This is a genomic window from Peribacillus sp. CSMR9 (assembly GCF_033141925.1).
Classification (GTDB): domain Bacteria; phylum Bacillota; class Bacilli; order Bacillales; family DSM-1321; genus Peribacillus; species Peribacillus simplex_A.
Genome location: NZ_JAOPHO010000002.1, coordinates 1 through 115,343, shown reverse-complemented (window position 1 = coordinate 115,343; position 115,343 = coordinate 1). Strand labels below are relative to the sequence as shown.

The 115,343-nt window shown below is 42.9% G+C and carries 107 protein-coding genes, 1 tRNA gene, 1 other RNA gene, 3 pseudogenes and 4 other annotated features (1 of these 116 running past the window's edge); of the genes and pseudogenes, 100 read left to right on the top strand and 12 right to left on the bottom strand.

The genetic code is table 11. The features are described from left to right. The 16 genes and pseudogenes from N9I19_RS02395 to N9I19_RS02320 all read left to right on the top strand — a co-directional run. On the top strand, positions 1 to 73 hold the 3' end of the coding sequence (locus N9I19_RS02395) for a helix-turn-helix domain-containing protein (protein WP_028392149.1). Its footprint begins 152 nt before the window's first position; 73 of the gene's 225 nt are visible here — the last part of the coding sequence; its start codon lies off the left edge, out of view; the stop codon is at positions 71 to 73. 220 nt (positions 74 to 293) lie between these two features. Then, the gene (locus N9I19_RS02390) at positions 294 to 737 is read left to right on the top strand and encodes a MarR family winged helix-turn-helix transcriptional regulator (RefSeq protein WP_289337242.1); all 444 of its coding nucleotides are present in this window, start codon (positions 294 to 296) and stop codon (positions 735 to 737) included. 10 nt (positions 738 to 747) lie between these two features. Beyond that, the gene (racE, locus tag N9I19_RS02385) at positions 748 to 1,551 is read left to right on the top strand and encodes a glutamate racemase (RefSeq protein ID WP_317776887.1); all 804 of its coding nucleotides are present in this window, start codon (positions 748 to 750) and stop codon (positions 1,549 to 1,551) included. Positions 1,552 to 1,896: 345 nt separating this feature from the next. Beyond that, positions 1,897 to 2,976, top strand: coding sequence for a GerMN domain-containing protein (locus N9I19_RS02380; protein WP_289337243.1), 1,080 nt, complete (start codon positions 1,897 to 1,899; stop codon positions 2,974 to 2,976). A gap of 199 nt (positions 2,977 to 3,175) precedes the next feature. Beyond that, complete coding sequence (locus N9I19_RS02375; RefSeq protein WP_289337244.1) at positions 3,176 to 4,258, top strand: GerAB/ArcD/ProY family transporter; 1,083 nt, start codon at positions 3,176 to 3,178, stop codon at positions 4,256 to 4,258. Beyond that, entirely contained in the window at positions 4,255 to 5,730 is a 1,476-nt protein-coding gene (locus tag N9I19_RS02370; RefSeq protein ID WP_317776886.1) for a spore germination protein, read from the top strand. The genes N9I19_RS02375 and N9I19_RS02370 overlap by 4 nt, the downstream gene beginning before the upstream one ends. Continuing rightward, positions 5,727 to 6,848, top strand: a complete 1,122-nt coding sequence (locus tag N9I19_RS02365) for a Ger(x)C family spore germination protein (protein WP_317776885.1) — start codon at positions 5,727 to 5,729, stop codon at positions 6,846 to 6,848. Before N9I19_RS02370 ends, N9I19_RS02365 begins: the two co-directional genes overlap by 4 nt. A 215-nt stretch (positions 6,849 to 7,063) precedes the next feature. Further along, positions 7,064 to 7,675 (top strand): XTP/dITP diphosphatase, encoded by a 612-nt coding sequence (locus tag N9I19_RS02360; RefSeq protein ID WP_317776884.1) that lies wholly within the window; start codon positions 7,064 to 7,066, stop codon positions 7,673 to 7,675. Between the two features lie 2 nt (positions 7,676 to 7,677). Then, positions 7,678 to 8,190: a metallophosphoesterase gene (locus tag N9I19_RS02355; RefSeq protein ID WP_317776883.1), complete on the top strand. Its 513-nt coding sequence runs from the start codon at positions 7,678 to 7,680 to the stop codon at positions 8,188 to 8,190. A gap of 173 nt (positions 8,191 to 8,363) precedes the next feature. Further along, positions 8,364 to 8,437: transfer RNA gene (locus N9I19_RS02350), tRNA-Arg, on the top strand. A gap of 224 nt (positions 8,438 to 8,661) precedes the next feature. Continuing rightward, on the top strand, positions 8,662 to 8,862 hold the full coding sequence (locus N9I19_RS02345) for a hypothetical protein (protein WP_061464291.1): 201 nt from the start codon (positions 8,662 to 8,664) through the stop codon (positions 8,860 to 8,862). Between the two features lie 870 nt (positions 8,863 to 9,732). Further along, complete coding sequence (locus N9I19_RS02340) at positions 9,733 to 10,488, top strand: DUF2087 domain-containing protein (protein WP_317776882.1); 756 nt, start codon at positions 9,733 to 9,735, stop codon at positions 10,486 to 10,488. Between the two features lie 18 nt (positions 10,489 to 10,506). Beyond that, positions 10,507 to 10,863 (top strand): GIY-YIG nuclease family protein, encoded by a 357-nt coding sequence (locus N9I19_RS02335; RefSeq protein WP_089361688.1) that lies wholly within the window; start codon positions 10,507 to 10,509, stop codon positions 10,861 to 10,863. A gap of 120 nt (positions 10,864 to 10,983) precedes the next feature. Further along, positions 10,984 to 11,231, top strand: a pseudogene (locus N9I19_RS02330) (2TM domain-containing protein). A gap of 180 nt (positions 11,232 to 11,411) precedes the next feature. After that, the gene (locus N9I19_RS02325) at positions 11,412 to 11,585 is read left to right on the top strand and encodes a hypothetical protein (RefSeq protein WP_167555994.1); all 174 of its coding nucleotides are present in this window, start codon (positions 11,412 to 11,414) and stop codon (positions 11,583 to 11,585) included. Between the two features lie 108 nt (positions 11,586 to 11,693). Beyond that, positions 11,694 to 12,053 (top strand): YidH family protein, encoded by a 360-nt coding sequence (locus N9I19_RS02320; protein WP_061464288.1) that lies wholly within the window; start codon positions 11,694 to 11,696, stop codon positions 12,051 to 12,053. A 137-nt stretch (positions 12,054 to 12,190) separates the two neighbouring features. On the opposite strand, the pseudogene N9I19_RS02315 reads toward N9I19_RS02320, so the two are convergent. Then, positions 12,191 to 12,568 (bottom strand): annotated as a pseudogene (locus tag N9I19_RS02315) (transposase); the annotation flags it as partial. A 674-nt stretch (positions 12,569 to 13,242) separates the two neighbouring features. On the opposite strand from N9I19_RS02315, the gene N9I19_RS02310 reads away from it, so the two are divergent. The 15 genes from N9I19_RS02310 to yihA all read left to right on the top strand — a co-directional run bounded on the left by N9I19_RS02310 (position 13,243) and on the right by yihA (position 32,316). Beyond that, positions 13,243 to 13,518, top strand: a complete 276-nt coding sequence (locus tag N9I19_RS02310) for a GNAT family N-acetyltransferase (RefSeq protein ID WP_089361687.1) — start codon at positions 13,243 to 13,245, stop codon at positions 13,516 to 13,518. 156 nt (positions 13,519 to 13,674) lie between these two features. Beyond that, entirely contained in the window at positions 13,675 to 13,869 is a 195-nt protein-coding gene (locus N9I19_RS02305) for a M15 family metallopeptidase domain-containing protein (protein ID WP_317776881.1), read from the top strand. 616 nt (positions 13,870 to 14,485) lie between these two features. Further along, positions 14,486 to 14,744 (top strand) — a binding site (T-box leader). Between the two features lie 115 nt (positions 14,745 to 14,859). Continuing rightward, on the top strand, positions 14,860 to 16,575 hold the full coding sequence (gene ilvB / locus N9I19_RS02300) for an acetolactate synthase large subunit (RefSeq protein ID WP_317776880.1): 1,716 nt from the start codon (positions 14,860 to 14,862) through the stop codon (positions 16,573 to 16,575). A gap of 3 nt (positions 16,576 to 16,578) precedes the next feature. Continuing rightward, positions 16,579 to 17,091 (top strand): acetolactate synthase small subunit, encoded by a 513-nt coding sequence (gene ilvN / locus N9I19_RS02295; protein WP_061464284.1) that lies wholly within the window; start codon positions 16,579 to 16,581, stop codon positions 17,089 to 17,091. Positions 17,092 to 17,135: 44 nt separating this feature from the next. Beyond that, on the top strand, positions 17,136 to 18,164 hold the full coding sequence (ilvC, locus tag N9I19_RS02290) for a ketol-acid reductoisomerase (protein ID WP_061464283.1): 1,029 nt from the start codon (positions 17,136 to 17,138) through the stop codon (positions 18,162 to 18,164). After that, complete coding sequence (locus N9I19_RS02285) at positions 18,151 to 19,686, top strand: 2-isopropylmalate synthase (RefSeq protein ID WP_089361685.1); 1,536 nt, start codon at positions 18,151 to 18,153, stop codon at positions 19,684 to 19,686. Before ilvC ends, N9I19_RS02285 begins: the two co-directional genes overlap by 14 nt. 15 nt (positions 19,687 to 19,701) lie before the next feature. Beyond that, entirely contained in the window at positions 19,702 to 20,814 is a 1,113-nt protein-coding gene (gene leuB, locus N9I19_RS02280; protein WP_317776879.1) for a 3-isopropylmalate dehydrogenase, read from the top strand. A 69-nt stretch (positions 20,815 to 20,883) separates the two neighbouring features. Next, positions 20,884 to 22,293 (top strand): 3-isopropylmalate dehydratase large subunit, encoded by a 1,410-nt coding sequence (gene leuC / locus N9I19_RS02275; RefSeq protein WP_089361684.1) that lies wholly within the window; start codon positions 20,884 to 20,886, stop codon positions 22,291 to 22,293. A gap of 28 nt (positions 22,294 to 22,321) precedes the next feature. Continuing rightward, on the top strand, positions 22,322 to 22,921 hold the full coding sequence (gene leuD / locus N9I19_RS02270; protein WP_317776878.1) for a 3-isopropylmalate dehydratase small subunit: 600 nt from the start codon (positions 22,322 to 22,324) through the stop codon (positions 22,919 to 22,921). A gap of 168 nt (positions 22,922 to 23,089) precedes the next feature. Next, entirely contained in the window at positions 23,090 to 24,124 is a 1,035-nt protein-coding gene (locus N9I19_RS02265) for a tetratricopeptide repeat protein (protein WP_317776877.1), read from the top strand. Positions 24,125 to 24,308: 184 nt separating this feature from the next. After that, positions 24,309 to 25,601 (top strand): trigger factor, encoded by a 1,293-nt coding sequence (gene tig / locus N9I19_RS02260; RefSeq protein WP_284470086.1) that lies wholly within the window; start codon positions 24,309 to 24,311, stop codon positions 25,599 to 25,601. A 426-nt stretch (positions 25,602 to 26,027) separates the two neighbouring features. Next, positions 26,028 to 27,296 carry an ATP-dependent protease ATP-binding subunit ClpX gene (gene clpX / locus N9I19_RS02255; protein ID WP_061464276.1) on the top strand — a complete coding sequence of 423 codons (1,269 nt, stop codon included), beginning with the start codon at positions 26,028 to 26,030 and terminating at the stop codon, positions 27,294 to 27,296. A gap of 195 nt (positions 27,297 to 27,491) precedes the next feature. Beyond that, positions 27,492 to 29,162: an ATP-dependent protease LonB gene (gene lonB / locus N9I19_RS02250; protein WP_317776876.1), complete on the top strand. Its 1,671-nt coding sequence runs from the start codon at positions 27,492 to 27,494 to the stop codon at positions 29,160 to 29,162. 254 nt (positions 29,163 to 29,416) lie between these two features. Continuing rightward, the gene (gene lon / locus N9I19_RS02245; protein WP_061464274.1) at positions 29,417 to 31,738 is read left to right on the top strand and encodes an endopeptidase La; all 2,322 of its coding nucleotides are present in this window, start codon (positions 29,417 to 29,419) and stop codon (positions 31,736 to 31,738) included. Continuing rightward, positions 31,735 to 32,316 carry a ribosome biogenesis GTP-binding protein YihA/YsxC gene (yihA, locus tag N9I19_RS02240; RefSeq protein ID WP_061464273.1) on the top strand — a complete coding sequence of 194 codons (582 nt, stop codon included), beginning with the start codon at positions 31,735 to 31,737 and terminating at the stop codon, positions 32,314 to 32,316. Before lon ends, yihA begins: the two co-directional genes overlap by 4 nt. A 75-nt stretch (positions 32,317 to 32,391) precedes the next feature. Here the strand turns inward: yihA and N9I19_RS02235 are convergent, their stop codons facing one another. Further along, positions 32,392 to 32,874, bottom strand: coding sequence for a LiaI-LiaF-like domain-containing protein (locus tag N9I19_RS02235; protein WP_284470088.1), 483 nt, complete (start codon positions 32,872 to 32,874; stop codon positions 32,392 to 32,394). A 252-nt stretch (positions 32,875 to 33,126) separates the two neighbouring features. On the opposite strand from N9I19_RS02235, the gene hemA reads away from it, so the two are divergent. The 8 genes from hemA (at position 33,127) to ysxE (ending at position 42,339) form a co-directional block, all read left to right on the top strand. Further along, the gene (hemA, locus tag N9I19_RS02230; RefSeq protein ID WP_317776875.1) at positions 33,127 to 34,476 is read left to right on the top strand and encodes a glutamyl-tRNA reductase; all 1,350 of its coding nucleotides are present in this window, start codon (positions 33,127 to 33,129) and stop codon (positions 34,474 to 34,476) included. A 10-nt stretch (positions 34,477 to 34,486) separates the two neighbouring features. Beyond that, positions 34,487 to 35,317 (top strand): cytochrome C assembly family protein, encoded by an 831-nt coding sequence (locus N9I19_RS02225; protein WP_317776874.1) that lies wholly within the window; start codon positions 34,487 to 34,489, stop codon positions 35,315 to 35,317. Between the two features lie 9 nt (positions 35,318 to 35,326). After that, positions 35,327 to 36,259 (top strand): hydroxymethylbilane synthase, encoded by a 933-nt coding sequence (gene hemC, locus N9I19_RS02220; RefSeq protein WP_061464269.1) that lies wholly within the window; start codon positions 35,327 to 35,329, stop codon positions 36,257 to 36,259. Then, a complete protein-coding gene (locus tag N9I19_RS02215) occupies positions 36,259 to 37,035 on the top strand; it encodes a uroporphyrinogen-III synthase (protein WP_089361675.1) in 777 nt (258 codons plus the stop codon). The genes hemC and N9I19_RS02215 overlap by 1 nt, the downstream gene beginning before the upstream one ends. A gap of 18 nt (positions 37,036 to 37,053) precedes the next feature. Further along, positions 37,054 to 38,049, top strand: a complete 996-nt coding sequence (gene hemB, locus N9I19_RS02210) for a porphobilinogen synthase (RefSeq protein WP_089361674.1) — start codon at positions 37,054 to 37,056, stop codon at positions 38,047 to 38,049. 39 nt (positions 38,050 to 38,088) lie between these two features. Then, a complete protein-coding gene (hemL, locus tag N9I19_RS02205; RefSeq protein WP_089361673.1) occupies positions 38,089 to 39,378 on the top strand; it encodes a glutamate-1-semialdehyde 2,1-aminomutase in 1,290 nt (429 codons plus the stop codon). A gap of 342 nt (positions 39,379 to 39,720) precedes the next feature. Further along, on the top strand, positions 39,721 to 41,136 hold the full coding sequence (locus N9I19_RS02200; protein ID WP_317776873.1) for a LysM peptidoglycan-binding domain-containing protein: 1,416 nt from the start codon (positions 39,721 to 39,723) through the stop codon (positions 41,134 to 41,136). Between the two features lie 132 nt (positions 41,137 to 41,268). Further along, positions 41,269 to 42,339 (top strand): spore coat protein YsxE, encoded by a 1,071-nt coding sequence (ysxE, locus tag N9I19_RS02195; RefSeq protein ID WP_317776872.1) that lies wholly within the window; start codon positions 41,269 to 41,271, stop codon positions 42,337 to 42,339. A gap of 56 nt (positions 42,340 to 42,395) precedes the next feature. On the opposite strand, the gene N9I19_RS02190 is transcribed toward ysxE, so the two are convergent. Next, a complete protein-coding gene (locus N9I19_RS02190) occupies positions 42,396 to 42,587 on the bottom strand; it encodes a hypothetical protein (protein ID WP_061464264.1) in 192 nt (63 codons plus the stop codon). A 237-nt stretch (positions 42,588 to 42,824) separates the two neighbouring features. Further along, positions 42,825 to 43,053: a binding site (T-box leader), on the top strand. 43 nt (positions 43,054 to 43,096) lie between these two features. Between N9I19_RS02190 and N9I19_RS02185 the strand changes: the two genes are divergently transcribed. Beyond that, entirely contained in the window at positions 43,097 to 45,748 is a 2,652-nt protein-coding gene (locus tag N9I19_RS02185) for a valine--tRNA ligase (RefSeq protein ID WP_284470095.1), read from the top strand. 71 nt (positions 45,749 to 45,819) lie between these two features. Here the strand turns inward: N9I19_RS02185 and N9I19_RS02180 are convergent, their stop codons facing one another. Together N9I19_RS02180 and N9I19_RS02175 are read right to left on the bottom strand one after the other, a co-directional pair. Further along, the gene (locus N9I19_RS02180) at positions 45,820 to 46,674 is read right to left on the bottom strand and encodes an ATP-grasp domain-containing protein (protein WP_317776871.1); all 855 of its coding nucleotides are present in this window, start codon (positions 46,672 to 46,674) and stop codon (positions 45,820 to 45,822) included. Then, positions 46,643 to 47,584, bottom strand: a complete 942-nt coding sequence (locus tag N9I19_RS02175; protein ID WP_317776870.1) for an ATP-grasp domain-containing protein — start codon at positions 47,582 to 47,584, stop codon at positions 46,643 to 46,645. Before N9I19_RS02175 ends, N9I19_RS02180 begins: the two co-directional genes overlap by 32 nt. Positions 47,585 to 47,682: 98 nt before the next feature. Here N9I19_RS02175 and N9I19_RS02170 point away from each other — a divergent pair, with 98 nt between their 5' ends. Then, positions 47,683 to 48,972: a bifunctional folylpolyglutamate synthase/dihydrofolate synthase gene (locus N9I19_RS02170; RefSeq protein WP_284470098.1), complete on the top strand. Its 1,290-nt coding sequence runs from the start codon at positions 47,683 to 47,685 to the stop codon at positions 48,970 to 48,972. Positions 48,973 to 48,998: 26 nt separating this feature from the next. On the opposite strand, the pseudogene N9I19_RS02165 reads toward N9I19_RS02170, so the two are convergent. After that, a pseudogene (locus N9I19_RS02165) lies at positions 48,999 to 49,294 on the bottom strand (transposase); the annotation flags it as partial. Between the two features lie 509 nt (positions 49,295 to 49,803). On the opposite strand from N9I19_RS02165, the gene N9I19_RS02160 reads away from it, so the two are divergent. The 9 genes from N9I19_RS02160 (at position 49,804) to minD (ending at position 57,659) form a co-directional block, all read left to right on the top strand. After that, positions 49,804 to 50,556, top strand: a complete 753-nt coding sequence (locus tag N9I19_RS02160) for a prepilin peptidase (RefSeq protein WP_289319952.1) — start codon at positions 49,804 to 49,806, stop codon at positions 50,554 to 50,556. Positions 50,557 to 50,863: 307 nt separating this feature from the next. Then, positions 50,864 to 51,829 carry a hypothetical protein gene (locus tag N9I19_RS02155; RefSeq protein ID WP_317776869.1) on the top strand — a complete coding sequence of 322 codons (966 nt, stop codon included), beginning with the start codon at positions 50,864 to 50,866 and terminating at the stop codon, positions 51,827 to 51,829. A 195-nt stretch (positions 51,830 to 52,024) separates the two neighbouring features. Continuing rightward, entirely contained in the window at positions 52,025 to 52,594 is a 570-nt protein-coding gene (locus N9I19_RS02150; protein ID WP_089361664.1) for a Maf family protein, read from the top strand. A 47-nt stretch (positions 52,595 to 52,641) separates the two neighbouring features. Continuing rightward, positions 52,642 to 53,316: a RadC family protein gene (radC, locus tag N9I19_RS02145; protein WP_089361663.1), complete on the top strand. Its 675-nt coding sequence runs from the start codon at positions 52,642 to 52,644 to the stop codon at positions 53,314 to 53,316. 147 nt (positions 53,317 to 53,463) lie between these two features. Next, positions 53,464 to 54,483: a rod shape-determining protein gene (locus N9I19_RS02140; RefSeq protein ID WP_061464254.1), complete on the top strand. Its 1,020-nt coding sequence runs from the start codon at positions 53,464 to 53,466 to the stop codon at positions 54,481 to 54,483. Between the two features lie 182 nt (positions 54,484 to 54,665). Continuing rightward, positions 54,666 to 55,538 (top strand): rod shape-determining protein MreC, encoded by an 873-nt coding sequence (gene mreC, locus N9I19_RS02135; protein ID WP_317776868.1) that lies wholly within the window; start codon positions 54,666 to 54,668, stop codon positions 55,536 to 55,538. Further along, positions 55,535 to 56,053: a rod shape-determining protein MreD gene (gene mreD, locus N9I19_RS02130; RefSeq protein ID WP_284470102.1), complete on the top strand. Its 519-nt coding sequence runs from the start codon at positions 55,535 to 55,537 to the stop codon at positions 56,051 to 56,053. Before mreC ends, mreD begins: the two co-directional genes overlap by 4 nt. A 116-nt stretch (positions 56,054 to 56,169) precedes the next feature. Beyond that, positions 56,170 to 56,853, top strand: coding sequence for a septum site-determining protein MinC (gene minC, locus N9I19_RS02125; RefSeq protein WP_089361660.1), 684 nt, complete (start codon positions 56,170 to 56,172; stop codon positions 56,851 to 56,853). A gap of 2 nt (positions 56,854 to 56,855) precedes the next feature. Then, entirely contained in the window at positions 56,856 to 57,659 is an 804-nt protein-coding gene (minD, locus tag N9I19_RS02120) for a septum site-determining protein MinD (RefSeq protein ID WP_317776867.1), read from the top strand. 144 nt (positions 57,660 to 57,803) lie between these two features. Here the strand turns inward: minD and N9I19_RS02115 are convergent, their stop codons facing one another. Then, complete coding sequence (locus N9I19_RS02115) at positions 57,804 to 58,247, bottom strand: S1 domain-containing RNA-binding protein (RefSeq protein ID WP_053347157.1); 444 nt, start codon at positions 58,245 to 58,247, stop codon at positions 57,804 to 57,806. A gap of 284 nt (positions 58,248 to 58,531) precedes the next feature. On the opposite strand from N9I19_RS02115, the gene N9I19_RS02110 reads away from it, so the two are divergent. The 12 genes from N9I19_RS02110 to N9I19_RS02055 all read left to right on the top strand — a co-directional run bounded on the left by N9I19_RS02110 (position 58,532) and on the right by N9I19_RS02055 (position 67,283). After that, entirely contained in the window at positions 58,532 to 59,281 is a 750-nt protein-coding gene (locus N9I19_RS02110) for a M23 family metallopeptidase (protein ID WP_089361657.1), read from the top strand. Continuing rightward, positions 59,274 to 60,140 carry a M50 family metallopeptidase gene (locus N9I19_RS02105; RefSeq protein ID WP_061464246.1) on the top strand — a complete coding sequence of 289 codons (867 nt, stop codon included), beginning with the start codon at positions 59,274 to 59,276 and terminating at the stop codon, positions 60,138 to 60,140. The genes N9I19_RS02110 and N9I19_RS02105 overlap by 8 nt, the downstream gene beginning before the upstream one ends. Positions 60,141 to 60,181: 41 nt before the next feature. Beyond that, positions 60,182 to 61,651, top strand: a complete 1,470-nt coding sequence (locus tag N9I19_RS02100) for an Rne/Rng family ribonuclease (RefSeq protein WP_317776866.1) — start codon at positions 60,182 to 60,184, stop codon at positions 61,649 to 61,651. Between the two features lie 76 nt (positions 61,652 to 61,727). Then, positions 61,728 to 61,811, top strand: a sequence feature (ribosomal protein L21 leader region). A 13-nt stretch (positions 61,812 to 61,824) separates the two neighbouring features. Then, a complete protein-coding gene (gene rplU, locus N9I19_RS02095) occupies positions 61,825 to 62,133 on the top strand; it encodes a 50S ribosomal protein L21 (RefSeq protein ID WP_034308849.1) in 309 nt (102 codons plus the stop codon). A 13-nt stretch (positions 62,134 to 62,146) separates the two neighbouring features. After that, entirely contained in the window at positions 62,147 to 62,479 is a 333-nt protein-coding gene (locus tag N9I19_RS02090) for a ribosomal-processing cysteine protease Prp (protein ID WP_061464244.1), read from the top strand. Between the two features lie 12 nt (positions 62,480 to 62,491). Then, positions 62,492 to 62,782, top strand: coding sequence for a 50S ribosomal protein L27 (gene rpmA / locus N9I19_RS02085; RefSeq protein WP_034308845.1), 291 nt, complete (start codon positions 62,492 to 62,494; stop codon positions 62,780 to 62,782). 545 nt (positions 62,783 to 63,327) lie between these two features. Beyond that, the gene (locus tag N9I19_RS02080) at positions 63,328 to 63,873 is read left to right on the top strand and encodes a Spo0B C-terminal domain-containing protein (RefSeq protein WP_284470106.1); all 546 of its coding nucleotides are present in this window, start codon (positions 63,328 to 63,330) and stop codon (positions 63,871 to 63,873) included. Positions 63,874 to 63,921: 48 nt separating this feature from the next. Further along, positions 63,922 to 65,211, top strand: a complete 1,290-nt coding sequence (obgE, locus tag N9I19_RS02075) for a GTPase ObgE (RefSeq protein ID WP_061464242.1) — start codon at positions 63,922 to 63,924, stop codon at positions 65,209 to 65,211. Positions 65,212 to 65,251: 40 nt separating this feature from the next. Continuing rightward, positions 65,252 to 65,701: an ACT domain-containing protein gene (locus tag N9I19_RS02070; RefSeq protein WP_061464241.1), complete on the top strand. Its 450-nt coding sequence runs from the start codon at positions 65,252 to 65,254 to the stop codon at positions 65,699 to 65,701. 132 nt (positions 65,702 to 65,833) lie between these two features. Continuing rightward, on the top strand, positions 65,834 to 66,709 hold the full coding sequence (gene pheA / locus N9I19_RS02065; RefSeq protein WP_089361654.1) for a prephenate dehydratase: 876 nt from the start codon (positions 65,834 to 65,836) through the stop codon (positions 66,707 to 66,709). A 163-nt stretch (positions 66,710 to 66,872) separates the two neighbouring features. Then, complete coding sequence (locus N9I19_RS02060; RefSeq protein ID WP_317776865.1) at positions 66,873 to 67,040, top strand: hypothetical protein; 168 nt, start codon at positions 66,873 to 66,875, stop codon at positions 67,038 to 67,040. Between the two features lie 93 nt (positions 67,041 to 67,133). Then, the gene (locus N9I19_RS02055) at positions 67,134 to 67,283 is read left to right on the top strand and encodes a DUF6944 family repetitive protein (RefSeq protein ID WP_155727358.1); all 150 of its coding nucleotides are present in this window, start codon (positions 67,134 to 67,136) and stop codon (positions 67,281 to 67,283) included. A 185-nt stretch (positions 67,284 to 67,468) separates the two neighbouring features. Here N9I19_RS02055 and N9I19_RS02050 read toward each other — a convergent pair whose 3' ends face one another. Beyond that, positions 67,469 to 68,002, bottom strand: coding sequence for a transcription repressor NadR (locus N9I19_RS02050; RefSeq protein WP_061466154.1), 534 nt, complete (start codon positions 68,000 to 68,002; stop codon positions 67,469 to 67,471). Positions 68,003 to 68,048: 46 nt separating this feature from the next. After that, positions 68,049 to 69,176 (bottom strand): IscS subfamily cysteine desulfurase, encoded by a 1,128-nt coding sequence (locus N9I19_RS02045; protein ID WP_317776864.1) that lies wholly within the window; start codon positions 69,174 to 69,176, stop codon positions 68,049 to 68,051. Between the two features lie 103 nt (positions 69,177 to 69,279). Between N9I19_RS02045 and nadB the strand changes: the two genes are divergently transcribed. The 13 genes from nadB (at position 69,280) to yajC (ending at position 83,298) form a co-directional block, all read left to right on the top strand. Continuing rightward, on the top strand, positions 69,280 to 70,863 hold the full coding sequence (nadB, locus tag N9I19_RS02040) for an L-aspartate oxidase (RefSeq protein WP_317776863.1): 1,584 nt from the start codon (positions 69,280 to 69,282) through the stop codon (positions 70,861 to 70,863). After that, positions 70,844 to 71,695 carry a carboxylating nicotinate-nucleotide diphosphorylase gene (gene nadC / locus N9I19_RS02035; protein ID WP_061464237.1) on the top strand — a complete coding sequence of 284 codons (852 nt, stop codon included), beginning with the start codon at positions 70,844 to 70,846 and terminating at the stop codon, positions 71,693 to 71,695. The genes nadB and nadC overlap by 20 nt, the downstream gene beginning before the upstream one ends. Further along, positions 71,692 to 72,798, top strand: coding sequence for a quinolinate synthase NadA (gene nadA, locus N9I19_RS02030; RefSeq protein WP_125160049.1), 1,107 nt, complete (start codon positions 71,692 to 71,694; stop codon positions 72,796 to 72,798). The genes nadC and nadA overlap by 4 nt, the downstream gene beginning before the upstream one ends. Before the next feature lie 867 nt (positions 72,799 to 73,665). Next, positions 73,666 to 76,473 (top strand): SafA/ExsA family spore coat assembly protein, encoded by a 2,808-nt coding sequence (gene safA, locus N9I19_RS02025; protein WP_317776862.1) that lies wholly within the window; start codon positions 73,666 to 73,668, stop codon positions 76,471 to 76,473. Beyond that, positions 76,463 to 77,410, top strand: coding sequence for a phosphotransferase (locus tag N9I19_RS02020; protein WP_289319962.1), 948 nt, complete (start codon positions 76,463 to 76,465; stop codon positions 77,408 to 77,410). Before safA ends, N9I19_RS02020 begins: the two co-directional genes overlap by 11 nt. A 101-nt stretch (positions 77,411 to 77,511) precedes the next feature. Then, complete coding sequence (locus N9I19_RS02015; protein ID WP_317776861.1) at positions 77,512 to 78,117, top strand: YhcN/YlaJ family sporulation lipoprotein; 606 nt, start codon at positions 77,512 to 77,514, stop codon at positions 78,115 to 78,117. Between the two features lie 110 nt (positions 78,118 to 78,227). Beyond that, positions 78,228 to 78,728 carry a BofC C-terminal domain-containing protein gene (locus tag N9I19_RS02010; protein WP_317776860.1) on the top strand — a complete coding sequence of 167 codons (501 nt, stop codon included), beginning with the start codon at positions 78,228 to 78,230 and terminating at the stop codon, positions 78,726 to 78,728. Between the two features lie 177 nt (positions 78,729 to 78,905). After that, a complete protein-coding gene (gene ruvA, locus N9I19_RS02005) occupies positions 78,906 to 79,520 on the top strand; it encodes a Holliday junction branch migration protein RuvA (RefSeq protein WP_061464231.1) in 615 nt (204 codons plus the stop codon). Between the two features lie 11 nt (positions 79,521 to 79,531). Continuing rightward, on the top strand, positions 79,532 to 80,530 hold the full coding sequence (gene ruvB / locus N9I19_RS02000; RefSeq protein WP_089361645.1) for a Holliday junction branch migration DNA helicase RuvB: 999 nt from the start codon (positions 79,532 to 79,534) through the stop codon (positions 80,528 to 80,530). Then, complete coding sequence (locus N9I19_RS01995; protein ID WP_034308809.1) at positions 80,527 to 80,733, top strand: DUF2905 domain-containing protein; 207 nt, start codon at positions 80,527 to 80,529, stop codon at positions 80,731 to 80,733. The genes ruvB and N9I19_RS01995 overlap by 4 nt, the downstream gene beginning before the upstream one ends. Before the next feature lie 38 nt (positions 80,734 to 80,771). Next, the gene (queA, locus tag N9I19_RS01990; protein WP_089361644.1) at positions 80,772 to 81,800 is read left to right on the top strand and encodes a tRNA preQ1(34) S-adenosylmethionine ribosyltransferase-isomerase QueA; all 1,029 of its coding nucleotides are present in this window, start codon (positions 80,772 to 80,774) and stop codon (positions 81,798 to 81,800) included. 35 nt (positions 81,801 to 81,835) lie between these two features. After that, positions 81,836 to 82,975 carry a tRNA guanosine(34) transglycosylase Tgt gene (gene tgt, locus N9I19_RS01985; RefSeq protein ID WP_061464228.1) on the top strand — a complete coding sequence of 380 codons (1,140 nt, stop codon included), beginning with the start codon at positions 81,836 to 81,838 and terminating at the stop codon, positions 82,973 to 82,975. Between the two features lie 41 nt (positions 82,976 to 83,016). Next, the gene (yajC, locus tag N9I19_RS01980; RefSeq protein ID WP_317776859.1) at positions 83,017 to 83,298 is read left to right on the top strand and encodes a preprotein translocase subunit YajC; all 282 of its coding nucleotides are present in this window, start codon (positions 83,017 to 83,019) and stop codon (positions 83,296 to 83,298) included. Between the two features lie 47 nt (positions 83,299 to 83,345). On the opposite strand, the gene N9I19_RS01975 is transcribed toward yajC, so the two are convergent. Continuing rightward, a complete protein-coding gene (locus N9I19_RS01975; RefSeq protein ID WP_061464226.1) occupies positions 83,346 to 83,717 on the bottom strand; it encodes a TIGR04086 family membrane protein in 372 nt (123 codons plus the stop codon). A 197-nt stretch (positions 83,718 to 83,914) separates the two neighbouring features. Here N9I19_RS01975 and N9I19_RS01970 point away from each other — a divergent pair, with 197 nt between their 5' ends. Next, entirely contained in the window at positions 83,915 to 84,574 is a 660-nt protein-coding gene (locus N9I19_RS01970) for a DUF421 domain-containing protein (protein ID WP_411730394.1), read from the top strand. Positions 84,575 to 84,602: 28 nt separating this feature from the next. Here N9I19_RS01970 and spoVB read toward each other — a convergent pair whose 3' ends face one another. Beyond that, positions 84,603 to 86,165 carry a stage V sporulation protein B gene (spoVB, locus tag N9I19_RS01965; protein WP_317776858.1) on the bottom strand — a complete coding sequence of 521 codons (1,563 nt, stop codon included), beginning with the start codon at positions 86,163 to 86,165 and terminating at the stop codon, positions 84,603 to 84,605. A gap of 167 nt (positions 86,166 to 86,332) precedes the next feature. Here spoVB and N9I19_RS01960 point away from each other — a divergent pair, with 167 nt between their 5' ends. The 6 genes from N9I19_RS01960 (at position 86,333) to dtd (ending at position 95,095) form a co-directional block, all read left to right on the top strand. Continuing rightward, positions 86,333 to 86,638, top strand: a complete 306-nt coding sequence (locus N9I19_RS01960; RefSeq protein WP_061464223.1) for a post-transcriptional regulator — start codon at positions 86,333 to 86,335, stop codon at positions 86,636 to 86,638. Positions 86,639 to 86,835: 197 nt separating this feature from the next. After that, the gene (gene secDF, locus N9I19_RS01955) at positions 86,836 to 89,097 is read left to right on the top strand and encodes a protein translocase subunit SecDF (RefSeq protein ID WP_317776857.1); all 2,262 of its coding nucleotides are present in this window, start codon (positions 86,836 to 86,838) and stop codon (positions 89,095 to 89,097) included. A gap of 144 nt (positions 89,098 to 89,241) precedes the next feature. Continuing rightward, a complete protein-coding gene (recJ, locus tag N9I19_RS01950) occupies positions 89,242 to 91,617 on the top strand; it encodes a single-stranded-DNA-specific exonuclease RecJ (RefSeq protein WP_317776856.1) in 2,376 nt (791 codons plus the stop codon). Beyond that, positions 91,608 to 92,120 carry an adenine phosphoribosyltransferase gene (locus N9I19_RS01945; RefSeq protein WP_061464220.1) on the top strand — a complete coding sequence of 171 codons (513 nt, stop codon included), beginning with the start codon at positions 91,608 to 91,610 and terminating at the stop codon, positions 92,118 to 92,120. Before recJ ends, N9I19_RS01945 begins: the two co-directional genes overlap by 10 nt. A 317-nt stretch (positions 92,121 to 92,437) precedes the next feature. Then, positions 92,438 to 94,636: a RelA/SpoT family protein gene (locus tag N9I19_RS01940; RefSeq protein WP_061464219.1), complete on the top strand. Its 2,199-nt coding sequence runs from the start codon at positions 92,438 to 92,440 to the stop codon at positions 94,634 to 94,636. Between the two features lie 15 nt (positions 94,637 to 94,651). Continuing rightward, a complete protein-coding gene (gene dtd / locus N9I19_RS01935) occupies positions 94,652 to 95,095 on the top strand; it encodes a D-aminoacyl-tRNA deacylase (RefSeq protein WP_061464218.1) in 444 nt (147 codons plus the stop codon). 83 nt (positions 95,096 to 95,178) lie between these two features. Here the strand turns inward: dtd and N9I19_RS01930 are convergent, their stop codons facing one another. Beyond that, entirely contained in the window at positions 95,179 to 96,951 is a 1,773-nt protein-coding gene (locus N9I19_RS01930) for an N-acetylmuramoyl-L-alanine amidase family protein (RefSeq protein ID WP_317776855.1), read from the bottom strand. A 128-nt stretch (positions 96,952 to 97,079) separates the two neighbouring features. On the opposite strand from N9I19_RS01930, the gene N9I19_RS01925 reads away from it, so the two are divergent. The 18 genes from N9I19_RS01925 (at position 97,080) to N9I19_RS01840 (ending at position 114,915) form a co-directional block, all read left to right on the top strand. Beyond that, complete coding sequence (locus N9I19_RS01925; RefSeq protein WP_176431781.1) at positions 97,080 to 97,253, top strand: hypothetical protein; 174 nt, start codon at positions 97,080 to 97,082, stop codon at positions 97,251 to 97,253. Between the two features lie 79 nt (positions 97,254 to 97,332). Next, positions 97,333 to 97,572: a binding site (T-box leader), on the top strand. Between the two features lie 96 nt (positions 97,573 to 97,668). Next, positions 97,669 to 98,940 carry a histidine--tRNA ligase gene (gene hisS / locus N9I19_RS01920; protein ID WP_317776854.1) on the top strand — a complete coding sequence of 424 codons (1,272 nt, stop codon included), beginning with the start codon at positions 97,669 to 97,671 and terminating at the stop codon, positions 98,938 to 98,940. 12 nt (positions 98,941 to 98,952) lie between these two features. Beyond that, positions 98,953 to 100,722, top strand: a complete 1,770-nt coding sequence (gene aspS, locus N9I19_RS01915) for an aspartate--tRNA ligase (protein WP_317776853.1) — start codon at positions 98,953 to 98,955, stop codon at positions 100,720 to 100,722. An 86-nt stretch (positions 100,723 to 100,808) separates the two neighbouring features. Continuing rightward, positions 100,809 to 100,994: non-coding RNA, 6S RNA (gene ssrS, locus N9I19_RS01910), on the top strand. A 129-nt stretch (positions 100,995 to 101,123) separates the two neighbouring features. Further along, positions 101,124 to 101,297, top strand: coding sequence for a hypothetical protein (locus N9I19_RS01905; protein WP_317776852.1), 174 nt, complete (start codon positions 101,124 to 101,126; stop codon positions 101,295 to 101,297). 266 nt (positions 101,298 to 101,563) lie between these two features. Next, positions 101,564 to 102,535, top strand: a complete 972-nt coding sequence (locus tag N9I19_RS01900) for an NERD domain-containing protein (protein WP_317776851.1) — start codon at positions 101,564 to 101,566, stop codon at positions 102,533 to 102,535. Positions 102,536 to 102,900: 365 nt separating this feature from the next. Next, on the top strand, positions 102,901 to 104,049 hold the full coding sequence (locus tag N9I19_RS01895) for a M20 family metallopeptidase (protein WP_309145491.1): 1,149 nt from the start codon (positions 102,901 to 102,903) through the stop codon (positions 104,047 to 104,049). 111 nt (positions 104,050 to 104,160) lie between these two features. Beyond that, positions 104,161 to 104,922, top strand: coding sequence for a tRNA threonylcarbamoyladenosine dehydratase (locus N9I19_RS01890; protein WP_125160028.1), 762 nt, complete (start codon positions 104,161 to 104,163; stop codon positions 104,920 to 104,922). A gap of 187 nt (positions 104,923 to 105,109) precedes the next feature. Then, a complete protein-coding gene (locus N9I19_RS01885; RefSeq protein ID WP_317776850.1) occupies positions 105,110 to 106,297 on the top strand; it encodes an ABC transporter substrate-binding protein in 1,188 nt (395 codons plus the stop codon). A gap of 76 nt (positions 106,298 to 106,373) precedes the next feature. Further along, positions 106,374 to 107,252 (top strand): branched-chain amino acid ABC transporter permease, encoded by an 879-nt coding sequence (locus tag N9I19_RS01880; RefSeq protein WP_125160026.1) that lies wholly within the window; start codon positions 106,374 to 106,376, stop codon positions 107,250 to 107,252. 13 nt (positions 107,253 to 107,265) lie between these two features. Then, entirely contained in the window at positions 107,266 to 108,237 is a 972-nt protein-coding gene (locus N9I19_RS01875; protein WP_317776849.1) for a branched-chain amino acid ABC transporter permease, read from the top strand. Further along, the gene (locus N9I19_RS01870) at positions 108,212 to 108,991 is read left to right on the top strand and encodes an ABC transporter ATP-binding protein (protein WP_089361629.1); all 780 of its coding nucleotides are present in this window, start codon (positions 108,212 to 108,214) and stop codon (positions 108,989 to 108,991) included. The genes N9I19_RS01875 and N9I19_RS01870 overlap by 26 nt, the downstream gene beginning before the upstream one ends. Then, positions 108,991 to 109,698, top strand: coding sequence for an ABC transporter ATP-binding protein (locus tag N9I19_RS01865; protein ID WP_089361628.1), 708 nt, complete (start codon positions 108,991 to 108,993; stop codon positions 109,696 to 109,698). Before N9I19_RS01870 ends, N9I19_RS01865 begins: the two co-directional genes overlap by 1 nt. A 556-nt stretch (positions 109,699 to 110,254) precedes the next feature. Beyond that, positions 110,255 to 111,433 (top strand): ABC transporter substrate-binding protein, encoded by a 1,179-nt coding sequence (locus N9I19_RS01860; protein ID WP_289319977.1) that lies wholly within the window; start codon positions 110,255 to 110,257, stop codon positions 111,431 to 111,433. Between the two features lie 166 nt (positions 111,434 to 111,599). After that, on the top strand, positions 111,600 to 112,478 hold the full coding sequence (locus tag N9I19_RS01855) for a branched-chain amino acid ABC transporter permease (RefSeq protein WP_061464210.1): 879 nt from the start codon (positions 111,600 to 111,602) through the stop codon (positions 112,476 to 112,478). A 13-nt stretch (positions 112,479 to 112,491) separates the two neighbouring features. Continuing rightward, the gene (locus N9I19_RS01850) at positions 112,492 to 113,454 is read left to right on the top strand and encodes a branched-chain amino acid ABC transporter permease (protein ID WP_317776848.1); all 963 of its coding nucleotides are present in this window, start codon (positions 112,492 to 112,494) and stop codon (positions 113,452 to 113,454) included. Then, positions 113,429 to 114,208 carry an ABC transporter ATP-binding protein gene (locus tag N9I19_RS01845; RefSeq protein WP_317776847.1) on the top strand — a complete coding sequence of 260 codons (780 nt, stop codon included), beginning with the start codon at positions 113,429 to 113,431 and terminating at the stop codon, positions 114,206 to 114,208. The genes N9I19_RS01850 and N9I19_RS01845 overlap by 26 nt, the downstream gene beginning before the upstream one ends. Beyond that, positions 114,208 to 114,915: an ABC transporter ATP-binding protein gene (locus N9I19_RS01840; protein WP_061464207.1), complete on the top strand. Its 708-nt coding sequence runs from the start codon at positions 114,208 to 114,210 to the stop codon at positions 114,913 to 114,915. The genes N9I19_RS01845 and N9I19_RS01840 overlap by 1 nt, the downstream gene beginning before the upstream one ends. The last annotated feature ends 428 nt before the right edge of the window (positions 114,916 to 115,343 follow it).

Genomic DNA, 115,343 nt, shown 5'->3' with positions numbered 1-115,343 from the left:
GCAGAAGCTTGGAGTCAAAGGACGTTCGCAGGCAGTCATAGAACTCCTTCGTATGGGGGAACTTAAGCTTTAATGTGTTGACTCTTAATAAAGACTTATAAATATTTCTCTCCCGTCTAGTTTGCAGCATATAAGGAAGGCCAAAACAATTTGGTTGTTTTGACTTCTTTGGATGCTGCTTATTTTTATGAAGGGGGTTTCATTATGGATTCCGGACAATCAATCTTGAAAATCATTTCACTTTCATCCAAAATGGTAGTATGATAAGTTTCATGAAGTGGGGAGCTGTGTGTATGGATGAAGAGAAGCAGGTTGCTTATGTAGCCGATATTGAGAGGGAATTGCGCTATGTATCGTCATGGATTAAGCAAAGGGGACGGGAAATTCTCAATGATTATAAAATTACCATTCCTCAATTCCTGGCTTTGCAATGGCTTTTTGAAGCAGGCGACATGACGATTGGCGAATTGTCCACGAAGATGTTTCTCGCCTTCAGCACAACGACGGATCTGATTGACCGCATGGAGAAACATCAGCTTGTTAAGCGTGTCAAAGATGAAAAGGACCGGCGTGTGGTTCGTATTCACCTTCTTGACGAAGGGGAACGGATTATCGAAGAAGTGATTAATAAACGGCAGCAGTACTTGAGTGGCGTGTTAGTCAATTTCAACGAATCTGACATCATGTCCCTCCGAGGGATTCTAGCAAAACTACATCAAGAAATGAAAGAAAAATGAGGCGAGTTTTTTGAAACAACCGATAGGCATCATTGATTCAGGGGTAGGCGGCTTGACAGTAGCTAAAGAAGTCATGCGTCAGCTTCCAAATGAAAATATAATTTACTTAGGTGATACAGCAAGATGCCCTTATGGGCCGAGGACCAAAAAAGATGTCCAAACCTTCACATGGCAAATGACGAGGTTCCTGATGAAGAAGGATATAAAAATGCTGATCATCGCTTGCAATACGGCGACTGCAGCTGTACTGGATGAAATCAGGGCAATACTTCCGATTCCTGTATTGGGTGTCATCCATCCTGGGGCAAGGGCGGCATTGAAAGTTTCTGATTCCTTGCATATTGGCGTTATTGGTACGGAAGGCACGGTAAAAAGCAAAGCTTATGACGACGCGCTTGCTTCCATCAATTCCAATGTGAAAGTAGATAGTTTAGCATGCCCGAAATTTGTCCCAATCGTGGAAAGCGGGGAGTTTCAAGGGGGTATCGTCAATAGGGTCGTGGCACAAACCTTGAACCCGCTGAAGAAAACGAAGATCGACACATTGATTCTTGGCTGTACCCATTATCCACTGCTGGGGCCTGTAATCTCTTCCTATATGGGGGATGAAGTACAAGTCATTTCCTCTGGGGAAGAGACGGCCCGTGAGGCAAGTGTCATTTTGGATTATTATAAATTAATCAATAAAAGCAAGCTCCGTCCGGTTCATCGCTTTTATACTACCGGTTCAAGAGATATGTTTGGTTCTATCGCATCGAGCTGGCTCGGTATTCATACCGATACAATCGAAACAATTAAAATTGATCACCTTTAAGGCTTCCATTTGGAAGTCTTTTTTTCGTGAAGCGGAAAAATGAAAAAGCATACCGTTTTGTATATAGCTACAAACCTTGATGGATATAACGCCAGAAAAGAATGAAGCATAAGTAGGATTGAAGAGACAGAAGGGGAAGCGGACAATGGATACGGTGATTATGGGAAATAAGGCATATTAACAGATTCATCCACTGGCAGAAGGCCCGAAATCCCGTTGAAGGCTTACGAACATGCAGCAGTACGGGCAAATTGCCCAGCTCGATTATCAGAGAGGAAAATAATTGGTCTATTTTCCCTTAGGGCTCGTATAAATAGGAGTACAAACTGTCCTAGGAGTGATTTTATGTCCAATAAATCAAAAGTAACAATGGCTGTGACCATTCTGGCATCTTCTTTTTGGCTTTCGGGATGCGGATTATTTGGCGGTGAAGAGAAAAAGGAAATTGATCCACCAAAGGATATTTCATTAGTCGATGATGAATCTTCATTAAAAGAAAAGAATGATGAAGAAAAGCCTGCAACAGATGGAGAAAAAGGCGCTGGTGCTGTTGAATCAAAAACAGTGAAGACAGAGTTATATTTAATTGATAAAAGTGGGTATGTGGTTCCACAGACATTGGAACTTCCTAAATCGGAAGCCGTCGCCAAACAGGCGCTTGATTACCTTGTCAATAACGGTCCAGTCACGGATAAACTTCCGAATGGGTTCAGGGCCGTCATTCCTGCCGATACCCAAATAAGCGTAAACATTAAAGATGGAGTGGCTGTAGCGGACTTTTCGCCGGAGTTCAAAAACTATCAAAAAGAGGATGAACTTAAAATCCTTCAAGCCATTACATGGACCCTGACGCAATTCGACTCGGTCGATAAAATCCAAATGAGAATAAATGGGGAAGATATTTCCGAAATGCCGGTCAATGGCACACCGATAGATGAGAATATCTCAAGATCTTCAGGAATCAATATCGATACGAGTGACGTGGTCGACATTTCGAATTCCAAAGCACTGACCGTTTATTATGTAGGCGGTGACGAGGAGTACTCCTATTATGTTCCGGTAACACGCCGGATCAGCGAAACGGTGTCTGATAATGTAACAGCTGCCGTCCAAGAGTTAACGAAGAGTCCTTCGGGTTCTAACTTGCAAACGGGGTTCATGAGTGATGTAGCTTTACTTGACAAACCTAAAGTGGCAGAAGGTAAGGTCAGCCTAAACTTCAATGAAAATATCCTTGGAAGTTTTAAAGAGAAAAAGGTGTCACAAGAAGTCCTTGATGCCTTGGTCCTTTCTTTAACTGAACAGAAAGGAATTGAAAGCGTTGAAGTACAAGTGCAGGGCAGCGCCGATATTCTTAATGAGGAAGGTAAGAAACTATCAGAACCAGTGGTCCGTCCAGAGAAAGTAAACACAGGCAGTTTTTAAATATATGTAGAAATAAAACAATGAGGCAGCTTGCAGCTGCCTCTTATTTTTTTGCCTCCGCCATTGAATGACCACGCTGTTAGAGAGTGAAAACTAATACCCCTGCCAGGCAATTTCTCGTATCGTGAGAAAGTTTTTACATAAATAAATTTTAAAAAGGGGAAATTACTTTTAATGATGCAATCAATGGGGGGATAGTATGGATCAAAAGGTCATTCAGGCTGTACACATCTATGTTTTAATCATCATGAATACAGGATTCATGGTACATGTCCTGATCCTTCCCAATATCTTAACCGCATCTCAACGCGATGCATGGATAAGTGTCATAATAAGTATTGTTCCTTGTATCGTTTGGACCCTATTTATTTTTTATATTTATAAAAAACTAGATAAAGAAGATATAATCTCTTTTCTGAAAAAATGGTCTACACCTTTTGTTACATATATTTTCACGATAGCATTTGGTTTGTACTTTATAATTAACGCCTTCATTACCGTCAAATTTACAGTGATTTGGGCAAAAGCTAATTATACCCATGACATACCAAACATCGTAGTTGTTAGCCTATTCACTTTTATTTGTATTTTTGCAAGTTATAAAGGAATACGCACCATAAGTACTTTGGCTCTCCTATTTCTTCCGGTCGTCACTATTTTGGGGATATTTGTAGGGCTGGGGAACACGAGTAATAAGAATTACGAATTATTGTTCCCGATATTTGAAAGCGGGTATCGCAATACTCTAAATGGTATTTTGTATACGAGTGCAGGATATTTAGAAATTATCGTTTTTTTATTTTTGACTCCTTACCTGAAAGATAAGCTAAAAGCCAAGTGGCTTTTATTAGTTGGTGTAATTTTAATCATGCTGACGTTAGGTCCCCTGATGGGAGCGATTGCAGAATTTGGTTCTGTGGAAGCGGTGAAAATGAGGAATCCAGCTTATGAACAGTGGAAGTTGTTAAGGTTTGGCTATTATATTACTCGACTCGATTTCCTGTCCATTTTCCAATGGCTTTCAGGTGCCATGATTCGAATAAGTTTATGTTTATTTATAGGATATAAATTAATCTCAAATTCAAAACATCAGAAGTGGATACTGCTTTCACTATATTTGTTAATTGTTATTGGAACGCTAATCCATTGGGATGCCACTTCATTTTTTTATTTTATATACAAATATTTCTTTCCAATCAGCAGTCTGTTTATTTTAAGTGCTGCAATTATACTGTTATTTATTATTTTTAAAAAGGGAAAAGGAAAAGGTGAAACATTATGAAGAAGGGAAATTTGAATGGTACTCCTTCTTGCATTGACCAAATCCGAAAATGGTTTGAACATTCTACCGATGTTGTTTTAAGAACAAAAACTTTTGATAATGAAGGTCGTTATTTGTTGGGATTTTTATATGCGCCAAACTTAGTGGATATGCCATTCATCAATGAAGTGATTCTGCCTACAATATCTAAAGCGGTTCAAGAAAATGGCGAATTAACAATTGATCAATTAAGCAATATCATGGAGATCAGTACGCTTAAAAAGGGCGCCGATTTAAAAGACGGAGTAGAAAGCATTCTTTTTTCAGGAGACCTGATCATTATTAATGAATCTTCCAACGAAATTTACCATACCCCATTAGCCAATTCCCCTAAGCGCAGTCCGGAAGAATCCAATATAGAATCTTCCATTCGGGGACCTAGGGATGGATTCGTTGAGAATATATCGGATAACATGTCTTTAATTCGCCAGAGGTTAAAAACGGCATCACTTAAATGTATAGAATATACAATCGGGAAAAGAAGTAAAACTAAAATATTGCTGCTATATATTGATGACATTATCAATCCCTCGATTCTTTTGGATATTAAAAAACGATTGGATTCATTAAAGGCTGATATCATAGTCAGCAGTTACCAAGTTGAAGAACTCTTATATGATAATCAATTTTCCATTTTCCCCTTAATGGAGTATATCGGTCGACCGGACTATGTAGTTGAATCCTTGAATCAAGGGCGCTTTGCCATCCTGGTAGACGGGAATCCCACAAGCTTGATCGGACCAACGAGTATTAATCAGTTACTTTATGCTGCCGATGACGCACATACAAGCTTTTTTTACATTAGTTTTATGCGCATCATTCGTGTAGTCTCATTATTTGTAACGGTTACGTTACCGGGATTTTTTATAGCGTTGGTTACCTATCAATTCGACCAAATTCCCTTTTCGCTTCTTGCGACGATTTCAATCACGAGACAGGGATTACCCATACCTGCTTCTTTGGAGGCATTCGTAATGATCATATTGTTTGAACTATTTAAGGAAGCCGGTCTTCGCCTGCCAAAAGCTGTTGGTCCGACGGTTTCCGTATTGGGTGGATTGATTATAGGTGATGCAGCGATTCGGGCAGGGCTGACTTCACCCTCCATGCTCGTAGTAATAGCTGTTACAGTTCTCTCAAGCTATACCCTAATCAATCAGAATATCGCTGGGAATATCGTTCTTATAAGGTTATTCATATTTGCATGTTCAGCATTTCTAGGCTTGTTTGGATTCTTCATGGGAATATTTCTTATCTTGATTGTTGTGGTTTCCTTGGAAAGTTTCGGACAGCCTTTTGTGAATCCATTTTCCAAACCAAATAAATCGGACATGTTAAAAGTCTTATTCAAGCTTCCGTATGGGATGTTAAGGCAGCGGAATCAAGCTCTACAATCCAGTGATAATGAATCGCAAAAGGAGTCGGACAAATGAGAAAGCTAATTGCAGTCATGGTAATTGGCTGTCAACTTTTATTGACGACAGGCTGCTGGGGAATGAAGGAAATTCAAGCTCAAACATATGGATCCGCTCTAGGGATCGATTATAAAGAGGGTGAATTCATCTTATACTTTCAAGCATTGAATTTTTCGGATATAGCAAAACAAGAGGGGGCCACAGCATTACAAGAAAAAACTGGTGTTCTCATTGGGAAAGGTAAAGGGGAAAGTATCGAAGAAGCATTTACTGAATTAGAACAAAATGCAGCATTGCCACTTTATATCGGGCATGTTAACTCCTTCATTTTAAGCGAGGATGTAATCAATAAGAAAATGAAGGATTTCATTGAATATGTAGGGAAAGAGCCCTTATTGCGATACAATTCATGGCTGTTTGTTACAAACGAGGATATTAAAAAGGTGTTTAACAGTGATAGTTTCTTTAATCTTCCTAACTTATTCACGATCATTCAAAGGCCAGAGACCGTTATTAATGAAAACTATTTCATTTCTCCGTTAAAATTCAGTGAACTGGTTTCGAAATTTTATCAACCGGTTGGTTCCATTTTAATTCCCTCTTTAGTAATAAATGAGCGTCATTACACAGACAGGGGGAAAGAAAAAAAGATACCAACGTTGAATGGCGGCTATGTTTTATCAAAACAACAGTATAAAGGGTTCGTAAGTAAACAAGATTTGATAGGATTAAAATGGGTTGAAAATAAGGCGACAGTGATATTCTTTTCGCTGAACGAACAAAAGGTAAGTGTTGAAATAATGGAACCCAAAACAAACATCAAAGTATTGGAACAACAAAAGGAACCCTTATATGATTTAGAAGTTAAAGCAAATGGAATATTGAAACAGAATATAGACAACTTGGATATGGGAAAAATCGAAAAAAAGGTGGAAACAAAAGTAAAACAAGATATTTTAAAGACATTGGGGGCGGGGGAAAAAATCAATACAGACCTTTTTAACATAAGTGAAAAGGCATACAGATACCATGTTAATAAGTGGGATAATGAAATTATTAATTCCTTTGATAAGACTTCAATAAATAACATAAAAGTTAATATCCATATTGAACATAGTGAAAATTACAAACGTTAGTTAATAAGTTTCAGGTTATTGCAGATGAGGGAGTTGTGTTAGACTTAACTTATCAGGAAAATTCAGCGGCTGTTGTTGATCATGATAGGCAGCGCTGAATCCGTCCGTTGGCACTGGAGAAGAATCGGCTTTTACATATGACGAATGACAGCAAATTCTTTCTCAGCCCCAAAAGAGCTCCCGTGCCGATAAAATGAAAAAGGGTGAAATGAAAAATGAAGACAGTAATCATTGCAACGAAAAATAAAGGGAAAGCAAAGGAATTTGAAAGCTTGTTCTCTGCTAAAGGGTATGAAGTCAAAACGCTTCTCGATGTACTGGATGCACCGGATGTGGAGGAAACAGGTACAACTTTTGAAGAAAATGCGATCCTGAAGGCAGAGACCATTGCCCATCAGCTAGGCCACTTTGTCATTGCTGATGACTCCGGATTGATTGTAGATGCATTGGAGGGCCGTCCAGGCGTTTATTCTGCCCGCTATGCTGGAGAGGCCAAGAGTGATGAAGCAAACACGGAAAAAGTCCTCCGCGAACTGGAAGGCGTGCCAAAAGAGGCTAGGACGGCAAGATTTTATTGCGCCTTGGCACTAGCGTCACCCAACCAGGAAACGATTACGGTATCGGGAACGATGGAAGGCTTGATCACGGAACAGCCCTCAGGAACGAATGGATTTGGTTATGATCCCATCTTTTTTGTAGAGGAACAGGGTAAAACAAACGCTGAATTGACAAAAGAGGAAAAAAACCAAATCAGCCACCGTGCCAACGCATTGAGGGCTCTAGATGAAAAACTTGATCTATTTCTAAAAAGGGAAGAAGGAATGTGACGATGAAAGTGCTAATAATGAGTGACAGTCATGGCTTAACTCATGAAATCAGCATGATTGCCGACCGTCATAAACAAGAGGTCGCCGCCATGATCCATTGCGGTGATTCAGAGTTGGAAAAAAATGACCCTCACATGTCGGAGTTTTTGGCCGTTGGCGGGAATTGCGACTATGATTCGGCATATCCGGATGATATTGTGGAGAATATCTCAGGCAAGCGTTTCTTCGTTACGCATGGACACCTCTATAACATAAATATGACCTTGATGAATTTAGCGTATAAAAGTGAAGAGGCTGAAGCAGATATTATTTGTTTTGGTCATTCCCACGCTGCAGGTTCCGAATTGATTGACGGCAAGCTCTTCATCAACCCGGGAAGCATACGCCAGCCGCGGGGACGAAAAGAGAAGACCTATGCCATTTTGGAGATTGGAAATGACCAACTTGAAATCATCTATTATGACCTTGAAGGAAAAATCGTTGAGGATCTAAGAAATGCTTATCAAATGGAATGACTTCATGTATAATGAACAGGAAGCGTTTTTCCCCGCTTCCTGGTTCTTAAAAAAAGAAAAAAACTTTTTTTGAAAAACCGTTGACTTCCTTTTGATATCCTACTATAATAAGAAGTGTCCTAAGGGAACAGTTAAGGTAATACATAAGTTTTACCGCAACTTATATCATAAACGTCTCAGTAGCTCAGCTGGATAGAGCAACGCCCTTCTAAGGCGTCGGTCGGGAGTTCGAATCTCTCCTGGGACACTAACAGAAAAAAGTCAAAACCTTTTAAGGTTTTGGCTTTTTTACTTTTTCTGAGCTGTTTTAAGTTAACGAGGGAATATGAAATGAACGTAGAAAGAATGCATTTTCTTTTGCATCCATTGAATTAATATTGGTTGTATGCAGAAAAGAAGTTTTTTATTTCGTATTTATCGCAGGTGGATGATCTTTTATGTCGAACTTGTTATGAATAAGGAGATGTTTAAATGAATAAAGATAGATTATTCAAGTTCATTCAAACTTCCACTCGGGGCAATTTCTTTTCAGTCGAAATATCCGAAGATGGAACTAAGGTAGTCCAATTAGCCAAGGAGCTAGAAAAAGAGGGAAGAATCAAGTTGAGGGAATGCTCGCGAAAAGAACAAGGTGTTTATCTGGAAGGGATACTTAAGTTTGTGCCAAGCTAATACTTAATAAGCTTTAACAAAGGACTTATACTACGAATTTCATATGCCCCATAGAAAAAAGGATCCAATCATGGATGCTTCAAACTGCAGACAAACTCGATGAAAATTGAGTTTGTCTGCAGTTTTTTTTGGGTTTGTACAATTTGAACGTTACCTCAAGGCACTCGCTTTCCGCGGGCGGTCCGCCCTTGGCGCCTTTGTGCCTGCGGGGTCTCCCCTGAGCGCGCTTTTCTAAGCAGAAGTCTCGCACACCCGTTCCAAAGAAGGCCCCTTGTGTCTACAAACTGAAGCATGATGCTTTTTTTTATATTTATCAAGTTCTATTTAAGGTTTGGAGCTTTTATCATCTTCTTCACTTAGTTGATTTGTACTTGATTGGGTTTGTAAAAGTATTTCATAATCGTATAACGTAATTCTGGCAGTGATGCCTTGAATTGTTCCGATAAATGATGAAATGCCAAATGGTTATGGTTTGGTTTGAAGAAACAATCTGTTCGTGTTCATCTTTCAATGATATATCCTCCTCTAAAAGCTTTATCGCTCTTATACAGCATATTATTTAGATAAGATAGATGAAGGCTATATTTCGACATTTACGCTCCATTATTAAATGCATTATAGCGGAATAGTACCAGGGGGATCATTAACTTGATTGAATGGTGAAAGGTCCATCTCCCGGCTCCCTGAAGATTTGTTCACTATCCCTGCCACCCTCGTTTTATGAATCCCTTCCGACTTTCAAGAATGCTGGTATAATCCGTATATCCTTTGGTGCAATTATAAAAAAATCCGTAAAAACATTGACATAGTTCAAACAAATTAATATTATGTTTAGTATATTATAAACTTTATGAGGAAGTGTTTGGTTTTATGAAGGACGCTGAAATGTTTTGGAGCGCATCCCAAGATGAGCTTAAACAAGGGTATATCGAAGAAGGGAGCCAGTATATTTGTTTACTGTGCGGACATGCAATTGAAAAGGGAATAGTATATCCGGAAGATGGGGTTCTTTATGAAGCTGAGAGGTATATGCGGATTCATATTGAGCGTGCACATCGTTCCGTTTTTGAATACTTGATTGATCTGGATAAAAAACTTACAGGTCTTACGGACCACCAAAATCGCCTTCTTCGCCTTTTTTACCAGGGGAAGAATGATGCTGAGGTTCAGGAGGAAATGGGGATTGGAAGTTCTTCCACAATTCGTAACCATCGCTTTGTGTTGAAAGAGAAAGAGCGGCAGGCTAAGTTGTTTTTAGCCATGATGGAACTTTTGAAAGATAAAGATGAATATGCGCCGGCGTTCATCCCCCTTCATCAAAAAGCAAGGATGGTCGATGATCGTTATAACGTTACCGAGGATGAAAAGATTACTGTGCTGAAAAAGTATTTCCCTAAAGGCAGTCAGGGTGGATTAAAGTCTTTCCCGCCAAAAGAAAAACAAAGGCTAATCATTCTCCTGGAAATTACGAAGCGTTTTGAAAATGAGCGAAAATACGAAGAAAAAGAAATCAATCAAATATTGGGTGCCGTTTATCATGATCATGTTCTATTGAGAAGATATTTAATAGAATATGGATTTTTGGATAGGAAGCCTGATGGAGGCCAGTATTGGCTGAAAAAATGATGACTGGAGGCAAGGAAGATGGATCGTAAAAAAGAATTGAAGCAATTATATAAAGAAACGAAAGTTGAAGCGGGTGTATACCAAATAAGAAATACGGTAAATAATAAAATCTTTATCGGGAGCACCAGAAATTTAAAGACGTTGAAGGGTAAACAATTTGAATTGGAAATGGGAACGAACACCAATAAAGTGCTGCAAGGTGAATGGAATCAATATGGGAAAGAAGCTTTTTCTTTTGAGATACTGGAGGTATTGAAGCCGAAAGAAACAGGATTTTTCGATGCAAAACGCGAATTGAAAAAACTTGAAGAAGTGTGGATGGAAAAAATACAGCCATATGAGGAACGGGGATACAATAAAGTGAAATCCAACTGACTTATCTCTCCGAATTCCTGGTTCTCGATTTAGCGTTAACACATCTCGTCTCATAATTTAAATTAGATGAATTACGTATTATAGCTGATGGTAATATTTAGTGTTTACGATTAGGTGGTGCTGGAGAATGGAGATGGATATTTAAGAGCAAAAAAAAGGGTGGAAAACCTTAAGGCATTTTGGATTCATTTAACGGTGTCACCTATTGTCGGATCCTGGTTATTGGTGGTTCCTTTATCCATTTGGAGGGTGGAGGATTGGAGTTCTGGTGCATGGAATAGCAATCTTTGCACATGGGAGCTTTACGTCTTTAGTGGGAAGATAGAAAGATAAAAGAATACATGGAAAAGGATAAAAAGGACAGCTGAAAATGGGATATTCAAAATAGGGAGTCATTATGGCTCTTTTTTTCGTGGGAAGATAATTATGATATCTCACTTGTTGTTGGTTTTTAAATGGTTTAAGCTATTAGTGAGGGGTCCTGTTTGTAAAACTTAGGGGGAACCCTTGAAGGACCTTCTCTAAATACATCATTTTAGGAGTTGCGAATGAAAAAAATAGGATGGACCATAACGGGGATAGGGACAATCATTGCACTGGGTGCCTTGCTTTATCCTTTGGATGTTATTGATAAAACACAATGTATATATTTATTGCTTGGCGGCGCAGGCCTAATGTTTGTCGGGTCTATGTTCAGGGCCATGTCGTTCCTTAAGAGATGACTGATAATGAGAGGCCCGAGTCCTGAAGGCGGCGGATTAAGATGTGTTACGAGTCTTTCACATCAGTTAAAGAATCGAATCAAAAATGTTCATTTAAGGTGATGAAACATGGAGAAAAATCAATTGAAATATGCTCAGCAGCATCTGGCTAATGAACGCACCTTTTTGGCGTGGATAAGAACGGTGATTGCGATAGTGGGGGTTGGCTTTCTCACGACGAGCCTGCATTTTACGATTGGTGTGCATCGGGATGCCCGAATAGACTTGATCAGTATCATACTGGGGATGTTTGCATGTGCATTGGGCCTTGTGATTACGGTGCTGGCGACGTTCGGTTATCTGCAGAAGAAGCGGCAAATCAATGAAGGGACGTTTCGGCCCTCGAGTGCGCACGTAATTCTCATCGCTGTTTTTATGGTCATATTGTTATCGATCATTATTTTATATTTTCTGTCCATAAAAGTATAACGCTCTGCCCTATCCTATATAGGGCAGTCAGTTTGTCGACAAAAGGGGTTCGGAATGTATTAATTCCGAACCCCTTTTGATATTTTCTTGGAATTTTTCTCAAGATTAAGAGCTTAGGTCTCTACGAGCCCACTATGTTAGGCCATTTTTGGACCTTGCCATGTCCAATTGGCCATCTTCTTTACATTCATGGCAGCGAAAGTAAGCATCGCCTGCATCGACAATTTTTTAAGTCCCCTTAAAGTAGTCCAACGCATACCATGCTTTTCTTTTGCATCTGCGAATACACGCTCAATCGTTTCCTTGCGTTTCGCATAGATAGGTTTTACATCTTGATGATGACGCAGGTGATCTGCTTCTTCCATATTTTCTTGCCAGATATGGCGCGTCACCACTTTTTGATGGTCTTTGCTTTCTGTACACTGTGATAAAAATGAACATGTCTTACAAATGTGTTTGGGAGATTTGTACTCACGATATCCCTCTTTATTTGTTGTTGAGTACTTTAAAATTTTAAAACAAAAAAGACTGCAGGCAAAAGGGTTATATCTAATTGTTAAAACAAAGTTGATTGGAGCGGGTGTGCGAGACTCCTGCGGGAAAAGCGCGTCCAAGGGAGACCCCACAGGCGCAAAGGCGCCGAGGGCGGACCGCCCGCGGAAAGCGAGTGCCCTACGTTCTAATCAACGTTCGAATTTTTAAAACCCTCAAAAAAAACTGTAGACAAACTCGATTTTCATCGAGTTTGTCTATAGTTTGTCTGCCCTATCCTATATAGGGCAGTTTTTTAGTTTCTGCTATTTACTTATTCTAACACCATCATGGAAAGATTCCTTCCATTTATTAGTTGCAATAAAAAAACAGAAGCTTGAAAAACTTTGAATTACATTATGGTTGTGCAAGAGTAAGAAAAACCTTGTTAAAAGATTTCATGCAGTACGAACACCTCAGTTTCAGTGAATTCTAGGCTTTACGGGAAATATATCTTCGGAAAATCGTCTCGGAGTTAGCTGGAAAATCAATCATGATTTCCAAGTCATGTCATTTACCTACCTTGGATCATTTTTTATCATCCCTCTTTTATTTGTAAGTAAACTTCACATAGCAATAATTTGAGTAAGCTTTAAATATTTGGTTAATTTCCATTTTGTGAGATATGATAAAAAGGAATTAAAAGGAGGTCATCGAGATGGTGGATATCAAAAAAGGTGAAAGTTCTTTTTTTGTCGAAGAATCTGGCGAGAAACTGGCAGAAATCACATTTTTTAAATCAGGTGATGATGAAATCACAGTTGATCATACCGTAGTTTCTGACAAGCTTCGCGGGCAAAAGGTAGGAAATGCCCTTGTCGAAAAGGTAATAGGATTCGCCCGTGAGGAAAAACTTAGAATTGTTCCAGTATGTTCGTTCGTTCAAAAACAGTTTGAAAAAAATGCAGAATACGAGGATGTTTTGGCTAAATGAACCAGGGGGCTGGACACTTGGGTTGGATTATATCCTCCTGTGTTCAGCCCTTTTGCATGATGGGAAATCCAGCACCCCTTCCATTTCTTCTGGTCATATATTTAATGCGCCTTGCCGTCTGCGGCAAGGCGCATTAAATATAGGGGAGGTGCCAGAATGGCTATCAAATTACAAACCTTGTTGAATCGCGCAAAGGGGAACACGGGAAGCAAAATGGACCCGGTCGTGAACGAGTCGATACTTGAAGTGGTTAAATTAGCTTATGAAGCGGGGATATTTGTTCAAATCACGGCTGGTTACCGATGTTTCTTTATGAACGAGGCAGAACGAATAAATCAAAGCCGATCGTGACATATGCCAGAGCGGGCCAATCCTTGCATAACTATGGATTTGCTGTAGATTTTATCATTGTTAGTGATACGGCAAGCGGGCATTGTGGACAGAGGAAGAAAAGTGGACAAGAGTACCAGCCATAGCAAAATCCCTGGTATTTGTTTGGGGGGATTTTGAATCGTTCCGAGATTTTCCGCATCTTGGGATGTCGGGGGGTTTATCTACGAGAGATCTTCAAAAGGGATTTAGGCCAAGTATTTATCAAGAGTTGCGTTAACGCCCCTTTTCATAAAGGAGATTGACAGTTAGAAATGAAGCCGAAAGGAATAATGGGTGATTCCGCATATGAGTGGGTAATGGAAATACATGGATGCGTAATTGGAGTTTCTGATGAATAAGTTTTTTATAAATTTAAAATTCTAACTCTGAAATCTAACATTTTTAAAAATTAATAATTGAAATAACTTATTTATAGAATGTGGTAATGATAGGTATGTAAGCGTATACAACAAAACTCGCAATTTAGAATTATCAAAAAATTCTCAAAAACCTGTTGACTACTACATGAAATACACGTAAGATAATCACAAATACAAGACATCAAACATAAGCGTTTCGAAAAATATGAATAATGCGAAAAGCATTGAAGAGGATAAGTAGTCTTTTTAAAAGGCATTCACAGAGAGCCGGGTTGCTGAGAACCGGTATTGTCCCAAAAGATGAACTCACCTTGGAGTTTCAGCTTGAACGTCAGACTAGTAGGGCTGAACGGGTGCGTACCAGTACCCGTTACCAAAACAGAGAATAGTGTAGACTATTCAAAGTGCGCATGGAGTTTCATGCGAAAAAGGGTGGTACCGTGGAGTGGCTCATCAAGCCTTTTCACCCCTTTAACTTGCCGAGTGCAAGTACATTTGGGGTGAAAAGGCTTTTTTGTATGCCTTAAAAGCTGAAAATTCTGAATCTTAGGAAATTATTTTATGGGAAAGTGAAGGGGGTATTAACGAAATGACACAAAAATCAGTGGTAGCTGATCGGAACGGTGGAAAGACACATTATAGTGGTGCCGAATTTCTGCTGAATGCATTGAAAAAGGAAAATGTTGAAGTCATCTTTGGATATCCGGGTGGTTCCGTATTGCCGATTTATGACAAGCTTTACAGTTCAGAGCTTTTTCATATTTTGACAAGACACGAACAAGGTGCGATCCATGCAGCGGAAGGATACGCCAGGATAACCGGCAAGCCGGGGGTGGTCATAGTCACATCCGGACCAGGAGCGACGAACATTGTCACGGGTTTGGCTGATGCAATGATCGACTCATTGCCGCTTGTGGTTATTTCGGGTCAGGTCGCTACCAGCGTAATTGGTTCAGATGCATTCCAGGAAGCGGATGTACTGGGGATCACTACACCGATTACAAAACATAATTACCAGGTAAGAAAGCCGGAAGACCTCCCGCGCATTATAAAAGAAGCTTTTTATATCGCTTCAAGCGGCAGGCCTGGCCCAGTATTAATTGATATACCTAAAGATATGGCCATTTTAGAAGGTGCATACACGGATGAGGAGCCAGAAATGGATCTCCCTGGTTACCAGCCGACGACCAAGCCGAATTACTTACAGATCAGAAAGCTTGTTGAAGCCGTAAGTGGAGCGAAAAGACCGGTCATTCTTGCAGGGGCAGGCGTCCTGCATGCGAAGGCATCTCACCTATTAAAGGACTATGTCGAGCAGCAAGGCATTCCCGTCGTCCACACTTTATTGGGTCTTGGAGGTTTTCCGGCGGAACACCCCCTCTTTATCGGAATGGGTGGTATGCATGGCTGTTTTGCAGCAAACATGGCGTTATCGAAATGTGACCTATTAATCAATATCGGTGCCAGGTTCGATGATCGATTGACTGGAAATCTAGCGAAGTTCGCACAGCATGCAACGGTGGCCCATATCGATATTGATCCAGCGGAAATCGGTAAAAATGTACCGACGAAAATTCCAGTTGTCGGAAGTGCTAAGGAAGCACTGACGGAGTTAATCGCACAAAATGGCAAGAAGCCGGAAATTGAAAAATGGACCACACAGCTGACTGCATGGAATGAAGAGTTCCCATTGCGTTATACACATGAAGAAGGTGTGCTGAAACCACAGCGGGTCATCCAGATGCTTCATGAAAAAACGAAAGGGGAGGCCATTGTTACGACGGATGTTGGACAGCATCAAATGTGGGCAGCGCAATACTATCCGTTTAACAAACCGAATTCATGGGTCACTTCCGGTGGACTCGGAACGATGGGCTTTGGCTTACCTTCGGCTCTCGGAGCACAACTGGCGAATCCGAAAGCGACGGTGCTTTCCATATCGGGAGATGGCGGTTTCCAGATGTGCCTGCAAGAACTATCGGTCATTGCCGAAATGAATCTGCCGATCAAAATCATCATTGTCAATAACGGGGCACTCGGGATGGTAAGGCAGTGGCAGGAACTCTTTCATGATAACCGTTTCTCACACAGTATTTTTCAATCGCATCCGGACTTTGTGAAATTAGCCGATGCTTATGGAATTCCGGGTTACAAGGTGACGACGGAGGAAGAAGCCAGCAACTGCCTGGATGTAGCGTTAGCGACAGATGGTCCGGTATTAATCGATTTCCGTGTAAAGCAAAAAGAAAATGTCTTTCCGATGGTAGCACAAGGAAAAGGGCTTGATGAAATGGAAGGAGTTTAATCAATGAAAGGAATTCTAAGCCTCACCGTGAACAACCGGCCAGGCGTCCTGAATCGGATTACGAATCTGTTCACGAAAAGAAATTATAACATTGAAAGCATGGCTGTCGGCCCATCCGAGCAGGAAGGCATTTCAAGGATGACCTTCGTGGTCGATGTTGATGACGAAACAGTCGTTGAACAGATCACCAAGCAATTGAACAAGCAGATCGAAGTATTGAAAGTATATGATATTACGAATCAATCCATTGTGGCGAGGGAACTTGCACTCATCAAAATATTGGTGACAACACATACCCGAGCTGAGATTTATTCAGTCATCGAACCCTTCCGTGCATCAGTAATTGATGTCAGTAAAGATAGCGTGACCGTCCAAATCACAGGGGAATCGGATAAAATCGAAGCTTTCATTGAACTGATCAAGCCATATGGCATCAAGGAATTGGCAAGGACAGGGACAGCCGCCATCCCGCGTGGAATGCAAATAGCACACGCCAAGAGCGCAACAATTGTATAAAAAAACAAAAACAATAATGAAAAGAAAAGGGAGATGTAATTATTATGGCAAAAGTATATTATAACGCAGAAGCAAACGAGAATTTTTTCAACAATAAAAAGGTAGCGGTCATCGGATATGGTTCACAAGGACACGCACACGCACAAAACCTACGTGACAGTGGTGTAGAAGTAATCATCGGAATCAGGAAAGGTAAATCCTTCGATAAAGCGGTGGAAGACGGGTTCAATGTTTACACAGTTAAAGAAGCTGCTGAACAGGCAGACGTAATCATGAACCTTTTACCTGATGAAACTCAGCCGAAAGTATACCAAGAAGAAATCAAACCGGTATTGCGCGCAGGTCAAGCGTTAATGTTCGCACACGGATTCAACGTCCATTTCAATCAAATCGTTCCTCCAGCAGATGTGGATGTATTATTAGTCGCTCCAAAAGGTCCGGGACATCTTGTTCGCCGTACATATGAACAAGGTGCAGGGGTGCCGGCATTGTTCGCCATCTATCAAAATGTTACGGGTGAAGCAAGAGAATTGGCACTTGCGTACGCTCGGGGAATCGGTTCTTTAAGAGCTGGCGGTTTGGAAACTACTTTCCAGGAAGAAACGGAAACGGATCTATTTGGAGAACAGGCCGTACTTTGCGGCGGATTGACTTCCCTTGTGAAAGCTGGTTTCGAAACCTTGACAGAAGCTGGATACCAGCCGGAAGTGGCATATTTCGAGTGTTTACATGAACTTAAATTAATCATCGACCTTATGTATGAGGGCGGAATGGAAAACATGCGCTATTCCATTTCTGACACAGCTCAATGGGGAGATTTCGTTTCTGGACCACGCGTTGTGACGGAAACTACGAAAGAGGCCATGAAAGCGATCTTGAAAGACATCCAAGACGGTGAGTTCGCTAAAGGATGGATCTTGGAAAACCAAGCGAACCGTCCAGTCTTCAATGCTATCAATAATCGTGAAAACCAACATCAAATCGAAGTGGTTGGCCGTGAATTAAGAAAAATGATGCCATTCGTAAAACCTCAACAAAAAGAGAAAGAAGTGGTAGCCGTTGCGAAAAATTAATATATTTGAAACTACGCTTCGAGATGGGGAGCAATCAGCCGGTGTGAATTTGAATTTTACCGAAAAGCTTGAAATTGCTTATCAGCTTGAAAGATTGGGTGTTGATATTATCGAAGCCGGTTTTCCGGCAGCATCCAAAGGGGATTTCAACTCCGTACAGGAAATCGCGCGCAAAATTAAAAACAGCTCTGTTACGGGGCTGGCGCGTGCTGTAAAAGGAGATATTGATGCAGCCTGGGATTCATTAAGGGACGGGGCGGAACCGAGATTGCATACGTTCATCGCCACTTCGCCCATTCATCGTGAATATAAGTTAAAAATGTCGAAGCAGCAAGTGATTGAAAAGTCGGTTGAAATGGTTAAGTACGGAGCAGCGCGTTTTCCGATCGTGCAATGGTCTGCAGAAGATGCAAGCCGTACGGAACTTGACTATTTGGCTGAAATCGTTGAAGCGGTCATTCAAGCTGGTGCTAAGGTCATTAATATCCCGGATACTGTAGGGTATGCAGCTCCAATCGAATACGGAAACATTTTCAGATACCTTCGTGAACATGTTCCTTCTATTGATAAGGTTAGCTTATCTGCACACTGCCATGACGATCTTGGAATGGCAACGGCCAATTCATTGGCTGCCATCGAAGGCGGGGCTACACAAGTCGAAGGCACAATCAACGGCATTGGTGAACGTGCTGGAAATGTGGCACTTGAAGAGGTGGCTATGGCACTCTACATCCGTAAAGATTTCTATCAAGCGGGAACGGGCCTTGTATTAAATGAAATTAAAAGGACCAGTGACCTGGTTAGCCGCCTTACGGGAATGCAAGTTCCTGCTAATAAAGCCATAATTGGCGCCAATGCTTATGCACATGAATCTGGCATTCATCAGGATGGCATGTTAAAAGAAAAAACGACATACGAAATCATATCACCTGAACTCGTCGGAGTTTCGTCCAATTCACTTGTTTTAGGGAAGCATTCAGGGCGGCATGCTTTTAAAGAAAGATTACAAGAGTTGAATTTTACGGTAACGGATGAGGAAATGAACTCATTATTCGTTCAATTCAAGGAATTGGCTGATAATAAAAAGACCATGACTGATGAAGATATCGTGGCACTGGTGCTTGAAGAGAAAGCGACGGATATCAGTTTCTATGACCTGATTTCTTTCCAGATTTCCCACGGTACACATCAAGTTGCCACAGCGACGGTTACACTGAAAAAAGGCGATAATGAAGAGATTCAGGAAGCGGCTACTGGGGCAGGGAGTGTTGAAGCCCTTTATAACACGCTTGAAAGATGTTTGGGCAGTGAAATCAACTTGCTGGACTATCGAATTCAATCGGTGGGTGGCGGTATGGATGCCCTTGCTCAGGTTTTTGTGAAAATTGATTATAACGGTGTGGAAACGAGCGGCCGCGGTCTTGATCAGGACGTCTTGGAGGCATCTGCCAAAGCGTATTTGAACGCTGTGAACCGTGTGATCATCATGAGGGAACTGGAAGAAAAAGCAGTATTACAATAGGAAGGGGAGATTTCGATGAAAAGGAATATTGCGGTGCTTCAAGGAGATGGCATCGGGAAAGAAGTAACAAGAGGCGCTGTAGAAATCCTCGAAGCCGTTGCCCAAAGATATGGACACGATTTTGAATTTCAATATGGTGAGATTGGAGGCGGGGCCATCGATAACACAGGCTCCCCCTTGCCGGATGAAACAGTGGAGATTTGTAAAAACAGCGATGCGGTATTATTGGGTGCCGTTGGAGGACCTAAGTGGGATGACCAGCCTGCACACCTAAGACCGGAACGTGGTTTGTTGAAAATCCGAAAAGATTTGAATCTTTATGCTAACATCCGTCCAATCAGCTACTATTCCAGCTTGTCGGAATCTTCTCCTCTTAAAAAGGAATTCATTGAAGATGTTGATTTCGTGATTGTCAGGGAACTAACTGGCGGCCTGTATTTCGGTAAGCCAAGTGAGCGCGTTGAAAGAGAAGGGAAAGAAGCGGTTGTCGATACCCTTTTCTATCAGAAAAGCGAAATGAAGCGCATCATTGAACTTGCTTTTGAATTAGCATCGGAACGCAAGAAAAAAGTAACATCCGTGGATAAAGCGAATGTTCTTGAATCCAGCAGGATGTGGCGTGAAACGGCTGAAGAAATCGCCAAGGACTATCCGGATGTAATCCTTGAACACATGCTTGTGGATAATGCAGCCATGCAACTGATTAAAAACCCGAAACAATTTGATATTATCGTGACGGAGAATATGTTCGGTGATATTTTAAGCGATGAAGCCTCTGTATTGACTGGCTCGCTTGGAATGCTTCCTTCCGCCTCCATATCAACGGAAGGGCCTAATTTATATGAACCGATTCATGGCTCTGCTCCTGATATTGCGGGCAAAAACTTAGCTAATCCAATTGGGACCATTTTATCAGCGGCGTCCATGCTGCGTTTGTCCTTTGGCTTGGAAGATGAGGCACTTGCCGTTGAGCAGGCAGTGGAAACGGTCCTTGATTATGGTTTGAGAACAGGCGATATCGCAAATGGCCAACCAATTATTACGTCTACTTCAGAGATGATTGCAGAAATAAAAGCCAATCTTTTAGACCAGGAAGCTATTTCCAATATCATGGGAGCTTACGCATAAACTTCTTTCACGGCCTAATATTAGGCCGTGTTTTTTAAAAAAATATAAGATTGATCGAGGTGGGATAAGATGGGAAAGTCGATAATAGAGAAAATATGGGATCGTCATATTGTAAATGAAGAGGAAAATAAACCGGATTTGATTTATATAGACCTTCAATATATTCATGAAGTGACATCTCCGCAAGCATTTGAGGGATTGAGATTAAAAGGACGCACAGTCAGGAGACCAGACCGTACTTTTGCGACAATGGATCATAATGTACCAACCGTTAATCGCTATTTCATCGAGGATGATATTGCTAGAAAGCAATTAGAGGCACTAGACCAAAACTGTAAGGAGTTCGGTATCCGCCTGGCTGATTTGGACAGCCCGGAACAAGGGATCGTTCACGTTATCGGGCCAGAATTAGGGCTTACACAGCCAGGGATGACGATTGTATGCGGTGACAGTCATACTTCCACACATGGTGCGTTTGGATCGATTGCGTTTGGAATCGGTACGAGTGAGGTTGAGCATGTTTTGGCCACACAAACCCTTTGGCAAACAAAACCGAAAACATTAAAGCTTGAGGTTAATGGCAAACTTGGACACGGTGTAATGGCGAAAGATGTCATTTTATATGTGATTTCTAAATTTGGCGTCGATTTCGGCACTGGGCACATCATTGAGTATTGCGGAGAAGTTTTCCGGGATATGTCGATGGAAGAGAGAATGACGGTTTGCAATATGTCGATTGAAGGCGGGGCAAGGGCGGGGCTGGTTGCTCCTGATGAAACAACTTTCTCCTATTTGAAAGGTCGTAAATATTTGCCGAAAGGAGAAGAGTTCGAGCAATGTGTTCAGGAGTGGAAGTCACTTTCAAGTGATGAGGATGCTGTATATGACCAAGAAATCATTCTTGATGGCAGCCTGATTTCACCTATGGTCAGCTGGGGTACAAATCCTGGAATGGCTAGTGGAGTGGACGGTAAAGTACCTACCTTTGCGGAAGGCATCATGGACTCTAAGGAACTGAATCGGGCACTTGAGTACATGGGTCTTGAGGAAGGCATGCCAATCACGGAGATTCCCGTTCAGCATGTATTCATTGGATCTTGTACGAACTCACGCATTGAAGACTTGCGGCAGGCCGCAGAAATGATCGATGGCCAGACTGTGCAAAAAGGAGTTCGGGCGATGGTCGTTCCCGGTTCACAGAGTGTTAAAAGGCAAGCGGAAGAAGAAGGATTGGATGAAATCTTCAAAACTGCGGGCTTTGAATGGCGTGAATCAGGTTGCAGCATGTGTTTGAGCATGAACCCTGATGTGGTTCCAGCCGGAGAGCATTGTGCCTCCACCAGTAACCGGAACTTTGAAGGCAGGCAAGGTGCTGGTGCAAGAACACACCTAGTTAGTCCGGCAATGGCTGCCGCGGCTGCCATTCATGGGAAATTTGTCGATATCAGGAATTCGGAAAGAACTGAACAAGTCCAATAAGAATAAGAATTAACCGGAGGTGCAGAGAATGGAACCCATTACTATTTACAAAGGAAGAGCGGCGGCACTTGACCGTAAAAACGTGGATACGGACCAAATCATTCCAAAGCAATTTTTAAAACGGATTGAGCGAAGCGGATTTGGAGAATTTTTATTCTATAACTGGCGTTTTAATGAGAATGGAAAAGAAAATCCTGATTTTGAATTGAATCAGCCCCATAATAAAAACGCATCCATTTTAATAGCAGGTGAAAATTTTGGCTGCGGTTCTTCTCGTGAGCATGCTCCGTGGTCATTGAAAGACTATGGATTCGATATCATCATCGCACCGTCTTATGCTGATATCTTTAAAAGTAATTGCATGAAAAATGGCATGGTCCCCATCGCTTTAACCCAGGCAGAAGTAAAGTATTTAATGGAGAGGGTGTCGGCAACTGATTATGAGTTGACTATCGACCTTCCCAATCAGACATTGAAAGATGGCCAAGGGTTTGAAACAAGCTTTGACATCCATCCATATTGGAAGGAAATGCTTATTAAGGGCTGGGATGAAATTTCGATAACCCTGCAATATGATCAAAAGATTTCTGCCTATGAATCGCAAGAAAAGGTTGTATCGAGTATTTAATTGAAGAATGTCATTTTCCCGCCATCCTTTCATTTGAAAGGATGCGGGTTTTTTTTTGAGGAAGCTGGTTAAGACGGAATGGCGTTCATCCGTCCATATAATTTTGTGTTTCCTGCTATTACATGCTAAACTGTTTTTCAAAAAGCGAACGGTGAGGCGGAAAATAGGATGGATAATGAGAACAACCAAAAGAAGGCCGGAGAAACCAAGATTATCGCCTTTCCAAATCTCGGTGAAAGGCTGATTGCAAAAGGGCTTGACGAGCTTGGGAACAGAAACTTTAAAGCGGCTGCACAGCTTTTCAGCCAAGCTAGGGAGTATGAGCCCGAAAATGATGAAGTTTGCATGGGGCTTGTAGTCTCACTAGTAGAACTTGAGTATTATGAGGAGTCAAAAGAGTTGTGTATAGAGATGCTGAATAAAGGCATAGGCGACTATTTTCAACTTATCAATATCTATTTGATGGTACTGCTGCAATTAGGCGAGCATCAGGAAATGGTCACGACAATCGAGCTGCTATTTGAAGAGAGCCAAATTCCCTTTGATAAAGAGGAACATTTCGAAAAGATGCTTCAGTTCAGTAAAAGGGCCCTTGAGGATAAAAAAGAAGAAAAGGAAAGGCAAAATCAGCAGCTTGCAGAGGAATTGCTGGAGAATGATCTTTTTGAAGGAAAAATGGATAATGAAATGTTCATGGTCATTTCAAAACTAACGAATATCAATATTCGACCATTTATCCCGGAAATCGCACAATTTCTACAAAATGATGAGGGACACCCTTTCTTTAAAACGATGCTCCTTAACATTCTTATTGACCAGGAATACAACGAGGAAGTGACACTAAGGAAATTCAATCAAACGAAGTCGGTCATACCAAGGGAATTGAAAAGTGTGAAGGAGACGGACTTCTATAAGAAGGTCACAGGCCTGACTGAAGAGGAAATCAGTCAGGAAAATCCGAGCTTATTTGAAATGGTCCATAGTTTGATTGACCGTCATTCCTTTATATTGTACCCCTTTGAACCTGGACCTGAAAGATTTGCGGCTTGGGCAGCAGCCTATCATGCCTTAGCGGAAGAATACATGACTGGGGAAGTTTTTGGGAGTGACTTGGCTGACCTTTATCTGGCTGATGAAGAAACCGTTGCGGATATCCTATCCTATTTAAAAGAAATTGAGGAAATTTCTTATCCCATTATTTAAGCTATTGCTGTTGTAACAGATTAAACCTGTGGTATAATGTAGTGGTTGTAATGTATAATCGTCAGGTTTTGACGATTTCCCAATATTTTTTTTGGGTATATTTGAGGGATGACTTGTTACACTTGCAAAGCATATTCATCCAATGCTTATTATTGAAGTATATAGATTTTTTGGAGGGAAACACATGTCTGTAAAATGGGAAAAACAAGAAGGTAATCAAGGCGTACTAACAATTGAAGTTGACTCTGCAAAAGTAAACGAAGGTTTAGACGCAGCTTTCAAAAAAGTAGTGAAACAAGTAAATGTACCTGGCTTCCGTAAAGGTAAAATGCCACGTCAAATGTTCGAAAAAAAATTCGGCGTAGAATCACTATACCAAGATGCGCTTGATATCATTCTTCCAGATGCTTATGCAAATGCTGTCGAAGAAGCTGGAATCCAGCCTGTAGATCGTCCAGAAATCGACATCGAGAAAATGGAAAAAGGCGAAAACCTGATCTTCACTGCAACTGTAACAGTTAAGCCTGAAGTTAAATTGGGAGATTACAAAGGTGTTGAAGTTGAAAAATTCAATACTGAAGTAACTGACGAAGATGTTGAAAACGAATTGAAAACTTTGCAAGAGAAGCAAGCTGAGCTTGTTGTTAAAGAAGAAGGACAAGCTGCTGACGGCGATACAGTCGTTCTTGACTTTGAAGGATTCGTTGATGGTGAAGCATTCGAAGGCGGAGCTTCAGAAAACCATTCATTGGAAATCGGTTCAAACTCTTTCATTCCAGGATTTGAAGAGCAGCTTGTTGGTCTTGAAACTGGCGCTGAAAAAGATATCGAAGTTACTTTCCCTGAAGAATATCATGCTGCTGAACTTGCAGGTAAACCAGCTGTATTCAAAGTGAAAATTCACGAAATCAAAACTAAACAACTTCCTGAGTTGGATGATGAGTTCGCGAAAGATGTCGACGACGAAGTGGAAACTTTGGCTGAACTTAAAGAAAAAACAAAACATAAATTAGAGCATGACAAAAAACACGAAGAAGAAAACTTCATACAAAACACTGTAATTGGTAAAGCTGTTGAAGGCGCAGAAATGGACGTTCCTGAAGCAATGATTTCAAACGAAGTGGACCGCATGATGAATGAGTTCTCTCAACGCATTCAATCTCAAGGACTTAATTTGGAACTTTACTACCAATTCTCAGGTCAAGACGAAGAAGCTTTAAAAGCACAAATGAAAGAAGAAGCTGAAGGACAAGTTCGTACGAGCCTGACTCTTGAAGCAATCGCTGAAGTTGAAAAACTTGAAGCGACTGACGAAGATGTAGAAGCTGAACTTGGACAAATGGCTACAATGTACAATATGGAAATTGAAGCGATCAAACAAGCTCTTGGAAACTTAGAAGGAATCAAAGGCGATCTTAAAATTAAGAAAGCTATTGACTTCTTGGTAGAAAACAGCAAAACAGTTGACGCAAAATAATTTTTATAAATAAGTAGATTTAAATATTTCCTTAAAAAACAAGGCGCGAGTAATCGTGCCTTGTTTTATACATATTGAGAATTAGTGGAAATTTCAAATATCGGTAAGTTCCTGATTGATTTTTTTTGAATTTCAGTGTAGATTAGTTCTAATACCGCATATACATATTTATACAGCAAATCCTGATTTTAAAAATCAAAAGTTTTGGGCATACTGGTAAAGGGCAAATACATATTGATTGATTATTGTACATATTTACAACTCGGACGCGTGAGCATTTTTGTTACTAAACTTCCAAGAACATGATAAAATGCAAAACATGCTAGGGATTTTGGAATGCTTAAGTAGGTGTGTGCCCGGTTTTTTTTTACAATCGGGTACCGCTATGTAATAGAGTTGGAAGAGTATTTGAAGGGGTGAACGTACATGTTTAAATTTAATGATGAAAAAGGACAGTTAAAATGTTCTTTTTGCGGTAAAACACAAGAACAAGTCCGTAAACTGGTTGCTGGTCCAGGTGTATATATTTGTGACGAGTGTATCGAGCTTTGTACGGAGATCGTCGAAGAAGAGTTGGGGACTGATGAAGAAGTAGAATTCAGAGATGTGCCTAAACCTATGGAAATCCGTGAAATTCTTGACGAATATGTGATTGGACAAGAACAGGCGAAGAAGTCTTTGGCTGTCGCTGTTTACAATCATTATAAACGTATCAATTCCAATAGCAAAGTCGACGATGTTGAGCTTTCTAAAAGTAACATCGCCTTGATCGGACCGACTGGAAGCGGGAAAACCCTTCTTGCGCAAACATTGGCGCGATTACTGAATGTTCCTTTTGCAATTGCTGATGCGACTTCATTGACAGAAGCTGGATATGTTGGGGAAGATGTCGAAAACATCCTTCTAAAATTGATCCAAGCAGCTGATTATGATGTGGAAAAAGCGGAAAAAGGCATCATTTATATTGATGAAATCGATAAAGTTGCCCGTAAATCGGAGAATCCTTCCATTACACGTGACGTGTCCGGTGAAGGTGTGCAACAAGCTTTATTGAAAATTCTTGAAGGAACGGTTGCAAGCGTACCGCCTCAAGGTGGACGTAAACACCCACATCAAGAATTCATCCAAATCGATACGACCAATATCTTGTTCATCTGTGGCGGTGCATTTGATGGCATCGAACCGATCATCAAACGCCGTCTTGGTCAAAAAGTCATTGGTTTTGGCTCTGACGTGAAAAAGGATGATATTGCAGAAAAAGAATTGCTTTCAAAAGTTCTTCCTGAAGACTTGCTTCGTTTCGGTTTAATTCCGGAATTCATCGGGCGTCTTCCGGTAATTGCGACTCTTGAGCAATTGGATGAAGCTGCTTTGATTGAAATCCTGACAAAGCCGAAAAATGCCCTTGTTAAGCAATATCAAAAATTGCTTGAGCTTGACGATGTTGAATTGGAATTCGAACAGGAAGCGCTAAGTGAAATTGCTAAAAAGGCAATTGAACGTAAAACTGGTGCACGTGGTCTGCGTTCCATCATTGAAGGCATCATTCTTGAAGTGATGTTCGATCTGCCTTCACGTGATGATGTTGCAAAATGTGTAATCACAGGCAGCACGATTTCGAAAAATGAATCTCCAAAGCTCGTCCTTAAAGACGGTACAACCATCAAAGGACAAGGAAAGAAAACATCTGCTTAATTTATAGGAAAAGTAAGACTGCCAGTTCATCCTGGCAGTCTTTTTTCTTTTGTCTTTTTTTATGTTTATTGAGAAAATACTGTTCTTTGAGATGAAAACCCCAAAATTTACAACACGAAATTTTTGGATAATTTCGCCCTTCCAAAGGAGATACTAACAGAAATGACAAACTTGGAGAGTGCAGGAGGGAATACGATGAATTGGACAGGATTGGCGTTGTTTATCCAGCTGTTTTTTGGGATCATTATTGGATTGTATTTTTTGAACTTATTGAAAGGCCAGCGGACACAAAAAGTTTCCATTGACCGTGATTCACGTAAGGAAATGGACCAATTACGGAAGATGAGATCGATTTCGTTAACAGAGCCATTGGCAGAGAAGGTTAGACCAAGCACATTTAATGAAATCATCGGTCAGGAAGATGGCATTAAATCTTTAAAGGCTGCTTTATGTGGACCAAATCCCCAGCATGTGATAGTTTATGGTCCTCCAGGGGTAGGGAAAACAGCAGCGGCCAGACTTGTTTTGGAAGAGGCTAAGAAAAATGGTAAGTCCCCTTTTAAGAATTCGGCAGTGTTTGTTGAACTGGATGCCACCACCGCCAGGTTCGATGAACGGGGGATTGCCGATCCGCTGATCGGTTCTGTGCATGATCCAATCTATCAAGGGGCCGGGGCGATGGGACAGGCTGGCATTCCGCAGCCAAAGCAAGGTGCAGTAAGCAATGCTCATGGAGGCGTACTGTTCATAGATGAAATAGGGGAGCTTCATCCAATACAGATGAATAAACTGTTGAAGGTATTGGAGGATCGCAAGGTCTTTCTGGAAAGTGCCTATTACCAAGAGGAAAATCAAAGTATTCCCACTCACATCCATGATATTTTTAAAAATGGACTTCCGGCTGACTTTCGATTGATTGGGGCCACAACAATAACGCCAAATGAAATCGCACCTGCGATACGCTCGAGATGCATAGAAGTGTTTTTTCGTGAACTTGACAGGGAAGAAATAATCACTGTGGCTAAGAATGCCTCCGATAAAGTTGGAATTACCATCAGTGAAAAAGGCTTGCAGTCGATTTCGGATTATGCCCGAAATGGCAGGGAAGCTGTCAACATGATTCAGACTCTTGCAGGAATATCAATTAATGAAAACAGGACTTTTATCAGAGAAGAAGATATTGATTGGATGGCACATAGCAGCCAACTTACCCAAAGAATGGACAGGAAAATAGAATCAAATTCTAAAATAGGCCTTGTCAACGGTCTTGCAGTCTACGGTCCCAACAGCGGGGCATTGCTGGAAATCGAGGTCATGGTCATGGCCGCCCCTGATGAAAAAGGTTCGATTAATATTACCGGCATTGTCGAAGAAGAGAGTATTGGCGGTGGGAATGGCAAGTCGATTCGCCGCAAAAGCATGGCAAAAGGTTCGATTGAAAATGTGATTACGGTTTTACGGTCGATGGGAGTGCCTGCCGATCAATTCGATATCCATGTCAACTTTCCGGGCGGAAGTCCTGTAGATGGTCCTTCTGCTGGAATTGCAATGGCAACAGGCATTTACTCGGCCATTTATAAAATCCCTGTAGATCACACATTAGCGATGACTGGAGAAATTAGCATTCATGGCGGTGTTAAACCGATTGGCGGAGTCATTCCGAAAATCAAGGCAGCAAAACTTGCCGGGGCAAAGAAAGTAATCATCCCTGCCGATAACATGCAGCCGCTGCTATCTGAAATCAAGGATATAGAAATCATTACAGTTTCGAATGTGAAAGAAGTGCTGGATCAGGCACTGAAAAAGGAACTGATGTCGGAACAAATTCTCACATCCTTAGACCTATCGAAAAAAGAAAGCGTATAAAGGAAATGCCCCGGATTAAAACAGAACCGGGGCATTTTAAGGACCATAATGGGGGTCCTCCATAAACCTAACAAAAAAATAAACACTGTTAAGACGTGCTTTTTTATCTAATATTGGAGATAATAATAGCAGTCGAAACGTGTTAAGGTAAACGAATAGACACTTCTATATAAATAGGATAGAATTGTTAAAAGGTTGAGAACATGGGTAAATAGTTTACAACGACGATACTAATTAGATGGAGGTGTCAGGAAATGACTGATCAAGAAATCATCGTCCCCCTCCTGCCGCTTAGAGGACTGCTTGTATATCCAACAATGGTACTTCATTTAGATGTAGGCCGAGATAAATCGGTACAAGCCCTTGAGAAAGCAATGGTGGAAGACCATCTTATATTTTTGACGACACAACAAGATGTTTCGTTGGACGAACCAGGTGAAGAAGATTTATTTACTATGGGAACTTTAACAAAGGTAAAACAGATGCTGAAGCTTCCGAATGGTACAATCCGGGTGTTAGTGGAAGGATTGAACCGGGCAGAGGTCATTGAATTTTACGATTATGAGACACATTATGGTGCCAAGATTAAAATATATGAAGACAGTGATGAAAAGGATGCTGAACATCAAGCATTAATGCGCACCCTACTGGATTATTTTGAACAATACATAAAAATGTCCAAGAAAATAACCGGTGAAACGTTTTCGTCCACTTCCGATATTGAAGAGCCGGGGAGATTAGCGGATATAATCGCTTCCCATTTGCCTTTGAAATTGAAGGAGAAGCAAGAAGTGCTTGAGACCATTGATATGAAAAAGCGTTTAAGCCGGGTGATCGAAATCATCAATAACGAGAAAGAAGTTCTTTTTCTCGAGAAAAAAATTGGCCAGCGTGTTAAGCGTTCGATGGAACGGACCCAAAAAGAATATTACCTACGTGAACAAATGAAAGCGATCCAAAAGGAATTGGGCGATAAAGAAGGAAAAACAGGGGAAATTGAGGTCCTCAACGAAAAGATAGAAGAAGCGGATATGCCTGAGCATATTAAAGAAACGGCATTAAAGGAATTGGACCGTTATGAAAAAGTTCCGTCAAGCTCTGCCGAGAGTTCTGTCATCCGTAATTATATCGAATGGTTGATCTCGCTTCCTTGGTCCAAAGCGACTAAAGATGACTTGAATATTCACAAAGCTGAAAAGATCCTGAACAGGGACCACCATGGATTGGAAAAGGTGAAAGAACGGGTGCTTGAGTATTTAGCCGTCCAGCAATTGACCAATTCATTGAAGGGACCGATCCTTTGCTTAGTGGGACCACCCGGCGTCGGGAAAACAAGTCTGGCTAAATCGATTGCTTCATCCCTGAATAGGAATTTCGTCCGTATATCTTTAGGCGGGGTGCGTGATGAATCAGAAATCCGCGGACATCGCCGCACATATGTAGGGGCGATGCCGGGAAGGATCATCCAAGGCATGAAAAAAGCTGGAACGATCAATCCTGTCTTTTTACTGGACGAAGTGGATAAGATGTCCAATGACTTTAGGGGAGATCCATCTGCAGCGATGCTGGAGGTGCTCGATCCGGAGCAAAATCATAATTTCAGTGATCATTATATTGAAGAAACGTATAATCTTTCCAAAGTCATGTTCATAGCGACTGCGAATAATTTGGGATCCATTCCAGGCCCGCTTCGTGATCGTATGGAAATCATTTCGATTGCAGGTTATACTGAGATAGAGAAACTTCATATAGCCAAGGATCACTTACTGCCAAGACAGTTGGAAAACCATGGTTTAATGAAGACACAATTGCAAATCCGTGAGGAAGCACTTACCAAAATCATTCGTTATTATACCCGGGAAGCCGGTGTTCGGAGTCTGGAGCGACAGCTTGCAAGCATCTGTCGTAAGACTGCAAAAATCATCGTGTCCGGAGATAAAAAGCGGGTCGTCATTTCTGAAAAGAATGTCGAGGAGTTTTTAGGGAAAACCATGTTCCATTATGGACAGGCGGAAGTCGAAAACCAAGTAGGAGTAGCTAATGGTTTAGCTTACACATCGGTTGGTGGCGATACGCTGCAAATCGAGGTTTCCTTGTCACCGGGTAAAGGCAAGCTTATCCTGACAGGAAAGCTTGGCGATGTAATGAAAGAGTCAGCCCAGGCTGCTTTCAGTTATGTCCGTTCGAAAACCGAAAAACTTCATATTGATACGAACTTCCATGAAAAATATGATATTCATATTCATGTCCCCGAAGGTGCCGTCCCTAAAGATGGTCCTTCTGCAGGCATCACGATTGCAACAGCGTTAATATCGGCCCTCACTAATAGGCCGATCAGAAAAGAGGTAGGCATGACAGGCGAAATTACATTACGCGGACGGGTTCTTCCGATCGGCGGGCTTAAAGAAAAATCTTTAGCGGCCCATCGCGCAGGACTTACGAAAATCATCATCCCGCAAAATAACGAAAAGGATATTGATGATATCCCGGAAAGTGTCCGTAAAGCATTAACATTTGTTCCAGTTTCACACGTCGATGAAGTCCTTGAGCATGCATTGGTAGGTGTGAACGAATGAAAGTGACAAGTTCAGATATTGTCATCAGCGCTGTAAAGCCTGAACAATATCCCAATACTCCAATACCGGAATTTGCCTTGGCGGGCCGTTCCAATGTTGGGAAATCCAGTTTCATCAACAAAATGATCAATCGAAAAAACTTGGCGCGCACATCCTCTAAACCGGGTAAAACGCAGACCTTGAATTTTTACATCATAAATGAAGCAATCCATTTTGTTGATGTACCGGGTTATGGCTATGCAAAGGTTTCAAAAACGGAGCGTGATGCTTGGGGAAGGATGATCGAAACGTACTTCACTTCCCGTGATCAGCTCCGCGCTGCGCTTCTGATCGTCGATTTGCGTCATCCGCCTACAAAGGATGATATCGCAATGTATGAATTCCTGAAGCATTATGACCTGCCCAGGATCGTAATTGCAACAAAAGCGGATAAAATTCCAAAAGGCAAATGGCAGAAGCACTTGAAAATAACACGCCAAACGTTAAATATGGAAAGAGAAGATGAATTGCTTCTTTTCTCGGGTGAAACAGGCGAAGGTAAGGAACAAGCCTGGGGCGTCCTTAAGAAATATATGTAAAAGAAAAGGGTATTCCGCATTTGGAATACCCTTTTTCATTATGAAATTCGCATGAAATGCGACTCGGCTGAAGTTTTACTTTTTTCGAACCAAAAAGTAGATGCCGATTGCCATCAAGGCAAATGGCCAAAACCTTTCGATGTTCGCCGTATTTGTTTCAACAATCCCGAAAGACGTTGTGATTTTATCATAGAACAAGAAAAGGATCGAGATGATGAATAATACCATCCCGTGAAACATTCCAGAATTTGTTTTACGTGCCCGGAGAATAAATCCCAGTGAGATGATTAAAATAAAGATACCTATATTATCCGGCCAAATATCAAGGTTTGCTACGATATGGAAGTGAGCCCCGAACCCCAGTAGGATGACGCCTGGCAGGATGGATTCATATTCATTACCGCTATAGGCCTGAACCAAGAAGGCGGCACCGACTATGCATAATAAAGTGGGCCAGCTATAAAAGCCTGGAAAGATTTCCATTTGGGAATGTTCAAGAAAAAAATAGAGTCCGAAACCGATTAAAACGGTTCCGGGGAAAATACGTTGCGTTTTCATTTTATCCTCCTATTCAATTCGATTACTTGAAGTTCTTTGCCATTTTTGATATGGTACTTTTGTACACAATGTCGAAATATGTATGTAACTTACAAATCCCGCTTAGACACCTTTTGGAGCAATTCAGGCGTTTTGGCGTCTTTTCATGGTAGCATACGTTTTCATAAACTGTTCATATTATTTACGTGTATCCATTTTAGTACATGGTATAATAAATTTACATGAAAAATTTTGGGGGTGCAAAACAAAAGGATGCATATTCTAGCGGTTGGTATTAATTACAAAACTGCCCCTGTTGAAATTCGGGAAAAACTATCGTTTAACGAAGCCGAACTTGCCGAGGCAATGAAAGCTCTTAAAAATAAAAAAAGCATCTTGGAAAACATTATTATTTCAACATGCAACAGAACAGAAATATATGCGGTCGGTGACCAGCTTCATACGAGCCGGTATTATATAAAGGAATTTCTTTCGGAATGGTTTAACATCGATAAAGAAGAATTTTCTAAATACCTGTTCATCTATGAAGGCGATGGGGCAGTCGAGCATTTATTTTCAGTTATCTGCGGCTTGAATTCCATGATACTGGGGGAAACCCAGATTTTGGGACAAGTGCGTACAAGCTATATGTTAGGACAGAAGGATGATACGATCGGCACCGTTTTTAACCATCTCTTCAAGCAAGCCATTACATTAGCTAAAAAGGCTCATTCAGAAACGGATATCAATACGAATGCCGTTTCTGTCAGCTATGCGGCAGTCGAGCTTGCAAAAAAAATCTTTGGAGGCCTGAACGGCAAGAACGTCTTGATTCTTGGGGCCGGTAAGATGGGTGAGTTAGCCATTCAGAATCTGCATAGTAATGGCGCTGACAGCATCACAGTCATTAACCGCACCTTTCAGAAAGCGGTCGACTTGGCGGAGAGATTCAATGGTACAGCGAAACAGCTTCAAGAGCTGCAATGCGCTTTAGTGGAAGCGGATATCCTGATTACCTCCACTGGTTCAAAGGATCTTCTAGTAACAAAAGAAATGATGACATACGTGAATAAGCTTCGTAAAGGCCGTCCTATTTTCATGGTGGATATCGCAGTGCCGCGTGACCTTGATCCAACATTGGCGGAGCTTGAAAATATCTTCTTGTATGACATTGACGATCTTGAAGGGATCGTGCAAGCGAATATCGAAGAGCGCAAAAAAGCTGCCGAGAAAATAGAATTGATGATCGAATCTGAAATTGTGGACTTCAATCAATGGATTAATTTGCTTGGTGTGGTTCCTGTCATTTCTTCTTTACGGGAAAAATCCCTATCAATACAACAGGAAACGATGGAAAGCATCGAAAGAAAGCTTCCTCATTTAAGCGAAAGGGACAAAAAGGTTCTGAACAAGCATACGAAGAGCATCATCAACCAAATGCTAAAAGATCCTATTCTTTATGCAAAAGAGCTTGCGGATGAGCCGAATGCAAAAGAGCAATTAAATAATTTCGTGAAAATCTTTCATTTAGAGGAATTGATTGAAGACCAGCTGGTAGCGGATGATGAAAAAGAAATGAACAGCTCCAAGGCATCCCTATTGAATCCAGTTCCTGTCCAGTAATGAGGTAAATATGGAATTACTAATGACAAGATTGCATGAAGCCACCGTATTGTTGTATGCCATCAGTATGCTTTTATACTTTATTGACTTCCTTAATAATAACCAGAAGGCGAATAAGGTCGCCTTCTGGTTGCTTTCTATTGTTTGGGTACTGCAAACAATTTTTTTATTTCTGTATGTATTGAAAACGGGAAGGTTCCCGGTATTGACGATTTTTGAAGGCTTATATTTTTATGCATGGGTCCTCATATCGTTATCTTTAATCATTAACCGATTGCTAAGAGTCGATTTTACGGTCTTTTTTACGAACGTATTAGGTTTTATGGTTATGGCCATCCATACCTTTGCACCTGTTCAGATAGAATCTCAAGTGCTTGCACAGCGTCTGGTTTCAGAGCTATTGCTCATACATATCACTTTTGCCATCCTATCTTATGGGGCATTCACGCTTTCTTTCGTTTTTTCCCTTCTCTACTTAATTCAATATGATTTACTTAAACGGAAGAAGTGGGGGAAACGGCTGCTTCGGCTCGGCGATTTAACGAAGCTCGAGCAAATGTCTTATGTCCTCGCAGTAATAGGTGTTCCATTATTAGTGGTCTCCCTTATCTTGGGGATTCAATGGGCTTATATAAAAGTGCCTGGGGTATCCTGGCTGGATATGAAGATCATCGGTTCATTCATTTTGCTCGTCGCTTACAGTGTGTTTTTATACTTGAAAATTCGGAAACAAATGTATGGAAGGACCCTAGCCTTTCTGAATATTGGATCTTTCATGATTGTGTTAATTAACTTTTTCCTTTTCGGAAGCCTTTCAACATTCCACTTTTGGAATACATAGGAGGAAACTATGAGAAAAATAATTGTTGGTTCTAGACGTAGTAAATTAGCGATCACCCAAACGAACTGGGTAATCGATCAACTTAAAGAGCTTGGGGTTCCATACGAGTTCGAGGTGAAGGAAATTGTCACAAAGGGTGACCAAATCCTTGATGTAACGCTTTCCAAGGTAGGCGGAAAAGGCTTATTCGTTAAAGAAATCGAACAAGCGATGCTGGATAAAGAAATAGATATGGCTGTACATAGTATGAAAGATATGCCGGCAGTGCTGCCTCCAGGCTTGACGATCGGCTGCATACCACCAAGGGAGGACCATCGGGATGCCTTGATTTCAAAGAACCATGAAACCCTTTCCGAACTGAAGCCCGGTTCCATTATAGGTACAAGCAGTTTGCGCCGCGGCGCGCAAATTTTGGCTAGAAGGCCGGATCTTGAAATTAAATGGATTCGCGGGAATATCGATACCCGTCTGAATAAGCTGAACACGGAAGATTATGATGCCATCATTTTAGCAGCAGCCGGACTATCAAGAATGGGATGGGAGCAGGACATCGTATCGGAATTTTTAGATGAGGATATTTGCATTCCGGCAGTTGGACAAGGGGCACTTTCCATTGAATGCCGCGAAGACGACAAAGAACTGCTGGCTGAACTTGAGAAATTAACCTGTGAAAAAACGAAAAGAACGGTTGAAGCGGAACGTGCCTTTTTGGATAAAATGGAAGGCGGATGCCAGGTGCCGATTGCCGGATTTGCGGTAGAGAAAGATAATGGATTGGTTTCCTTGACGGCTTTGGTCGCTTCTCCGGATGGAAAAGTGATTTATAAAGAAATGGTTGAGGGGGCTGATCCCGAGACGGTTGGGCATGATGCTGCCAAACAGATAAGTGAAATGGGCGGTAAAGAATTGATTGATCGCGTAAAAGAGGAGCTTGATCAGTAATGAATCCCTTTCAACCTCTTAAGGATTATCGGGTATTAATCACCAGAGGGAAAGGGCAGGCAGATGGATTAAAAGATTCGATCGATAAAAATGGCGGAACGCCGCTTCTTGTGCCATTGCTGGAGTTCACTCTTCCTGATCATATGGAAGTTGTTCAAGAGCGGTTAGATGAGCTGCATACCTATGACTGGATAATTCTCACCAGTCAAAATGGAGTGGATTTCTTCTTTAAACTTATTGGTGAACAGCCTTTAATGCTTCCGAAAATAGCCGTTATCGGCTCCAAAACAGAAGCGGCCCTGAAACGACATGGATATAGGGCGGATTTCGTTCCAGCTCAGTTTGTTGCCGAAGGGTTTGTTGCGGAGTTCATTACCCTGCTTGATCCCGGGTCGCGTGTATTGCTGGCAAAAGGGAATCTCGCGAGGGCGGTTATTGCGGAGGCAATCAATGAAACTGGTGCATCCTGTGATGAAGTGATAATTTATCATACCGTGCTTCCCGGAAGCAGTGAAAAAAGACTCGTGAAACTTATAACGAATCATGAAATCGACATCATAACCTTTACGAGCTCTTCGACGGTCAATCATTTTTTACAGATCATGGAACGCCATGATTTGGATACATACATAGACCGGATCATCATCGCATGCATCGGGCCGATTGCCGCTAAAACGGCTGAAAAAAATGGGCTAAACGTCGATGTTTGTCCAGATGTTTATACGACGGATGCCATGGTTGCGGATTTAATACGCTTCATAAGCAAAAAGAAATAATAAGGGAGGAACTTCAAAATGAAAAACATTCCATTCAATCGCCACCGTCGCTTGCGTGCAAGTGCTGGCATGAGGGCTTTAGTCCGTGAAACACAATTGCATAAAGAGGATTTGATCTATCCGATCTTCGTCATTGACGGTGAAAATGTAAAAAATGAAATCAACTCGATGCCGGGTATATATCAGTTATCCATGGATAACCTTGGGGCTGAAATGGATGAAGTCGTAAGTCTGGGCATTAAGTCAGTCATTTTATTCGGTGTCCCTTTTGCTCATGATAAAGACGAACAAGGCACAGGAGCATTTCACCATAACGGACTTGTGCAAGAGGCAACCCGCTATATCAAAAAACAATATCCTGAAGTCATTGTCATTGCTGATACATGTCTTTGTGAGTATACAAGCCATGGCCATTGCGGGGTCGTTGAAGGGGAAAAGATCCTGAATGACGCTTCTCTTGACCTTCTTGCCAAAACGGCGATCAGCCAGGCTGAGGCCGGTGCCGATATCATTGCCCCTTCCAATATGATGGACGGTTTCGTTGCGGCCATCCGTGCAGGCCTGGATGAAGCTGGCTATGAAGATATTCCGATCATGTCCTATGCAGTAAAATATGCTTCGGCTTTTTACGGCCCATTCCGTGATGCAGCGAATGGCGCGCCGCAATTTGGCGACAGGAAAACTTACCAAATGGATCCTGCCAATCGCCTTGAAGCATTCCGTGAAGCTGAATCCGATGTTGCTGAAGGTGCGGATTTCTTAATCGTGAAACCAGCCCTTTCCTACATGGACATTATCAGGGACGTTAAGAATAACTTTAATCTTCCCGTTGTTTCCTACAATGTGAGCGGTGAATATTCAATGGTCAAAGCTGCTGCCCAAAATGGCTGGATTGATGAAAAAGCGATAGTGATGGAAATGCTGACAGGATTGAAACGCGCAGGTTCCGACTTGATCATTACGTATTTCTCAAAAGAAGTAGCACGCTGGATAAACGAAGATAATCAAAGATGATTAACAAATAAAACCTGTAATGGAAAAGGGGATTGAATCATGCGGTCATATGAAAAATCGAAACAAGCGTTTGCCGAAGCAAAAAAATTGATGCCAGGCGGCGTGAACAGCCCTGTACGTGCCTTCAAATCCGTGGACATGGATCCCATTTTCATGGAGCGTGGAAAAGGCTCAAAAATGTATGATATCGATGGCAATGAATATATAGACTATGTTCTTTCATGGGGACCGCTTATCCTGGGTCACACGAATGACCATGTCGTTGAAGCATTGAAAAAGGTAGCGGAATCAGGTACAAGCTTTGGAACCTCTACGCTGATTGAGAATGAACTGGCTAAGTTGGTCATTGACCGGGTGCCTTCGATTGAGATGATCCGGATGGTGTCTTCAGGAACCGAAGCGACGATGAGTGCGCTAAGGTTGGCGAGAGGCTTTACAGGTCGGGATAAAATCCTTAAATTCGAAGGTTCATATCATGGACATGGCGATTCATTGCTAATCAAAGCAGGTTCCGGCGTTGCCACATTAGGTTTGCCGGATAGTCCGGGAGTACCGGAAGGCATTGCGAAAAATACGATTACCGTACCATATAATGATCTTGCAGCAACCAAATATGCGTTTGAACAATTTGGCGAAGACATCGCGTGTATCATCGTAGAACCTGTTGCAGGGAACATGGGCGTAGTTCCGCCGCAACCAGGTTTCCTCGAAGGCTTACGTGAAGTGACGACCCAATACGGGGCTCTATTGATCTTTGACGAAGTTATGACAGGTTTCCGTGTCGGTTATAACTGTGCACAAGGCTATTTTGGCATCGTACCGGACCTGACTTGCCTTGGGAAAGTAATTGGCGGCGGCTTACCGGTCGGAGCTTTCGGAGGTAAGCGCGAATTCATGGAACGAATTGCCCCGAGCGGGACAATCTATCAAGCAGGAACATTGTCAGGTAACCCTCTGGCCATGACGGCTGGTCTTGAAACGCTGAGCCAATTGACTCCAGAATCTTATGAAGAGTTCACCCGAAAAGGTGATATGCTTGAAAAAGGCATCGGAGAAGCAGCGAAAAAGTACGGAGTTCCCCATACATTCAACCGTGCCGGTTCCATGATTGGACTATTCTTTACGGATGAAGAAGTAATCAATTATGATACAGCAAAAACATCAGATTTAGAGTTCTTTGCTTCTTATTATAGGGAAATGGCGAATCAAGGCATCTACTTGCCGCCGTCCCAGTTTGAAGGTTTATTCCTTTCCACTGCACATAGTGATGAAGATATCGAAAAGACCATCACAGCGGCAGAACAGGCCTTTGCAAAATTAAAAAAATGAGGCTTCATGACACTATTAAAATTATTAACAGGCTACCATTTCTCCAAAAACTTTTGGAGAAAGGTAGCCTGTTTTTTTGATTCAAGGAGTAAGTGGAAGAAGGCCGAAAAAAATGGTTGAAGGCAAATTAATTGGCAGTAGGCCGAATTAAAATGGTTTAAGTCTGATTGATCCAATCGACATGGATTTTAGCCTGAAAAAGTAAAGTCTACTCCTTATCATGGTTCAGTAAAAATAAGGTTTGGATGGCTGCAAATGAAATGAAGGAATAATCAGCTTCCTTTCTTCATAGATTGATATTGGTATAGGTACCGTTTCCTGAAGCTGAAAGGAGGAGTTGTCTTGTCGCAAGAAAATGAATCGTATTTACGATTTTCTTTAGAGGAATCCGTTTGGTTCCAGAAGGGACAGGAAGTGGCTGAGTTATTTTCCATTTCTCTGGATCCAAATGTGACGATTCAAGAAAGTGATCAATATGTTTTTATACGAGGCTCGTTAGATTTATGCGGTGAATACAAAGACTCGCAAAATGGTGAGGAAGAGGAGTTTTCGCAGACCTTTTTGCCAAAAGCCGTTCAAAAGGTCGAGAGGCATCCTGATGGACTTACTGAGTTCACACACCGTTTTCCGGTTGATATAACAATTCCGAATAATCGAATTGCCTCATTAGAGGAGATCGATGTCTCGATTCAAAGCTTTGATTATGCCATGCCTGAGCATAACTGTTTGAAATTGCAGGCGGATTTGTTGATAACCGGAATTTATAATGATTCATATGTGGAAGAACGGTTCGATACGGAGCAGGAAGTTGGGGAAACAGAGGAACAAGAAGAAACGGACGGTGAAAACGAGTCATATATTCCATATGCGGCTGCAGTGCCGCCAATCCCAGATTTTCAGCCTGTTTTCCGAGATGAGCTGGAGGAAGAGTTATACACGCCTTTTTCTGCAGAGGCAAAACGGGTATCTGAAGCAAACGAGGAAGAGGAAGAGGAACCAATCTATTTAAGCGATCAGCATGGTGTCCCAGTTTTTGAGATTCCCGTTTCACCATATCCTGAAGAGGAGGAGTGGGAAACGGAAGTGCACAGACAGGAAGAAGTGAATTTTTCTATAAGTGATCGGCCTGATTCAGCAGAGGTACCTATGTCATCCAAGGAAGAGGAGAAGCAGGAGGAAAATGTAAGCAGGCAGGAAACCATGGAGAAAGTCGAGACTCCTAGAAAGACTTTGATGGAAGAGGAAGCAGTGGAAGAGCCAAATCATGTAATCAATCATATAAGTGTCCCAGTTGAGAATAGCCCTGTTTCAAATTCCGAAAACGAGGATGTCATCCGGCAGGAAGAAGCTGAGGCTGCAGCGGGTCCTATCCTAAATGAACATGCGAAGATGGAACATGAAGAGAAAGCAAATTCGTTAAGCGATCTATTCAAAAAGAAGGAAAGACCAGCGCCGCCAGCTAAGGAAGTTAAAAATTTCAAAGGCAGGAAACAAGCCGTGGAACGTGATGATAAGGAAACCGCTGAACATGATGAAAAGCAGCTTTCCATCATGGACTTATTCGGTCGGAAACAAGAAGAAGAGCTGGTAAGGATGAAGGTTTGTATTGTCCAGCAAGGGGAAACGCTTGATGACTTGGCTCAACGTTATGATGTTACGGTTCAATCCATACTTTTCAGTAATGAGTTGGAGTCGAACCAGAACGTCCATGAAGGGCAAGTCATCTATATACCGAAGGCGGTTGCGTATAAGAATTGACCAGGACAGAGAGCAGAGCATATGGTCTGCTCCTGTTTTTTAGAGCAGCCCGGATTTAATTACACCTTTTGGTGGCTAGAGGAATCGAATAATCGGATTGTTGAGTGTTTATAGAGAAAGTGAGTGAGTCTCGTGAGGGAAAACGAGAATCAGCAGCCTATTAATCGGGATCGTGACACGGAGACCGTCTTGAAGGAATACGCCATGTATGTACAATATATTGAGGACTTCGGGCGGGTGAAAAAAGTATACAGTGATCGAGGTACATTTGCCTTGAAATCCATTGTACCGCATAAAGGCATTGATTTTATCAGGAATGTTCAAAAACTGTACCATCGAGGCTATAACCGGATCGTTCCCATTTATCAAACGATGGATCAGCGTTACGCCGTTCTTCATAATGGACGTTTGTATTACCTGATGCCCTGGCTTAATAATGAAGGGGACGGGGAGCGTGATGAAAAGCATAAGCAAATGTTCAGGGAGCTTGCTCGGATGCATACGCTGTCAGTAAAGGAAATCCAGGTGGATATAGAAGAACGGGAAGCTCATTATGAGCGGACGCTTGATGCCTGGAATAACGAGAAGGACTTTATGGATGAGTATATTGTCAGCTGCGAAAAGAAGTGGTATATGTCTCCATTTGAAATGACGGTTTGTTCATTCTTCACTGATATTTCACAGGCACTGAAGTACTCGATCAAGAAATTTGAAACCTGGTATGAAAAAACGAAGGAAAGTGAAAAGGTTCGAACCGTGATCACGCACGGAAAGGTCTCTTTGAAGCATTTCGTTAGTGATGAACGGGGGTATGGCTACTTCATCAATTTTGAGAATTCGAATACGGCACCGCCTCATTTCGATTTACTGCCATTTCTCGTTAAATCGGCCAGGACCTATCCTGTCCAATGCGATGACTGCGTCGACTGGCTATATAACTATTTTCGTTATTTTCCTTTGAAAGAAGAAGAATTGCTGCTCATGCAAAGTTATATGGCTTTCCCTGGATCAGCTTTGGAATTAGTGAAGGGTTATTCCGATGGCAGGAGCCATCGTTCAGAGCTTGATAATGTTACTCAACTGCAGAGGCAATTTTGGCTCCTGAAGAATGTAGAATATATGGTGATGAAAATCGAAGAAATCGAACAGAAGAAAAAGGCGGCTGCCGAGGCTGCCAAAGAAGAGCAATCACCCCCAAGCTAAATATACATGATTGGATCATCTCCAGTCATGTATATTTTTTTGCTGTGAGGGAATAATTAAATCCATTCGAAATATAAAGACAAGGCCAAGAAAATAAAGGCGACTAACAGGAGCATATCGAAGAAAGTAGGGAAAATCAGCGTACGTAATCCTTGGAATACGATAAAGGGAATGATGAACTGCTGGCAAACACCGCGGAATTTTTTCATCCAAGGCGGTAAAGTATAGGGAGTATATCTTCGCTTCATATTATTACCTTCCTTTTTAGGACTTCTTTTATTATATGGGTGGGTAGTGGGAAAGGTGAAAAAGCCGTCACATTAACTGTTCCTGGAGTATAAAATAAAGAAACTGGCCGGACAGCGGGAGTGAATGCGTGAAATGAGACGCTTCCTGGGAAAGTAAGCGAAAAGATGATTGACTGGAGCCCCATATTTTTTGTACTATATACTATATGCATTCAATGATTTTACATATGAATATAATTCAATGCAAAGACCGGAAATAGTAAGATGAAATGCACTTTTCAGAGAGGAAACCAATTGGTGGGAGGTTTCCAGGCAGCAGCATCCGAAGTCGTCCGCGAGCAGTTTTCGTGAAAGATCTTAGTAGCGAAGGCCGGTGAAGAGCCGTTATCCGATTTGAGAGCCGAAAGAGATTTTTTTATTTTTCGGAAAAAAGGTGGCACCGCGAACAACTTCCTTCGTCCTTTTGTGATGATGGAAGTTTTTTTTATGCCCAAAAAGGAGGAAATGATATGGAAGAGAACCAAATTTCGATGCCAACTAAATATGATCCGCAGACGATAGAGAAAGGCCGCTATAAATGGTGGCTTAATGGGAAGTTTTTCGAAGCGACGGGTGACGATAAAAAGGAACCATATACGATTGTCATCCCGCCCCCTAATGTAACAGGTAAGCTGCATCTTGGCCATGCTTGGGATACGACACTTCAAGATATATTGACACGAATGAAAAGGATGCAAGGCTATGATGTATTATGGTTGCCTGGCATGGACCATGCCGGTATCGCCACTCAAGCAAAGGTTGAACAAAAGCTTCGCTCGGAAGGCGTAAGCCGTTATGACCTTGGACGTGAAAAGTTCGTTGAAGAGACATGGAAATGGAAAGAGGAATATGCGAGCCATATCCGTGAACAATGGTCAAAGTTGGGTCTTGGGCTTGATTATACCCGTGAACGCTTCACTCTTGATGAGGGGCTTTCAAAAGCAGTACGCGAAGTTTTCGTCTCTCTTTATAAAAAGGACTTGATTTACCGAGGCGAATACATCATCAACTGGGATCCATCAACGAAAACGGCGTTATCCGATATCGAGGTTATTTATAAAGATGTGCAGGGTGCATTTTACCATATGAAATATCCGTTGGTTGACGGGTCAGGTGAAATTGAAATAGCCACCACACGTCCAGAAACGATGCTAGGCGATACTGCGGTTGCTGTACACCCTGAAGATGATCGTTATAAACACCTGATCGGCAAGATGGTTCGTTTGCCAATTACAGGCCGGGAAATCCCAATTGTCGGTGATGATTATGTCGATATGGAATTCGGTTCAGGCGCGGTTAAAATTACTCCGGCCCATGACCCGAATGACTTCGAAATTGGGAACCGTCACAATTTGGAGCGCATCCTTGTCATGCATGAAGACGGTTCGATGAATGAAAAGGCTGGTAAGTACGAAGGTATGGATCGCTTCGAATGCCGTAAGCAAATCGTCAAAGACCTTCAGGAAGAAGGAGTGCTCTTCAAAATCGAAGATCACCTTCACTCAGTCGGCCATTCAGAGAGAAGCGGTGCTGTTGTTGAACCATATCTTTCGACTCAATGGTTCGTAAAAATGCAGCCACTGGCTGATGCATCCGTTGAACTTCAAAAAGGGTCCGATGAGGAAAAGGTTCATTTCGTACCAGATCGTTTTGAAAAAACGTACCTCCACTGGATGGAAAATATCCGAGACTGGTGCATTTCCCGTCAGCTTTGGTGGGGTCACCGCATTCCAGCGTGGTACCATAAAGAAACAGGTGAAGTGTATGTTGGCCACGAAGAACCTGCGGATGCTGAAAACTGGGAACAGGATACAGATGTTCTGGATACATGGTTCAGCTCGGCATTATGGCCATTCTCGACTATGGGCTGGCCTGATAAGGACAGTATCGATTTCAAACGATACTATCCAAACGGAGCACTTGTAACAGGCTATGATATCATTTTCTTCTGGGTATCGCGGATGATTTTCCAAGCACTTGAGTTCACAGGTGAGCGTCCATTTGAAAATGTACTGATCCACGGTCTGGTTCGTGACGAACAGGGTCGCAAGATGAGTAAATCGCTTGGCAATGGTGTGGATCCGATGGATGTCATCGATCAATACGGTGCCGATTCCCTGCGTTACTTCTTATCTACAGGCAGCTCACCAGGGCAGGACCTTCGTTATAGTACGGAAAAAGTGGAAGCGGTTTGGAACTTCTCGAATAAGATTTGGAACGCATCCCGTTTTGCTTTGATGAACATGAATGGCATGACTTATGACGAAATCGATTTAAGCGGTGAGAAGTCTGTAGCCGATAAATGGATTTTGACGCGCTTGAATGAAACGATTTCAAACGTGACGAGACTTGCGGACCGTTATGAGTTCGGTGAAGTGGGCCGTGTGCTTTATAACTTCATTTGGGATGACTTCTGTGACTGGTATATTGAAATGGCGAAGCTTCCGTTATATGGCGAAAATGAAGCAGCGAAGATAACGACCCGCTCGATCTTGGCTTATGTACTGGATAACACGATGAGATTATTACACCCGTTCATGCCATTCATTACCGAAGAAATCTGGCAGAACCTTCCTCACCAAGGTGAGTCGATCACTGTTGCCGCTTGGCCGGAAGTGAATGAAGGATTGACAGATACAGCTGCAGCCGAGGAAATGAAGCTGCTTGTTGAAATCATCCGCTCCGTCCGTAACATCCGTGCTGAGGTGAATACACCATTAAGCAAAAAAATCAATTTGATTTTAAAAGCTAAAGATGAGTCCATCTTAGAAACGTTACAGAAAAACAGCAGCTATATCGAGCGTTTCTGTAATCCTGAACAATTGACGATCGGAATCGAGGTCGAAGAACCTGCTCAAGCCATGACAGCTGTCGTAACTGGTGTAGAACTGATCCTTCCGCTTACAGGACTGATCAATATCGACGAAGAAGTGAAACGTCTTGAAAAAGAACTCGACAAACTTAATAAAGAAGTTGAACGCGTACAGAAAAAATTAGGCAACGAGGGCTTCGTTAAAAAGGCGCCGGCAAGCGTCATTGAAGAAGAACGTGCCAAAGAAAAAGACTATAGCGAAAAACGCGACTCTGTGATCCACAGGATCAGCGAACTGAAACAACTGTAAAACAAAAGGATGAACCAGCTATATGCCGGTTCATCCTTTTGTATTTAACGCAATTGATGCCATTCCCAAAATCAAATGTTCCGTTGGGAGGATATTCTTTCTTTTATGAATTTGAGGTAATCCCGTACGATATTCATGTCGCTTAGTGCACTTAATGTCCGGCTGCCGACGACATCCTCGATTTCGTTGAGCATGAGGCTGCCATCTTCGGCAAATATGAAATCGATTCCGACCAGGCCAAAATCAAATGCCTCGATTACTCTTTCTACAAGGGTTAAATCGGATGCGGTCAGCTCATATAACGAAGCCGATCCCCCTAGCGTGTAATTTGCCTTGAAACTTGAAGCGGATTCCCTAAGTACAGCAGCCTTCACTTTTTTACCAACTACAAAGACACGGATATCCCTGCCGAATAAACCAGGTTTTTGGACAATCCAATTTCCGTCATTCAGTTCGGCCAAATCATCGGCATCCTCGATTAAATAAACTTGTTTCCCGCCACGGCCACGTGTTTCTTTAGCGATGAAAGGGAACTCCATATCCTCGGCATTTGGTCTTCCGTTGCAGTAAACGGTATCGGCCATTGGTATACCCAGCGAGGACAAATATTGATGCGTCTTTGCTTTGTCATTCGCGATTTCGGATACGGATGAGGAGTTAAAGCAGGCAATCCCCAGTTGCTCCAGTTGCCTAGTAAAAAAGGGATCGATGGTCCGGACGATAGCAAAGTCAGGCAATGAAATTGGCTTCATCTCATGTTCCACGTACAATTCGTTGAAACGGTGGCCGATCCTAAGGTCCTCCCGATGGAGAAAGTGTAAATCAAGATCAAGCTTACTGGCTTCGCCAAGCATCCAATCTATGTATCCTTTATTATTTATGGCATCCTCACGGTTATAAATCAACCAACCCGCTTGCTTTTTCATCAGATGCACTTCCTTTTCCTAATTTGTTCAGGATATAATCGAACATGCTATCAGCGATGTTGATGCCTGTACATTCATAAATATTCAGTAAATGAGAATTCGAATTCACTTCGCATAAAAGCGGTCCCTCTTCACCGAACAGCAAATCGACGCCGGCGAAGTCGGCACCTAGAATCTCCGCACATTTGATGGCAAGTTGTGCTTCTTCCGTGGTGGGTGTATAGGGGGCAGCCTGGCCCCCAGCAGTCATATTAGCTCGGAAGTCGTGCTCGGAATGGCGTTGCATCGCTGCTATGACTCGATTGCCGACGACATTAACACGAATATCCCGCCCTTTACTGTGTTCGATGAATTCCTGAATGATAAATGGCTTGTGGCCAAGATTACGGATCGTCTTAAATAACTCATCCTCTGTTTGGATCAAATATACTTGTTCCCCAAAAGAACCGTATGCTTCCTTAACGATAAGTGGATACCCAAGTTCAATGCCGATTAGTTTAAAGGCATCCATATTGACCCTTTCGATACCTTCGTACGTAAAGGGGGGAAACAAGGTTTTCGGCATCGGTATGCCATGCCCGGCCAATGCTTGATGTGTTTTTGCTTTACTGTCACAAATATCGATCGCTGTACTGCCGTTATATACGGGGATGCCGAGCAATTCCAAATGGCGTGCCAAATGAATGTCTTTATCCATGAACAGAACAAAATCAGGCAGCTTATCAAAGGCTCCTTTAATTAGAGGCACTCCTTTTTCAATTATGGGTATCAGATCTGAATTACGGATAAGGGTTGCCATGATTTCTTTCCTTTCAGCCGCCTCCTTAATGAACAAAGCTAAATTGGAAAACTTATCATGCTGTAAATAGCCGTTAACGACGATCCAACAGTGAAGATCTGAAGGTTTCATTTTAAAACACTACCTTTCATCTAGGTTAATCGTTCATATATTGATAAAATAATATTAACGCATAAGAGCGGTATAAAGAAAGAGGAGGCTCAACGATAATGGTAACAACCATGAAGGAAATCAATCATTTTTTTGAACGGCGCCAAGTTCAATTGGGTATGAATTTTGGCTTATCAAGGATGGAAACATTATTAACTAACTTAGGTGACCCACATAAGGCGCTTAAGTATATTCACATTGCAGGATCAAACGGGAAAGGATCTACCTTGCAATATATGAAAGAAATCCTTCTAGCTGAAGGGGTACGTGTCGCGTCCTTCACTTCACCTTATTTAATACGGTTGAATGAACAGCTGAAGATAAATGCGGACGAAATCAGTGATAAGGATTTTATCGCCACATTCCGGGAGCTGCAGCCGTTCATCCAAGAGATGGACAGTAAGGGGAATGGACCTACTCAGTTTGAAATATTGACTGCAATGGCATTTTCTTATTTCAGCAAAAAGGAAGTGGATTTGGTTTTAATGGAAACCGGACTGGGAGGCAGGCTCGATACAACGAATGTCATCCAGCCGTTTCTTTCGATCATTACCTCGATTTCTTTGGAACATACGAATATCCTGGGTAACACACTTGGGGAAATTGCTTCAGAGAAGGCGGGCATTATTAAAAGCGGGGCGCCGATCATCAGCGGAGTCACCGCTTGGGAACCAGCAAAAGTAATCGAAGAAAAAGCGTCTTCAGTAGGCGTGCCTTATTACCAATTAGGTAAAGACTTTCATGTAGGCAATGTAAAGCAAAGTGAATGTGGGCAAAGTTTCTCCTTTTCGCTTGGAGACAGGTCCATCGAAAATGTGGAAATGCAGATGTTAGGCCGTCATCAAATGGAAAATGCGGCGCTGGCCATTGCTGCTGTCCTATTAGGAATGGAAAATATCGATGAAAAAAGCATCCTTAAAGGAATAGGGGAAGCGAAATGGGATGGACGTTTTGAAAAAATATCGGATGAGCCGTTGGTGATCATTGATGGTGCACATAATCCTGCCGGCATCGACGTATTGATGGAAACGCTAAAAGTGCATTACCCTGAATATAAGTACCGGTTCATATTCAGCTCATTTAAAGATAAAAATTATTCCCAGATGCTTCGTGGACTGGAAACGGAAGCGATGGAAATCATCATTACTGAATTCTTCCACGAACGGGCGGCGGATGCGCACACGCTTTATGAAAAATGCAGTCATGAAAATAAAAGTATAAACAAGGATTGGCAGGCGGCGATAAGGGAAGGCAGACGGAAAACAGGGGGAAAAGAGGCTCTTGTCATCACAGGTTCCCTTCATTTCCTTTCACTTGTGAGGGAATTCCTAATCAGAGAAGATGCCTAAAGGGATGTGCCTTTACCGGACTAATTATTTTTCCCGAATGTTGAGAAATGAGGCACTTTATCATGGAAACCAAAGCCTAAGAACCAACGGTAAGCCATATTTGTTTCAACTTCTTCAATTGTTTTACGCATTGAACGAATACCGAAGTTATATTGAATGAAAGTCTAGATCAATACTTGGGCGTCCTATCTCTGAATACAAATCTTTCAACAAATCATAAATGAAAGTGTTAGCTTCAATTTTACGAACCAAATGGTTCACAGGCACCAGTTGTTAAAGTAATCATTTCAAGTTGATCACGCTTAATAGGATGCATCCTCATCACCTCAAGTTTTATTAAGTCTATTTTAAAACAATAAAGACTTTAGGCAAAAGGGCTCTATCTATAAGTTAAAACAAAGTTGATTGGAGCGGGTGTACGAGACTCCTGCTTAGAAAAGCGAGTCCATGGGAGACCCCGCAGGCGCAAAGGGAGTGCCCTACGTTCCAATTGCACAAACCCCTAAAAAACTGGTAGACAAGCTCTATTTTCATCGAGAGTTTGTCTACAGTCTGGAAAAGGATCTTTTCAAAGGTCCTTTTCTCTTGTTAACAGAGTCTCTTGAAAAGAAAAAACTCTAATAGAGTGATTGATAACAATTCACCAAGTATATTTGTTAAAATATGTTTATATATTGATTCTATATGACTGATGAATAGTAGGATCTACTTATTAAAATGACGGGAGGAATGAAAAATCATGAAGAAACCAAGTGATTATTATATAGCGGAAGGGACTTTTATATTAGGGTTTCAAAGAAAAGCAATCGAATCCTCGTGCACTTTGTATAAATGATGGCTATCCATATCTATCTCTTCGTCTTGGGCTTAATTTTAGGCTCATTCTTTAACGTCGTCGGTTTAAGTGTTCCAGCGGGTAATTCATTTGCGAATCGGCGCTCTGCTTGCCCTTCTTGTGGGCGTACATTGACATTCTTCGAGTTGATACCGGTTATTTCTTATATGATGCAATACGGAAAATGCCTGGGCTGTAAAGCAAGGATTTCCCCCCTCTATCCGTCAGTGGAAATGCTGACCGGTGTTTTATTTGCCTCAGCTCCCATATTTCTTGGCTGGTCGGACGAACTCTGGGTTTGCTGGACATTGATTTCATTATTTATGATCATCTTCGTGTCTGATGTAGCCTATATGCTCATTCCTGATAAAATACTGCTTTTCTTTATGGCGATTTTTACGGTTCTAAGAGTTTCATTTCCGCTGTCACCATGGTGGGATTCAATTGTCGGGGCAGCGATTGGCTTTAGCCTGCTGCTATTAATCGCTGTGGTGAGTAAGGGGGGCATGGGGGGCGGTGATATCAAACTATTTGCAGTGATTGGCTTTGTACTGGGAATGAAGATGGTCCTGCTATCGTTTCTTTTTGCGTGCTTTTATGGTGCATTCCTTGGAATCATCGGGTTGCTAACCGGGGTTCTAAAAAAGAAAACACTGATTCCTTTCGGGCCATATATCGTTTTGGGGACTTTGACTGCTTATTTTTGGGGCGATTCCCTTTTACATTGGTATGTAACTTTTCTAAGATGAGCTTAAAGGACCATCCCAGTTCAAGAGTAATTTGTCAAAAAACACCTGAACAATGAGGAGTAGGGAACTATCCCCATTTGGCTTCAAGTGAAGATGACATGGAAGAGGTATATATGTAATTGGTGTATGGCGTTATTAAACGGTTCATGGACCAGAAGCACCAGTGCCTTGAAGTTCCTTTTTGTTTAACTCGATATGAATAGGGAAATTTGACGAAACCTATTAATGACAAGACGACAAAAGTCTTGTTATTTTTTTTTGCCTCTATGTTAGGATGAAAAAAATGATCTGGAGGGGAGGAAAAAAATTGGGCAAGACGGAAAAAAGCAAAGGCGTCACGATTAAAATAAATGGGGAAGAAAAAGTATTTGCGGATAAAAATAAGATGGAAAGCCAAGAGGCGGCGAGTGAGGAGCTGGAACAGCCAGATGAGAGTTTCGAATGGATACTCCCTGAGGATTCAAATGAAAACAAGATTGTATTGATTCCCTCACCGCCAAAGAAGAAAATGCCGAAGCTAATCGGTTTTGGGACTAGTTCGCTGAAAAGCCCGGATAATAGACCGATCAAGGCATTCATGATCGCTGTCATGTGTGCAGTGTTTTTTGGATCGATTCTTGGCTTGATCGCCGTTAAAACGATTACAAAGGAAAAAGCCGCAGTTTCTTCGGTCGGGACCTCGATTCCAAAGGGAGCCACTGTTGAAGATAAAAAAGCGGTAGCAAATGAACCAGGAACCCAGCTAAAGACGTTTCTTGTACAGGGTGGTGTATTCAGCAGCGAGGATGCGGCAAGGCAAATCCAAAAGAAAATCATGGAAAAGCAGGTTCCAGCTGAAATTTTCAAATTGGAAGACAGCTATTATTTATTCCTGGGATCGGCAGAGAGTCTCACTGCAAGTAAGGAGCTGGCCTTATTCTTAAAGTCTTATGATGTAGACGTATATTGGAAGGAAATCAATTTTGAAGCGGCTGGGACAAGCCAGGAAGAAGAGAAAACCCTTGACAAGATGAAGGCAGTATATACATCATTGGCAGAAATATCTGCAACAAAGCTTCGCGGAAAGGAAGGGACGGTAAACGAAGAAACCCTGAAAAAAAACCTGGATGAACTGAAGGGAGGGCAATTATCACCGAAGTTTTCAAAAATGTACGATGACCTGACGGCTGCGGCAAAGTCGATTAACGAATATGAGACTTCCCTAAACGAAGAAAAGCTATTTCAGGCTCAAGAAAGTCTTCTTGATTTTTTATTGAATTACCAAAATATATAAAGTTAAGTAAAGAAAAGGGGAGCTACCTAATGGGACAGGCTCCCAATATGAAACTATCTGCTGACACCTTTTTTTATTTTCCGGGAAATACTTTCGGGCATTTGTCGATTCCTAGTAAACAATAATTGTGGATTGGACCATTATTTGATAGGATAGATATGTATCTCCCTAGTAAAGAAAGGTGACTTTTTAATTATGCAGCCATTGATTTTAGCTTCTTCATCACCACGTCGTAAAGAACTTCTACAATTTCTTCAAATCCCCTTTGAAAGCATGAATTCCAATGTCGATGAAAGTATTGATGAAAACATGTGTCCGGATGCTGCGGTGAAAGACCTGGCCTCCCGTAAAGCGGAAGCCATCGCGGCGAAATTTCAGGAAAACTGGGTAATCGGCTCGGATACCGTTGTTGTCCTTGATGGTGAGATATTGGGGAAGCCGGCAAGCCGGGCAGATGGAAAAAGAATGCTGGAGATGTTATCAGGACGGACACACGAAGTATACACAGGTGTCGCCATCCTATTCGGCGAGCATCGCAGAGTATTCGCAGAAAAGACGGAAGTGACATTTTGGGAGCTGCCAGAAGCTGAAATCGAACGTTATCTGGATAGCGGGGAACCTTTTGACAAAGCTGGCGGCTATGGGATTCAAGGATATGGATCTCTTCTCGTCAAACAAATCAAAGGGGACTATTTCTCTGTCGTCGGGCTTCCGGTCTCAAGACTGGCCCGTGAACTTAAAGCGATGCAGGCAGACTTAGCATAAACGATTCCCTCTGGCATCTCCCTTTTCCAAGAAAGGGTGGATCAAAAATGTTGATTCGGGATTACCCGAAAGAAGAGAGGCCGCGCGAAAGGTTTCTGCAGGACGGACCGCAAAGTCTATCCAATCAAGAATTGCTTGCTCTGTTATTGAGGACGGGATCAAAGGAAGAATCCGTTCTGCAACTATCGGGCAGGCTCATCAATTCCTTCAAGGGCCTGCGTCTGCTAAAAGAAGCCTCAGTGGAAGAACTGACGGTGATTAAAGGGATTGGTGAAGCGAAAGCGATTCAAATACTGGCCTCTGTCGAACTTGGCAGGAGGATTAACAAATTGAATGATCAAGACCGTTATGTGATTCGATCTCCTGAAGATGGAGCCAATTATTGCATGGAAGAAATGCGGTTTTTGTCACAGGAACATTTTGTCTGTCTCTATTTAAATACGAAAAATCAAGTGCTTCAAAAAACTACGGTCTTCATCGGTAGCCTCAATGCCTCAATCGTTCATCCGCGTGAGGTTTTTAAAGAAGCTTTCAGAAGGTCCGCTGCCTCTATCATCTGTCTTCATAACCACCCCTCCGGAGACCCCTCTCCCAGCAGAGAAGATATTGAAGTGACGAAAAGATTAGTCGAATGTGGTAAAATAATCGGGATTGAAGTATTGGACCATATCATTATCGGGGAACATAAATATGTTAGTTTGAAGGAAAAAGGTTATTTATGACACTATCAAAATTTTTGACGATACGATATAATATTGTTTATGATTTTTAAAAGAGGAAACTTTTTCAAAACTCTTATTGTCAAAAAACGACAAATTATTATTTGAACTTATAAAAGGCATTTTTGTTTACGAAAGGGAGATACCATAATGTTTGGAATTGGCGCTAGAGATATAGGGATTGATTTAGGAACGGCGAATACGCTTGTATATGTGAAAGGAAGAGGAATCGCAGTACGTGAACCATCGGTTGTAGCTGTGCAAACAGATACAAAGCAAATCGTTGCAGTCGGAAACGATGCGAAAAACATGATCGGCCGTACACCTGGTAACGTGGTTGCCCTTCGTCCTATGAAGGATGGAGTGATTGCCGATTATGAAACGACGGCTACCATGATGAAGTACTATATGAAGGAAGCTCAAAAGAAGGGCGTATTCGGTAATAAGCCATATGTCATGATTTGTGTGCCTTCCGGAATTACGGCAGTTGAGCAGCGCGCAGTCATCGATGCAGCTAGACAAGCTGGAGCCCGTGATGCATATCCTATCGAAGAACCGTTTGCAGCAGCGATCGGGGCTGACCTTCCTGTTTGGGAGCCTACAGGCAGCATGGTCGTTGATATTGGCGGTGGAACAACGGAGGTGGCGATCATTTCCCTTGGCGGAATCGTAACAAGCCAATCCATCCGTATTGCCGGTGATGAAATGGATGATGCCATTATCGTTTACATCCGTAAGAACTACAATTTGATGATCGGTGAGCGTACTGCTGAGGCCATCAAAATGGAAATTGGTTCTGCTGGAGACACGGAAGGCGTAGATAACATGGAAATTCGCGGCCGTGACCTATTGACTGGACTACCGAAAACGATCGAAATTACAGCTGAGGAAATATCCAAGGCATTAAGCGACACAGTTTCTGCAATTGTGGATTCCGTGAAAAACACTCTAGAGAAAACACCACCTGAATTAGCAGCTGACATCATGGACAGAGGCATTGTGCTGACAGGCGGGGGTGCTTTGCTGCGCAATTTGGATAAAGTCATCAGTGAAGAAACGCAAATGCCGGTGATCATCGCTGAAAATCCGCTGGATTGTGTTGCAATCGGAACGGGTAAAGCATTGGACCACATTCATTTGTTCAAGACTAAATCAAGAGATTCGCGATAAGCATTACTTCTCAAATAGGGCCGGCTCAACAAAAGGTGCAATTTTGAGCCGGTTTTTCTTATGTTTATCTGTTTAATTATAATCATTTATAGCTGTTTTTTTGGTCTGTATGAACAAGACGATTGTGTAAATTTTAGATGATTTTAGATTTTATATATTTTAGATATAGAGGTGCAATTATCATGCCACAGTTTTTTAATAAAAAGCTCCTTCTCTTGCTCGTTAGTATTATCGTTCTCGTGGCATTGATCGGTTTTTCATTAAGAGAGAGAGAAGAGTTGACATGGCCGGAGCAATTCCTGAAAGATACGACAGGCTGGGTCGGAAATGTGTTTAATAAGCCAGTATCGGGTATAACAGGTTTTGTAGGGGGCTTAAAAGACCTTCAAAATACATACGATGAAAACAAAAAATTGAAAGCCCGCTTGGATGAATATGTATTATTGAAAACCCAAGTCCAAGATTTAAAACAAGAAAATGAAGACCTTCGCGATAACCTCAAAAAAGAAGATGACCTGCGGAAGTATTCACCCACTCAGGCGACGGTCATTGGACGTAATCCTGACCGCTGGCATGAAATGCTGACGATTAATAAAGGGAAGCGTAATGGGGTAGAAAAAAATATGGCTGTCATCACCTCCAAAGGGTTAGTCGGTAAGGTGAAAACAGCGACGGATTTCACGGCTTCGGTTCAACTCTTAAGTTCGATCGATAAAGCCAACCGTGTCTCTGCCATCGTTCAAGGTGATGATAAAGCATATGGCTTGATTGAAGGCTTCGATGATAAGAAGAACCTTTTACTGATGAAACGGATACCTTATGATAAAAAAATCAAGAAAAATTCATTGGTCATCACTTCAGGTTATGGAGGGATATTTCCGAAAGGTTTGCTGATCGGGAAAGTTGTCGATGTCAAAGTGGATCAATATGGATTGAACCAAACCGCATATATTGAACCTTCGACGGATTTTTATGATATTAATAATGTAATGGTCGTTCAGCGTGAAGTGGGCGGTGTACCGAAAGAAAGTGGTGGGGAGGATGAAGCTAAGTGAGATATTTCATCCTTTCTTTTATAGCCTTGGTTTTTTTCGTTTTTGAAAGCATCTTCGCCCAGATATTCGCTGGTGATGCATTCGGGTCCGATAAAATCCTCGTTCCCCATTTCATGATGATTTTCGTCTTTTTCCTGACCATGTACGGATCCAGGAAAATGGGTATGCTTTATGGAGCGATTCTTGGGTTGACTTATGATGTCGTGTATACGGAAATCCTGGGGATTTACATGTTCCTGCTGCCTTTTCTTGCATATCTGATATCGAAATGCATGAAAATCCTGCAAAATAGTTTATTGGTTTCCTGCCTGACGGCGCTTTTGTTCACGGCAGTTTTAGAGGTTGTCATCTTTCAGATGAATGTCATCCTTTCTTTTGCAGATATGGGATTCGGTGAATTTGCGGAACGCAGATTGCTGCCGACATTATTATTGAACCTCGCATTCATTATTATCAGCTGCTATCCTTTAAAAAGAATGTTTGAAAAGCTTGATTTGCAAGGAGAAACGGATTAACGTTCCTGTGTCTTACAAAGCAGGTCGAGAATGTATTTTCTCTTTTCCGTGTACGTAGAAAAAGGAAATTTGTTTTCCTATGTCGAATTATATTTCATTGAGGTGAAACTAACGTCATGAATAAAAGAATTCAGCAAAATGTCATGATTAAGGGAACAAAAGACGGGTTTATGCTTCATCTCGATGATTCTTGCTCATTTTCCGAGTTATTGAAAGAGTTAGAAGTGAAGCTTTCGGCAAACTATCAGTTTCAAGAAAATGACCCGTCCATTTCCGTAAAAGTACATACAGGGAACCGCTATCTTGATGAAAAACAAGAAGAAAAGATTAAAGAGGTCATCCATAAAAAGAAGAAGCTTTTCGTTGATGAGATGATTTCGAATGTCCTGACGAAGGAAGAAGCGAGACGCTGGAAAGATGAAAACCAAGTGACGACCGTGACCAAGGTGATCAGGTCGGGACAGGTTTTTGAAGTCCCTGGTGATTTACTTCTAATTGGCGATGTCAACCCCGACGGAACGGTTCGTGCGGGCGGCAACATATATATCATGGGTCAGCTAAAGGGAATAGCCCATGCCGGATATAAAGGGAATAATGAGGCCATAATAGCTGCCTCTGTCATGAAGCCTGCCCAGCTGCGCATTGCTGGACAAGTGAATTTATCTCCTGACCAATATACGAAATGGGGACATGACTTGGAATGTGCCTTCATGGATGAAGAAGAAAATATCATTATAGAAAAACTGCAAGTTTTAAAGAAATATAGACCTAATTTAAATAGATTAGAAGGGGGTCTCTAATCGTGGGAGAGGCAATAGTTATAACATCCGGTAAGGGTGGTGTCGGGAAAACGACCACCTCCGCCAATTTAGGAACATCTTTAGCTCTTCTAGGCAAAAAGGTTTGCTTGATTGATACGGATATTGGTCTTCGGAACCTGGATGTGATCATGGGATTGGAAAATCGCATCATCTATGATTTGGTCGATGTTGTAGAGGGGCGCTGTAAGGTACACCAAGCGCTTATTAAAGATAAACATTTCGAGGATCTGCTGTATTTGCTTCCAGCTCCACAAAATAGTGATAAATCAGCGGTGAATGAAGAGCAGATGAGGAAACTCATAAGCGATATGAAGCCTGATTATGATTATGTCATCATTGATTGCCCTGCAGGCATTGAACAGGGCTTCAGGAATGCCATCGCTGGGGCGGATAAGGCAATCATCGTTACGACTGCAGAGAGACCGGCTGTCAGGGATGCAGACCGTATTATTGGCCTGCTTGAAAAAGAAGAGCATATTGAACCGCCTCAATTGATCATCAACCGGATACGCGGCCATTTACTTCATGAGGATGAAGAAATGGATATCGATGGAGTTGCCGATTTTCTTAAAATTGATTTGATCGGCGTCATTCCTGATGATGACCAAGTCATTGTGGCAGCGAATAAAAAGGAACCCATTGCCTATAACCCGGACAATAGAGTCTCACTTGCCTATCGGAACATTGCCAGAAGGATCCTTGGCGAATCTGTACCCTTGACTCCAATTGGCGCAGAACCGAAAGGCTTCATGTCCAAATTGAAAAAATTCTTTAGCGTGCGGTAAATTCTATATTCCATATTAAGAAGCGGGAGCATTTTATGCATTCGCTTCTTTTGCTGCATGGAACTATTGGGTATTCCCATCATAATAAATAAAAAAGGCAAGCCATATCCTGGCTTGCCTTATCTATATGCTGGAATGTGCGGGTTATCCGCGTCTTCCGCCTCTGCCGCCGCGTTTTGATTCGGTGCTGCGTTTAAGAGTCGATAAATTTTCTTCACTAGTCTTTAAAAAGCGAACCATTTTATCTTCGAAATTTTCCTTTGGTTGGAAATTACCTTTTGAACGAAAATCTTTAGAACGGCTATCCCCTTGGCGTGGTGGGCGTTTGGTATAAGAAGAGGTTTGCCCTTCGGGTTTATCTATAGCCTTTTTGATGGACAAGGCAGTTTTTCCGTCTTTCTCACTAATCACTTTTACTTCAATTTGGTCGCCTACTTTAAGATGGTCATTTACGTCTTTTACATAGCTATCTGCTACCTCACTGATATGCACAAGACCTGTTGAGCCTCCTGGTAATTCTACGAATGCTCCAAAATTAGTGATACCTGTTACTTTACCTTGTACTTTGCTGCCTATTTCGATTGACATAAAAAAACGTTCCCCCTCAATAATGTTAAAACCACTTTATTATAACAAATTAATGGGAACAATATCAATTGGATTTTTTCCTCAATTATTCGATTATCTGAATCGATGCCCAAATTGCCTGAGGAATTCATTAGTTTCCGGTGGATTTTTCCTTCAAAAAATTTTTTTCGCTTTATAAATCCTGGGCATGTCCGGAAAGAAAAACTTTTCTCCGTCATAGTCAGGACAAGTTGCTCATACGTTGTAATATAGCGCTTTGACATGAACAGGGGGGAGAATCTGGAATGGATGATCGGAGGAAAGATATCCGCAATCGTATCGCCAAGAGACGTAAGTTTAATGATAAACCGGCAGGAAGCAGTAGTTGGACGGAGATCAATAATGAGGAACCATATGGGGTTGATTCATTTAACGGGTATTCCGAGAAAGATCATCCGCTCTTCAAGAAAGAATATTTTTTCTTTAAAGTCCTTGCCAGTGTATGCCTGTTCCTGATTATCGCGGTGATGTTCAAACACCCTTCTGTGCGGCTTGACCCTGCCAGAAGTTTTGTCACGGAGAACATGAGCAAGGAATTTCAGTTCGCTTCAATCTCCAATTGGTACGAAAGTGCGTTTGGTAAACCAATTGCTTTTTTACCGAATGAAGCAGGTAAGGAAACTGTTGATTCGAATGAAGAATATGCAATGCCAGCTTCTGCGAAGATTACCCAAACCTTCGAGACGAACGGTGAGGGAATCATATTGGAAACGAGCAAAGGCTCAAAGGTTGAGGCCGTTAATGAAGGGGTAGTCATTTTTGCCGGTGAAAAGGAGGGGATTGGAAAGACGGTCGTCATTCAGCATGCCAATAAAAGTGAATCTTGGTATGGGCAGCTGGAAGGTATTGATGTGAAGTTGTACGAGTTCGTTAAAAAGGGCAATGAAGTCGGACAGGTTACAGTAAGTGAAGATGGATCCAAGGGCAGGTTTTATTTAGCGATAAAAGAAAATGACGCTTTCGTCAATCCTAAAAAGGTGATTCGATTTGAGTGAATATGGGAAATTACTGTTTAAAATCAGGGTGCATCCGACATTGTGGTTTGTCATTGGCATCGCCATCCTCACTGCTCATTTCGTTGAAGTGATGATGCTGCTGCTCATTGTCTTCATTCATGAGATGGGGCATGCCGTCTGTGCCCAGCACTTCAAATGGCGGATAAAGTCAATCCAGCTGCTTCCTTTTGGTGGGGCTGTCGAGACTGAGGAGTATGGAAATAAGAGTTTGAAGGAGGATTTGGCGGTGGTGCTCGCCGGTCCGCTTCAACATGTTTGGCTCATTGGTGCAGCCTTTTTGCTCTATTTCTTTTCTATTATTTCCTATGAACTGTATCAGCCCTTTTTGTATATGAATCTTATGCTGCTGGTTTTTAATTTGCTGCCAATCTGGCCATTGGACGGGGGACGGCTGCTCTTCATCGGTGTTTCCCTATACTGTACCTTTCTTGAAGCGCAGAAACATACACTTCATTTCTCTGCAGCATTCGCTGTCCTGGCTTTTTTGACCTGGCTCATTCTTGATCCGCTCAATTTGAACATCTGGCTCATCATCTTTTTCATAAGTCTGTCGCTCGTCATGGAATGGCGGCAGCGGTATTATGCGTTTATCCGCTTTCTTTTGCAGCGCCATTACGGGCATACGAATGATTTGGCGAAACTGAAGCCGATTTCGGTGGATTCACAAGAACCGATTTATAAAGTGCTGGAACTGTTCCAACGCGGATGTAAACACCCCGTCATCATCATGAAAAACGGGAAAGAAAGCGGTTCGTTGGATGAAACGGAAATCCTTCATGCCTATTTTTCCGAGAAAATGACAAACGGGAAAATCGGCGACCTATTATATTCTTATTAAATATGTTATCCTTTCTTCAAATTGAGGAGAGGATTTTTTTGATGAAAAAGATGATCGCGAACCTAGCTTCACGCGAAAAAAGAGTGGCCGTACTTGAGAATGGTGTTTTACGTAAACTTGAAATCATGCCGCCTCAAAAGCGCAGTACGGTCGGTAATATTTATCTTGGGAAAGTGACGAAGGTGTTACCGGGTATGGATGCCGTCTTCATTGATTACGGTGCAGAGAAGAATGGCTTTTTACACCGTGACGAGATTCCCTCTTACCAGCTGACAAAAAAAAGCGATGGGAAAGCATCAATCGGTCAATATGTCCGTCAAGGAGAAAAGCTGCTAGTTCAGGTGGCCCGGGATGAAACGGGTACGAAAGGTGCTAAATTGACAGGGCTGATCGAGTTTTCAACGGATTCCCTCGTATACATACATGGAATAGATTATGTTGGCGTTTCAAAGAAATTCAAAAATGATGATTTGCATAAGCAGTGGCGGGAAACGGCCTTACAATATAAAAAGCCAGATGAGGGATTGATTGTCCGCACCTCGATGGAGAACGAAAGTGAAACGGTCTTCCTGGATAGGTTAACTATATTGCGGGAGCTCTATAAAGGACTTGAAATTAAAGCTGCGTCCCTCAAGGCCCCGTCCCTTCTATATGAGAGGGACACATACCTTGATATGATCATTTCTGAAATGTCGGGAACGGCTGCCGGAGAACTTGCCATCGATGATTTTGAGGCCTATCAGGAATTGAAAAAATGGGTGCAGGAAAACCGTAAGGAGTGGGAAATATCCCATGTATCTGGTAAGAATATTTTTTCTGAATGGAATGTGGAAGCGCAAGTCGAGAAAATGGCCAAGAAAATCGTCTGGCTTGATAATGGCGGATATTTAATTTTTGAAGAAACGGAAGCTTTCACCGTAATCGATGTCAATTCAGGTAAGTTCACCGGTAAGGTGGCGAAGGAAGCAACATTGTTTGCGGTGAATCAGGCTGCGGCGAAAGAGGTCGCCCGTCAACTGAGATTGAGGAATATCAGCGGAATCATTTTGATAGATTTCATCAATATGGACCAATCACGACATGCGCAAGAAATCATCGACATCGTCAAAAAGGAAGCGGCGAGGGATGAGAAGCGGGTCCAGGTCATCGGTTTTACGGAACTGGGCATTTTACAAATGACGAGAAAGCGAACATCCCCATCTTTAACTGAAATGATGACGGTGCCTTGCCCCGTGTGCAGTGGTATCGGTAAAATCGAGAGCCCGGAAACGGTGGCCTTCCGCTTGGAACGTGAATTGCTTGAACATCGGAAGACGGATGATGAAGCGGTTTGGGTGGAGGTCAGTAAAACGGTGGCGGACGTGCTGCTTGGTGAAAAGGAATCATACCGGCAGACACTGGAGGAATTGATCGCTAAAAAGTTATTCCTATCTTTTATCCCAGGTCCCAGGAATGCCTATTCCATCAAGCGCTTCGGGAGCATACAGGAAATCGGGCGGGCTTTCGAATGAAGAAAGGGTAAATCTCACAAATATATTGACAGCCATTCCGGTTTCATGTTAGGATTTTAATGTTATGTTTGTAGCACCCGTGCTACAACCGCTCAACAACAGGTCCTAAGCTTTTGCCTTTCTGGTAAAACGCCTGTGATTGGCGAGTCTGAGACATTTAAGGAGGTGCAAGTATGTACGCAATTATCGAAACTGGCGGTAAACAAATTAAAGTAGCAGCTGGCGAAGCGGTTTACATTGAAAAATTAAACGCAGAAGCAGGCGAAACTGTTACATTTGACAAAGTTTTATTCGTAGGTGGCGAAGACGTGAAAGTCGGTGCTCCACTAGTTGAAGGCGCTACTGTAACAGGTACTGTCGAAAAACAAGGTAAGCAAAAGAAAATCACTGTTTTCAAATACAAAGCGAAGAAAAACAATCGTAAAAAACAAGGTCATCGTCAACCATACACAAAAGTTGTTATCGAAGCAATCAACGCGTAAGGGCTGATTCTAGATGATTAAAGTTGTCTTTGATGCTCCGCAGGAACGGATTACTTCGTTCACCTTAAGCGGACATGCTAATTTTGCTAAAAAAGGTTCTGATATCGTTTGTGCAGGTGTATCGGCTGTTTCCTTTGGGGCAGTCAATGCGATCATGTCCTTAACGGACGTAGAGCCTGAGATTGAGCAAGGTAGGGAAGGCGGCTATCTTCGCTGCGTCATTCCGGGGAATCTTTCGCCGGAATCGGAAGAGAAGGTCCAGCTGCTTTTGAACAGTATGCTCATATCGCTGCAAACCATCGAACGTGATTATGGTAAATACATGAAAATTATCCTCAACCAATAGGAGGTGGAACAAATGTTAAGATTAAATCTTCAGTTCTTCGCTTCGAAAAAAGGAGTAGGTTCTACAAAGAACGGACGTGACTCTCAATCTAAGCGTCTTGGCGCTAAGCGTGCAGATGGTCAATTCGTATCTGGTGGTTCTATCCTTTACCGTCAACGCGGAACAAAAATCTATCCTGGTGAGAACGTAGGCCGTGGTGGAGACGATACTCTATACGCTAAAGTAGACGGTGTTGTTAAATTCGAACGTTTCGGACGTGACCGTAAAAAAGTAAGCGTATATCCAGTTGCACAAGAAGCATAATTGGCATCTTTGAACAGAGGCTGACTCAAAAGGGTCTGATTCCTTCTACGAGACACTATATACCGCGTCATTTTTAATAATGGTATGCTATATAGTGAAGAAGGGGTCTGGCCCTTTATTTATACTATAGGAACGATTAATAACCAGCATTTTGCAGGAGACTTTAGTCATTAGTATAAGGAAAACAACCTCTGACTTACAAAAGGCTCGCCAATCGGCGGGCTTTCTTAAACTTTCAGGGGGGAAAATCCAAGGTTACTCATCCTTCCCATTTGATTAAACCGAATAGACAGTCCAATTCAACTATAATATCTCCAATTGGTGCATAAATAAGGCCCATTCTCTTTTTTAGTTCAAATGGCTCTACCATCGTCCAAAGAACTCAGGGTGTGCGGCTGTATTTTTTGGACGGGGGCTTTCATGTGAAGGCATGTGAATCGAGCTTCATTTCCTGTTTGTCGTTTTTTTGATATACTGTACAAATGGAAGTATTCAACATGATAGAGCTGAAAAAAGTTTCTTTATCATAATTGAAGGTGTTTATAATGGAAAAAAATTGGACGACTATTGAAACTCTTCGTCAAACCAGGCATGACTGGCTGAATAAAATTCAAATCATCAAAGGGAATCTGGAGCTGAACAGAATAGATCGTGTCAAGGGCATCATTGATGAAATCATTGTTGAAACCCAGAATGAAGCACGCCTCTCCAGTTTGAATTTACCTAAGTTCACCGAGATGTTGTTGACGTCGAATTGGAATAATGGCTCATTTTATTGCGAATATGAAATCATTGATATTTTTGAAGGCTCTGCTGAAATGGACGAGCTGATGTATCGCTGGACGAACGATTTCTTTAAAACTCTGGATAAGAATCTGGACCCGTTTTTTGAAAATATACTAGCTGTTTCTATGAGTAAAAAAGAAAAAGAAGTGAGCGATATGCGCTGTGCATTTCATATGCAAGGCAGGTTCATTGATCAATCCGCAGTGAGGGAGTTTTTGGAAAGTTCATTAACGGCCGAGCAATCAATTGAAATTCTCGAATGTAATGAGGATGAAATATTTTTTAAGATGGATATTAACTTTTAGAGAAGTATACAGCAAGAAATGACTTGCAGAAAACAAGGAAGTGATAGCATGTTTGTCGATCAAACGAAAGTCTATATAAAAGGCGGAGACGGTGGTAACGGAATAGTTGCTTATCGTCGTGAGAAATTCATACCAAAAGGCGGACCTGCCGGCGGAGATGGCGGTAATGGGGCAAATGTCGTTTTTGAAGTGGAAGAGGGCTTGCGTACGTTAATGGATTTCCGTTATCAACGTCACTTTAAGGCACCCCGCGGGGAACATGGCATGTCCAAAAACATGCATGGTGCGGCCGCAAAGGATATGGTCATCAAAGTTCCACCAGGCACGGTTGTCATTGATGAAAAAACGAAGGAAGTCATTGCTGATTTAGTTGAGCACGGGCAGCGCGCCATTATCGCAAAGGGTGGCCGTGGAGGCCGGGGAAATTCCCGTTTTGCTACACCTGCCAATCCTGCACCTGAAATCGCGGAGAACGGTGAACCGGGCCAAGAGCGCGATATAATCATGGAATTGAAACTGTTGGCTGATGTCGGTTTGGTTGGTTTCCCAAGTGTAGGGAAATCCACTTTGCTTTCTGTCGTATCCGCAGCAAGACCTAAAATTGCCGAATATCATTTCACAACGATCGTTCCTAACCTCGGAATGGTGGAAACGGAAGATCACCGCAGCTTCGTCATGGCCGATTTACCGGGTTTGATCGAAGGCGCTTCAGAAGGAGTGGGCCTTGGACATCAATTCCTGCGCCATATTGAAAGAACGAGAGTAATCGTTCATGTAATCGATATGTCGGGTCTTGAAGGCAGGGATCCATATGAAGACTACCAAACAATCAATAAAGAGTTGGAAGAGTATAACCTGCGCTTGACTGAACGTCCGCAAATCATTGTAGCAAGTAAAATGGATATGCCGGACTCAGCAGATAATTTAGCAGCATTCAAAGAAAAGCTGGAAGAAGACTATCCTGTTTTCCCGATTTCTGCCGTAACGCGTGAAGGAATCCGTGAGCTTCTTTATGCAATTGCTGATAAAATCGAAGAAACGCCTGAGTTCCCACTTGATCATGAAGAAGAGAATACTGGAATCCACCGGGTTCTTTATAAACATACATCACAGTCGGATGAATTTAACATTGAACGCGAATCCGATGGCAGCTTTGCCGTATCAGGATTCAAGATCGAACGTCTATTCAAAATGACTGACTTTACCCGTGATGAGTCCATACGTCGTTTCGCTAGACAGCTTCGTTCATTCGGAGTCGACGAAGGCCTTCGTCAAAAAGGTGCAACAAATGGCGATATCGTCCGTATCCTTGAATATGAATTTGAATTTGTTGATTGATTGAAGACCATGATGGCAGGCAAAAGGAGGCGTGCGGAGTTTGAATAAGGCCGATCAGAAATTTTTCCTCGTTCGGGAGGATGTCCTTCCCGAAGCGATGAAAAAAACGCTGGATGCAAAAGAAATGATTGAACGGGGAAAAGCAGAATCAGTTTGGGAAGCGGTACAGCGAGTGGACCTAAGCAGGAGTGCTTTTTACAAATACCGTGACACGGTATTTCCGTTTCATACTGTTGTTAAAGAAAAGCTGATTACACTGTTCTTCTACCTCGAGGATCGTTCTGGTACTCTATCGGAGCTCTTACGGCTCGTCGCCTCATCCGGTTGCAACATCATGACTATCCACCAAACGATTCCTTTGCAGGGTCGTGCCAATGTTACCCTATCTCTGAACACGGGTGGGATGACGATGGATATTGATGAACTGCTTACTAAATTGCGTAAAATGGAGTTCGTCGAGAAAGTCGAAATTATTGGGAACGGCGCATGAAAACAGCCTGTACATTTCACATGTACAGGCTGTTTTTATTTGTTAGAGGATGATTTATCGATTAACTATTGTAAAAAATCAGAAAATGGCATAACATAAACAATAGATTTTCCGTGAAAAGGAGTTTATAATATGACATCAAAAATTGCATTTCTTGGACCAAAAGCAACGTTCACGGATTTAGCTGTTTCGCGACTATTTCCTAATGATATAAAAATGCCGATGAACACGATTCCAGACTGCCTTGATGCTGTCCGGGACGGGGAAGTGAATCACGCGCTCGTACCGATCGAGAATGCTTTGGAGGGATCGGTAAATATTACGATGGATTACTTAGTCCATGAAGTCACATTACCGATGAAAGGGGAAGTGACGATCCCAATTCAACAGCATTATATGGTGCATCCGGATCATGCATATCCTGGTTTCAAACCGGACATGGTTTATTCGCATTCCCATGCCATCGCTCAATGCCGCAAATTCCTCCATAAAGAACTAAGGGGCATTCCATATGAGTATGTCACATCCACTGCAGCCGCTGCAAAAATGGTGATGGAGAATCCCGATATCAATATTGCTGCGATTGCAAATGATATGGCTGCAGCGGAGTATGGTTTGACGATTGTGGAAGAAAACATTCACGATTACGAACATAATCACACCAAGTTTATTGTTGTATCCAACAGTGAAGTCGACTATGAAGGGCATTTGACCGTTGAAGGGAACAAGAAAACGACCCTGATGATTCAGCTGCCTGCCGACCACTCAGGGCAGCTTCACCAAGTCCTATCCGCTTTTTCCTGGAGGAAGCTTAATCTTTCCAAGATTGAATCAAGACCCATGAAAACAGGATTAGGCAATTACTTTTTCATCATCGACATTGAAATGGCCCTTGACGATGTTCTCATTCCAGGAGCGATCTCTGAGCTCGAGGCCCTTGGATGTACGGTTTCGATCATGGGAAGCTATTCATGCTTTAGAGTCCAAAATGGTGTACCGCAACGATGATTTCCCAGGAAAATTGAACGCTTAAAGCGACGGTAAACGATTTTTCCTGGGTACACAAGGCTGGAAGTTTGCATCATCGATTTCCTAAGTGATAAATGGTACAACCCTCAGCTGTGCTTTATACAAGAAAGGTGCCCCGGGATTATTTCCGGGGCATTTTTTTGTGAAGGTTTCAGTTAAGATTGGGCTTTTCCTTGTGTACAAGTTCCTGGCTGTAATTTTATGGAATATATATAAAATGGACAAGAAAAGAGCGATGAAGGAATTCATTATTTTTCACTTTGGAGATGATTCTTTAGAGGAATATGAGGATTACCTGTATGGAACATGATTACATACCTTGTGACTTATCCTTAGTGGATGCACCTTTTTTTAATGCTAGAAAAATATCCAAACATGCATGATAGGATGATGGTAAGCAGAGATGGATAGGCAATTCGAAGAAACGTTCGGTTCTTGGACTCAAGCGATTGGAACCGTCATTTCTACTGTTAAGGTCCACCATTCATTACCTTGGACGAAGAATTTCGCAAAAAACTTAGATTTGATTGGTAATGAACTTCAGGGCATCTGAAAATGTATCAATATCCCATTTGGAAGAGAAGCCATCGAATGGTGAATTAATACAAGGGATAGGAGGCTGGGTACAGGCGGTAGGCTCCATCATTAGTCTTTTAGGGCAATTGAGAATCTAGGATGGAGAGTGCGGAGCCAATAAAAAATCCTCAAAAGATGTGGCTTTTGAGGATTTTCATTTTTTCAATCGACCAAAATGCCGGCATCCCTCAATGCACCTTCCGCTTCATCAAGCAGTTCTTCTGATGATGCACTCAGTGTATGGAGATGGATGCCGCTCGTTAGTTCCGATAAAAAAGATGCGTTCGTTGCCGTCACCTTAGAGAGGAATTGCTGGACTTCTTTACGGCTGCTGACCATGATGGAAGCGGTCAGGTCGCCGTATACGGGGTGCTCGATTTTGACATCTTTCACCGTGATGCCGATATCCACGAGTAAAAATAGCTCTTCTTGGGCCCGTGAAGGATCATGCTGGCAAGCAATTATCCTTTCCGGCTTTTGGGTGCTCCCCGTTTGTAAGTACATATAGCCCTGGCTCGTGGCAATGATAGGTTCATTCCGTGCTTTCAGGAGCGTTATGTCACCAACGATAACCTGCCGGCTTACATTCGTGATTTGCGAAAGCTCGCTGCCTGTTACTGGCTGATCGCTTGTTTGCAATAAATGTAAGAGTTTCGTCCGTCTTTCTTCCCCGAGTAATTTCTTTCTTTCCATAATCATTCACCTCTTTATTAACAAACATTCTACCATAGAATGGAGGGGTTTATCGAATGGAAGATATTCCTTCGAGACAGTCTGCCAACTTGTGAATGTCGTCGGCCGTTGTATTTTTACCAAATGAAAAACGGACGAATTGATGTGCTTCATCTTCGCTTTTCCCAATGGCCATCATTGTTTTTGAAGGATCCTGTTTACCGATTTGACAGGCGCTTCCCGTCGATACAGCAAATCCCTTCTGGTTTAATTCCAGCATGATGTATTGTCCTTGGAATCCAGCAAAGGTCAGTGCCAGAATGTGGGGCAATTGCTTGTCCTTCGCATCGATGATTTGAAAATCGACTTTCTTTTCCGTAAGCCGCTCGATCAATTGCACCCTAAGCATGGAAATCCGTTTCCGTTCATCTTCCATGATATCCCCTAATTTCTTTGCAGCCGTTACGAAGGAAGCTATACCGGGGACGTCCACTGTCCCTGGCCGGAAACCATATTCATGAGTGATATTAGGTACTGAAGCCTTCAACCGATGGATGGCCGGGAAAATGACGGCTCCAGTCCCTTTTGGACCATAAACTTTATGACTGGAAACTGATAATCCATCACATAAGGCAGATAACTTCCCAAGCGGCAATTTAGCAAATGATTGGACACAATCCACATGCAAGAAAGCATGGTGTCTTCGAACGATTTTACTTATTTGCTCAATGGGTTGAATGACCCCGATTTCTGAATTCACATGTTGGACGATGACCAAGCAAGTTTTCTCCGACAAACATTCCTGTAGATGTTCAATATCAACTCGGCCATCTTCCAAATGCCGTAAATACGTAACCTCGAAGCCTTCATGTTCAAGCTTTGCGACAAAATTGGCAATTGATGCATGTTCAGTTCGGCTTACAATCAAGTGGTTCTGCCAGGATGGTTTTGATGCGATGAATGTATCAATGGCAAGCATGTTGCTTTCTGACCCGCCGCTCGTAAAGATGATTCCTTCCTTTTTTATGTTCAGCATTTCTGCTAGTTGCTGCCGTGACATATCCAATAAACGTGCCGCTTCAGAGCCAATATCATGCAAACTGCTCGCATTCCCGAAAAACTTCCGGGATGCTTGGCTGAATACGTCGAGTGCCTCATCATCAATCGGCGTTGTGGCTGCATAATCCAAATAAATCAAGAAATCACCTCTATCTTGTAATCTTAAAAAACTCTTGATAATAGTTTAATAATATGTAAATATAGTTGTCAAGACACCTGTCATAAACAGGAGGAATGAAATAATGGTAAAAGCGGGAATCATCGTTATAGGTAGCGGGATTGCTGCCTTGAAAACGGCATTGGAAGCAAGTAAACATAAGCATGTGATACTCATCACAAAATCAAAGATCCGCCATAGTAATTCCTATTTAGCACAGGGCGGGATTGCAGCTGCAATATCTGATCGTGACAGAGTATCCTATCATAAAAAAGATACGCTGGAGGCTGGTCAGCGTTATAACAAGGAAAAGGCAGTGGAAATACTCGTCGAAGAGGCCCCTTCGGTGATAGCTGAACTTATTCGTTCCGGCATGCAATTTGACCATGATCATGATGGTACCCTCATGCTTGGCATGGAGGGGGCCCACAGTGAAAGGAGAATCCTTCATAGTCATGGGGATTCTACAGGAAAGTACATCATGGAACATCTAATAGGGTGTTTGAAAAACTCTTTGATTACTGTGGTCGAGAATGCGGCAGCAGTGGAGTTGATTATCGGAAAAGATGATTCTTGCATAGGCGTCAAAACTCTTGATAAGGCTGGGAAACTTGTAACGTACCACGCGGAACGAACAGTTTTGGCAACTGGCGGCTGTGGTTCCCTATACCATTTCACTTCAAATTCACAAACGGTTTCAGGAGATGGAATCGCACTTGCATTCAAGGCCGGGGCAAAAGTTCGTGACATGGAATTCATACAGTTTCATCCGACCCTGCTTTTTATAAATGGTAAAGCGAAAGGGCTGGTTTCAGAAGCGGTCCGCGGGGATGGTGCAAGGTTAGTGACTGAAATGGGAAGACCGATCATGGAGGATGTCCATGCCATGAAAGATCTGGCTCCAAGGCATATTGTGGCACAGACGATTTTTTCTTATTTACAGCGCGGAGAAAAGGTATTTTTGGATATTTCAATGATTAAGGATTTTAAGAAGCGTTTTCCGACAGTGAGCTCATTATGTGAAAAAAGCGGGCTGGACCTTAAATTCGGGAAAATCCCTGTAGCGCCTGGAAACCATTTCCTGATGGGGGGGATTGAAGTCGACGAATGGGGGAGAACCTCTGTCCCTTCTTTGTATGCAGTTGGTGAAGTGGCATGCACTGGTGTACATGGGGCGAACCGATTGGCCAGCAACTCCCTACTCGAAGGGCTGGTTTTTGGAAATGCGCTTGGTCAATTGCTAGCTAACATGCCAGCAAGGTCGATACCGGAAGAAAAAGAGCAGTCCAAAGGTTCCTGCCATTTTACCATTTTACCTGATCTCGCGACATTGCAGGGAAAATTAATGAACGAAGCAGGAATCGTTCGAAATGAAGCAGGTTTAACTCGACTGAAGGATTATCTTGAGACATTCAATATCGAAAAATTGCTGCATATGGAAGTAACGGGATTATCGATAAAAGAGATAACGAATATCAATGCCACAATCGTGGCATGGCTGATTGCCGAATCCGCATTGACCAGAACGGAAAGCAGGGGCGGTCATTTCCGCAGTGACTATCCAAGCGAAGATGACTCCCAATGGCTTGAAAATTCGGTTATCCTTGCTTGCACAGATGTGAAAAACCGGGTAAAAGGGAGGCGACTATATGAATATATTGAAGCTTAAGCAGATGCTGCAACAATTTTTAATGGAAGATATAGGTGAATGCGACGTAACGAGTGATACGATTTTTGATCAAGGTGAACAAGGGACTTTGACATTCATTGCAAAAGAAGGCGGAGTTTTTAGTGGAAGTGACGTCATCAAGACAGGATTTGCATTGTTGGATGAGCAAATCGAGGTTTCCCTTTTTGTTCATGATGGCGAAGTTTTTGAACCAGGACATCAACTTGCAAGAATGACCGGCGATATGGCTTCTCTTTTAAAAGGGGAACGGGTGGTTTTGAATTTAGTGCAGCGTATGTCCGCCATTGCGACACAGGCTCATAAAGCTACCAAGATATTAGCAGGGACGAAGACGAGGGCTTGTGATACGAGGAAAACTACACCTGGCCTGCGGATGCTTGAAAAATATGCGGTCCGTTCAGGCGGGGCATTCAATCACCGATATGGCCTGTTTGATGCCGTCATGATAAAGGATAATCATATTTCTTTCGCTGGATCCATTACGAAGGCGGTTCAAACGGTAAAATCCAAACTGGGTCATACCACTAAAGTGGAAGTGGAAACGGAATCAATCGAACAGGTGCTTGAAGCAGTGGAAGCCGGTGCTGATATCATCATGTTCGATAACCGGAGCCCCGAAGAAATTAAGCAACTGATCAAATTGGTTCCTGCCCACATCATAACTGAAGCTTCCGGAGGTATTCATTTAGACAATCTAGCCTCATATCGGGAAACAGGGGTTGACTATATTTCATTGGGCAGTCTGACTCACAGTGTCAGGGCACTTGATATTAGCGCTAAGGTCAAAGAACGTGAGGGGATATTGAAATGAACATATTGGAGATGGCTAGTACGGCAGGGAATGTATTGCCTGAAAAATATAAGACGATGACAATGGAAGATATGGAAAATCGGGTCCATGACATTAAGAACCGAATGGGAAAGCGGCTTTATATCCCAGGTCATCATTATCAACGGGAGGAAGTCATTCAATTTTCGGATGTAACGGGAGATTCACTTCAGTTGGCACAGCTTTCCGCCGAAAATCGCGAAGCGGATTATATCGTGTTTTGTGGCGTACATTTCATGGCTGAAACTGCCGATATTTTGACTGAAGAAGGGCAGACGGTCATCCTTCCTGACATGCGAGCAGGCTGTTCAATGGCAGATATGGCGGATATTGAACAAACCGAACGGGCCTGGACAAAGCTTCAGGAATTATTTGGCGATACGATCCTTCCGCTCACTTATGTTAATTCGACTGCGGCCATCAAAGCTTTTGTAGGGAAAAATGGCGGGGCGACGGTGACTTCTTCAAATGCACAAGGGATGGTATCGTGGGCCCTCTCGCAAAAAGAACGGATCCTGTTTCTTCCCGATCAGCATCTTGGGAGGAATACAGCCTTTGACCTTGGCATTCCATTAAACGAAATGGCTGTCTGGGATCCTCATAAGGACGAATTAATCTATGAAGGGGAACTCGAAGATCTGAAGGTACTTCTTTGGAAAGGGCATTGTTCGGTCCATGAAAATTTCACGACGGCGAATATTGAAACGCTTCGAGCGGAGCAGCCGGAAATGAATATCATCGTTCATCCCGAATGTCGCCGTGAGGTAGTCGCCCTGTCGGATTATGCGGGTTCGACATCGTACATCATTAATATGATAGAAAAGGCCGAACCAGGTAGTTCTTGGGCAATCGGCACGGAAATGAACCTTGTCAAACGGCTTATCGCCAATAACCCTGACAAGAACATCATCTCGTTAAATCCGAATATGTGTCCATGCCTTACGATGAACCGGATTGATTTGCCTCACTTGCTTTGGGCGCTTGAATCAATTGAAGAAGGTATTATCATTAATCCGATAAAAGTCGAGAAGGGCATTGCGGATAATGCCATACTAGCTTTAAACAGAATGTTGGAACGGGTTTAAGTTAATCCTTTCAATAATAAAATTGAAAAAGACTTTTCATAACATAAGAAAGGGAGGGCAGAAGCCCCCCTCAGACTGTAGACAAACTCGATAAATAATTGAGTGTGTCTACAGTTTTTTTTGTGGGTTTGTAAAATTTGAACGTTGATTGGAACGTAGGGCACTCGCTTTCCGCGGACGGTCCGACCTGGGCACTCTTTGCGCCTGTGGGGACTTCCTTGGACGCACTTTTCCCAGCAGTCTCGCATCTTCCATCTCAATCAAATTTGTTTTACCATTTAGATAAAACTCCTTTTGCCAACATTCTTTTTGGTTTTAAAATAGGAGTATATCCAAATCTGTGGAATTCAAGCTGCCTAACAATTCGCTTGGATTACCGCCAGGAGCATCACGAACAAGCTGATTGCCAAACCGATTCCGGCCATACCTTTACCCCTTTTGTCCTCCACGTTCGAGCTGTCCTTTCTTCCACTAATATTCCTCCCAGAATGTAAGAAAAGTTACCTGGACCCACAGCTTTAGGTCATTCACTTTCTTATACCAGGATTTTCCTTTCGCTTAGACAGGTTGAAGGAAGCGTTTCTTTCATGATGGATTCCTGACGAATCCTTTTTTAGGATGAATGCAATGGTTCCTTTCTAATTATCGATCCTGTTAATAAGGCAGGTCCTAAGAGAAAAGATTATCCTTTTTCCGAGATGCCATATCGATTTTTTCTTCTTCAAAAAAGTACCTTTCATATTCCTAAATCATTGGTTCCAATCATAAAAGTCCTTTTTCATGCATAAGTTTTCATGATAAAAATAATAGCAATTCACCCACTGCATCATAGAATATATGGACATATGCACAGGAGGGGTTAACAGCGTGAAAATTCATATAGTCCAAAAAGGCGATACGCTTTGGAAACTCGCCAAAAAATATGGCGTCAGTTTTGAAGAACTTAAAAAAGTTAACACGCAATTGAGCAACCCGGACATGATGATGCCCGGAATGAAAATTAAAATACCAGGGACATCCGGAGCTGTAATAAAAGAAACGGTTAAACCAAACGTGAATATTCAACAGGGAATGAAAGAATCCCAAATTCAACCGTATCAAGCACAGCCTGCACCTATGAAAGAGCAGCAAATTATGCAAAAACATCCAGTAAAAGAACAGCCGAAATTTCAACAGCCGGTTAAAGAACAACCAATCGTTCAAAAACCAGTAAAAGAGCAGAAAATCTTTCAACAGCCAGCTAAGAAAGAGCAGCAGATCGTTCAGCCAAAGCCAATCATTAAAGAAAAGCAAATAATCGTTCCAAAAGAAGTACCAGTACCGATGCCAGTGATTCCGGAAATCGATATCAATAATTATTATATGGTCAACATGACCAATATGAGTGTACAGAAGCCTCCTGCACCACCACCTTTACCAAAGAAAAAAGAAGTGCAGGCAGTCACTAAAAAGAAGAAGAAAAAGCCTGCTGTCCAGCCAGAACAGGAATATTGTGAGCCGGTGGATGATTGTATTCCAGTAACGCCAATCATGCCTGGAAGCGGTTATTGTATTCAGCCGCCTCCATGGGCGTATATGCAGATGCAAGGGATGCAAGCCCCATATCAAGGTGCTCAAGGGTACCAGGCGGCTCCACAAGGTTATCAAATGATGGAAGAAAGTTCTGATGTTTGGGGAGAATCTCCTGACATGCAAACGATGGGGCAAGGATTCGTTCAAGGGGCAAGTATGAATCCAGCAGGCCAGCAACATTATCCATATCAAGCCTCAGCACCGGTTCCGCATCATTTTTATGGGGGGATGAATCAACAAGCTCAAGTAGCAGGTTCATATATGCAACAAGAGTATGGGCCATCAGTGGAATCGTCTTCTTCAAATGATCACCATAACTTTCCTCAGCAGTATACCCAGACAGCCGGTGAGGAAGAGGAAGATTGCGGCTGTAATAAGGGGGTACTAGGAACTTATGGGCCGGATGTGAAAGGACAGTATCAAGGAAACAAAAAAATAGAGATGCAGCATCAATATGAAGCAGAGTCAGAAGAATCGGCTCAAGTCCAACAATATGGCGGTCAAAGTGGTAGCGATCCAGGCATGATGATGGGCGGTCAAAGTGGTAGCGATCCAGGCATGATGATGGGCGGTCAAAGTGGAGGCGATCCAAGTATGATGATGGGCGGTCAAAGTGGAGGCGATCCAAGTATGGTGATAGGCGGTCAAAGTGGAAGTGATCCAGGCATGATGATGGGCGGCCAAAGTGGAAGCCATCCAGGCATGATGATAGGTGGCCAAGGTGGAGGTCAACCATGGATGATGGGAGGTCACCAAGGAAGCCACTCAGGCATGATGGGAGGTCACCAAGGAAGCCACCCAGGCATGATGGGAGGTCACCAAGGAAGCCACTCAGGCATGATGGAAGGTCATCAAGGAGGCCATTCAGGCATGATGGGAGGTCATCAAGGAAGCCACTCAGGGATGATGGAAGGTCATCAAGGAAGCCACCCAGGCATGACGGGAGGTCATCAAGGAAGCCATTCAGGCATGATGGGAAGTCATCAAGGAAGCCATTCAGGGATGATGGAAGGTCATCAAGGAAGCCATCCAAGCATGATGGGAAGTCATCAAGGAGGCCATTCAGGAATGATGGAAGGCCATCAAGGAAGCCATTCAGGGATGACGGGAGGCCATCAAGGAAGCCATTCAGGTCTGATGGAAGGTCATCAAGGAAGCCATCCAAGCATGATGGGAAGTCATCAAGGAGGCCATTCAGGGATGACGGGAGGCCATCAAGGAAGCCATCCAGGTCTGATGGAAGGTCATCAAGGAAGCCATTCAGGGATGACGGGAGGCCATCAAGGAAGCCATTCAGGGATGACGGGAGGCCATCAAGGAAGCCATTCAGGTCTGATGGAAGGTCATCAAGGAAGCCATACAGGGATGACGGAAGGCCATCAAGGAAGCCATACAGGGATGACGGGAGGCTTCCAAGGAGGTCAACCAGGGATGATGGGAGGCTTCCAAGGAGGTCAACCAGGGATGATGGGAGGTCATCCAGGAGGTCAACCAGGAATGATGGGAGGTCATCCAGGAGGTCAACCAGGGATGATGGGAGGTCATCCAGGAGGTCAACCAGGCATGATGGGAGGCCATCCAGGAGGCCATTCAGGAATGATGGGAGGCTTCCAAGGAGGCCAACCAGGAATGATGGGAGGCCATCAAGGAGGCCAACCAGGAATGATGGGAGGCCATCCAGGAGGTCAACCAGGCATGATGGGAGGCCATCCAGGAGGTCAATCAGGAATGATGGGAGGCCATCCAGGAGGTCAATCAGGAATGATGGGAGGCTTCCAAGGAGGCCAACCAGGCATGATGGGAGGCCATCCAGGAGGTCAACCAGGAATGATGGGAGGCTTTCAAGGAGGTCAACCAGGGATGATGGGAGGCCAAGGTGGAAGCCAACCAGGGATGATGGGAGGTCAAGGTGGAGGTCAGCCAGGAAGCCAGCTAGAGATGATGATGCCGGGTCAATTTGGTGGTCAGCCGGGCATGATGCGGGGGCAGCCTGAAGCTATGTTGCCTGGACAAATGGGAGGACAGCCTGGCCAATTCGGTGGCGTTCGTGCTCCTGAAACATTTGGGATACCAACATATGTAGATGAAAGCGATGACTACTAATTATCAAGGAGACAGTGTTTTTAACACTCGTCTCCTCTCTTATATAAATCGTAAGCCAAAGAAAGTCCACCATCTTCAAAGCAGTGTCTATTTAATAACTTTTGAAAAGGGTCATCCAATAATCCTTAAAGGATTCAGCAGTTTTGAAAAATGGGATCGGCAAAGAGAATTGACTTCTTTATTAAAACAAAAGGGTTTCCATCAAACGTATTATATTCATCAGAATTTAATGCCCTTTCAATTCAAAGGGAAATGGTATGGCAGTATGGACTATTTTCCGCCGAGTAAGAAAAAATTCCGATTTTCCAATCATAAGGACCGTTTAGAGGGAATTCAGTTACTGGAAAGCTTCCATGATGTTTCTGAACATCTCTCCATTAACGCGCCTGTTTTTGATCAATCAAAAAAATGGAAAGAGCGTTTATCACTATTTAAAAATAACTTTTCTTATGTTCGCCAATATGTTTCCGAAGATATTATTAAAGAATGGATTAGATGGGGGGAGTGGGCATTAGAGGGTTTTGATAAAAACCAGTCTTTATGGAGTAAGGAAAAGAAAGTCATCATTCATGGTGATTGTGCCCACCATAATTTCTTGCGGAGAGAAGACGGCACTTTAACCTTAATCGATTTTGATCTAATGGCAAGTGCTCCAAGATGCATTGATTATTTACAGTATGCAAATCGAATTTCACCTCATTTGGAAGATGCGGCCACCAAGTTGTGGGAAGTGCCGCAATTGCAAAGCTATCAGTCTGACCTGGCCTTTTTATATGCTTTAACTTATCCTACGGATATTTTCCGTGAATGGAATCGTCTTAATAAAAGTTCTTCTCAGCTTCATTCGGTCTGGAAAATGACTGTGGAAGGTTTTTCGGAGCGGATTAAGATGAATGAAAAATTGGAGAAGAAGATTTCTTCCCTAAAGAGGAAATAAAACGCGCTTTTGGCCGTAACTTACAGAGTACATTCATCGTTAGACACCCATGCTAATTATGAGCGGAATATAGCTCATTCTATTGCAATGGGAGGGTTATTTTGCAGAAAATAAAATGGACACTGCCACTTTATACGGTATTAGCCACTGTCAGCTTGGTTGGATGCGCTAATAATGATACAGCTAAAAACGAAAATATAACGAATGAAACAGGGTACCATACAACTGAAAAAGATGTATTGGTACGAAACATCAATTATCGGAATATGGGGCAAGGCCTTTACGATAAAGATGATGCATACAGTACGCGGGATCGTAATTACCATGGCCATGAAAGTAAACCGCTTAGGGCCCGATCATCTTATTATAATTCTTATGAAGGCACGTTAGCCGACAAAGCTAATGGAATCGCCAATGGAGTGGACCCTGTTATCGATGCCAGAACAATCATCATGAAAGACGAAATGCTGGTTGCCTTGCTGCTTAATGACTACAGCCAAGCAAAAAATGTCAAAGAAAAAGTCAAGAATGAAATCGGACCGCTTTCAAATGGCCGGAACCTATACGTCACAACCGATCAAGGTGTCTATTATAGGTCGATGACACTTGATAACAATCTTCGTGATGGCGATACAAGGGAAATGGTCATTCTGGATGCCAATGACATGTTCGAGAATCTTAACATTCATCAAGATCACTTAAAATAATTAAAGGGCTGACCCCGATTCCATGGTCAGCCCTTTTAGATTTTTTCTGGTTAATAATCCTTATTTGGGTCAAACTACTTAAAAAGTAAACGCCTTAAGAGGTGAGAATATTGATTAATCAACTAAGGATCCAATTTTTCATGATACTTTTCATACTGCCATTTTGCTTAACCGTTTATGCCGAAGAACCTGTGCAGAAGGAAAATGAACCAATTGAAAGGAAAGTCATCCTTCAGCGTATGTATCTGGATGGCGAGTTAAGTGAGGAGAAATTTACAGAAACAATTTGGTCGATGGAAGACTTTTGGTCAAAATATCAAGGGTGGAAAGTAGTCGATCAAAATGAAGAACATATTGTCCTTAAGAAAATTGAAAATGACATATCTCCGCTTTTAAAAGCGAATGGTTACCTTGGGATGAGGGAAGATGGTACGTTATCCATTTTTATCGGAAGGCCTGAGCACGCCAAGATCATTCATACTTTTTACCAAATAGACGTTGGTAAACTTGAAGTATACAAGCAGGAGGAATTGCAAAAAGGGATACCGATCATGAATAAAGACCAATATAAACAGCTCATTAAAGAATATGAGCCATATTCGGTAAACTAGGATGGGATGACACCCATCCTCTTTGTTTTTCTCCAGAAAACCGTAAACCCCAAATGCGATAAAACGGGATAGCGTCCATTGGAAAAGTCTTTGCCGACTACTAAATAACTTTTAATGAACAACCCTTCTTTTTTATGATAAAATGAGAGGTACAGCAAAATCAGGGAGAGAATTAATTTGTATGATTATATAAAAGGCAAGGTCGATTATATTGGACCTGAATACATAGTTGTGGAAAATGGGGGAATCGGATATCAAGTGATGACGCCGAATCCTTTTATTTTTTCCGCCCAATACCAGAAAGAAATCCAAGTTTTTTTATATCATTATGTGCGCGAGGATATGGCTGCATTTTACGGATTTCAGACTCGGCAAGAAAAGGCATTATTCACAAAATTATTGAATGTAACCGGAATCGGACCGAAGGGTGCTCTAGCCATATTAGCATCAGGACAAGTTGATCAGGTGGTGCAGGCGATCGAAAGTGAAGATGAATCGTTTTTGGTGAAATTCCCGGGAGTCGGAAAGAAAACGGCACGGCAAATGATTCTGGATTTAAAAGGCAAACTTGAGAACATTATTCCGGATGCCTTTCCAAGCTTGTTTAACGAAGGCGTCACGGCCGCACTCAGTCCCAATGGTTATACGGAAGCGTTGGATGAAGCCATTCTTGCTTTAAAGGCTCTTGGTTATTCTGAAAAGGAAATCCAAAAGGTTGCTAAGAAGTTGCAGACGGAAGATATGACGACCGAGCAATACATTAAGAAAGCATTGCAAATGATGTTAAGATAAGGAGTGGCGCAATGGAGGAGAGAATATTCAATCAGGAAGCCGATCTGAACGAACTATCCTTTGAACAAAGCCTGCGGCCGCAAAACTTAAAGCAATATATTGGACAGGATAAAGTGAAAGCGAATTTGAGCGTATACATCGAAGCGGCAAGGATGAGGGAAGAAACGCTTGATCATGTACTTTTATATGGACCGCCCGGACTTGGGAAGACGACGCTAGCTGTCATCATCGCTAATGAAATGGGTGTCAATATCCGCACGACTTCCGGTCCCGCCATTGAACGGCCGGGAGATCTGGCGGCCATTTTGAGTGCACTTGAGCCTGGTGATGTGTTATTCATTGATGAGATTCACCGTCTTCCTCGTGTTGTCGAAGAAGTGCTATACCCGGCTATGGAGGACTTCTGTTTGGATATTGTAGTCGGTAAGGGGCCGGAAGCCCGTTCGATCAGAATCGACCTGCCTCCGTTCACCCTCGTAGGGGCCACGACACGTGCAGGGTCACTATCTGCACCGCTCAGGGACCGTTTTGGCGTTTTAAGCCGTCTTGAATATTATACGGAAAACCATTTGGCTGATATCATCATCCGTACAGCAAGAATCATGGATACGGAAATGAATGATCAGGCAGCTGCAGAGCTTGCAAGAAGGTCAAGGGGAACCCCGAGAATTGCTAATCGGCTGTTACGGAGGGTCAGGGATTTTGCCCAGGTACGCGGTGATGGTACGATAACTGCCGAACTTGCCGATTATGCGCTTGAATTAATGCAGGTCGACCGTTTAGGACTCGATCATATTGACCATAAATTACTTAAAGGGATCATTGAAAAATTCCGTGGTGGGCCCGTGGGTCTGGAAACGATTGCCGCAACGATTGGCGAAGAGGCACATACGATCGAAGACGTGTACGAACCATATCTGTTACAAGTCGGTTTTCTTCAGCGGACTCCAAGAGGCCGGATGGCAACACAGCTGGTTTATGAGCATTTCGGAATGGAGATGCCTGAATGATGAATATACCAAAAATGGTAATGATACTGGGTGTGATTATATTCGTGATTGGTTTTGCGATGAAATATATCCATCTCGGCAGGCTGCCGGGAGATATTTTTCTGAAAAAGGGGAATACGACGTTTTATTTTCCTATCGTGACATCAATCATCGTCAGTGTTGTGTTGTCCGCCATTTTTTATTTGATCGGCCGTTTTAAATAATAATTACAGCTTGATAGACAGGTTAGGAAGTGGAACAGATGAAATTGGAAATGTTTGATTTTCATTTACCGGAGGAATTGATTGCACAAGTTCCTTTGGAGGATAGGGAAGCAAGTAGATTGATGGTGTTGGACAAAGAAACCGGAAAACTCCAGCATGATGTATTCAGCCATATCACGGAATATATCAAACCGGGAGATTGCCTGGTGTTGAATGATACGAAGGTGCTGCCGGCCCGGCTATACGGCAGTAAAGAAGAAACGGGTGCAAAGGTTGAAGTATTGCTGCTTAAGCAAGAGCATGATGATGTATGGGAAACGCTCGTGAAGCCAGCCAAACGGATTAAAGTAGGCTCGACAATCATTTTTGGCGATGGTAAACTAAGTGCCGTCTGTACAGGTGTACTTGAGCATGGCGGCCGAATCCTAGAATTTAAATATGAAGGCATATTTTATGAAATACTAGAGAAGCTTGGCGAAATGCCTTTACCTCCATATATCAAGGAACAACTCGACGATCAGGACCGTTATCAAACGGTATATGCGCGTGAACGGGGATCTGCAGCGGCACCTACGGCAGGCCTGCACTTTACCGAGGATTTGCTTGGGAAACTTAAAGGGATGGGTGTCCACATCGCTTTCATCACGCTACATGTTGGGCTTGGTACGTTCCGTCCTGTCAGTGTGGATGATATTGACAGCCACGAAATGCATTCAGAGTTTTATCAAATGACTGAAGGCACAGCCAGATTACTGAATGATGTGAAAGAAAAAGGCGGGAAAATCATCACGGTCGGCACTACGTCAACAAGGACATTAGAAACGATTGCGTCCCGTAATGATGGGGTTTTCAAGGAAGAGAATGGCTGGACGAGCATCTTCATTTATCCTGGTTATGAATTCAAAGGGATCGATGCGATGATAACGAACTTCCATTTACCGAAATCTACTTTAATCATGCTTATTTCTGCACTTGCAGGCAGGGAGCATATCCTTCATGCCTATGAAACGGCCGTTAAAGAAAAATACAGGTTCTTTAGTTTTGGAGATGCAATGTTAATTAAGTAATAAAGAGTGAGAAGCTCTTGAAGGGAGTTATTGCGTTGACTGCAATACGATATGAGTTAATCAAAACATGTAAACAGACAGGGGCACGGTTAGGCCGGGTTCATACGCCGCATGGTTCTTTTGAAACGCCGGCATTCATGCCGGTTGGAACGATGGCTACTGTCAAAACGATGTCCCCAGAAGATTTGAAACAAATGGGGGCAGGCATCATCCTGAGCAATACGTACCACTTATGGCTCCGCCCGGGGCATGAAATCATCAAGGAAGCTGGCGGATTGCATAAGTTCATGAACTGGGATCGGGCGATTCTGACGGATTCAGGCGGCTTTCAAGTCTTCAGTTTGAGTGAATTCCGCAAAATTGAAGAAGAGGGCGTACATTTCAGGAACCATCTGAATGGTGATAAATTATTTTTATCCCCAGAAAAAGCGATGGAAATACAAAACGCGCTAGGCTCCGATATTATGATGGCATTCGATGAATGTCCGCCATTTCCGGCAACCGAAGAGTATATGAAGAAATCGGTTGAACGGACATCACGCTGGGCGGAACGCTGTTTGAATGCCCATGAGCGCCCAAATGACCAAGGACTGTTCGGGATCGTTCAAGGCGGGGAGTTTGAAAACCTTCGTAAACAAAGTGCAAAAGACCTTGTCTCCCTTGATTTTCCGGGTTATGCTATTGGAGGACTATCCGTAGGGGAACCGAAGGATATCATGAACCGCGTTCTTGAGTTTACAAGTCCGCTGCTGCCAACTAACAAACCGCGTTACCTGATGGGGGTAGGTTCGCCGGACTCATTGATCGATGGTGCAATCCGCGGTGTCGATATGTTTGACTGTGTACTGCCGACGCGAATTGCGCGTAATGGCACGTTGATGACGAGCAATGGGCGGCTGGTTGTGAAAAATGCGAAATATGCACGCGATTTTGGTCCAATCGATGAAAATTGCGATTGCCATGTTTGCAAGAATTATAGCCGGGCATATATCCGCCATTTGATTAAATGTGAAGAAACCTTCGGAATTCGTCTTACGACTTACCATAACCTTCATTTTCTGTTAAACTTGATGGAACAGGTCAGACAAGCTATTCGAGAAGATCGTCTTGGAGACTTTAGGGAAGAGTTTTTTGAGCAATATGGTTTCAACGAACCAAATGCGAGAAACTTCTAATTCCATAAATATTTTAATGAACGAAAGGAGTGAATTTACAAATGGCTTTAACACAAATACTTCCGTTGATCTTAATGTTCGTATTGTTCTATTTCTTATTAATCCGTCCGCAGCAAAAACGCCAAAAGGCTACGCAAAGCATGCAAACTAGTTTGAAAAAAGGTGATAAAGTTGCTACTATCGGCGGCATGCACGGAACAATCGATTCGATCGATGAATTGAAAATCGTCATTAAATCACCAGACGGTACAAAATTGACTTTCGACCGTGCTTCAATCCGTGAAATTACGGAAAGCGCACCAAATAAAGAAGCAACATTATAATACAAACGAAAACCGGGCCATGTGCCCGGTTTTTTTGCTGTGTTTTTTTAATTGGTGCGTGATTCAGAGCTCATGTTGACCCCAAGCACGCCACCCATCATGGCTGTAATGACAAAACAGCCGTAGTAGATCCATTGCTTGATGGTGAAGAGTGCATCGTGACCTAAATATTGAAAAAGGAACACGACCAACAGATAAAGCAGCCCAGTACTTCCTCCTAAGAATAGTCCTTGCTTTTTCCCTTTGCCCCCTGATATGAATCCACCAATGAACAGCGATAAAAAGGACACGATCATGATCACGTATGTCAGGGATGATTCCGTCAGTGAAGTAAAACGAAGAAGGATGGAAACGATTAAACTTGCAATCATCGCTATGGCAAAGATGGAGCCTACGCCATAAATTACGGCGACACTCATTTTTTTAGTTTCGATGGGTATTCCTCCTTTTTAAAAGGCTGTTACGTTTTAGCCTGTTTATGTGTTAGTACAAGCATATTCCCGGTATGGAACCTTTAGACCAGGTTTACAGAAGCTTCCCATAAAATTAGAAAAGATTGTGGAGTAATTTTTCAGTTCCCAAGCCATCCTATGGAATGAAGGATGTGTTAAATGAAGTGGAAACCTATCTGGCTGTTATTTTTAGAACAACAGTGATCTATCTAGTCATCTGGTTCCTTTTTCGAATGATGGGTAAGCGGGAAGTAGGGGAACTTAGCGTTCTTGATTTAGTGGTATCCATCATGATAGGGGACATTGCCGTGCTATCCTTTGAAGATTTGGAAAAACCGTTTGTTCGACAGACTATCCCAATGTTTGTCCTCGCGGGCCTCCAAATGACATTGGCATTGATCTCATTGAAAAGTGTCAGGTTTCGCAATTTCATGGACGGTAAGCCGCAGATCATTATCAATCAGGGGAAAATAGATGAAAAGGCGATGCGTAAACAACGATATAATTTTGATGACTTATTGACCCAGCTTCGTGAACAAGGAATTAATGATTTAAATGTTGTTAAATTTGCCATCCTTGAAACTTCAGGGAAGCTCTCGGTGATTAAAAATACACAAGAAGAAAGGTCGGAAAGTGTAGAAACTCCCTACCCACTTATAATCGACGGAGAGATTCAGGAGGCTAATCTCGATAAAATTGGCAAAAATCATTTTTGGCTCCGGTACCAGTTGAAAAAAATGGGAGAAACGAATATTAAAGAGATTTCGATTTGCGGATACATAGATGGCCAATTTTACATCGATAAGAATGAAACGAAGAAATGACCGAAGCCGTTAAATGCTTCGGTTCAATTTATTTCCAAGCAAACTTTGATAAAAAGCCGCCCACTACAGGAATCCTGATCAAATCCGCTTTTTTTATGCTGCCTGTCATGAGGAGGGAAAATGTGAACAGCAGGATCACGACCGTCACGGACAGCAAAAGCCGTCCGCCAAGAGGCAGTGAGGAGAGCGGGACTTTATAAAGGTAATAACCGCCCCAGCCTGAAATTAAGGCAATGCCCAAAGCTGACATATAGCTCCGGAAATGAAGCGTGAAAGGGACGACCTTCAGCACGGTTGAAAAGTGCAGAAAAGTAACGAGCATCGAACCGACGGCTATCCCGATTGCGGCTCCCATGATCCCGAAACTTTCCTTCGACGCCAGCAGCCAAATCACACCGATTTTAAGGATGTTCCCAGCCAGACTGTTGAACATTGCGGCTTTTGCTAAATCCAGTGCTTGAAGCATGGACTGTAGCGGGTACTGAAAATAATAAAGGATAAAAAAAGGTGCCAGGAATTTAATGAAAACAGCAGCATGGGAAGAGCCATACATGACTTGTAAAATAGGTTCGGCAAAAATGAACAGAATGACGACAGCTAAACAGCCTGTGATAAAGGTGATTTTCAGGGACTGTTGAAGCCTGTGCTCAACGAGTAGAAAGTTTCCGGTCGTACGGGCTTCGCTCACTGCGGGGACAAGTGCCGTCGCCAATGATGACGTAACGAAAGAAGGAAGCATGAGTAAAGGCAGTGCGTACCCTGTCAATTCCCCGTATTGGCTGGTGGCTGCTGCCGCGGTGACACCGGCGGTTGCCAAACTCTGGGCAACCACTATCGGTTCAAAAAACCACGAAACCGATCCAATCATCCTGCTTCCGGTGGTAGGAAGGGCAATCCCCATCAATTCGGTGAACGTTCCTTTTCCTGATTTGACATTCTTGATAAATCCTTTCCGGAACTTAAAATGTTTCTTTAATTTAAAGCTAGTCAATAAGTAGATGAGTGAAACAAGTTCTCCGATAATTGAAGCGAACATCGCCCCGGCTGCAGCGTATTCGATTCCATATGGCAAAAAGGCCTTCGTCAGGACGGCTATGAATGTGATTCGTGCCACCTGTTCGATGACTTGTGAGAAAGCGAAGGGCTTCATATTTTGCTTCCCTTGGAAATAACCGCGCAGTACGGATGAAATGGCGATGATCGGTACGATAGGAGCGATTGCCATGAGCGGCCATACCGTCCGATCGTCAGTGAATAGGTATTCTGAGAGAACCGGCGCGAAAAGCAGCATTGCAGGAGTGAAAATCATCGATAGAGTAAAGGTGCAGGCCAAAGAGACGACAAGGATTTTCTTGATTTTCCGTTCATCACCTTTGGCATTGGCCTCAGCAACGAATTTGGAAATGGCGATAGGCAGGCCTAACTGGGTAATGTTCACGACGAGAAATAGGGTCGGTAAAGCCATCATATATAAACCAACGCCTTCTTCGCCGATGAAGCGGGCGATGACAATGCGGTTAATGAACCCAAGAACCCTTGTAATCAGGCTTGCGATTAATAAAATCAGCGTCCCTTTTAAAAACTTGGACATTGAACTCCCTCCCTGCCTTCTCAAAAAAGCGGTTATGCTATACAATTATCTATATGCTTGTACTTGGACAAAGCATGACAAAAGTGTTTGCGTTCTTACAAATGATCGGATTTCCTTCTAAGAAAATGCGCATTCATATGAGAATCATTTTTACTGGAGGCAAAGTGATGACGAAAAAGAATCATCCCTATCAAAGGTATTATGTAAAGGTACGTCCATTTTTGAAAAGCAAGCGTGAGGAATTCCAAATGGTTGGATTGAATGCCGTAACAGAGGAAGATATATGGGGAACCTTAACCAAAAATAAATGGAAGCGTCCGCAGGAAAACATTCACATTCACGAACTCGTAGCCGACATTGTGACTTTTTCAAGCAACCAGTTCATGACCTTCCAAATGGTTGAAGCCTATAAATCACCAAACCTTTTTGAGCCGATTTCTGAAGATGAGCTGAAGGATCTTTTGAAGGAATAAAGCAAAGATATACTTAAATTGACAGCGGTTTGTATATGACTCATAATAGATATGGTTATGCCTTTTTTGGGAAAATTATGGGAAGCTATGTCTTTTTTCTCAAGAAGCAAAAGGGATGCATTTATTATAAATAAAAAAATGTCAGTTTTATTAAAACTTCAGGAACAGGCGTATTATAGAAAGGGGCCTACTACATAATGGTAAAAAGAAGCAGGATCGTTGCGTTTTTTCTAATCGCACTTTTGATTTTCGCAGCGATGGGATCGACTTCAAAAGGAATCCTAAAGGATATCAAGCTGGGTCTTGACCTTCAGGGTGGTTTTGAAGTGTTATATCAAGTAAAACCGCTGGCTGGGGGAAAGATTACCCCGGATGTTCTGAAAGCTACAGTGAGCTCCCTTGAGAGGCGTATCAATGTATTAGGTGTCAATGAACCTAGCATTCAAATTGAAGGGAAGGACAGGATCCGTGTTCAATTGGCCGGTGTTAAAGACCAAAATAAAGCTCGGGAAATTCTTTCGACCCAAGCCAAATTATCCTTCCGTGATTACAACGATAAGGAAATGATGACTGGTGCTGACCTGAAAGAAGGCGGCGCGAAACAAACGTTCCAAGATAATAAACCGGTTGTTGAAGTCACATTGAAAGATGTAAATAAGTTTAAAGAAATCACTCAAAAAATTTCCACGATGGAACGTCCGACAAATGTACTTGCAATCTGGTTGGATTTCGAGAAAGGAAAAGATTCCTTTAAAGATGCGGCTTCACAGGACAATATGATATCCGCTCCAGCTGTCAGTGAAGTTTTTAATACGAAGAAGGTATATATCACCGGTCAATTTACGGTGGAAGAAGCGAAAGAGCTTGCAGCCCTTCTGGATGCAGGTGCCCTGCCTGTTGATCTAAAGGAAAAGTACTCCACTTCTGTAGGTGCCCAATTTGGTGCAGGTGCACTGCATGATACTGTTTTTGCAGGGATCATCGGAATTGCACTTGTTTTCATCTTCATGCTTGTGTATTACCGCTTCCCTGGATTTATTGCAGTCGTCACTTTAAGCATATACCTTTTCTTGACGCTATTGGTGTTCGATTGGATGAATGCGGTCCTTACGCTGCCTGGTATTGCGGCATTGGTACTCGGGGTCGGGATGGCTGTCGATGCCAACATCATAACCTACGAGCGGATCAGAGATGAATTGAAACTTGGCCGTTCTGTAAAAGCAGCTTATAAAGAAGGTACGAAAAACTCACTTGCTACGATTACGGATGCGAATTTAACGACCTTGCTGGCTGCGGCTGTTCTATTCTATTATGGAACAAGCTCCGTTAAAGGGTTTGCGACCACATTGATCATTTCGATTTTAATGAGTTTCATTACAGCCGTTTATGGTACGCGTCTTTTCATGAGCCTTTGGGTGAATAGCGGGTTCCTTGACAAACGCACAACATGGTTTGGCGTGAAGAAGAAATACATTCACGATTTATCGGAGAAAATTAATTTAATGTCATTGCCAACACGCTTTGATAAAATCGATTTTGTCAAACATCGGAAAGTTTTTTATGGCATTTCAGTCGGTGTAACGATTATCGGGATCATTTTCCTGCTCGTTTTCAGATTGAATCTAGGTATTGATTTCACGAGCGGTACCCGAATTGAGATTGCGTCCAAAGATGTCTTGACGAAACAGCAAGTCGAAACCGAAATGGTCAAGGTCGGCATTGACGAGAATGATGTCAAGGATGTCAGGCTCACTGGAAAAGAAAATAAAAATGCTGTCGTTCGGACAGTCGGTGTCCTTGATAAGCAGGAAATCGCAAAATTGAAGGACCATTTCAAGAAGGATTATGGAGCAGAACCGAATGTCAGCACCGTATCGCCGACAGTCGGAAAAGAACTCGCGAAAAATGCCATGAAAGCGTTAGCGATTGCATCACTCGGAATCGTTTTGTATGTATCGATACGATTTGAATGGCGAATGGCTGTACCTGCTGTCGTAGCGCTTATACATGACGCGTTCTTCATCATAACGATATTTAGTGTATTTCGGCTCGAAGTGGATATCACCTTCATTGCTGCGGTACTGACGATCGTCGGTTATTCGATCAATGATACGATCGTAACCTTTGACCGGATTCGTGAAAACTTACGCTTCAGTCGTAAAGTCAAAACCGTTGAAGAGCTTGAGAATATTGTAAATATCAGTATCAGGCAAACATTGACGAGATCCATTAACACCGTACTAACTGTTCTCATTACGGTTATCGCGTTGATGATCTTCGGCAGTGAAGCTATCCGAAACTTCTCAATTGCCCTGTTTATCGGTTTAATATGTGGCGTGTATTCGTCTCTATTAATCGCGTCCCAATTCTGGCTTGATTTAAAAATCAGGGAATTGAAGAAAAAAGGACCACTGAACACCGCAAAAGAAAAGAAACAAAGTCTTGAAGGACAAGTTTAATATGTGAGAGGAGGCTGGCATGATGCCAGCCTTCTTTTTGTGAGTCTAGCTTTTTGAATAGGGAATTACAGCCATTTTTGAGTTTAAAATAAATTGAAACCGTTATTGTCGTTTTGTATAATAAGTAAGTTAAGGGGTGAATTCATGTTAAAACCAAAAACCCGGTGGAACTTGCGAACTGCCGATGAAAACAAAGTTGCTGTACTAGCTGAAGAGCTTCATATCACACCTTTGGTTGCAGCCCTGCTTGTGAATCGAGGCCTGGACACGATTGAAAGTGCCCGATCATTTTTATTTGTAAAAAATCAAACTTTTCATGATCCATTTTTATTGAAAGATATGGATAAAGCAGTCTATAGAATAAGAGAAGCCATTCAAAATGGAGAAAAAATACGGATTTTCGGTGATTATGACGCAGATGGCGTGACATCGACCACAGTGATGATGACGGCGCTAACGAGATTGGGGGCCGATGTGGATTTTTATATCCCGAATCGGTTTACAGAGGGCTATGGTCCGAATCCGATGGCGTTCCGCCTTGCAGCTGAGCAAGGGGTGAAGGTATTAATAACCGTCGATACCGGAATTTCTGCAGTCGATGAAGCGAAACTTGCCTGCGAGCTTGGCATGGATTATATTTTGACCGATCACCATGAACCGGGACCGGAATTGCCTGAGGCATTGGCAATTATCCATCCTAAACTTGAGGACAGTTCCTACCCATTTGAAGATCTTGCCGGAGTAGGTGTCGCTTTTAAGCTGGCACACGCTTTGCTAGGGGAATTGCCAGAGGATTTACTTGAAATAGCGGCCATCGGCACCATTGCGGATTTAGTGCCTTTAAAAGGGGAGAATCGCCTCATCGCTGCGAAAGGGATCGAGCAGTTACGATTGACTGGCCGTCCGGGGCTTGTTGCTCTAATGAAAGTGGCGAATGTTCAGCAGGAAGCATTGAATGAAGAATCAATCGGTTTTGCGATGGCACCGCGGATCAATGCTGTCGGACGACTTGGAGATGCTGACCCGGCTGTGGATTTATTGATGTCTGAAAACTTGGCAGAAGCGATGGAACTTGCCAATGAAATCAATGATATTAATAAAGAGCGTCAGGCGATGGTTGCGGCAATGGCGGAAGAAGCGATTCAAGAGGTTGAGGAAAACTTCCCGCCTGAGTCCAATGGTGTGCTTATCATCGGGAGAGAAGGCTGGAACGCAGGGGTAGTGGGTATTGTAGCCTCCAAACTGGTTGAACGCTTTTACCGCCCCACGATTGTATTAAGTTATGACCGGGAAAAGGGGCACGCGAAAGGTTCAGCCCGGAGCATCGCCGGTTTCGATCTTTTTGAAAGTCTTTCCACCTGCCGTGAATTACTGCCTCATTTTGGTGGACATCCGATGGCTGCTGGAATGACATTGAAAATAGAAGATGTTCAGGAGCTTAGGGACCGCATGAACCTGATTGCGAAGGAACAGCTCAGCGAAGAGGACTTCACACCAATTACCAACTTGGATGGAGCAACCACTCTAGCGGAAGTTTCCGTTCAAACGATTCAGGAAATGAGCTTGCTGGCGCCATTTGGGGTTACGAATCCAAAGCCGAAGATTTTGATAGATTCCGTACAGCTTTCAAGTGTCCGAAAAATCGGTGCCAACCAAAATCACTTGAAAGTGCAGCTTGAAGATGGGGAAAATCATAAACTTGATGGAGTGGGCTTCGGTCTAGGTCATTTTGTGGATGAAATAGCTCCGCACGCTGAAGTCTCGGTGATTGGAGAGCTTTCCATCAATGAGTGGAATAATATGAAAAAGCCCCAGATCTTTGTCCAGGATGTCTCTGTAAACCATTGGCAGTTATTCGATTACCGCGGTAAGGGTCAGGCAGAGAAGTGGCTTGCCGACATTCCGGCACAAAACCGGAAGATCGTCATTTTCTCGGAAGATATTTATAGTAGATATCCATTTTTACAAAACCATTCCGATCTCGTTCATATCAAGAATGGACAGGATGCAGATCAGCTCGACTGCTTCGAAGGCCATGTGGTATTTATGGACATGCCGCCGTTAAGGGAATATTTGAAACGGGTGATTGCCAATAAGAATCCATCGCGTATCTACGCTCACTTTTCCCATGAACAGGACCATTTCTTAAGTACGATGCCAACTAGGGACCATTTTAAATGGTTTTATGCCTTCCTCGCCAAAAAGGGCCCGCTCGATGTGAAAAGATATGGTGATGACCTTGCCAAGTACCGCGGGTGGTCAAGAGATACCGTGGATTTCATTTCTAAGGTGTTTTTTGAGCTTGATTTTGTTACAATAGAGAATGGGTTAATCATGCTCACAACCAATGCGAAAAAACGCGATCTCAGTGAATCTGAATCGTATATAAGAAAGAAAGAGCAATTTGAGCTTGAACAAGAGCTTGTTTATTCTTCCTATCAGCAATTATTCGATTGGTTCAATCATTATTTAGTTCATGAGGCAACAGACCTTGAGGAGGAAACAAAGCAATGGATTTAAAGCAATATGTAACAATTGTACAAGACTGGCCGAAACCGGGTATTGTCTTCAAAGATATTACAACATTAATGGATAACGGCGCAGCTTATAAATACGCAACAGACCAAATCGTCGAGTACGCTCGCGATAAAAATATCGATTTAGTGGTCGGACCGGAAGCACGCGGATTCATTATCGGATGTCCAGTCGCATACTCATTGGAAGTGGGCTTTGCACCAGTGAGAAAAGAAGGGAAACTTCCGCGTGAAACGATAAAAGTCGAATATGGTTTAGAATACGGCAAGGATGTTTTGACTATCCATAAAGATGCCATTAAACCGGGACAGCGTATCCTGATTACGGACGATTTACTTGCAACTGGCGGTACAATCGAAGCGACGATCAAATTGGTTGAACAGCTTGGCGGAATTGTTGCCGGGATTGCATTCCTTATTGAATTGACGGACTTGGATGGCAAAGATAAATTAGACGGCTATGATGTCTTGACATTAATGAGCTTTTAATAAAGAAGAGCACTCTGACCAGGGTGCTCTTTCTGTTTTACCCGATTTAAATGGATTTTGTCGAATTTCCAGTGAAAAAATGCAGTATTCTTTATAAAATACACGTTTTACTCTTTACATCCTTGCCTTTTTTTTCGATAATAGTAATAATAAAGAGTTTTTCTGCTAATAAGTTTATTTGCACTTGCATCCGTGTTAAGCGGATTTATTTTTTTTCGCAAAAATTGTCACGTTTTGCAGAATAAAGGGAAGTGCTACCAATCATACTCAATCCGGATTATATCCGGTGGCAGTTAAAGTGGGGTTAAGGTGATTAAATGGCTAATGATCAAATATTGACTGCCGAGCAGGTTGTAGAACGGGCCAGCTTATATCTTCAGCCGGAAGAAGCTGAATTTATTCATAGAGCGTTTAAGTATGCAGAGTATTCTCACCGGGAACAATTCCGTAAATCGGGGGAGCCGTATATTATTCATCCGATTCAAGTGGCGGGCATTCTTGCTGATCTAGAAATGGACCCTGCAACTATTGCGGCAGGTTTTTTACATGATGTTGTTGAAGACACGGAGATCACTCTGAAGGATATTGAAGAGAATTTCAGTCCTGAAGTCGCCATGCTCGTAGATGGCGTGACCAAATTAGGGAAAATCAAGTATAAATCACAACAAGAGCAACAGGCGGAAAACCATCGGAAAATGTTCGTGGCGATGGCCCAGGATATTAGGGTCATCTTGATCAAGCTTGCCGACAGACTGCACAATATGCGGACATTGAAGCATCTGCCGCAGGAAAAGCAGAGAAGGATATCGAACGAGACGCTGGAAATCTTCGCACCCCTTGCCCATCGTCTTGGTATCAGTACGATTAAATGGGAACTTGAAGATACTGCACTAAGGTATTTGAATCCTCAGCAGTATTACCGAATCGTCAACCTGATGAAGAAAAAGCGTGCAGAACGTGAACAGTATCTGGAAGAAGTCATTGATGAAGTGCGTAAAAACGTTGAGGAAGTCAACATTAAGGCTGACCTTTCCGGCAGACCGAAACATATATACAGCATTTATCGCAAAATGGCTTTGCAAAATAAGCAGTTCAGTGAAATTTATGATTTGCTTGCAGTCCGGATCGTCGTCAATAGCATAAAAGATTGCTATGCCGTTTTAGGGATCATCCATACATGCTGGAAGCCGATGCCTGGCCGATTTAAAGACTATATCGCCATGCCTAAGCCAAATATGTATCAATCGCTCCATACGACGGTGATCGGCCCGAAAGGCGATCCGCTGGAAGTGCAGATCCGCACTTCCGATATGCATCGCATTGCGGAGTTCGGGGTTGCCGCGCATTGGGCTTATAAAGAAGGAAAAGATGTAGGTGAACAGCCTTCATTAGAAGAAAAATTGACTTGGTTCCGGGAAATTCTTGAATTCCAGGATGATGCGACAAATGCCGAGGAATTCATGGAATCACTTAAAATTGATCTTTTTTCTGATATGGTATTCATTTTCACGCCAAAAGGCGATGTCATCGAACTGCCATCAGGATCCAACCCGATTGATTTCGCTTACAGGATTCACTCGGAAATCGGAAATAAAACGATCGGTTCCAAAGTGAACGGGAAAATGGTACCGCTGGATTATAAATTGAAAACTGGCGACATCATTGAAATCCTGACATCTAAGCATTCATATGGTCCAAGTCAGGACTGGCTTAAACTCACTCAAACATCTCAAGCGAAAAATAAGATCCGCCAATTTTTCAAAAAGCAGCGCCGCGAAGAAAATATCGAAAAGGGCAAAGAGCTTGTTGAAAAGGAAATCAAGGAAATGGAGTTCGATCTGAAAGAAATCCTTTCTGCCGAGAACATCAAGCGTGTTGCAGATAAATTCAATTTCCTGAATGAAGAAGATATGTATGCAGCAGTCGGGTATAACGGAATAACAGCACTTCAGGTGGCTAACCGCCTTACCGAAAAGTGGCGTAAGCAGAAAATGGTCGAGCAAGAAGCGGATATTTCAGAAGCGGTAGCCGATCTGAAAACCTTCTCCAATTCATCTAAAAAACGTGACTCAGGTGTAAGGGTACCGGGGATTGATAACCTGCTTATCCGTTTATCACGCTGTTGCAACCCAGTTCCAGGGGATGAAATCGTTGGTTATATAACCAAAGGCCGTGGAGTTTCAGTCCATAGGCAAGACTGCCCGAACCTGGAAAGCGGTGATTCCGATCATCGCCTCGTACCGGTTGAATGGGAAAGTACGATTAACGAGCGCAAGGAATACATCGTTGAAATTGAAATCAGCGGGTATGACCGTCGCGGCTTATTAAACGAAGTGCTGCAAGCCGTCAATGAAACCAAGACCAACATTTCAGCGGTCTCGGGTAAATCCGACAGGAATAAGGTGGCGACAATTCACATGTCGATTTATATTCATAACATTGCCCATTTACAAAAGGTCGTTGACCGTATCAAACAAATTTCAGATGTTTATTCCGTTAGACGGATAATGAACTAAGGGGTTATTATTACCATGCGTGTTGTTTTACAACGTTCCAAAGCCGCCAAAGTCGTTGTCGCAGACCAAATAATCGGTCAAATCGACAGCGGGCTCGTTCTGTTGGTTGGTGTCACCCATGGGGATACCATCGATGACGCCGCATATTTGGCCGATAAGATTGTCAATCTCAGAATATTTGAAGATGAAAATGAAAAGATGAACCACTCACTATTGGATGTGGGAGGTTCGATTTTATCAGTTTCACAATTCACCCTATATGGCGATTGCCGTAAAGGCCGTCGACCGAACTTCATGGACGCCGCCCGTCCTGAAGAGGCGAATCAAATATATGAAGCATTTAACGAGGAACTCCGGAATAAAGGCGTCCATACGGAAACAGGTCAATTCGGTGCCATGATGGACGTTCAGCTTACTAATGATGGTCCCGTTACATTAATACTGGAAAGCAAAAAATAACCTGCTGCGGCAGGTTTTTTGTTTTTAGTCAATCAGTACGGGCGGAAATGAAAAGCCAGCTTCGATGGGAAGCTGGCTTGTCTTTATTTGAAATATCGCGCCAATCCATTATAAATGGCGGATGTGATTTTTTCTTGATACTCATTCGATGATAACGTCAATTCTTCCACTGGATTACTTAAATAACCTAGTTCAATAAGTGTAGCTACCCGTTTGTTTTCCCTGATAACATGAAAATCCCCGTATCGTGATCCGCGGTTTGGCACCTGCATGGTGGAACCGAGTGAATTGGCCAGTGTAGTGGCCAATGAACGTTGGTAGCCATGATAGTAGTATGTTGTTATCCCGCTGGTGATCTGATCCTTGGTGCTATCATAATGGAGGCTGATGAAAGCATCCGCGTTATGGATATGTGAAGTGCCGACCCGGGAAGGGAGCGGAACATAGGTATTGCCGCTTCTGGTCAATATCACTTTGGCCCCTGCAGCCTGAAGTTTGTCACGCAGCAACTCGGCCGTCCGGATCGTCAGGTTTTTCTCAAGAGTGCCACCGACCCCTACTGTACCGCTATCCCTGCCGCCATGGCCGGGATCGATAACGATTGTTTTATCCTTTAAATATTTTTCAACCCCAGGGCGTTGGATCTGCTCGGAATTCCCTTCGACCGTCACGATCCACCCCGCAACATAAGCGGTTTTCCCGTTATTTAGTTTAATCGAATACCAATCGCCTTCCATACCTGTTGCGGAGAATGTTTCACCTTCATTGACCTGCTTTACGATTTCCGAGTTGCCATCAGGCTCACTTCTAAAAATCGTTCCATCATGAATGATGGTAATCTTGTTTCCCTTTGCCTCAATCCTCTCTTCCTTTGGCGTTTGTTCAACATTCTCTTTTTCCAAGTACCAACTCACGACCCAGCCCTTTTTTGAACCGGAAAGCTGGATCTGCGTCATTTTTCCCTTTGTTTGTAAGACGGCGTAAGTCTCATCCTTGTTCACCGAACCGATGACCTTGCTGTTTAGAGATGCATCTTTCCGCACATTTAAACCCGTAGCGGTCACCCTTGCAGTGGCTCCTGCCGTATTGATTTTCGAATCACCTTTATCTTGGCTTATTTGTATGTAAGGTTCAGCTACCCAGCCGCGGACTCCTTGGAAATCAATTTCCGCCCACTCATTTTCAATGCGATAAACGGTCACTGCCGTATTTTTATTCAGCTTTCCTAGCGTTGCGCTGCTTCTCGATGGTTCCGAACGGACATTGAGCCGGTCCACCAAAGTGACACCTGTTTTTACGGATTGGTTCGTTGCTTCTTTTTCCTTGGATGAGCCTTTCTTCGCTGCATTCCCGGAAGCGGCGGGAAGCTTAAGATAATCAGAAGAGACCCAGCCTTCAAGATCCGATGTTTTGACTTTTATCCAATTTTCATTCTTTTCAATGATGTCGACAGCTGTTCCTTTATTCAAGGAGCCAACCGTTTGAAATGTTGTGCCGGGACCTGTACGGACGCGGACGGAGCTGCCTGAGATCATTCCTTGTCCGGATTCCTTTTTGACCAGGTTGGTGTCCGAATCCGACGTTCTTTCCACTAGCCAATTGGCGACCCAGCCAGTTTTACCGATGCCCATCCGGATTTCGATCCAGTCGCCATCTTCCTTCAGGATCGGATAGGATTCCCCTTTTGCCAGTTTTTTTACGATAGGGAAACTGAGACCCGCGCCTTCACGGACATTGACCACTTTGGACGTCACGATAATTTCCCCTTCATCTTTTCCAAAAGCGTGATCGATGGGGAAAATTGCTGCCATAATCAGCATTAGGATCAGGCCGAATAAACCCGATTTCTTCTTCATAAGTTGTCTCTCCCTTTTAACGTCTATATGTATGTATTCTCGTTCAACAAAAATTTTCCTCTTTCCTTGTGCAAAAAACATTTTTTTTAGGAAAGAATAAAGCTTATATAACACTAGGAGGGAACCACATGAAATTCAGCGAAAAAAATCAAACGAGCTTAAGCGGGGGCAATCAAGTATTAGGTGTCGATTTTCACGATTTCATCCAGAAGGAACAAAGCTCAAACCTTGTTGAATTGGCATCCGAATACGGAGTCAATGTCAGGACGATCAAAAATTTGAAAAAACATTTTAACCAATAAAACGCGACAAAATACTGAAGCCTGCCTTGACATTTGAAGTTAACGTCCGTATGATTATAAAATATCAGACTTATTACTGCAATAACCAATGATGGAGAAGAGTAATTAAGAAACACATGGAAAGAGAGGAAATGCCGAGGCTGAAAGCATTCCACATGATGACTTAATGAAAGAACCCTCCGTAGGCTTCACTCCGAACGGATTTTTTCTTAATAGGAGATGGACGTAAAACAGGCGTTAACTGTTTTGAGCGGGGGCACTTATTTTTTGTGCTTCAACTAGGGTGGCACCACGGGATATCCAAACTCTCGTCCCTTGTAACGGATAAGTTACAAGGGACGGGAGTTTTTTGTTTGGAAAAAATCAGTATAGCGCCGTATCAGAAAGGGCGCCTTGCTTTTAAGGGGGAAACAATATGTCTATTCAGATTCCTAGAGGTACCCAGGATTTATTGCCTGGACAAACGGAAATTTGGCAGTATATCGAAAAGACAGCGCGTGATATTTGTCACCGTTACCAATATAAAGAAATCCGCACACCGATTTTTGAGCACACGGAATTATTTTTACGGGGTGTAGGGGATACGACCGATATCGTACAAAAAGAGATGTATTCATTTCAAGATCGCGGTGAAAGGAATTTAACCCTTCGTCCGGAAGGCACCGCATCAGTTGTACGGTCTTATATCGAGAACAAAATGTTCGGGTGGGCCAATCAGCCGGTGAAGCTTTATTATATCGGGCCGATGTTCCGTTACGAACGTCCACAAGCAGGCCGCTTCCGTCAGTTCGTTCAATTCGGCATCGAGGCCTTAGGAAGTAAGGATCCCGGAATCGATGCAGAGGTTCTGTCACTTGCGATGAACCTGTACAAAGAACTTGGATTGAAAAAGCTGAAACTTGTGATCAACAGCCTTGGTGATAAGGAAAGCCGGACAGCGCATCGGAATGCATTAATCAAACATTTCGAACCTCGTATTGGCGAGTTTTGCCGTGATTGTCAAAATCGTCTGGAAAAAAACCCATTGCGTATCCTGGATTGCAAAAAAGATCACGATCACGAATTGATGAACACGGCGCCATCCATCATTGAATATTTAAATGATGAATCCCGTATTTATTTCGAAAAGGTTAAACAGCATCTTACGGACTTGGAAATCGAATTCGTCGAGGATCCGACGCTAGTGCGGGGCTTGGATTACTATAATCATACTGCTTTTGAAATCATGAGTGATGCAGAGGGCTTTGGCGCCATTACAACACTTTGCGGAGGCGGCCGATATAACGGGCTTGCTGAAGAACTTGGCGGACCGGAAACACCCGGAATCGGCTTTGCGCTTAGCATTGAACGCCTGATTGCAGCACTGCAAGCAGAAAACATCGAGCTTCCGATCAAAAAGGGTATTGACTGCTATCTTGTTTCATTAGGTGAAGCGGCCAAGGATTATACCGTCAAACTTGCCCATCAATTGCGGAATGCCGGTTTTACTGTCGAAAAAGACTATCAAGACCGTAAAGTGAAAGCTCAATTCAAATCAGCCGACCGTCTCGAAGCGAGATATGTGGCGACACTCGGTGAAGAGGAATTGGCAAATAATAAAATCAACGTGAAGTTCATGGAAACCGGTGAACAAGTCCAAATGGATCTTGCCACATTCGTTGAACAATTCAAAAAGCTACAGGCTTAAGGGGGAAATACCATGTTTGGCAGAACATACTTCAATGGTGAAGTGACAGAAGCAGCTATTGGTGAAAAAGTAACATTAAAAGGATGGGTACAAAAACGTCGGGATTTGGGCGGGGTCATTTTTATCGACCTGCGTGACAGAAGCGGAGTCGTCCAAGTCGTTTTCAATCCGGACATTTCGGCAGAAGCCTTGGCCACAGCTGAAAAGATCCGTAATGAATATGTCCTTGATATCCAAGGGACAGTCATCAAACGTGAGGAAGCCAACTTCAACCCGAATGTAACAACAGGTACGGTCGAAGTTCAAGCCGAAAACGTTACAATTTTAAATGAAGCGAAAACCCCTCCGTTCATCATTGATGAAAGAACGGATGTTTCTGAAGATATCCGCTTGAAATACCGTTATTTGGACTTGCGCCGTCCAGCGATGTTCGAAACGCTGAAAATGCGTAACCAAACAACAAAAGCAATCCGTGATTACTTGGACGGTGAAGGCTTCCTGGATATTGAAACACCTATCTTAACGAAAAGCACACCTGAAGGAGCGCGTGATTACTTAGTGCCTAGCCGTGTACACGAAGGTGAGTTCTATGCACTTCCGCAGTCACCGCAAATCTTCAAGCAGCTATTGATGGTATCCGGTTTCGAACGTTATTATCAAATTGCCCGCTGTTTCCGTGATGAAGATTTACGTGCCGACAGACAGCCTGAATTCACGCAAATCGATATTGAAACAAGCTTCATGAGCCAAGAAGATATCATTAACACCGCAGAAAACATGATGGCTAAAGTGATGAAAGACGTAAAAGGGCTTGACGTAACACTGCCATTCCCTAGAATGACATACTTTGAAGCGATGGGCCGTTACGGTTCCGACAAACCGGATACACGTTTCGGTATGGAACTTAAAGATGTCTCTGAAATCGTCAAAGACAGTGATTTCAAAGTATTCACCGGGGCTATTGCAAACGGCGGACAAGTTAAAGCGATCGTAGTTAAGGACGGAAATGCAGATTATTCCCGTAAAGATATTGATGGATTGGCTGAATTTGCAGCTATTTACGGTGCAAAAGGCCTTGCATGGCTGAAAGTTGAAGCAGACGGAGTAAAAGGACCGATCGCTAAATTCTTCGCGGAAGATCAACAGCAATTAGTATCCGTATTGGAAGCTGAAGTAGGCGATCTAATCTTATTCGTTGCAGATAAGAAAGGCGTAGTCGCTGATGCACTTGGAGCACTTCGCAACAAGCTTGGTAAAGAAAGAGGCTTGATTGATCAAAGCAAATTCAACTTCCTATGGGTGACGGACTGGCCATTATTTGAATATGACGAAGAAGAAGGACGCTACTATGCAGCACACCATCCATTCACAATGCCATTCCGTGAAGACATGGACAAACTAGAATCAGACCCAGCAAGCGTCCGTGCACAAGCATATGACCTTGTCTTGAACGGCTACGAACTTGGCGGCGGATCACTGCGTATTTACGAACGCGACGTTCAGGAAAAAATGTTCAAAGTCCTTGGATTCTCGGAAGAAGAAGCAAACGCACAATTCGGCTTCCTAATGGATGCATTCGAATACGGAACGCCACCACACGGCGGAATCGCCCTTGGATTGGACCGTATGGTCATGCTGCTTGCTGGCCGCACGAACCTTCGCGACACCATCGCGTTCCCGAAAACAGCAAGCGCAAGCGACCTGCTGGTTGACGCACCAAGTGCTGTAAGTGACAAGCAATTGGCCGAACTTAGCCTAAGGCTTGCTGCACTCAAAAAATAATCAATCTGGCAAAAATATGAAAAAATACCTAGATGGTTTCTCTTGAAACATAGTTAAGCATTATGATATGATGTTTTCAACAAGTAAGGGTCCTGATGTGTTCGTTCTTTAACCTATAAGTTTTGACCGAACACTTATAGTTACCGGGAGCACTAGTTTCCTGGCCGCGTAAATGCCTCCCTCGAAGAGGACTTACAAACGCGAGGAACCGAGCACCCACCTGCGGAGAGCGGGTTCAAAACAAAGGCGTAAACGGCACAATTGGGACTCTTACAACTTACAAAGCAACTCATGTTAAATAAACATGGGTTTTTTTGTGCGTTAAAATAGTGAAGAATGGTAACTTACAAGTAAATGTGGTGAATTCACGGGTAAATGGTGCAAACTCACGAGTAAAAGGGGTGAATTCACGAGTAAAAGGTGTGAATACGAGTAAAGGGCATGAACTTACGAGTAAAAGGCTTGAATTCACGAGTAAATGGTGCAAACTCACGAGTAAAAGGGGTGAATTCACGAGTAATGGCATGAATTCACGAGTAAAAGGGGTGAATACGAGTAATGGAGTGAAATTATGAGTAAAAGGCATGAATTTACGAGTAAATGGTGTAAACTTACGAGTAATGGCGCAAACTCACGAGTAATGGAGTGAAATTACGAGTAAAGAGCATGATTTTACAGTAAAAAGGGTGAATTCTCGACCGAATAAAAAAAATACATGAGTTTAGGAACAAATCTCACGGATTAAACAGAGTAAACTCAGAGTAAAATGCTGATTTTTAGTTTCCCAGCAGGAAAAAAGGGTTTTAATAAAGAAGCTAAAAAAGAAGGAGTTGACGAATGAATGCTAAAACCGTGTGAAAAGCCTATGAAAATGCTCAAACTGGAGGCATTAAGCAGGAGGCTAACATCAAACCATCCAAAACAGGAACAGATAAGGAACGATTTCCGGAAAATTCGAACAGGGTTTAACGGGGAGCGGAGTATTGGAAATGAGTTGAAGGATCTTCCAAAAGAATATCGAGTATTACATGATTTGAGGTTAAGTCACGATGGGAGCCGTTATTTTCAAATGGATTTCCTTATTATCACCCGGAATTACTGTATCATCATCGAAGTGAAAAACTTTGCGGGAATGCTCTATTTTGATCGCTCTTATCCTCAATTGATTCGGACAAAAGATGGGCAGGAACAAGCTTATCTGGATCCATTAATTCAAGTGGATGTGCAAAAATCCTGCTTAATGGATTGGCTCACTCTTCATAACTTTCCCTCGCTACCGATTGAAACGCTCATTGCCAATGCAAACTCGAATACCATCATAAGGACTACCCCAGGTTTTACCCCCATTTTCAAAAAAATCACGGGAAAAGAAACTCTGATTTCCAAGATTCATACCATTGAAGAAAAGTATCCTTCTGCGCAGTTGACCCAAAGGCAGAGCAATAAACTATCGAACACATTGCTGCAAAAAAATACCCCATATGATCCGGATATACTCGAATGGTATCAAATTGATGTGAAAGATCTGCTAAATAGCGTTCAATGCCCTGATTGTTCAGCTCTTCATATGCAATATCACTGGGGCAAATGGTCATGTGGTCAATGTTCTTACGCCTCCAAGGATGCCCACATTCAAACTCTTCGTGATTATGCCCTCCTCATAGAGCCCAAAATTACGAATCAACAAGCACGGCTTTTATTACAAATAGATTCAATCGATATCATGCAACGAATGCTATCTGCTCTTGAATTGCCCTATTTGGGACAATATAAAAATAGAGTATATAGACTTGATGGATTAATTCACGAGTAAAGCGCCTAAACTCACGAGTAAAGCACCCAAACTCACGAGTAAACGCCCTAAACTCACGAGTAAAGTGCCCAAACTCACGAGTAAACGCCCCAAACTCACGAGTAAACGCCCAAAACTCACGAGTAAAGTGCCCAAACTCACGAGTAAACGCCCCAAACTCACGAGTAAAGCGCCCCAAACTCACGAGTAAAGCGCCCAAACCCAAGAGTAATCGCCCCAAACTCATGACCAAACCCAATTTCTCTCGAGTAAGTCTCCATTATTCTCGAATACAACTTAAATATCCCCATTTAAGTAACATTCCGCAATATTGATTCGTAAATTATAGTAAGATTGAAATAATAATTAGCCAAGGATAGAAAGTAGTGAGAGCTTTGAAGGATTTATTGAATGCAAAGAGGAAGGAAATGCTTCAATTAGTGGAGCAGCTAGTGAATATAGATAGTGGTTCTCATACGAAAAAGGGCATTGATGAAATTGGTTCGATTTTAAAAACGAAATTTGAAAGCTTGGATTTTATTGTGGATACGGTTGAGCAGCAGAAGTATGGCAATCAGCTGGTCATCCAGCATCGTGACGCGCATCAGCCGCATATTGTTGTCGTCGCACATATGGATACGGTTTTTCCTGAAGGGACAGCCCAAAAACGTCCTTTTAAAGTGAAGGGAAATCGGGCTTACGGTCCTGGTGTTGCTGATATGAAGGCTAGTTTGGTTTTGCTTTTTTATGCGATCCTTTGTTTGAAACAATCGGGGCAGACAGGCTATAAGCATATCCAAATCATTCTCAATAGTGATGAAGAGATCGGGTCTCCGTCGTCCGCTTCACTTATATCGGAAAAGGCGGCTGATAAGAAGTTCGCGTTAATTCTTGAACCGGCAAGGGCGGATGGTTCACTGGTCACGGAAAGAAGGGGCTGCGGACAATTTAAGGTGGATGTAGTGGGGGTGGCCGCCCATGCAGGGATCGAACCGGAAAAGGGTCGAAGTGCAATTGAAGAATTGGCTCATAAGATCATCGCCTTACACCAATTGAATGATCCAAAGAAAGGAATCAGCGTTAATGTCGGCATGATTGAAGGAGGTTCTGCTGTCAATACCATCGCTTCCCATGCAGCCGCTTATGTGGATGTGCGGATCTCTGAAAAAAAGCAAGAAGGCATCATCCTCAAACAATTGAAAAAAATCTGCGCGGAAACCTATATTCCAGGGACGAAAACGGTATTAAGCGGGAAAATGGACCGGTCTCCCATGGAAAAGAACGAGAAAACGAACTTGCTTTTAGAGACGATCCGTCAGTCTGGGAAGGAAATTGGCATCCAAATCACGGATATGGCCACTGGTGGAGGATCGGATGCTTCTTTTACTTCTGAATTGGGTATAGCGACAGTGGATGGACTCGGGCCCATTGGAGGGGATGCACATAGTGATGAGGAGTATTTGGATATTCCCAGCCTGACAGAACGGACTCTCCTGCTGGCTACCATCCTTCAAAAATTATCGAAAATGACCTAGTACATTAATTCCGATTAGACTGCTTATATTTCGCTTGTCATAAATGATGTTTATGATATATTGTTAAATGGGAAGCTAAATAAGAACAGAATTTATTGGAGTTGAATATATATGCTGCATCAGTTTTCACGAAATGAATTAGCAATTGGCAAGGAAGGCATCGATATACTGAAAAACACGACCGTTGCTGTCCTGGGTGTGGGAGGCGTAGGTTCTTTTTCAGCTGAAGCATTGGCACGCACGGGTGTCGGCCGTATTATTCTTGTGGATAAGGACGATGTCGACATAACTAATGTAAACAGGCAGATTCATGCACTATTATCAACAGTCGGTCAACCGAAAGCGGAATTGATGAAAAATCGCATTCAAGACATCAATCCCGACTGCGAAGTGATCGCTCTTAAAATGTTCTATACAGAAGAAACGTTTGAGGAATTCTTCAGTTATGGCCTGGATTATGTCATTGATGCATCCGATACGGTCATTTATAAGATGCATGTGATGAAGGAATGCCTGAAACGGAATATCAAGGTGATTTCAAGCATGGGGGCCGCTAATAAAATGGATCCTACGCGTTTCCAAATTGCCGATATCTCCAAAACGCATACAGATCCGCTTGCAAAGGTCATTCGTACTAGATTGCGTAAAGAAGGCATCACAAAGGGAATTCCCGTCGTCTTCTCGGACGAAAGCCCGATTGTCATTCGTGAGGATGTCCGGAAAGAAGTCGGCAATGATGAGGCAAAAATCCGTAAAGCCCAAATGCCGCCATCTTCGAATGCTTTCGTACCATCTGTAGCGGGCTTAATTGCGGCAAGCTGGGTAATCAATGATATTTTAAAAGACATTGAAGTTCGCCGTGTAAATGATTGATAATAAGTTGACTGACTCTATACGGGGTCAGTTTTTTTGTCGAAAAAGCATATATTTCCTTATAATAACTTTTTTATCCATATCATATAGACGGGGTCGAAAGAATGAGATAAAATATTTTCAGAATATTTTTTTTATTCAGATATCACTTTTGCTTAAAAGAACATACAAAACAAGGGGGTTTCAAATGAAGAATAAAAAGCTGGCAGGAGTGTTTCTATCACTTTCATTGGTTGCAGGGGCGCTCGCAGGCTGTGGTGGCGACTTGAAAACCAGCAGTTCAGGCGGGAGTTCATCCAAATCGGGAGACACAATCAAAATTGGGGCCAACCTTGAATTGTCCGGAGGTACGGCATCATTCGGCCAATCGGCCGCAGATGGTTTGAAACTGGCCATCGATGAAATTAATAAAGAGGGTATCGACGGTAAGAAACTGGAAATCGTTAAGGTTGATAATAAATCAGATGCAGCAGAAGCTACAAGCGGTTCGATTAAGTTAGTCAGTCAGGACAAGGTTGTTGCTGTAGTCGGATCAGCGACAAGCACAAATACATTGGCACAGGTTCAGGTCGCACAGGATAATAAAGTTCCTCTACTTACACCAACTGCAACAAATCCCGACATCACCAATAAAGCTGGAAAGCTGAATGATTATGTGTTCAGAACTTGCTTTATCGATCCATTCCAAGGTACGGTTGCAGCCAATTTCGCATCCGACGAAATAGGGGCGAAGACGGCTGCGATCTATGTGGACAGCGCAAGTGATTATTCTAAAGGATTGGCCGCAGCTTTTAAAGAAGCGTTCACTGCCAAGGGCGGTAAAATCGTTGCAGAAGAAGCTTATGTTACAAAAGATACTGATTTCCGCTCTACATTGACAAGGATCAAATCCGCAAAACCAGAGTTCGTTTTCCTTCCTGGTTATTATGAAGAAGTCGGATTGATCTTAAAGCAGGCCCGTGAGGACGGGATGGACCTTCCGTTCATGGGCGGAGACGGCTGGGATTCCCCGAAGGTCGTTGAAATTGCCGGAGCGGAGGCGTTAAAAAATACCTATATTACGAATCACTATTCCCCAGAAGATGAAGATCCAAAAATTCAGGATTTCGTTGCCGCCTTCAAAAAGGAATACAATAAAACACCGGATGCTTTTGCCGCACTTGGCTATGATACTGGGTACTACCTGGCAGATGCCATCAAAAGGTCTGGAGATGCCTCTCCCGGAAAAATCAGACAAGCGTTGGAAGAAGTCAAAGATCTTAAATTAGTTTCCGGAACGCTGAACCTTGATGAAAATCATGATCCGATCAAATCGGCGACCATTTTGGAATATGTAGATGGCAAACAAACATTCAAGACAAAAATCAATCCATAATACCTTATGTGGATAGGGGGCAGGCACCCCCTATTCTATATTCACTTAAATAACGCCTTATCGGGGAGAGTGGAATATGGAACTGATTCAGCAATTGGTAAATGGCATTTCACTCGGCAGCATTTATGCATTGATTGCGCTTGGCTATACGATGGTATATGGGATCGTCAAGCTGATAAACTTCGCCCATGGCGACGTATTCATGGTTGGTTCATTTGTAGGGTTTTACGCCATAACTGTTATGGACTTATCCTTCATCCCGGCTTTATTGATTTCGATGGTCACTTGTGCCATCTTTGGCGTTTTAATTGAACGGATCGCTTATAAACCCCTTCGTAATGCAACACGGATTGCGGCCTTGATAACGGCCATCGGTGTTTCCCTTCTGATAGAAAATGGGCTGATTTACATCCGGGGCGCCCAGCCGGAAGCCTATCCAAATAATGTCCTTCCGATGGATAAACTCGATATATTCGGCGTTTCCATCAGCAGTCAATCGATATTGATCTTATCTGTATCCATCATTTTAATGATCATCCTACAATTCGTTGTCCATAAAACCAAAATCGGCAAAGCGATGCGTGCCGTTTCATTCGATTCCGAAGCGGCTAAGCTTATGGGAATCAATGTGAATCATACGATTTCAGCTACCTTCGCCATAGGCTCGGCCCTGGCAGGGGCGGCCGGTGTCATTTTTGGAATCTACTATATTAAAATCGAGCCGTTGATGGGCGTCCTTCCTGGCCTTAAAGCGTTTGTGGCCGCGGTATTGGGCGGTATCGGCATCATTCCGGGAGCGATGGTCGGCGGATTGCTGCTTGGAGTCATCGAGGCCTTGGTCAGTGCCGCCGGTTACTCTTTATGGCGCGATGGTGTGGCTTTCATCGTTCTTATCTTGATTTTGATTTTCTTGCCGCAGGGTCTATTCGGTAAAAATAAAAGAGAAAAAGTATAGGGGAGACAAAGCGATGACTACTTTAAAGAATTCAAAGGGTTTTTGGCTCTCGATCGTGCTCGCACTCATTTTTTTCGGAATCATGCAGTTCACCATTTCAAACGGTATGCTCAATCCATTTTATATCAACACACTCATGTTCATCGGCATCAATATCATGCTGGCGACGAGCCTTCATTTAATCATCGGTATAACCGGGCAGTTCTCTATCGGACATGCAGGCTTTTTAGCGGTAGGGGCCTATGCTTCGGCAGTCATGACGATGAAGCTGGAACTTCCTTTCATCATGGCTGTATTGGCTGGGGGCATCATCGCTGCCGTTGCCGGTATGGTGATCGGGATACCGAGCCTACGCCTGAAGGGGGATTACTTGGCGATCGCAACACTTGGTTTTGGGGAAATTGTCCGGATAATCCTTTTGAATATTGAATATGTAGGCGGGGCAAGCGGAATGCAGGTATCTCATCTGACCACATGGCCATGGGTATTTGCCTGTGTCATGATCACCATCATAGTCATCCGGAATTTTACCAATTCGACTCATGGACGTGCATGCATATCCGTAAGGGAAGATGAAACGGCGGCAGATTCGATGGGAATCAATACGACCTATTATAAGGTGGTGGCTTTCGTCATCGGAGCTTTTTTTGCCGGAGTTGCAGGATCGCTTTATGCCCATAATTTCTATATTATCCAGCCATCGAATTTCGGTTTCCTAAAATCCTTCGATATTCTGATTTTCGTCGTACTTGGCGGTCTGGGAAGTTTATCAGGTTCGGTTTTGGCAGCCATTTTACTGACGATCGTGACGACATTCCTTCAGGATTATCCGGAAACGAGGATGATCATATACAGTCTTGTCCTGATCTTGATGATGATTTTCCGCCCGCAGGGTTTAATGGGAACAAGGGAAATCACGGCACTGTTCACACATAAGAAAACGAATGGGGGCAAAAAGGATGGAAGCCACAATACCGTTGCTTAAAGTAGATTCGGTGGGTATCCGTTTTGGCGGGTTGAAAGCCGTGTCAGATGTGAACGTTGAATTATTTCCAGGGGAACTTGTTGGCCTTATCGGACCGAATGGAGCTGGAAAAACGACATTCTTCAACTTGTTGACGGGTGTTTATGTCCCTACAGAAGGGACGATTGCCTTGAATGGGGAAAATCTAAAAAAGCAGCCGCCTTATAAAATTACCCGTAAAGGGATTTCGAGGACCTTTCAAAATATCCGCCTCTTCAGTGAGCTATCCGTGATCGATAATGTGAAGGTGGCTTACCACTCGCTCGCCAAGCATATGATTCCAAGTTCCATATTCCGGTTGCCGGGACATTTTTCCGGAGAAAAGGAGATGGATGAAAAGGCGTTGGAATTCTTGAGGATTTTCAACCTTGACCATTTTAAGGATGAAAAGGCGAAGAATCTGCCATACGGACAGCAAAGGCGGCTAGAAATTGCACGTGCTCTCGCCGCAAACCCGAAACTGCTTTTACTGGACGAACCCGCAGCAGGGATGAATCCGCATGAAACGAAAGAATTGATGAATCTCATTGCTTTTATCCGGAAGGAATTCAACCTTACCGTATTGCTCATTGAGCATGATATGTCACTGGTCATGGGGGTATGCGAACGGATTTATGTGCTCGATCATGGACAGCTCATCGCTCACGGAAAGCCGGAAGAAATCCGCAATGATCCAAAAGTTATCGAGGCGTATCTGGGCGAGGAGGTTTCATGATGCTGAAAATAGAGGACATCAATGTTTATTACGGCAATATCCAAGCATTAAAAGGTGTTTCAATGGAGATTAACGAAGGGGAGATCGTGACTTTGATCGGAGCGAATGGAGCGGGAAAAAGCACGTTGCTCAAAACGATTTCCGGGCTGTTAAAACCAAAGCAGGGAAAAGTTCTGTTCGAAGGCGATCCGATTGGAGGAAAGGCAGCACAGTCCATCGTGAAAATGGGCATTTCCCATGTACCTGAAGGCCGCCGTGTCTTTGCCAACATGACGGTTGCCGAAAACCTCGAGCTTGGGGCCTATTTGCGAAAGGACAAGGAAGGCATTAATAAAGATATGGAAAGGGTCCATGAGTTATTTCCGAGGCTGCTGGAGAGAATCAAACAGCAGGCTGGCACGCTTTCGGGAGGGGAACAGCAGATGCTTGCAATGGGTCGGGCCCTAATGGCGAAGCCCCGTTTATTACTGCTCGATGAACCTTCGATGGGCCTTGCGCCTCTGCTGGTGAAGCAAATATTCAACATCATCCAGGAAATCAGTGAGGCTGGCACCACGATCCTTTTGGTCGAGCAAAATGCCAATCTCGCTTTATCTATTGCAGATCGGGCCTATGTCGTTGAAACGGGGCGGATCGTCCTCTCGGGCAATGCCGAGGAACTTACTTCAAGTGAAGAGATTAAATTGGCTTATTTAGGAGGACACTGAACCGCCGTTTGGCGGTTTTTTTGTGGGGAATTGAAGCTTGGGAGATGGGAAATATACAAGGTAGCTTAAAAATGGACAGGAGATTCATGCATGATTTTATGCATTCAAAATAGTATTATTCAATTTTGATATAGGAATTAAGACTAAAGAGGAGTGAAAAAACTGGGTTTAATTCCCTATCAGTATACTTGTATTTTGGTAAAAATGTAATTAATAGGATGGGTAAAATGAGAGAATGAATAAAATTTTTCGAGCAATAAATGAGGATTTTACAATTTCAATATAATTAAATTATCGGTTTTTTCTGAATATATCCATTGTTTTCACAATATTTAAAATATATAAAGATAAAAATGACAGTGTACTCCTTATGAAAAACTTACTATTTAGCGAAATATTCTCATAATTATTGTATAGACGGAATGAAAATTATGCGGTAAACTATTTTTCGAAATATTAATTTAATTTGAAAAATTTAATTTAATCAATTTTTTCTGGGGCATCTTGAATAAATATTCATGCATCAGAGCTATGATTACAAAATGGGGGGATTATTTTGAAGAAGAAAAAATTAGCAGGGGCATTCCTTTCTCTAACACTTGCTGCAGGAGTTCTAGCGGGTTGTTCCGGCTCCGGTTCATCAGATAAAACAAGCGGGGACGGTGATACGATCAAGATCGGTGTCAACCTTGAATTATCAGGCGGTGTAGCCTCATATGGTCAATCAATTTCGGAAGGCCTGGAACTTGCGACTGCAGAAATCAATAAAGAAGGCATTGACGGAAAAAAAATCAAACTAATAAAAGTCGATAATAAATCTGAAGCGTCCGAAGCGACTAGCGGCGCAATCAAGCTGACATCACAAGATAAGGTTGCAGCGATCGTGGGTGCAGCGACAAGCACGAACTCGATTGCACAAGTGCAGATTGCACAAGATAATAAAGTGCCGGTCATCTCACCTTCTGGTACAAGCCCTGAAATCACTTTCAGCAAGGATAAATTGAATGATTACATTTTCAGGACAAGCTTCATCGATCCTTTCCAAGGAACGGTTGCTGCGAATTTTGCCACTAAAGAAATCAAAGCGAAAAGTGCGGCCATCTATATTGACAGCGCAAGTGATTATTCAAAAGGATTAGCTGCAGCCTTTAAAGAACAATTCGAAAAAAATGGCGGAAAGATCGTAGCTGAGGAAGCTTACATTGCGAAGGATACGGATTTCCGTTCCACATTGACTCGTTTGAAATCGGCAAAACCTGATTTCATCTTCCTACCTGGTTACTATGAGGAAGCTGGTCTGATCGTGAAGCAGGCGCGTGAAACTGGACTTGACGTCCCATTCATGGGCGGAGACGGCTGGGACTCTCCTAAGCTAGTTGAAATTGCCGGTGCAAAAGCGCTAAATAACACGTTCATAACGAACCATTATTCTTCAGGTGACCCTGATGAGAAAATTCAGAAATTTGTGTCAGCTTTTAAAGCGAAGTACAAAGATAAATCCCCGGATGCATTTAACGCTCTAGGATATGACACAGGATACTTCCTTGCCGATGCGATCAAACGTGCCGGTTCAGCCGATTCAGAAAAAATTAAAGAAGCGCTGGAAAAAACGAAAAACCTTGAGCTTGTAACGGGTACTTTTACATTGGATGAAAAACATAATCCGATCAAATCCGCTACAATCCTTGAATTTAAAGAGGGAAAACAAGTATTTAACACAAAAATCAATCCTTAATTTCGGAGAATAACTCCAACCCTTTCGCCGGCCCTTCGTCATAAAAGAAGGTGCTGGCGAATTCTCATTTTTCAGGTATACCAGGTCACTGAACTTCCCCTTGGCGGAATGCAAAGAGTCTGGACTAATCACATTATAAAATTAGATTTTTCAAGGAGAGTCGAACATGGAATTGATACAGCAGTTAATAAACGGAGTTTCACTAGGAAGTATTTATGCCCTTATCGCTCTCGGTTATACGATGGTTTACGGGATTGTTAAATTGATAAACTTTGCACATGGTGATGTCTTCATGGTCGGCTCATTCGTTGGATTTTACTCGATAACGGTTCTGGATCTTTCATTTGTGCCAGCTCTATTAATCTCGATGACGATCTGTGCACTCTTTGGAGTGATAATCGAGCGTATCGCATACAAGCCATTACGAAACGCTACGCGTATTGCAGCACTTATCACGGCCATCGGGGTCTCCCTTTTGATCGAATACGGATTCATCTACGTCCGTGGTGCACAGCCGGAGGCTTACCCGAATGATGTATTGCCGACGGACAAGTTCAATATCTTTGGAGTTTCCATCAATAGTCAATCGGTTTTGATTTTTGGAGTGGCTGTAGTCCTGATGATCATTCTTCAAATCATCGTTCATAAAACAAAAATAGGAAAAGCCATGCGTGCTGTTTCATTCGATGCGGATGCAGCCAAGCTGATGGGGATCAATGTTAATAACACGATTTCTGCCACCTTTGCAATCGGCTCCGCTTTAGCTGGGGCAGCGGGCGTCATTTTCGGCATTTATTATATTAAGATCGAACCGCTAATGGGTGTGCTTCCGGGGTTGAAGGCATTTGTCGCCGCCGTACTTGGAGGGATCGGGATTATACCGGGCGCCATGGTCGGAGGCTTATTACTTGGTGTCATCGAGGCTTTGGTCAGTGCCGCCGGTTACTCATTATGGCGTGATGCGGTAGCCTTCGTCGTACTGATTCTTATCTTGATTTTCATGCCACAAGGCTTATTCGGTAAAAACAAAAAAGAAAAAGTATAGGGGAGACAAAGCAATGACTACATTTAAGCGGGCAAAAGGTTTTTGGCTCTCGATTTTACTATCATTGATCTTTTTCGCCGTAGTTCAAGTGTTAATCGGCGGCGGATCGCTAAATCCTTTTTATCAAAATACGCTCATGTTCATCGGGATCAATATCATTCTGGCAGCGAGCCTTCACTTGATCATCGGGATAACAGGGCAGTTTTCCATCGGACATGCCGGATTCCTGGCAGTCGGAGCCTATGCTTCAGCCGTTATGACCATGAAGCTTGACATGCCTTTTGTTGCAGCATTGATAGTGGGCGGTTTGGCGGCAGCGCTGGCAGGATTGATCATCGGAATCCCAAGCTTACGTTTAAAAGGTGACTACTTGGCGATTGCCACCCTCGGTTTTGGGGAAATCGTCCGGATCGTGCTTTTGAATATCGATTATGTTGGCGGGGCAAGCGGGATGCAGGTATCCCATTTGACCACTTGGCCTTGGGTATTCGCTTCCGTTATCGTTACGATCATCGTTATCAGGAACTTCACAAGTTCGACACATGGCAGAGCCTGCATATCGATCCGTGAGGACGAGACGGCTGCCGATTCGATGGGGATCAATACGACCTATTACAAAGTTGTCGCGTTTGCGATCGGTGCCTTTTTCGCCGGAATTGCTGGAGGGCTTTACGCTCATAACTTCTACATCATCCAGCCATCCAACTTCGGATTCCTGAAGTCATTCGATATCTTGATCTTAGTTGTACTTGGCGGCCTTGGAAGTCTTTCAGGAGCCGTATTGGCGGCCATCTTACTGACTGTGGTCACGACATTCCTTCAGGATTATCCTGAAACGCGAATGATCATTTATAGCCTGGTGCTAATCGTCATGATGATCTATCGTCCACAAGGTTTAATGGGGACAAAAGAAATAACATCCATGTTCAAACGTAAAGGAGGCAGCAGACATGAAAATAAAAACACCGCTGCTTAAAGTCGATTCGGTCGGCATCCAGTTCGGGGGGCTAAAAGCCGTTTCTGATGTTAACGTCGAGCTGTACCCTGGGGAATTGGTTGGCTTGATTGGACCGAACGGAGCAGGGAAAACGACTTTTTTTAACTTACTGACAGGGGTATACGTCCCGACGGAGGGAACGATTTCTTTAAAAGGGGAGGACTTGAGAAAAAAGCCTCCATATAAAATCACACAAAAAGGCATCAGCCGGACATTCCAGAACATTCGCTTATTCAGTGAACTATCCGTGATCGATAATGTAAAGGTGGCCTATCATTCCCTTTCGAAGCATAGCATTTTAAGCTCGATCTTCCGGATGCCGATCCATTTTAAAGGCGAAAAGGAAATGGATGAAAAGGCGATTGAGTTCCTGAAGATTTTCAACCTTAATCAATATAAGGATGAAAAGGCTAAGAACCTGCCATATGGCAAACAAAGACGTTTGGAAATTGCCCGTGCACTTGCAGCCAACCCGAAACTGCTTTTGCTGGACGAACCGGCAGCGGGAATGAACCCTCAGGAGACGCACGAGCTCATGAACCTGATTGCCCTCATCCGTGAGAAATTTGATTTGACCGTATTATTGATTGAACATGATATGCCGCTCGTCATGGGTGTTTGCGAACGCATATATGTACTCGATCACGGACAGCTGATCGCTCAAGGCAAGCCAGAGGAAATCCGTAACAATCCAAAAGTCATCGAGGCCTATCTGGGCGAGGAGGTTTCATAATGTTAAAAATCGAGGACATTAACGTCTATTATGGAAACATTCAGGCCTTGAAAGGAATCTCGCTTTCTATTAATGAAGGTGAAATCGTTACCCTGATCGGGGCAAACGGAGCGGGGAAAAGCACGATGCTGAAAACCATTTCCGGACTGTTAAAACCAAAACAGGGGAAAATCATGTATGAAGGGCAATCCATCGGCGGAAAGGCCGCACAATCCATCGTGAAAATGGGCATTTCCCATGTACCTGAAGGCCGGCGTGTATTTGCTAATATGACCGTTGAAGAGAACCTTCAGCTTGGTGCCTATTTACGCAAAGATAAGGCAGGCATCAAGCAGGACATGGAGAAAGTCTATGAATTATTCCCGCGTTTGCTTGAGCGCCTGAAACAGCAATCCGGAACCCTTTCCGGCGGTGAACAGCAAATGCTCGCAATGGGCAGGGCACTCATGGCCAAGCCCCGGCTTTTGTTGTTGGACGAGCCATCCATGGGACTCGCCCCATTATTGGTGAAGCAAATCTTTCATATCATCGAAGAAATCAATAAAACAGGTACAACGATCCTGCTGGTTGAACAAAATGCCAACCTTGCCCTATCCATCGCGGACAGAGCCTATGTTGTCGAAACCGGCCGAATTGTCCTATCAGGCAAATCTGAGGAACTGACCGCAAGCGAAGAAATCAAGAATGCCTATTTAGGAGGACATTAAACCGCTTTATAGCGGATTCAAACTGCAGACAAACTCGAAGAAAAGCGAGTTTGCCTGCAGTTTTTTTATTTCAAAAAAGTGCCAGTTGATTTCAGAAATCCGCTCCCTTTCCGCCGACTGTCTGCCAAGCCTCCTCACCGCAAGCGGCTGTGGGGTCTTGGCTAGCCAGTAATTTGGCAGGAGTGTCGCAAATTTCTTCAATCCAATAAGGATTACAGTAAAAAAACTTTAAGAGTAATCTAGTCTTGTTTTAAAATCATGGTTTGGGATTAGAACATTCGGAACCCCCAGACTGGGAGATATATTCGAAGAAAAGCGAGTGTGCTTGCAGTTTTTTTATTTTAAAAAGTGAGTTGATTTCAGAAATCCGCTCCCTTTCCGCCGACTGTCTGCCAAGCCTCCTCACCGCAAGCGGCTGTGGGGTCTTG

What these genes read in the sequence shown, in the direction of transcription:
- N9I19_RS02265 (WP_317776877.1), top strand. Translation starts at nt 23,090, where the DNA reads ATGGATAATGAGAACAACCAAAAGAAGGCCGGAGAAACCAAGATTATC.
- N9I19_RS02055 (WP_155727358.1), top strand. Translation starts at nt 67,134, where the DNA reads ATGGATAGGCAATTCGAAGAAACGTTCGGTTCTTGGACTCAAGCGATT.
- nadB (WP_317776863.1), top strand. Translation starts at nt 69,280, where the DNA reads ATGGTAAAAGCGGGAATCATCGTTATAGGTAGCGGGATTGCTGCCTTG.
- leuC (WP_089361684.1), top strand. Translation starts at nt 20,884, where the DNA reads ATGGGAAAGTCGATAATAGAGAAAATATGGGATCGTCATATTGTAAAT.
- N9I19_RS01885 (WP_317776850.1), top strand. Translation starts at nt 105,110, where the DNA reads ATGAAGAATAAAAAGCTGGCAGGAGTGTTTCTATCACTTTCATTGGTT.
- N9I19_RS02305 (WP_317776881.1), top strand. Translation starts at nt 13,675, where the DNA reads ATGGCTATCAAATTACAAACCTTGTTGAATCGCGCAAAGGGGAACACG.
- N9I19_RS02180 (WP_317776871.1), bottom strand. Translation starts at nt 46,674, where the DNA reads ATGAAAAAGCAAGCGGGTTGGTTGATTTATAACCGTGAGGATGCCATA.
- N9I19_RS01865 (WP_089361628.1), top strand. Translation starts at nt 108,991, where the DNA reads ATGCTGAAAATAGAGGACATCAATGTTTATTACGGCAATATCCAAGCA.
- N9I19_RS01960 (WP_061464223.1), top strand. Translation starts at nt 86,333, where the DNA reads ATGACGAAAAAGAATCATCCCTATCAAAGGTATTATGTAAAGGTACGT.
- N9I19_RS02355 (WP_317776883.1), top strand. Translation starts at nt 7,678, where the DNA reads ATGAAAGTGCTAATAATGAGTGACAGTCATGGCTTAACTCATGAAATC.
- leuD (WP_317776878.1), top strand. Translation starts at nt 22,322, where the DNA reads ATGGAACCCATTACTATTTACAAAGGAAGAGCGGCGGCACTTGACCGT.
- ilvN (WP_061464284.1), top strand. Translation starts at nt 16,579, where the DNA reads ATGAAAGGAATTCTAAGCCTCACCGTGAACAACCGGCCAGGCGTCCTG.
- N9I19_RS01945 (WP_061464220.1), top strand. Translation starts at nt 91,608, where the DNA reads ATGGATTTAAAGCAATATGTAACAATTGTACAAGACTGGCCGAAACCG.
- recJ (WP_317776856.1), top strand. Translation starts at nt 89,242, where the DNA reads ATGTTAAAACCAAAAACCCGGTGGAACTTGCGAACTGCCGATGAAAAC.
- N9I19_RS02390 (WP_289337242.1), top strand. Translation starts at nt 294, where the DNA reads ATGGATGAAGAGAAGCAGGTTGCTTATGTAGCCGATATTGAGAGGGAA.
- ilvC (WP_061464283.1), top strand. Translation starts at nt 17,136, where the DNA reads ATGGCAAAAGTATATTATAACGCAGAAGCAAACGAGAATTTTTTCAAC.
- N9I19_RS02380 (WP_289337243.1), top strand. Translation starts at nt 1,897, where the DNA reads ATGTCCAATAAATCAAAAGTAACAATGGCTGTGACCATTCTGGCATCT.
- queA (WP_089361644.1), top strand. Translation starts at nt 80,772, where the DNA reads ATGAAATTGGAAATGTTTGATTTTCATTTACCGGAGGAATTGATTGCA.
- spoVB (WP_317776858.1), bottom strand. Translation starts at nt 86,165, where the DNA reads ATGTCCAAGTTTTTAAAAGGGACGCTGATTTTATTAATCGCAAGCCTG.
- N9I19_RS01870 (WP_089361629.1), top strand. Translation starts at nt 108,212, where the DNA reads ATGGAAGCCACAATACCGTTGCTTAAAGTAGATTCGGTGGGTATCCGT.
- N9I19_RS02100 (WP_317776866.1), top strand. Translation starts at nt 60,182, where the DNA reads ATGAAAAAGATGATCGCGAACCTAGCTTCACGCGAAAAAAGAGTGGCC.
- N9I19_RS02310 (WP_089361687.1), top strand. Translation starts at nt 13,243, where the DNA reads ATGGTGGATATCAAAAAAGGTGAAAGTTCTTTTTTTGTCGAAGAATCT.
- N9I19_RS01845 (WP_317776847.1), top strand. Translation starts at nt 113,429, where the DNA reads ATGAAAATAAAAACACCGCTGCTTAAAGTCGATTCGGTCGGCATCCAG.
- radC (WP_089361663.1), top strand. Translation starts at nt 52,642, where the DNA reads ATGTTGATTCGGGATTACCCGAAAGAAGAGAGGCCGCGCGAAAGGTTT.
- N9I19_RS02175 (WP_317776870.1), bottom strand. Translation starts at nt 47,584, where the DNA reads ATGAAACCTTCAGATCTTCACTGTTGGATCGTCGTTAACGGCTATTTA.
- N9I19_RS02235 (WP_284470088.1), bottom strand. Translation starts at nt 32,874, where the DNA reads ATGAAAACGCAACGTATTTTCCCCGGAACCGTTTTAATCGGTTTCGGA.
- hemA (WP_317776875.1), top strand. Translation starts at nt 33,127, where the DNA reads ATGCATATTCTAGCGGTTGGTATTAATTACAAAACTGCCCCTGTTGAA.
- N9I19_RS02340 (WP_317776882.1), top strand. Translation starts at nt 9,733, where the DNA reads ATGAAGGACGCTGAAATGTTTTGGAGCGCATCCCAAGATGAGCTTAAA.
- yihA (WP_061464273.1), top strand. Translation starts at nt 31,735, where the DNA reads ATGAAAGTGACAAGTTCAGATATTGTCATCAGCGCTGTAAAGCCTGAA.
- N9I19_RS01925 (WP_176431781.1), top strand. Translation starts at nt 97,080, where the DNA reads ATGAAATTCAGCGAAAAAAATCAAACGAGCTTAAGCGGGGGCAATCAA.
- dtd (WP_061464218.1), top strand. Translation starts at nt 94,652, where the DNA reads ATGCGTGTTGTTTTACAACGTTCCAAAGCCGCCAAAGTCGTTGTCGCA.
- N9I19_RS02335 (WP_089361688.1), top strand. Translation starts at nt 10,507, where the DNA reads ATGGATCGTAAAAAAGAATTGAAGCAATTATATAAAGAAACGAAAGTT.
- obgE (WP_061464242.1), top strand. Translation starts at nt 63,922, where the DNA reads ATGTTTGTCGATCAAACGAAAGTCTATATAAAAGGCGGAGACGGTGGT.
- mreC (WP_317776868.1), top strand. Translation starts at nt 54,666, where the DNA reads ATGCCACAGTTTTTTAATAAAAAGCTCCTTCTCTTGCTCGTTAGTATT.
- N9I19_RS02115 (WP_053347157.1), bottom strand. Translation starts at nt 58,247, where the DNA reads ATGTCAATCGAAATAGGCAGCAAAGTACAAGGTAAAGTAACAGGTATC.
- N9I19_RS02360 (WP_317776884.1), top strand. Translation starts at nt 7,064, where the DNA reads ATGAAGACAGTAATCATTGCAACGAAAAATAAAGGGAAAGCAAAGGAA.
- N9I19_RS01840 (WP_061464207.1), top strand. Translation starts at nt 114,208, where the DNA reads ATGTTAAAAATCGAGGACATTAACGTCTATTATGGAAACATTCAGGCC.
- N9I19_RS02140 (WP_061464254.1), top strand. Translation starts at nt 53,464, where the DNA reads ATGTTTGGAATTGGCGCTAGAGATATAGGGATTGATTTAGGAACGGCG.
- N9I19_RS02365 (WP_317776885.1), top strand. Translation starts at nt 5,727, where the DNA reads ATGAGAAAGCTAATTGCAGTCATGGTAATTGGCTGTCAACTTTTATTG.
- nadC (WP_061464237.1), top strand. Translation starts at nt 70,844, where the DNA reads ATGAATATATTGAAGCTTAAGCAGATGCTGCAACAATTTTTAATGGAA.
- N9I19_RS01880 (WP_125160026.1), top strand. Translation starts at nt 106,374, where the DNA reads ATGGAACTGATTCAGCAATTGGTAAATGGCATTTCACTCGGCAGCATT.
- N9I19_RS02160 (WP_289319952.1), top strand. Translation starts at nt 49,804, where the DNA reads ATGATGGCTATCCATATCTATCTCTTCGTCTTGGGCTTAATTTTAGGC.
- N9I19_RS01850 (WP_317776848.1), top strand. Translation starts at nt 112,492, where the DNA reads ATGACTACATTTAAGCGGGCAAAAGGTTTTTGGCTCTCGATTTTACTA.
- N9I19_RS02110 (WP_089361657.1), top strand. Translation starts at nt 58,532, where the DNA reads ATGGATGATCGGAGGAAAGATATCCGCAATCGTATCGCCAAGAGACGT.
- N9I19_RS02185 (WP_284470095.1), top strand. Translation starts at nt 43,097, where the DNA reads ATGGAAGAGAACCAAATTTCGATGCCAACTAAATATGATCCGCAGACG.
- N9I19_RS02215 (WP_089361675.1), top strand. Translation starts at nt 36,259, where the DNA reads ATGAATCCCTTTCAACCTCTTAAGGATTATCGGGTATTAATCACCAGA.
- lon (WP_061464274.1), top strand. Translation starts at nt 29,417, where the DNA reads ATGACTGATCAAGAAATCATCGTCCCCCTCCTGCCGCTTAGAGGACTG.
- ruvB (WP_089361645.1), top strand. Translation starts at nt 79,532, where the DNA reads ATGGAGGAGAGAATATTCAATCAGGAAGCCGATCTGAACGAACTATCC.
- rplU (WP_034308849.1), top strand. Translation starts at nt 61,825, where the DNA reads ATGTACGCAATTATCGAAACTGGCGGTAAACAAATTAAAGTAGCAGCT.
- N9I19_RS02325 (WP_167555994.1), top strand. Translation starts at nt 11,412, where the DNA reads ATGAAAAAAATAGGATGGACCATAACGGGGATAGGGACAATCATTGCA.
- N9I19_RS02090 (WP_061464244.1), top strand. Translation starts at nt 62,147, where the DNA reads ATGATTAAAGTTGTCTTTGATGCTCCGCAGGAACGGATTACTTCGTTC.
- pheA (WP_089361654.1), top strand. Translation starts at nt 65,834, where the DNA reads ATGACATCAAAAATTGCATTTCTTGGACCAAAAGCAACGTTCACGGAT.
- N9I19_RS01900 (WP_317776851.1), top strand. Translation starts at nt 101,564, where the DNA reads ATGCTAAAACCGTGTGAAAAGCCTATGAAAATGCTCAAACTGGAGGCA.
- N9I19_RS01875 (WP_317776849.1), top strand. Translation starts at nt 107,266, where the DNA reads ATGACTACTTTAAAGAATTCAAAGGGTTTTTGGCTCTCGATCGTGCTC.
- ilvB (WP_317776880.1), top strand. Translation starts at nt 14,860, where the DNA reads ATGACACAAAAATCAGTGGTAGCTGATCGGAACGGTGGAAAGACACAT.
- N9I19_RS01855 (WP_061464210.1), top strand. Translation starts at nt 111,600, where the DNA reads ATGGAATTGATACAGCAGTTAATAAACGGAGTTTCACTAGGAAGTATT.
- hemB (WP_089361674.1), top strand. Translation starts at nt 37,054, where the DNA reads ATGAAAAACATTCCATTCAATCGCCACCGTCGCTTGCGTGCAAGTGCT.
- rpmA (WP_034308845.1), top strand. Translation starts at nt 62,492, where the DNA reads ATGTTAAGATTAAATCTTCAGTTCTTCGCTTCGAAAAAAGGAGTAGGT.
- hemC (WP_061464269.1), top strand. Translation starts at nt 35,327, where the DNA reads ATGAGAAAAATAATTGTTGGTTCTAGACGTAGTAAATTAGCGATCACC.
- nadA (WP_125160049.1), top strand. Translation starts at nt 71,692, where the DNA reads ATGAACATATTGGAGATGGCTAGTACGGCAGGGAATGTATTGCCTGAA.
- aspS (WP_317776853.1), top strand. Translation starts at nt 98,953, where the DNA reads ATGTTTGGCAGAACATACTTCAATGGTGAAGTGACAGAAGCAGCTATT.
- N9I19_RS01995 (WP_034308809.1), top strand. Translation starts at nt 80,527, where the DNA reads ATGATGAATATACCAAAAATGGTAATGATACTGGGTGTGATTATATTC.
- N9I19_RS02370 (WP_317776886.1), top strand. Translation starts at nt 4,255, where the DNA reads ATGAAGAAGGGAAATTTGAATGGTACTCCTTCTTGCATTGACCAAATC.
- tig (WP_284470086.1), top strand. Translation starts at nt 24,309, where the DNA reads ATGTCTGTAAAATGGGAAAAACAAGAAGGTAATCAAGGCGTACTAACA.
- N9I19_RS02190 (WP_061464264.1), bottom strand. Translation starts at nt 42,587, where the DNA reads ATGAAGCGAAGATATACTCCCTATACTTTACCGCCTTGGATGAAAAAA.
- N9I19_RS02080 (WP_284470106.1), top strand. Translation starts at nt 63,328, where the DNA reads ATGGAAAAAAATTGGACGACTATTGAAACTCTTCGTCAAACCAGGCAT.
- N9I19_RS02320 (WP_061464288.1), top strand. Translation starts at nt 11,694, where the DNA reads ATGGAGAAAAATCAATTGAAATATGCTCAGCAGCATCTGGCTAATGAA.
- clpX (WP_061464276.1), top strand. Translation starts at nt 26,028, where the DNA reads ATGTTTAAATTTAATGATGAAAAAGGACAGTTAAAATGTTCTTTTTGC.
- N9I19_RS02170 (WP_284470098.1), top strand. Translation starts at nt 47,683, where the DNA reads ATGGTAACAACCATGAAGGAAATCAATCATTTTTTTGAACGGCGCCAA.
- N9I19_RS02020 (WP_289319962.1), top strand. Translation starts at nt 76,463, where the DNA reads ATGACTACTAATTATCAAGGAGACAGTGTTTTTAACACTCGTCTCCTC.
- yajC (WP_317776859.1), top strand. Translation starts at nt 83,017, where the DNA reads ATGGCTTTAACACAAATACTTCCGTTGATCTTAATGTTCGTATTGTTC.
- N9I19_RS02375 (WP_289337244.1), top strand. Translation starts at nt 3,176, where the DNA reads ATGGATCAAAAGGTCATTCAGGCTGTACACATCTATGTTTTAATCATC.
- secDF (WP_317776857.1), top strand. Translation starts at nt 86,836, where the DNA reads ATGGTAAAAAGAAGCAGGATCGTTGCGTTTTTTCTAATCGCACTTTTG.
- lonB (WP_317776876.1), top strand. Translation starts at nt 27,492, where the DNA reads ATGAATTGGACAGGATTGGCGTTGTTTATCCAGCTGTTTTTTGGGATC.
- hemL (WP_089361673.1), top strand. Translation starts at nt 38,089, where the DNA reads ATGCGGTCATATGAAAAATCGAAACAAGCGTTTGCCGAAGCAAAAAAA.
- N9I19_RS01890 (WP_125160028.1), top strand. Translation starts at nt 104,161, where the DNA reads ATGCTGCATCAGTTTTCACGAAATGAATTAGCAATTGGCAAGGAAGGC.
- N9I19_RS02225 (WP_317776874.1), top strand. Translation starts at nt 34,487, where the DNA reads ATGGAATTACTAATGACAAGATTGCATGAAGCCACCGTATTGTTGTAT.
- hisS (WP_317776854.1), top strand. Translation starts at nt 97,669, where the DNA reads ATGTCTATTCAGATTCCTAGAGGTACCCAGGATTTATTGCCTGGACAA.
- N9I19_RS02150 (WP_089361664.1), top strand. Translation starts at nt 52,025, where the DNA reads ATGCAGCCATTGATTTTAGCTTCTTCATCACCACGTCGTAAAGAACTT.
- N9I19_RS01975 (WP_061464226.1), bottom strand. Translation starts at nt 83,717, where the DNA reads ATGAGTGTCGCCGTAATTTATGGCGTAGGCTCCATCTTTGCCATAGCG.
- N9I19_RS01940 (WP_061464219.1), top strand. Translation starts at nt 92,438, where the DNA reads ATGGCTAATGATCAAATATTGACTGCCGAGCAGGTTGTAGAACGGGCC.
- N9I19_RS01930 (WP_317776855.1), bottom strand. Translation starts at nt 96,951, where the DNA reads ATGAAGAAGAAATCGGGTTTATTCGGCCTGATCCTAATGCTGATTATG.
- N9I19_RS02345 (WP_061464291.1), top strand. Translation starts at nt 8,662, where the DNA reads ATGAATAAAGATAGATTATTCAAGTTCATTCAAACTTCCACTCGGGGC.
- leuB (WP_317776879.1), top strand. Translation starts at nt 19,702, where the DNA reads ATGAAAAGGAATATTGCGGTGCTTCAAGGAGATGGCATCGGGAAAGAA.
- minC (WP_089361660.1), top strand. Translation starts at nt 56,170, where the DNA reads ATGAATAAAAGAATTCAGCAAAATGTCATGATTAAGGGAACAAAAGAC.